General features: G+C 67.1%; 105 protein-coding genes and 2 tRNA genes (2 of these 107 running past the window's edge). 53 read left to right on the top strand and 54 right to left on the bottom strand.

Going from position 1 to position 114,509, the window contains the following annotated elements; all coding sequences use genetic code 11:
* The 5 genes from atpA to B0920_RS23870 all read left to right on the top strand — a co-directional run.
* Positions 1-53, top strand: the final stretch of a protein-coding gene (atpA, locus tag B0920_RS23850) for a F0F1 ATP synthase subunit alpha (protein ID WP_078035186.1). 1,489 nt of this gene lie to the left of the window's left edge; only the last 53 of its 1,542 coding nucleotides appear in the window; its start codon lies beyond the left edge, outside the window; it ends in the stop codon at positions 51-53.
* A gap of 57 nt (positions 54-110) precedes the next feature.
* Entirely contained in the window at positions 111-986 is an 876-nt protein-coding gene (gene atpG / locus B0920_RS23855) for a F0F1 ATP synthase subunit gamma (protein WP_078035187.1), read from the top strand.
* 121 nt (positions 987-1,107) lie between these two features.
* Positions 1,108-2,511 carry a F0F1 ATP synthase subunit beta gene (atpD, locus tag B0920_RS23860; protein WP_078035188.1) on the top strand — a complete coding sequence of 468 codons (1,404 nt, stop codon included), beginning with the start codon at positions 1,108-1,110 and terminating at the stop codon, positions 2,509-2,511.
* 27 nt (positions 2,512-2,538) lie between these two features.
* On the top strand, positions 2,539-2,961 hold the full coding sequence (locus tag B0920_RS23865) for a F0F1 ATP synthase subunit epsilon (RefSeq protein WP_078035189.1): 423 nt from the start codon (positions 2,539-2,541) through the stop codon (positions 2,959-2,961).
* 503 nt (positions 2,962-3,464) lie between these two features.
* Positions 3,465-3,827, top strand: coding sequence for a hypothetical protein (locus B0920_RS23870; protein WP_078035190.1), 363 nt, complete (start codon positions 3,465-3,467; stop codon positions 3,825-3,827).
* Between the two features lie 4 nt (positions 3,828-3,831).
* Here B0920_RS23870 and B0920_RS23875 read toward each other — a convergent pair whose 3' ends face one another.
* Positions 3,832-4,464 (bottom strand): PEP-CTERM sorting domain-containing protein, encoded by a 633-nt coding sequence (locus B0920_RS23875; RefSeq protein WP_078035191.1) that lies wholly within the window; start codon positions 4,462-4,464, stop codon positions 3,832-3,834.
* Positions 4,465-4,647: 183 nt separating this feature from the next.
* The gene (locus B0920_RS23880; protein ID WP_078035192.1) at positions 4,648-5,268 is read right to left on the bottom strand and encodes a peptidoglycan recognition family protein; all 621 of its coding nucleotides are present in this window, start codon (positions 5,266-5,268) and stop codon (positions 4,648-4,650) included.
* Positions 5,269-5,391: 123 nt separating this feature from the next.
* On the opposite strand from B0920_RS23880, the gene B0920_RS23885 reads away from it, so the two are divergent.
* The 3 genes from B0920_RS23885 to B0920_RS23895 all read left to right on the top strand — a co-directional run bounded on the left by B0920_RS23885 (position 5,392) and on the right by B0920_RS23895 (position 7,206).
* Complete coding sequence (locus tag B0920_RS23885; RefSeq protein ID WP_078035193.1) at positions 5,392-5,814, top strand: CoA-binding protein; 423 nt, start codon at positions 5,392-5,394, stop codon at positions 5,812-5,814.
* 62 nt (positions 5,815-5,876) lie between these two features.
* Positions 5,877-6,473: a glutathione peroxidase gene (locus tag B0920_RS23890; protein WP_078035194.1), complete on the top strand. Its 597-nt coding sequence runs from the start codon at positions 5,877-5,879 to the stop codon at positions 6,471-6,473.
* Between the two features lie 121 nt (positions 6,474-6,594).
* Positions 6,595-7,206: an OmpW family protein gene (locus tag B0920_RS23895; protein ID WP_078035195.1), complete on the top strand. Its 612-nt coding sequence runs from the start codon at positions 6,595-6,597 to the stop codon at positions 7,204-7,206.
* Here the strand turns inward: B0920_RS23895 and pabB are convergent.
* The 5 genes from pabB to argB form a co-directional block, all read right to left on the bottom strand.
* Entirely contained in the window at positions 7,203-9,044 is a 1,842-nt protein-coding gene (gene pabB / locus B0920_RS23900; protein ID WP_078035196.1) for an aminodeoxychorismate synthase component I, read from the bottom strand. The two genes, B0920_RS23895 and pabB, sit on opposite strands and share 4 nt — an antisense overlap.
* Before the next feature lie 10 nt (positions 9,045-9,054).
* Positions 9,055-9,633: a nucleoid occlusion factor SlmA gene (gene slmA / locus B0920_RS23905; protein WP_078035197.1), complete on the bottom strand. Its 579-nt coding sequence runs from the start codon at positions 9,631-9,633 to the stop codon at positions 9,055-9,057.
* Between the two features lie 32 nt (positions 9,634-9,665).
* Complete coding sequence (locus B0920_RS23910; protein ID WP_078035340.1) at positions 9,666-10,391, bottom strand: pyrimidine 5'-nucleotidase; 726 nt, start codon at positions 10,389-10,391, stop codon at positions 9,666-9,668.
* A 112-nt stretch (positions 10,392-10,503) separates the two neighbouring features.
* A tRNA-Thr gene (locus tag B0920_RS23915) sits at positions 10,504-10,578 on the bottom strand.
* 64 nt (positions 10,579-10,642) lie between these two features.
* Positions 10,643-11,572, bottom strand: a complete 930-nt coding sequence (gene argB, locus B0920_RS23920; protein WP_078035198.1) for an acetylglutamate kinase — start codon at positions 11,570-11,572, stop codon at positions 10,643-10,645.
* A gap of 181 nt (positions 11,573-11,753) precedes the next feature.
* Between argB and B0920_RS26105 the strand changes: the two genes are divergently transcribed.
* Complete coding sequence (locus B0920_RS26105; protein ID WP_179119278.1) at positions 11,754-11,942, top strand: cysteine-rich CWC family protein; 189 nt, start codon at positions 11,754-11,756, stop codon at positions 11,940-11,942.
* Here B0920_RS26105 and B0920_RS23930 read toward each other — a convergent pair.
* On the bottom strand, positions 11,926-12,954 hold the full coding sequence (locus B0920_RS23930) for a PHB depolymerase family esterase (RefSeq protein WP_078035199.1): 1,029 nt from the start codon (positions 12,952-12,954) through the stop codon (positions 11,926-11,928). The genes B0920_RS26105 and B0920_RS23930 overlap by 17 nt on opposite strands.
* A gap of 198 nt (positions 12,955-13,152) precedes the next feature.
* Between B0920_RS23930 and B0920_RS23935 the strand changes: the two genes are divergently transcribed.
* Entirely contained in the window at positions 13,153-13,497 is a 345-nt protein-coding gene (locus tag B0920_RS23935) for a thioesterase family protein (RefSeq protein ID WP_267873423.1), read from the top strand.
* Here B0920_RS23935 and B0920_RS23940 read toward each other — a convergent pair.
* Positions 13,476-13,955 (bottom strand): hypothetical protein, encoded by a 480-nt coding sequence (locus B0920_RS23940; protein ID WP_179119279.1) that lies wholly within the window; start codon positions 13,953-13,955, stop codon positions 13,476-13,478. The genes B0920_RS23935 and B0920_RS23940 overlap by 22 nt on opposite strands.
* A 112-nt stretch (positions 13,956-14,067) precedes the next feature.
* Here B0920_RS23940 and B0920_RS23945 point away from each other — a divergent pair, with 112 nt between their 5' ends.
* The 3 genes from B0920_RS23945 (at position 14,068) to B0920_RS23955 (ending at position 16,214) form a co-directional block, all read left to right on the top strand.
* Positions 14,068-14,262 carry a DUF1289 domain-containing protein gene (locus B0920_RS23945; protein WP_078035201.1) on the top strand — a complete coding sequence of 65 codons (195 nt, stop codon included), beginning with the start codon at positions 14,068-14,070 and terminating at the stop codon, positions 14,260-14,262.
* 1 nt (position 14,263) lies between these two features.
* A complete protein-coding gene (locus B0920_RS23950; protein ID WP_078035202.1) occupies positions 14,264-15,175 on the top strand; it encodes an MBL fold metallo-hydrolase in 912 nt (303 codons plus the stop codon).
* A gap of 85 nt (positions 15,176-15,260) precedes the next feature.
* Positions 15,261-16,214, top strand: coding sequence for a nitronate monooxygenase family protein (locus tag B0920_RS23955; protein ID WP_078035203.1), 954 nt, complete (start codon positions 15,261-15,263; stop codon positions 16,212-16,214).
* Between the two features lie 255 nt (positions 16,215-16,469).
* On the opposite strand, the gene B0920_RS23960 is transcribed toward B0920_RS23955, so the two are convergent.
* Positions 16,470-17,054 (bottom strand): hypoxanthine-guanine phosphoribosyltransferase, encoded by a 585-nt coding sequence (locus B0920_RS23960; RefSeq protein WP_078035343.1) that lies wholly within the window; start codon positions 17,052-17,054, stop codon positions 16,470-16,472.
* A gap of 70 nt (positions 17,055-17,124) precedes the next feature.
* Positions 17,125-17,478, bottom strand: coding sequence for an MmcQ/YjbR family DNA-binding protein (locus tag B0920_RS23965; protein WP_078035204.1), 354 nt, complete (start codon positions 17,476-17,478; stop codon positions 17,125-17,127).
* Between the two features lie 166 nt (positions 17,479-17,644).
* Between B0920_RS23965 and B0920_RS23970 the strand changes: the two genes are divergently transcribed.
* The 7 genes from B0920_RS23970 (at position 17,645) to B0920_RS24000 (ending at position 22,822) form a co-directional block, all read left to right on the top strand.
* Positions 17,645-19,474, top strand: a complete 1,830-nt coding sequence (locus B0920_RS23970) for an aminopeptidase P family protein (protein WP_229456841.1) — start codon at positions 17,645-17,647, stop codon at positions 19,472-19,474.
* Complete coding sequence (locus tag B0920_RS23975; protein WP_078035206.1) at positions 19,474-19,740, top strand: hypothetical protein; 267 nt, start codon at positions 19,474-19,476, stop codon at positions 19,738-19,740. Before B0920_RS23970 ends, B0920_RS23975 begins: the two co-directional genes overlap by 1 nt.
* Before the next feature lie 4 nt (positions 19,741-19,744).
* Positions 19,745-20,488 carry an MgtC/SapB family protein gene (locus tag B0920_RS23980; protein WP_078035207.1) on the top strand — a complete coding sequence of 248 codons (744 nt, stop codon included), beginning with the start codon at positions 19,745-19,747 and terminating at the stop codon, positions 20,486-20,488.
* A gap of 35 nt (positions 20,489-20,523) precedes the next feature.
* Positions 20,524-21,102: a DUF924 family protein gene (locus tag B0920_RS23985; RefSeq protein WP_078035208.1), complete on the top strand. Its 579-nt coding sequence runs from the start codon at positions 20,524-20,526 to the stop codon at positions 21,100-21,102.
* Between the two features lies 1 nt (position 21,103).
* Positions 21,104-21,934, top strand: coding sequence for a Rossmann-like and DUF2520 domain-containing protein (locus tag B0920_RS23990; protein WP_078035209.1), 831 nt, complete (start codon positions 21,104-21,106; stop codon positions 21,932-21,934).
* A gap of 11 nt (positions 21,935-21,945) precedes the next feature.
* Positions 21,946-22,329, top strand: coding sequence for an MAPEG family protein (locus tag B0920_RS23995; RefSeq protein ID WP_229456842.1), 384 nt, complete (start codon positions 21,946-21,948; stop codon positions 22,327-22,329).
* A 130-nt stretch (positions 22,330-22,459) separates the two neighbouring features.
* Positions 22,460-22,822: a hypothetical protein gene (locus B0920_RS24000; protein ID WP_078035210.1), complete on the top strand. Its 363-nt coding sequence runs from the start codon at positions 22,460-22,462 to the stop codon at positions 22,820-22,822.
* Here B0920_RS24000 and B0920_RS24005 read toward each other — a convergent pair.
* A complete protein-coding gene (locus tag B0920_RS24005; protein WP_078035211.1) occupies positions 22,819-23,400 on the bottom strand; it encodes a molybdopterin-dependent oxidoreductase in 582 nt (193 codons plus the stop codon). The genes B0920_RS24000 and B0920_RS24005 overlap by 4 nt on opposite strands.
* Positions 23,401-23,479: 79 nt before the next feature.
* Here B0920_RS24005 and B0920_RS24010 point away from each other — a divergent pair, with 79 nt between their 5' ends.
* Together B0920_RS24010 and B0920_RS24015 are read left to right on the top strand one after the other, a co-directional pair.
* Positions 23,480-24,049, top strand: a complete 570-nt coding sequence (locus tag B0920_RS24010) for an alpha-ketoglutarate-dependent dioxygenase AlkB (RefSeq protein WP_307188912.1) — start codon at positions 23,480-23,482, stop codon at positions 24,047-24,049.
* Between the two features lie 182 nt (positions 24,050-24,231).
* Positions 24,232-24,801: an outer membrane beta-barrel protein gene (locus tag B0920_RS24015; RefSeq protein WP_078035213.1), complete on the top strand. Its 570-nt coding sequence runs from the start codon at positions 24,232-24,234 to the stop codon at positions 24,799-24,801.
* Positions 24,802-25,419: 618 nt separating this feature from the next.
* On the opposite strand, the gene B0920_RS24020 is transcribed toward B0920_RS24015, so the two are convergent.
* The 3 genes from B0920_RS24020 to rarD form a co-directional block, all read right to left on the bottom strand.
* A complete protein-coding gene (locus B0920_RS24020; protein ID WP_078035214.1) occupies positions 25,420-25,953 on the bottom strand; it encodes a transposase in 534 nt (177 codons plus the stop codon).
* A gap of 181 nt (positions 25,954-26,134) precedes the next feature.
* Entirely contained in the window at positions 26,135-27,802 is a 1,668-nt protein-coding gene (ettA, locus tag B0920_RS24025) for an energy-dependent translational throttle protein EttA (RefSeq protein WP_078035215.1), read from the bottom strand.
* A gap of 97 nt (positions 27,803-27,899) precedes the next feature.
* Positions 27,900-28,778: an EamA family transporter RarD gene (gene rarD, locus B0920_RS24030; RefSeq protein WP_078035216.1), complete on the bottom strand. Its 879-nt coding sequence runs from the start codon at positions 28,776-28,778 to the stop codon at positions 27,900-27,902.
* A 164-nt stretch (positions 28,779-28,942) separates the two neighbouring features.
* Between rarD and B0920_RS24035 the strand changes: the two genes are divergently transcribed.
* Positions 28,943-30,820, top strand: a complete 1,878-nt coding sequence (locus B0920_RS24035; protein ID WP_078035217.1) for a potassium transporter Kup — start codon at positions 28,943-28,945, stop codon at positions 30,818-30,820.
* Between the two features lie 109 nt (positions 30,821-30,929).
* Complete coding sequence (locus tag B0920_RS26110) at positions 30,930-31,715, top strand: FKBP-type peptidyl-prolyl cis-trans isomerase (protein WP_179119280.1); 786 nt, start codon at positions 30,930-30,932, stop codon at positions 31,713-31,715.
* A 156-nt stretch (positions 31,716-31,871) separates the two neighbouring features.
* Here the strand turns inward: B0920_RS26110 and B0920_RS24045 are convergent, their stop codons facing one another.
* The 9 genes from B0920_RS24045 to B0920_RS24085 form a co-directional block, all read right to left on the bottom strand.
* The gene (locus B0920_RS24045; RefSeq protein WP_078035218.1) at positions 31,872-32,324 is read right to left on the bottom strand and encodes a GNAT family N-acetyltransferase; all 453 of its coding nucleotides are present in this window, start codon (positions 32,322-32,324) and stop codon (positions 31,872-31,874) included.
* Positions 32,325-32,348: 24 nt separating this feature from the next.
* The gene (locus B0920_RS24050; RefSeq protein ID WP_078035219.1) at positions 32,349-33,368 is read right to left on the bottom strand and encodes a histone deacetylase family protein; all 1,020 of its coding nucleotides are present in this window, start codon (positions 33,366-33,368) and stop codon (positions 32,349-32,351) included.
* Positions 33,369-33,384: 16 nt separating this feature from the next.
* On the bottom strand, positions 33,385-34,980 hold the full coding sequence (gene gshA, locus B0920_RS24055; protein ID WP_078035220.1) for a glutamate--cysteine ligase: 1,596 nt from the start codon (positions 34,978-34,980) through the stop codon (positions 33,385-33,387).
* 75 nt (positions 34,981-35,055) lie between these two features.
* Positions 35,056-36,870 (bottom strand): DUF885 family protein, encoded by a 1,815-nt coding sequence (locus tag B0920_RS24060; protein ID WP_229456843.1) that lies wholly within the window; start codon positions 36,868-36,870, stop codon positions 35,056-35,058.
* A 159-nt stretch (positions 36,871-37,029) separates the two neighbouring features.
* Positions 37,030-37,851: a peptide chain release factor N(5)-glutamine methyltransferase gene (gene prmC, locus B0920_RS24065; protein WP_078035222.1), complete on the bottom strand. Its 822-nt coding sequence runs from the start codon at positions 37,849-37,851 to the stop codon at positions 37,030-37,032.
* Positions 37,848-38,318, bottom strand: a complete 471-nt coding sequence (locus B0920_RS24070) for a disulfide bond formation protein B (RefSeq protein WP_078035223.1) — start codon at positions 38,316-38,318, stop codon at positions 37,848-37,850. The genes prmC and B0920_RS24070 overlap by 4 nt, the downstream gene beginning before the upstream one ends.
* 120 nt (positions 38,319-38,438) lie before the next feature.
* Complete coding sequence (prfA, locus tag B0920_RS24075) at positions 38,439-39,515, bottom strand: peptide chain release factor 1 (RefSeq protein ID WP_078035224.1); 1,077 nt, start codon at positions 39,513-39,515, stop codon at positions 38,439-38,441.
* 93 nt (positions 39,516-39,608) lie between these two features.
* The gene (gene hemA / locus B0920_RS24080) at positions 39,609-40,883 is read right to left on the bottom strand and encodes a glutamyl-tRNA reductase (RefSeq protein WP_078035225.1); all 1,275 of its coding nucleotides are present in this window, start codon (positions 40,881-40,883) and stop codon (positions 39,609-39,611) included.
* A gap of 79 nt (positions 40,884-40,962) precedes the next feature.
* Entirely contained in the window at positions 40,963-41,652 is a 690-nt protein-coding gene (locus B0920_RS24085; protein WP_078035226.1) for a response regulator transcription factor, read from the bottom strand.
* Positions 41,653-41,860: 208 nt separating this feature from the next.
* On the opposite strand from B0920_RS24085, the gene B0920_RS24090 reads away from it, so the two are divergent.
* Entirely contained in the window at positions 41,861-42,451 is a 591-nt protein-coding gene (locus tag B0920_RS24090) for a hypothetical protein (protein WP_078035227.1), read from the top strand.
* Positions 42,452-42,458: 7 nt separating this feature from the next.
* Here the strand turns inward: B0920_RS24090 and B0920_RS24095 are convergent, their stop codons facing one another.
* From B0920_RS24095 to minC, 4 genes are all read right to left on the bottom strand, one after another.
* On the bottom strand, positions 42,459-42,995 hold the full coding sequence (locus tag B0920_RS24095) for a carboxymuconolactone decarboxylase family protein (RefSeq protein WP_078035228.1): 537 nt from the start codon (positions 42,993-42,995) through the stop codon (positions 42,459-42,461).
* Between the two features lie 300 nt (positions 42,996-43,295).
* Positions 43,296-43,547, bottom strand: coding sequence for a cell division topological specificity factor MinE (minE, locus tag B0920_RS24100; RefSeq protein WP_078035229.1), 252 nt, complete (start codon positions 43,545-43,547; stop codon positions 43,296-43,298).
* A complete protein-coding gene (minD, locus tag B0920_RS24105; RefSeq protein WP_078035230.1) occupies positions 43,547-44,362 on the bottom strand; it encodes a septum site-determining protein MinD in 816 nt (271 codons plus the stop codon). The genes minE and minD overlap by 1 nt, the downstream gene beginning before the upstream one ends.
* Positions 44,363-44,397: 35 nt before the next feature.
* Positions 44,398-45,195 (bottom strand): septum site-determining protein MinC, encoded by a 798-nt coding sequence (minC, locus tag B0920_RS24110; protein ID WP_078035231.1) that lies wholly within the window; start codon positions 45,193-45,195, stop codon positions 44,398-44,400.
* Between the two features lie 302 nt (positions 45,196-45,497).
* On the opposite strand from minC, the gene B0920_RS24115 reads away from it, so the two are divergent.
* The 7 genes from B0920_RS24115 to B0920_RS24145 all read left to right on the top strand — a co-directional run bounded on the left by B0920_RS24115 (position 45,498) and on the right by B0920_RS24145 (position 53,194).
* Entirely contained in the window at positions 45,498-46,676 is a 1,179-nt protein-coding gene (locus tag B0920_RS24115; protein WP_078035232.1) for an acetyl-CoA C-acetyltransferase, read from the top strand.
* Between the two features lie 77 nt (positions 46,677-46,753).
* Entirely contained in the window at positions 46,754-47,494 is a 741-nt protein-coding gene (phbB, locus tag B0920_RS24120; protein WP_078035233.1) for an acetoacetyl-CoA reductase, read from the top strand.
* Positions 47,495-47,740: 246 nt separating this feature from the next.
* Positions 47,741-49,066 carry an amino acid deaminase gene (locus B0920_RS24125; protein WP_078035234.1) on the top strand — a complete coding sequence of 442 codons (1,326 nt, stop codon included), beginning with the start codon at positions 47,741-47,743 and terminating at the stop codon, positions 49,064-49,066.
* Positions 49,067-49,119: 53 nt separating this feature from the next.
* Complete coding sequence (pip, locus tag B0920_RS24130) at positions 49,120-50,076, top strand: prolyl aminopeptidase (protein ID WP_078035345.1); 957 nt, start codon at positions 49,120-49,122, stop codon at positions 50,074-50,076.
* Positions 50,077-50,155: 79 nt separating this feature from the next.
* Positions 50,156-50,605, top strand: coding sequence for a DUF2721 domain-containing protein (locus B0920_RS24135; protein ID WP_078035235.1), 450 nt, complete (start codon positions 50,156-50,158; stop codon positions 50,603-50,605).
* Between the two features lie 19 nt (positions 50,606-50,624).
* Entirely contained in the window at positions 50,625-51,080 is a 456-nt protein-coding gene (locus tag B0920_RS24140; protein ID WP_078035236.1) for a hypothetical protein, read from the top strand.
* Between the two features lie 80 nt (positions 51,081-51,160).
* The gene (locus B0920_RS24145; RefSeq protein ID WP_078035237.1) at positions 51,161-53,194 is read left to right on the top strand and encodes an NADPH-dependent 2,4-dienoyl-CoA reductase; all 2,034 of its coding nucleotides are present in this window, start codon (positions 51,161-51,163) and stop codon (positions 53,192-53,194) included.
* 239 nt (positions 53,195-53,433) lie between these two features.
* Here B0920_RS24145 and B0920_RS24150 read toward each other — a convergent pair whose 3' ends face one another.
* Entirely contained in the window at positions 53,434-54,555 is a 1,122-nt protein-coding gene (locus B0920_RS24150; protein ID WP_078035238.1) for a beta-ketoacyl-ACP synthase III, read from the bottom strand.
* A 98-nt stretch (positions 54,556-54,653) separates the two neighbouring features.
* Entirely contained in the window at positions 54,654-56,075 is a 1,422-nt protein-coding gene (locus tag B0920_RS24155; RefSeq protein WP_078035239.1) for a S41 family peptidase, read from the bottom strand.
* A gap of 574 nt (positions 56,076-56,649) precedes the next feature.
* Between B0920_RS24155 and B0920_RS24160 the strand changes: the two genes are divergently transcribed.
* Together B0920_RS24160 and B0920_RS24165 are read left to right on the top strand one after the other, a co-directional pair.
* Positions 56,650-58,710, top strand: a complete 2,061-nt coding sequence (locus B0920_RS24160) for a M13 family metallopeptidase (RefSeq protein ID WP_078035240.1) — start codon at positions 56,650-56,652, stop codon at positions 58,708-58,710.
* 74 nt (positions 58,711-58,784) lie between these two features.
* Entirely contained in the window at positions 58,785-60,842 is a 2,058-nt protein-coding gene (locus B0920_RS24165) for a M13 family metallopeptidase (protein WP_078035241.1), read from the top strand.
* A gap of 197 nt (positions 60,843-61,039) precedes the next feature.
* Here the strand turns inward: B0920_RS24165 and B0920_RS24170 are convergent, their stop codons facing one another.
* Positions 61,040-62,230, bottom strand: coding sequence for a hypothetical protein (locus tag B0920_RS24170; protein ID WP_229456844.1), 1,191 nt, complete (start codon positions 62,228-62,230; stop codon positions 61,040-61,042).
* A 269-nt stretch (positions 62,231-62,499) separates the two neighbouring features.
* Between B0920_RS24170 and B0920_RS24175 the strand changes: the two genes are divergently transcribed.
* Complete coding sequence (locus B0920_RS24175) at positions 62,500-63,918, top strand: hypothetical protein (protein ID WP_078035242.1); 1,419 nt, start codon at positions 62,500-62,502, stop codon at positions 63,916-63,918.
* Between the two features lie 48 nt (positions 63,919-63,966).
* On the opposite strand, the gene B0920_RS24180 is transcribed toward B0920_RS24175, so the two are convergent.
* Entirely contained in the window at positions 63,967-64,875 is a 909-nt protein-coding gene (locus B0920_RS24180; protein WP_078035243.1) for a cytochrome c5 family protein, read from the bottom strand.
* Positions 64,876-65,083: 208 nt separating this feature from the next.
* On the opposite strand from B0920_RS24180, the gene B0920_RS24185 reads away from it, so the two are divergent.
* The 7 genes from B0920_RS24185 to B0920_RS24215 all read left to right on the top strand — a co-directional run bounded on the left by B0920_RS24185 (position 65,084) and on the right by B0920_RS24215 (position 74,270).
* Positions 65,084-65,159 (top strand) — tRNA-Arg (locus B0920_RS24185).
* 459 nt (positions 65,160-65,618) lie between these two features.
* Positions 65,619-66,908 carry a nucleotide sugar dehydrogenase gene (locus tag B0920_RS24190; RefSeq protein WP_078035244.1) on the top strand — a complete coding sequence of 430 codons (1,290 nt, stop codon included), beginning with the start codon at positions 65,619-65,621 and terminating at the stop codon, positions 66,906-66,908.
* Positions 66,909-67,000: 92 nt separating this feature from the next.
* Positions 67,001-68,026, top strand: coding sequence for an SDR family oxidoreductase (locus tag B0920_RS24195; protein WP_078035245.1), 1,026 nt, complete (start codon positions 67,001-67,003; stop codon positions 68,024-68,026).
* 78 nt (positions 68,027-68,104) lie between these two features.
* Positions 68,105-69,511, top strand: a complete 1,407-nt coding sequence (locus B0920_RS24200; RefSeq protein WP_078035246.1) for a TIGR03013 family XrtA/PEP-CTERM system glycosyltransferase — start codon at positions 68,105-68,107, stop codon at positions 69,509-69,511.
* A 58-nt stretch (positions 69,512-69,569) separates the two neighbouring features.
* The gene (prsK, locus tag B0920_RS24205; protein WP_078035247.1) at positions 69,570-71,663 is read left to right on the top strand and encodes an XrtA/PEP-CTERM system histidine kinase PrsK; all 2,094 of its coding nucleotides are present in this window, start codon (positions 69,570-69,572) and stop codon (positions 71,661-71,663) included.
* Positions 71,660-73,021 carry a PEP-CTERM-box response regulator transcription factor gene (prsR, locus tag B0920_RS24210; protein ID WP_078035248.1) on the top strand — a complete coding sequence of 454 codons (1,362 nt, stop codon included), beginning with the start codon at positions 71,660-71,662 and terminating at the stop codon, positions 73,019-73,021. The genes prsK and prsR overlap by 4 nt, the downstream gene beginning before the upstream one ends.
* Positions 73,022-73,073: 52 nt before the next feature.
* The gene (locus B0920_RS24215; RefSeq protein WP_179119281.1) at positions 73,074-74,270 is read left to right on the top strand and encodes a VanZ family protein; all 1,197 of its coding nucleotides are present in this window, start codon (positions 73,074-73,076) and stop codon (positions 74,268-74,270) included.
* 12 nt (positions 74,271-74,282) lie between these two features.
* Here the strand turns inward: B0920_RS24215 and B0920_RS24220 are convergent, their stop codons facing one another.
* From B0920_RS24220 to B0920_RS24245, 6 genes are all read right to left on the bottom strand, one after another.
* A complete protein-coding gene (locus B0920_RS24220; protein ID WP_078035250.1) occupies positions 74,283-74,999 on the bottom strand; it encodes a tetratricopeptide repeat protein in 717 nt (238 codons plus the stop codon).
* Positions 75,000-75,024: 25 nt separating this feature from the next.
* Positions 75,025-75,903, bottom strand: coding sequence for a hydrolase 1, exosortase A system-associated (locus B0920_RS24225; RefSeq protein ID WP_078035251.1), 879 nt, complete (start codon positions 75,901-75,903; stop codon positions 75,025-75,027).
* The gene (locus tag B0920_RS24230) at positions 75,900-76,757 is read right to left on the bottom strand and encodes a hydrolase 2, exosortase A system-associated (RefSeq protein ID WP_078035252.1); all 858 of its coding nucleotides are present in this window, start codon (positions 76,755-76,757) and stop codon (positions 75,900-75,902) included. Before B0920_RS24230 ends, B0920_RS24225 begins: the two co-directional genes overlap by 4 nt.
* Complete coding sequence (locus B0920_RS24235) at positions 76,754-76,999, bottom strand: acyl carrier protein (protein WP_218669412.1); 246 nt, start codon at positions 76,997-76,999, stop codon at positions 76,754-76,756. Before B0920_RS24235 ends, B0920_RS24230 begins: the two co-directional genes overlap by 4 nt.
* 137 nt (positions 77,000-77,136) lie before the next feature.
* Positions 77,137-78,144 (bottom strand): polysaccharide deacetylase family protein, encoded by a 1,008-nt coding sequence (locus tag B0920_RS24240; RefSeq protein ID WP_078035254.1) that lies wholly within the window; start codon positions 78,142-78,144, stop codon positions 77,137-77,139.
* A gap of 16 nt (positions 78,145-78,160) precedes the next feature.
* A complete protein-coding gene (locus B0920_RS24245) occupies positions 78,161-79,471 on the bottom strand; it encodes a putative O-glycosylation ligase, exosortase A system-associated (protein ID WP_078035255.1) in 1,311 nt (436 codons plus the stop codon).
* Between the two features lie 181 nt (positions 79,472-79,652).
* Here B0920_RS24245 and B0920_RS24250 point away from each other — a divergent pair, with 181 nt between their 5' ends.
* From B0920_RS24250 to B0920_RS24275, 6 genes are all read left to right on the top strand, one after another.
* Positions 79,653-81,245 carry an acyl-CoA ligase (AMP-forming), exosortase A system-associated gene (locus B0920_RS24250; RefSeq protein ID WP_078035256.1) on the top strand — a complete coding sequence of 531 codons (1,593 nt, stop codon included), beginning with the start codon at positions 79,653-79,655 and terminating at the stop codon, positions 81,243-81,245.
* Positions 81,242-82,477 carry a pyridoxal-dependent decarboxylase, exosortase A system-associated gene (locus B0920_RS24255; protein ID WP_078035257.1) on the top strand — a complete coding sequence of 412 codons (1,236 nt, stop codon included), beginning with the start codon at positions 81,242-81,244 and terminating at the stop codon, positions 82,475-82,477. The genes B0920_RS24250 and B0920_RS24255 overlap by 4 nt, the downstream gene beginning before the upstream one ends.
* A gap of 18 nt (positions 82,478-82,495) precedes the next feature.
* Positions 82,496-84,346, top strand: a complete 1,851-nt coding sequence (locus B0920_RS24260) for an asparagine synthetase B (RefSeq protein WP_078035258.1) — start codon at positions 82,496-82,498, stop codon at positions 84,344-84,346.
* On the top strand, positions 84,339-85,496 hold the full coding sequence (locus B0920_RS24265; protein ID WP_078035259.1) for a DegT/DnrJ/EryC1/StrS family aminotransferase: 1,158 nt from the start codon (positions 84,339-84,341) through the stop codon (positions 85,494-85,496). Before B0920_RS24260 ends, B0920_RS24265 begins: the two co-directional genes overlap by 8 nt.
* Positions 85,493-87,676, top strand: coding sequence for a GNAT family N-acetyltransferase (locus B0920_RS24270; protein WP_078035260.1), 2,184 nt, complete (start codon positions 85,493-85,495; stop codon positions 87,674-87,676). Before B0920_RS24265 ends, B0920_RS24270 begins: the two co-directional genes overlap by 4 nt.
* A 551-nt stretch (positions 87,677-88,227) precedes the next feature.
* On the top strand, positions 88,228-91,278 hold the full coding sequence (locus B0920_RS24275; protein WP_078035261.1) for a hypothetical protein: 3,051 nt from the start codon (positions 88,228-88,230) through the stop codon (positions 91,276-91,278).
* Positions 91,279-91,375: 97 nt separating this feature from the next.
* Here the strand turns inward: B0920_RS24275 and B0920_RS24280 are convergent, their stop codons facing one another.
* Genes B0920_RS24280 through B0920_RS24355 form a run of 16 tightly spaced genes read right to left on the bottom strand, consistent with a single transcriptional unit; the run spans position 91,376 to position 111,588 of the window.
* Entirely contained in the window at positions 91,376-92,863 is a 1,488-nt protein-coding gene (locus B0920_RS24280) for an oligosaccharide flippase family protein (RefSeq protein ID WP_078035262.1), read from the bottom strand.
* Positions 92,860-94,176 carry a glycosyltransferase gene (locus tag B0920_RS24285; RefSeq protein ID WP_078035263.1) on the bottom strand — a complete coding sequence of 439 codons (1,317 nt, stop codon included), beginning with the start codon at positions 94,174-94,176 and terminating at the stop codon, positions 92,860-92,862. The genes B0920_RS24280 and B0920_RS24285 overlap by 4 nt, the downstream gene beginning before the upstream one ends.
* Complete coding sequence (locus tag B0920_RS24290) at positions 94,173-95,330, bottom strand: glycosyltransferase family 1 protein (RefSeq protein WP_143745896.1); 1,158 nt, start codon at positions 95,328-95,330, stop codon at positions 94,173-94,175. The genes B0920_RS24285 and B0920_RS24290 overlap by 4 nt, the downstream gene beginning before the upstream one ends.
* Positions 95,327-96,280, bottom strand: coding sequence for a glycosyltransferase (locus tag B0920_RS24295; protein WP_179119282.1), 954 nt, complete (start codon positions 96,278-96,280; stop codon positions 95,327-95,329). Before B0920_RS24295 ends, B0920_RS24290 begins: the two co-directional genes overlap by 4 nt.
* Before the next feature lie 5 nt (positions 96,281-96,285).
* Complete coding sequence (locus tag B0920_RS24300; protein ID WP_078035266.1) at positions 96,286-97,455, bottom strand: glycosyltransferase family 4 protein; 1,170 nt, start codon at positions 97,453-97,455, stop codon at positions 96,286-96,288.
* Positions 97,452-98,651, bottom strand: a complete 1,200-nt coding sequence (locus B0920_RS24305) for a TIGR04063 family PEP-CTERM/XrtA system glycosyltransferase (RefSeq protein ID WP_078035347.1) — start codon at positions 98,649-98,651, stop codon at positions 97,452-97,454. The genes B0920_RS24300 and B0920_RS24305 overlap by 4 nt, the downstream gene beginning before the upstream one ends.
* 53 nt (positions 98,652-98,704) lie before the next feature.
* Positions 98,705-100,609: an XrtA/PEP-CTERM system amidotransferase gene (locus B0920_RS24310; RefSeq protein ID WP_078035267.1), complete on the bottom strand. Its 1,905-nt coding sequence runs from the start codon at positions 100,607-100,609 to the stop codon at positions 98,705-98,707.
* Positions 100,597-101,784 (bottom strand): TIGR03088 family PEP-CTERM/XrtA system glycosyltransferase, encoded by a 1,188-nt coding sequence (locus B0920_RS24315; RefSeq protein ID WP_078035268.1) that lies wholly within the window; start codon positions 101,782-101,784, stop codon positions 100,597-100,599. The genes B0920_RS24310 and B0920_RS24315 overlap by 13 nt, the downstream gene beginning before the upstream one ends.
* Positions 101,784-103,328 (bottom strand): exosortase A, encoded by a 1,545-nt coding sequence (gene xrtA, locus B0920_RS24320; RefSeq protein WP_078035269.1) that lies wholly within the window; start codon positions 103,326-103,328, stop codon positions 101,784-101,786. Before xrtA ends, B0920_RS24315 begins: the two co-directional genes overlap by 1 nt.
* A complete protein-coding gene (locus B0920_RS24325) occupies positions 103,319-104,512 on the bottom strand; it encodes a TIGR03087 family PEP-CTERM/XrtA system glycosyltransferase (protein WP_078035270.1) in 1,194 nt (397 codons plus the stop codon). The genes xrtA and B0920_RS24325 overlap by 10 nt, the downstream gene beginning before the upstream one ends.
* A 1-nt stretch (position 104,513) precedes the next feature.
* Positions 104,514-105,611 carry a FemAB family XrtA/PEP-CTERM system-associated protein gene (locus B0920_RS24330; protein ID WP_078035271.1) on the bottom strand — a complete coding sequence of 366 codons (1,098 nt, stop codon included), beginning with the start codon at positions 105,609-105,611 and terminating at the stop codon, positions 104,514-104,516.
* A 7-nt stretch (positions 105,612-105,618) separates the two neighbouring features.
* Positions 105,619-106,503, bottom strand: a complete 885-nt coding sequence (locus tag B0920_RS24335) for an XrtA system polysaccharide deacetylase (protein WP_078035272.1) — start codon at positions 106,501-106,503, stop codon at positions 105,619-105,621.
* Positions 106,500-107,558: an XrtA/PEP-CTERM system-associated ATPase gene (locus B0920_RS24340; protein WP_078035273.1), complete on the bottom strand. Its 1,059-nt coding sequence runs from the start codon at positions 107,556-107,558 to the stop codon at positions 106,500-106,502. The genes B0920_RS24335 and B0920_RS24340 overlap by 4 nt, the downstream gene beginning before the upstream one ends.
* A 13-nt stretch (positions 107,559-107,571) precedes the next feature.
* Complete coding sequence (locus B0920_RS24345) at positions 107,572-109,134, bottom strand: TIGR03016 family PEP-CTERM system-associated outer membrane protein (protein WP_179119284.1); 1,563 nt, start codon at positions 109,132-109,134, stop codon at positions 107,572-107,574.
* Positions 109,115-110,035 (bottom strand): XrtA-associated tyrosine autokinase, encoded by a 921-nt coding sequence (locus tag B0920_RS24350; protein ID WP_078035275.1) that lies wholly within the window; start codon positions 110,033-110,035, stop codon positions 109,115-109,117. Before B0920_RS24350 ends, B0920_RS24345 begins: the two co-directional genes overlap by 20 nt.
* A gap of 17 nt (positions 110,036-110,052) precedes the next feature.
* A complete protein-coding gene (locus B0920_RS24355; protein ID WP_078035276.1) occupies positions 110,053-111,588 on the bottom strand; it encodes an XrtA system polysaccharide chain length determinant in 1,536 nt (511 codons plus the stop codon).
* Between the two features lie 369 nt (positions 111,589-111,957).
* On the opposite strand from B0920_RS24355, the gene B0920_RS24360 reads away from it, so the two are divergent.
* The 5 genes from B0920_RS24360 to B0920_RS24380 all read left to right on the top strand — a co-directional run.
* Positions 111,958-112,689 carry a serine protease gene (locus B0920_RS24360; RefSeq protein WP_229456848.1) on the top strand — a complete coding sequence of 244 codons (732 nt, stop codon included), beginning with the start codon at positions 111,958-111,960 and terminating at the stop codon, positions 112,687-112,689.
* Positions 112,690-112,816: 127 nt separating this feature from the next.
* The gene (locus B0920_RS24365) at positions 112,817-113,437 is read left to right on the top strand and encodes an XrtA/PEP-CTERM system exopolysaccharide export protein (protein ID WP_143745902.1); all 621 of its coding nucleotides are present in this window, start codon (positions 112,817-112,819) and stop codon (positions 113,435-113,437) included.
* Positions 113,438-113,621: 184 nt separating this feature from the next.
* Complete coding sequence (locus tag B0920_RS24370; RefSeq protein WP_078035279.1) at positions 113,622-114,218, top strand: hypothetical protein; 597 nt, start codon at positions 113,622-113,624, stop codon at positions 114,216-114,218.
* 36 nt (positions 114,219-114,254) lie between these two features.
* Entirely contained in the window at positions 114,255-114,506 is a 252-nt protein-coding gene (locus B0920_RS24375) for an HPr-rel-A system PqqD family peptide chaperone (RefSeq protein ID WP_078035280.1), read from the top strand.
* Positions 114,506-114,509, top strand: partial view of an HprK-related kinase A gene (locus tag B0920_RS24380; protein WP_078035281.1) — the 5' portion only. The gene runs 908 nt beyond the window's last position; the window shows 4 of its 912 coding nt (coding positions 1-4); its start codon is at positions 114,506-114,508; the stop codon falls past the right edge of the window. The genes B0920_RS24375 and B0920_RS24380 overlap by 1 nt, the downstream gene beginning before the upstream one ends.

Genomic DNA, 114,509 nt, shown 5'->3' on the forward strand with positions numbered 1-114,509 from the left:
AAGCTGCGCTGGCCGCTGCCATTGCTGATTTCAAGAAATCCGGCGCATATTAATCGTCAAGCCGGCGCCGCTCGAGCAGCGGCGCCGGTGCGCGGAAGGAGTGAGGACTCATGGCAGTAGGCAAAGAGATTCGTGGCAAGATCAAGAGCGTAGAGAATACGAAGAAGATCACCAAGGCGATGGAAATGGTCGCCGCATCGAAAATGCGCAAGGCGCAGGATCGCATGCGCGCCGCCCGTCCCTATAGTGAAAAGGTTCGTGCGATCACCGCCAATCTTGCCGGCGCAAACCCGGAGTACACCCATCCGTTCATGGCGCATGCCAAGGACGTGAAGGCGAACGCCGTCGGTTTCATCGTCGTCACGACCGACAAGGGTCTGTGCGGCGGCATGAACACCAACGTGCTGCGCCAGGTGACCCTGAAGGCGCGCGAACAGGAGCAGGCCGGCAAGTCTGTCGAGGCGATCGCCATCGGCAACAAGGGCCTGAGCTTCCTGAACCGTATGGGCATGAAGCTGGTCTCGCAAGCGACCCAGCTCGGCGACACCCCGCACCTGGACAAGCTGATCGGCCCGGTCAAAGTGATGCTGGACGCGTACCAGGAAGGCAAGCTCGACGCTGTCTACCTGTGCTACACCAAGTTCATCAACACGATGAAGCAGGAACCGGTGGTCGAGCAGCTGCTGCCGCTGCCGGCGAAGCACATGGAAACGGAAGCAGGCGGACACAGCTGGGACTACATCTACGAACCGGAAGCGGCCGTCGTCATCGACGAACTGCTGGTGCGTTATGTGGAAGCGCTGGTGTACCAGGCCGTTGCCGAGAACCTGGCGTCCGAGCAGTCGGCGCGCATGGTGGCGATGAAGGCAGCGAGCGACAACGCCGGTAGTGTCATCAGCGACCTGAAGCTGGTCTACAACAAGACCCGCCAGGCAGCGATTACCAAAGAACTCTCCGAGATCGTGTCTGGGGCAGCCGCAGTTTAAAACGATTGGGGAAAGAGTTGAGCGAGCAAAGCGAGCGGTACTCTGTCCCCAACTAGTTATAACTGACTAAGCTAGTCACGATTTTAAGCAAAAGAATTTAACTATATCTGAAGGAACGAAAATGGCTGATGGCAAAATCGTTCAGTGTATCGGCGCCGTGGTTGACGTGGAATTCCCGCGTGACTCCATGCCGAAAGTGTACGACGCACTGAAAATGGAAGGTTCGGAACTGACCCTGGAAGTTCAGCAGCAGCTGGGCGACGGCGTGGTCCGTACCATTGCACTGGGCAGCTCGGAAGGCCTGCGTCGCGGCATGATCATCCAGAACACCGGCCACCCGATCATGGTTCCGGTCGGCACCCCGACCCTGGGCCGCATCATGGACGTGCTGGGCAACCCGATCGACGAATGCGGTCCGGTCAGCCACGAGCGCATGGCTTCGATCCACCGCGATGCGCCTGCCTACGACGAGCTGTCGCCGTCGACCGACCTGCTGGAAACCGGCATCAAGGTGATCGACCTGGTCTGCCCGTTCGCCAAAGGCGGTAAGGTCGGCCTGTTCGGCGGCGCCGGCGTCGGCAAGACCGTCAACATGATGGAACTGATCAACAACATCGCGAAGGCGCACTCGGGTCTGTCCGTGTTCGCCGGCGTGGGTGAGCGTACCCGTGAAGGTAACGACTTCTACCACGAGATGGCGGACGCCAAGGTCGTCGACCTGGAAAACCCGACCAACTCGAAGGTGGCGATGGTCTACGGCCAGATGAACGAACCGCCGGGCAACCGTCTGCGCGTCGCGCTGACCGGCCTGACCATGGCGGAAGCCTTCCGTGACGAAGGCAAGGACGTCCTGTTCTTCGTCGACAACATCTACCGTTACACCCTGGCCGGTACCGAAGTGTCGGCACTGCTGGGCCGTATGCCGTCGGCGGTGGGTTACCAGCCGACTCTGGCCGAAGAAATGGGCCGCCTGCAAGAGCGCATCACCTCGACCAAGACCGGTTCGATCACCTCGATCCAGGCCGTGTACGTCCCTGCGGACGACTTGACCGACCCGTCGCCGGCAACCACCTTCGCCCACCTGGACTCGACCGTCGTTCTGTCGCGTGACATCGCCTCGCTGGGTATCTACCCGGCAGTCGACCCGCTCGACTCGACCTCGCGCCAGCTGGACCCGCTGGTCGTCGGTGAAGAGCACTACAACACCGCGCGCGCCGTGCAGGGCACCCTGCAGCGCTACAAGGAACTGCGCGACATCATCGCGATTCTGGGCATGGACGAACTGGCGCCGGAAGACAAGCTGGTCGTGGCACGCGCCCGTAAGATGCAGCGTTTCCTGTCGCAGCCTTTCCACGTCGCTGAAGTGTTCACCGGCTCGCCGGGCAAGTACGTTTCGCTGAAGGACACGATCAAGGGCTTCAAGATGATCGCGTCGGGCGAACTGGACCACCTGCCGGAGCAGGCCTTCTACATGGTCGGCACCATCGAGGAAGCCATCGAGAAAGCCAAGAAACTGGCTGCCTAAGCTGGCTTCTTAACCTGAAGGACAGACATGGCAAACACTATTCACGTGGACGTGGTCTCGGCAGAGGAGCAGATCTTCTCCGGCGAGGCCGAATTCGTCGCGTTGCCGGGTGAAGCGGGTGAGCTGGGTATCTACCCGAAGCACACTCCGCTGATCACCCGCATCAGGCCGGGTGCTGTGCGTATTCAGGTTGCCGGCGGTGGCGAAGAGTTCGTCTTCGTCGCCGGCGGTATCCTCGAAGTGCAGCCGAACGCCGTGACCGTGCTGGCCGACACCGCGATCCGCGGTAGCGACCTGGACGAAGCCAAGGCGCAGGAAGCCAAGCGCAAGGCGGAAGAGCTGATGCTGAACAAGGAATCGCAGATCGACTACGCGAAAGCCCAGGCCGAAATGGCCGCGGCGATCGCGCAGCTGGCGGCGATCCAGAAGCTGCGTTCGAAAGGCCGTTGAGCTTCGCTGCTCGGCGACTCCAGCCGGTAGTTTAGTTAGCAATACCACGTCGTCCCCGGCCTCGGCGGCCCCCTTGGCGGGGATCCAAGTTTGCAAGCGTTTCGTTGACGCGAACAGAACTTGGGTCCCCGCCAAGGGGGCCGCCGAGGCCGGGGACGACGTTATTGTGCTCGGCGACTCCTGCCGCTAGTTTAGTTAGCAATACCACGTTGTCCCCGGCCTCGGCGGCCCCCTTTGCGGGGATCCAAGTACAGCAAGTGTTATCGCGATGCTTGCAAACTTGGGTCCCCGCCTCCGCGGGGACGACGTTTTCACTTTTGCGGCCGAAAACGGTTTGTTGCGCGGCCGGCGTCAGGATTCGCGTGGCCGGGCTTTGTTTCGAGGGGGACGCTGCAGTTGCTCATACCGCCAGGGCGTTTATCGGCAGCATTGTGGCCAGGCGCACTGTGGCTTGTCCGGGTTTCAGCTACCATGGCTCTTCAAGCATCCCCTGCGAGTCGACCATGAGCACCCCTCCCGCACCTGGCGAAGAAAACCACGCAAGCAAGGAAGCATCGTTCGGCCAAACCCTGTACCGCTTCCTGTTTTTCGACTGGTTGTTCCGCGACGTGAACGCCGCGCGCGACCTGTTCGAGCGCCATGCGGCGCGCCAGCACAACCAGCGCATGAGCCGCTACCTGCCGGTCTACCTGCGCCGCTGGTCCTTCCTGGCGGCTTTCGACTTCACCCTGGGATTGCTGTTCGAGCGCGTGCTGCAGGCGACCCTGATGTCGGCCTGGTTCTTCACCTGGTCCTGCGTCACCCTGACGGGCATGGTGGTGATCACCGTGGTCTGGCTCTTCCTGTCCTCGGCAAGGCTGTCCTAGGGCCTCAGGCGCGGGCAGGCTCGCGTCGGCGCCGCCACAGCAGGGCGCCCAGGCCGGCGAGCGCCATGGCGCCCATGCCGGGCTCGGGCACCGGGCTGGTGACCTGCACCGAGCTCGCGATCGCGTTGGCATCCATCTGCCATGAGCCTGGCGCATCCGGGTTGCCCGGATAGGTCTGGATACGCAAATACCCCGGCACTCCGCCGCCTGCGCCGGCATCGCGCGGCGCCAGCGGCGATTCCGTGAGACCGCCGGGGAAGGCATGCGACAGGCTGACCGAGACGTCGTAGCCGCCGTAGGAGAAGTCGACTTCGTGGAGGTAGCCGTACTGCCCGGTCTGCAGATAGCCGGCATCGCCTTGCCAGGGAGCGGTGGCGTATTCGAAGGTCTTATCGCCGATGGTGAGCGTCACCGCGACCGGGATGCCGTAACCGCTGACGCGCTGGCCGCTGTCGAAAATCGTATCGACCTCGCTGTCCCAGCTCGAGCGGATGACCAGCTCGTAGGGTAGCTGGCCGGCGCTCGCGTCGAAGCCGAAGTCCAGGTGCTCGAGCACCAGCCAGTCGGTATCCATCATGCCGCTCGCGCGCGACACGATCTCGGTGGGCGCGGCGAACGCCGCGAGAGGAAGGGCCAAGAGACCTGCACACAACTGCCTTGCGAGCGACGCCATGATGTTCTCCCGGTTACTCTCCCGATTGCCAGCCACGGCAGTATAGGCAGCTGTCGCGTCAGCGCGGCGCACGAATGGAGCGGCCCCCTGGGCAGGTAATGGAAGCAGTAAGCGCTAACTCAGCAGTATCCGCCCGACCGCCGGGGATCAGTCGCGCGCCTGCTCCGCGGCCAGCTTCAGCGCCACCTTGTGCCGGAAATAGTCTTCCTTCACATACCGGTACAGGTTCGCGCCAGGGCACACCGTCTTGTCCGAGTGGTCGCGGTGGCTGCGAATATCGTCCAGCGACACCCCGTACTTCCTGGCCAGCATCGCCATGACATTGACTACCGCATCGAGCTGCTGCTGGTTGGGCTCGACCTCCTCGAAATTACCCACCACCTCGATCAGCGCGTGCCCGGCCGGGTCGTATTCGGTATTGGTATCCCCGGCGAACTCGATCGGGCGCGCCGCGTACACCTTGCCCTCGAGGTCGATCACGTAGTGATAGGGGATGTCGAGCCAGCCCTTGGTGGTGCGCGACCAGGTCTGCAGGCGGCGCAGGTAAGCCTGGGGATCGGTGCCGGGCCGGAAGGGCTCGCCCTGGTGGTGCAGGGTGATGTGGGTGATCGCATGACGCCGCGCCTTGGCGGCATCCGCCGGGGTGCCGCCCCAGGCGGCCACCGGCACGATGGCGTTCTCGACCTCGCGCAGGGACGGGTCGGCGCGGACGGCGGAAGTGGCGAGGAGGGCGGCGGCGAGGAAACAGGACAGGGCGGGCAGGCGCATGGCGGACTCGAAAACGGACGAGCCCGCATCTTTTCACGATTCGGTCCGGCGCGCCAGCATGCGCACCCGGATGATGTGAACCTGATAAGCTAGCGCCAACAATAGAACACTACACCATCGACCATGAGAAGCATCGCCCAGATTCTCCACGAGAGCAAAATCATCGCCATCGTCGGCATGTCCAACAAGCCTGACCGGGCCAGCAACGAAGTCGGCGCCTACCTCAAGCAGGCCGGATACCAGATCATCCCCATCAACCCGAGCTATGCCGGCCAGACCATCCACGACGAGACCGTCTACGCCAGCCTGCAGGAAGCCGCCGACGCCCTGGCCTCGAGCGGCCAGCGAATCGACATCGTCGACTGCTTCCGCAAGTCCGAAGACATCCCGCCGGTCGCGCGCGAAGCCATCGCCGTGCGGGCCGGCTGCCTGTGGATGCAGCTCGACATCGAGAACCAGGCCGCGGCCGACCTGGCGCGCGCCGCCGGCCTCGACGTGGTCATGAACCGCTGCATCAAGATCGAACACCGCAGCCTGCAAGACTGAGCCATTCCAGGGCGGAAGGCTTGCGCTACAATCATGCGCACCTCTCTTCGTGGAACACGCTCATGACCAAGCTCTTCGCTCTCGCCATCGCGACGGCCGCCGCCGTCCTCACCCAGCCGGCCATGGCCCAGGCCCAGACCGGCGCCAGCGCCGCGCCGGCCGCCATGCGCCCGGTCGGCTGCCCGGCCGTCCTCAAGCACAACTTCAAGCGCCTGCAGGACGAGGCCCCCCAGGACCTGTGCCAGTACGCCGGCAAGGTGGTGCTGGTGGTGAACACCGCCAGCTACTGTGGCTTCACCAAGCAGTACGAGGGCCTGGAGCGGATCTTCGCGAAGTACAACGGCCGCGGCTTCGTGGTGCTGGGCTTCCCGTCCAACGACTTCGGCCAGCAGGAACCGGGCAACGCCAAGGAAATCGCCGACCTGTGCTTCAACACCTATGGCGTGAAGTTCCCGATGTTCGCCAAGAGCTCGGTCAAGGGCGAGGCCGCCAATCCGCTGCACGCCAGCCTGGCGAAGATCACCGGCCAGGAACCGAAATGGAACTTCACCAAGTACCTGATCGGCCGCGACGGCAAGGTGATCGGCCATTTCCCGAGCAAGGTCACGCCTGAAGACAGTCAGCTGGTTGGCAAAATCGAACAGGCCCTCGCGATGTAATTTTTATGACCACACTATCAGTGTGGTTATTTTGATCTGCATCAACGTTTTTTTTGCGTCGCATCAATAAGCTTACCCATGTCGAAGATGACATGTAGAAAGGTAAGAAGAAATGAAAGCGATGACGAAAAACCTGTTGCTGCTCTTGAGCGCCGCGGCCTGCGTGGCCCCTTTCCAGGCCCTGGCCCAGGAAAGCCCCTGGCTGCTGCGAGGCCGCGCCGTCCACATCGATCCCGTGAACCATGCGAGCCCGATCGGCGGCGCCGGCAACGCCGACCGCATCGAGGTCAGCAGCAAGACCATCCCCGAAGTCGATATCAGCTACTTCATCACGCCCCACATCGCGGCCGAGCTGGTGCTGACCTATCCACAGAAGCACAGCGTCAGGCTTGATGGCCAGCGCATCGGCTCCTTCCGCCACCTGCCGCCGACCCTGAGCCTGCAATACCACTTCCAGCCCGGCGCCGCCTTCAACCCCTACGTCGGCCTGGGCCTCAACTACACCCGCATCTCGAAGGTCAGGCTGCTGGAAGGCTTGTGCGAGCTCGAGAACGACAGCTGGGGCGCCTCGGTGGGCGCGGGTGTCGACTATCGCCTGAACGAGCGCTGGTCGCTCAATGTGGACGTGAAGAAGCTGCAGATCCGCAGTGACGTGTTCGTCGGCGGGGCCAAGATCAGCAAGCTGAAAGTCGATCCGGTCCTGTTCGGAGTCGGTGTCGGCTACCGCTTCTAAGACGCATCGAGCGCCAGCACGGCGCGCAGCGGGCCGCGCAGGGCGTTGCACACCACGATGTCCTCGGCCTGGGCCAGCATCTCGCGCGTGATCACGCGCTCGCTCGCATGCCAGGCGGGCGCGTCCAGCATCACGCGCCGCATTACGCCCGGCAGCACGCCGGACGAAAGCGGCGGCGTGAACCACAGCATGCCGAAGCGCAGGAACACGTTGCTGCGCCCGCCCTCGGTCAGTTCTCCCCGTTCGTTGAAGAACAGCGCGTCGAAGGCGCCATGCGCCTCGGCCGCCTTCCAGGCCGCGTCGTAGCGGCTGCGGATGCTGGTCTTGTGGCGCAGGAAGAGGTCGTGCGAACTGGTCGGCTCGGGCGCCAGCACCACCGTCACCGGTTCGCGCAGTTCGGCCAGCGGGCCGGAGCGCAGTTGCAGCCCGTGCGCATGCGAAGCGGCCATGCGCAGGCGGAACAGCTGCCCGGGTGGCAGGGACAGGCAGGCGTCGAGCAGCATGCGGCGCGCCTCTTCGCGCTCAAAGGGCAGGCCGAAGTAGGCGCAGGAGGCTTCGATGCGGTCCAGGTGCTGGTCGAGATGGCGCGGGCCGTCGTCCCAGGAGGCGCGCAGGGTCTCGAAGACCTCGAACTCGTTGCGCAAGCCGGTCAGGAAGCGCGCCTTGAGCCGGCATTCGGCGAATTCGGCCGCGGCGTCGCTGTCGTAGACGATGCCCGCGCCCACGCCCAGCTCCCCGCGCCGCACGCCGTTCGCCGGCGCCTCGAGCGCCAGGGTGCGGATCGGCACCGACAGGCAGAAGTCGCCGAAGCCCTGGTGCGCGCCGGGCGCGGGCGGATCGAACCAGCCGATCGCGCCGGTGTAGATGCCGCGCGCGTCCGGTTCCAGCTCGTGGATGATCTCCATCGTGCGGCGCTTGGGCGCGCCGGTGATCGAGCCGCAGGGGTAGAGGGCGGCGAAGATCTGTTCGAGCGTCGCGTCCGGGCGCAGTTCGGCCTGCACGGTGGAGGTCATCTGCAGCACGGCGCCGTAGCGCGTCACCTCGAACAAGGCCGGCACCCGCACGCTACCGGTGCGCGCCACGCGCCCCAGGTCGTTGCGCAGCAGGTCGACGATCATCAGGTTCTCGGCGCGGTTCTTGCTGTCCTCGGACAGGGCCCGGGCCTGCTGCGCGTCGATGGCGTCGTCGCCGCTGGCGGGCGCGGTGCCCTTCATCGGGCGCGCCAGCAGCTTGCCGCCCTCGTGGCGCACGAACAGCTCGGGCGAGAAGGACAGCAGCGCCCCGCCGTCCGGCAGCGCCACCAGGGCGCCGTAGGGCACCGGCTGGCGCGCGCGCAGGCGCGAGTAAAGCTGCACCAGCGGGCCGAAGGCCTCGAAGCGCAGGCGGTAGGTGTAGTTGACCTGGTAGGTGTCGCCGGCGGCGATGTAGTCGCGGATGCGACCGATGGCCTCGGTGAAGGCGGCTTCGTCGACGTTGGGCGCGATGTTCGCAACCCCGGCCACCCCGGCGGCTTCCTGCGCCCCGCTGCGGCTGGCCAGCCAGGCCGCGACCTGGGCGGCGGTCATGCGCTCGCATTCGGCGAACAGCAGCACCTGGGCCAGCGGGCCGGCCAGCGGCCGCGCCGGCAGGCCCTGCAGGTGGGCGCCCAGCTCGTAGCTCAGGAGGGGCACCGCGTACAGGCCGCGCCCCAGCGCCGCCTGCAGGTCGGCCAGCAGTTGCGGCCACCCGGCGGCATCCATGCAGCGCAGGGTGCCGGCGTGGCCGCGGTACAGTCGCGAGCCCGCCTCGCTGGCGGCGCCGGCGTCGTCCAGCAGCGCGAAGACTTCCGGGGCGTCCATCGGGGCTTGCCTAGTAGGCCAGCAGCAACGCGAGCTGCAGCGCGGTGTTCTCGGCCGGGTTCTGCTTGAAGCCGGTCTTGGCGTAGCGGTGCCAGCGCCCCGTCACATAACTCACCAAGAGGCTGGCGCGCGCGGCGACGTCGGCTTCCTCGCCATGGCCCTGGGTGACGGCGACCCGCAGCGCGCCCTTGAAGGCCAGTTCGATCTTGTCGTAGAACTGATTCATGCGCGCCTGCAGGCGCTCGTCCTCGCCCACCAGCGCGTCGCCGATCAGGACCCGGGTCATGCCCGGATTGTTGGCGGCGAAGGCCAGCAGCATCTGCAGGATGGCCCGGGCCTGTTCGATGCCGCCTTCCTCGCGTTCGGTGATCTGGTTGATCAGGCCGAACACGGTGGACTCGATGAATTCGATCAGGCCCTCGTACATCTGCGCCTTGCTGGCGAAATGGCGGTACAGGGCGGCCTCCGATACCGACAGGCGCGCAGCCAGCGCGGCGGTCGTGATCTTTTCGCCCTTGGGCTGCTCGAGCATCGAGGCCAGGGCCTGGAGGATTTGCAGCTTGCGCTGGCCTGGCTTGGTGCTTGCCATGGATTCCCTAGTGGTCGTTGTTGTTGGTGTTCTTATCGCAGCCTGTGCAAGCGCGCAGGCAGTTGCCGTACAGATTTTACTTTGACATCGACGTAACCGGGGCGGCGCAGGGTCCGCCGGGCCGGCAGGCGCGGTCCCGGCTTGCCGGCCGGCTCGCCCATGCGCAGGTATTGGGTGACCCAGACCGTGCGCAGGCCGAGCTGGCTGGCGCTCTTGAGGTTGGCCAGGGTGTCCTCGACCAGGATGCAGCGGCCGGGCGAGGCCTTGTGCCGGCGCAGCAGGCGGCGCAGCATCAGCTTGGAGGGCTTGGGACGCAGTTGGCCGTGCACTTGCATGTGCTCGATGGCCACGTGGTGGGCGAAGTGGTGGTGCAGCTTGAGGCGGCGCACGATCTCGCTCGAATAGCGGGTCGGCGCGTTGGTGAGCAGGATCTTGCGTCCCGGGAGGCGGCGCAGCAGGCGCGCCAGGCCGCGTTCGGCGCGCATCAGGCGGTCGAGCGGGCCGATCTCGTGGGTCTCGCGCAGGAAGTCGGCGGCGCGCACCTTATGGTGGCGCATCATGCCGAGCAGGGTGGCGCCATAGCGCTTCCAGTAGCCCAGGCGCGCGGCGTCGACCGCCGCCTGGTGGGCCGGCAGGCCGTGCTGGGCCAGCACGCGCGCGATGTACAGGTTCATGTTGGCGCTGATCGCCGGGAAGATCGCGTACGAAGCGTCGTGCAGCGTGTTGTCGAGGTCAAACAGCCAGACTGGAGCGCGCATGATCGGGGTGGCCACGATGGGGCATGAGGCGTAGTGGTTGCAACATGCGATTATAGCCATCCGGGCGCAAGGACGCAGCGGACTGAAGAGATACGAGGGGGAAGGAAAGCGATGGTGCCCTTGACGTGGATTGAACACGTGGCCTCTCCCTTACCAAGGGAGTGCTCTACCACTGAGCTACAAGGGCTGGTAGAAACATGGCGGGCAGTGCCCGCCGTGTCGAACGCCGCGGCATGCTTCGCCGCAAACGTTTAGTGGGAACGGATCATAGTGCCAAAAGCCTGTTCGGTCAAGACTTCCAGCAACAAACTGTGCTCGATGCGGCCATCGATGATGTGCACGGTGTTCACGCCCGACTTGGCGGCGTCCAGCGCCGACGAGATCTTCGGCAGCATGCCGCCCGAGATCGTGCCGTCCGCGAACATCTCGTCGATCTCGCGCGCCGACAGGTCGGTGACCAGGTTGCCGTTCTTGTCCTGCACGCCGGCGATGTTGGTCATCATGATCAGCTTCTCGGCCTTGAGGATCTCGGCGATCTTGCCGGCCACGACGTCGGCGTTGATGTTGTAGGCCTGGCCGTCCTGGCCGAAACCGATCGGCGAAATGATCGGGATGAAGGCGTCGTCCTGCAGCGCCTTCACGACCGCCGGATTGATCGCGTCGATCTCGCCCACGAAACCGATGTCGAGGAATTCGCCCGGCTTGTCCTTGTCCGGCATCGCCATGCGGCGCGCGCGGATCAGGCCACCGTCCTTGCCGGTCAGGCCCACGGCCTGGCCGCCGTAGTGGTTAATCAGCATCACGATGTCCTGCTGGACTTCGCCGCCGAGCACCCACTCGACCACTTCCATGGTTTCTTCGTCGGTGATGCGCATGCCTTGCACGAAGGTGCCCTGCTTGCCGATCTTCTTCAGCGCGTTGTCGATCTGGGGACCGCCGCCGTGCACCACGACGGGGTTCATCCCGACCAGCTTGAGCAGGATGACGTCGCGCGCGAAGCCGTGCTTCAGGCGCTCGTCGGTCATGGCATTGCCGCCGTATTTGATGACGATGGTCTTGCCGTGGAAATTACGGATGTACGGGAGCGCCTCGGCCAGGATTTGCGCCTTGATCTGCGGCGAGACCGCGGTCAGGTCACTGTGTTGTTCCTCGGTCTGCAGGCTGGACAAAGTAGCGTTCATGGAGGGTCCGAAAATAATGTCGCGAGATTTTACAGGCAAACGCCGTAAAAACAGCGTAAAACTTGTGCAGATTATAGGGGGTCTTGTTGTATTTTATGGCGGTAAAGTGTCACGAAACTGTTGTCATCATGGGCCATCTTTCCAAAAAATTATTTTCTTCGGTCGCACACCGGGGGCGACAGTGAGTACCTGCACACGCTGCGGGGCCGAGTTCGGCTGCGCCATGGCCGAGGGCAGCGCCGAACCCTGCTGGTGCACCCAGCTGCCGCCGGCCGTGCCGGTGCCGCAGGAGGCGCTCGGCTGCTGGTGCCCGGCCTGCCTGCAGGCTCACATCGCCGCGCTCGCCCGGCCGCTCAGCGCCGGGTCTTGAAGAAGCGCATCATCTCGCGGCTCGCATCCGGGCCCTTGCCGTCGGTATAGCTGCCGCGCGCGTTGCCGCCGAACCAGGCATGGCCGGCGCCATGCACCACCCAATGTTCCGCGTGCACGGTGCCGTCGTCGCGCCGGTGCACCGTGCGCGTGTACGCGTGGCCATCCGGCACCCGGCCCGGCTCCACCGCCGCCCGCGCGCGCTCGTGCGCCATCTGCGCCACCAGGCCTTCGCCGTTGGCCGGATGCACCGTGGTGTCCTGGTCGCCGTGGAACACGATGATGGGCAGGGCGCGGCCCGGGATCTGGCTCTTGCGGAAGTCGCCCTTCATGGCCGCCAGCGCCGAGGGCAGGTCGTGGGCCGAGGCGAAGGGCAGGCCGGAATGCACGCCCACGGCCGCGTACAGGTCGGGGTAGAGCGTGCCCATGATGGTCGCCATCGCGCCGCCGGCCGACAGGCCGGCCACGTAGACCTGCTTGGCATCGATCGCGTGGCGCGCCATCACGGCCTGGGTCATGCCGGCGATCAGCGCCGGCTCGCCCTGGCCGCGCTGCTGGTCGACCGCGTTGAACCAGTTCCAGCAGCGCGAAGGATTGGCCTGCTTGCTCTGGGCCGGATAGAGCACGATGCAGGCCATTTCCTCGGCCAGTGCGTTCATGCCGGTGCCGAGCGCGAAGTCCTCGGGATCCTGGGTGCAGCCGTGCAGCATCACCACCAGCGGCACCGGCTCGCCGGCATAGGTGCTGGGAACGTAGAGCTTGTAGTCGCGGGTGCCGGCTTCGTTGGTATAGCTGCCGTCCACGAATTTGCCGGGCAGCGCGTCGGGCGAAATGAAGGGCAGGGTCGGCACCGGCACCGCCAGGTCGCGCATCTGGCGCTGGGCCGCGCGCTGCATGGCGGAGGCGTTCTTCATCGCTTCCTGGATCACGGCGCCCGTTCCGGCAGGCCCCTTGCGCAACAGCGAGCGGGTTGCTGCGCGCACCTGCGCAAGCAATCTCTGGTTGAGTTTCATAGGCTCTCCTTGTGGGCGCATAAGATGAATCTCGGGCCGGAGGCTTACACCAGCCTTGCAAGGCCAGCGGCCGTGCGCGTGTTAATCTAAGGAATGCTTCCCACTTTCCAACCCGGCCTGCGTTTCACATGGCAGTACACGGTGCCTGAGCGTGCGACCGTACCGAATATTTATCACGATACCTTGTTTTGCCGAGATATGCCGGACGTGTTGGCAACCGGCTACTTGGTGGGGATGATGGAACTTGCCTGCCTGCACGGAATGATGCCCTACGTGGACTGGCCGCGAGAGCAGAGCCTGGGCACGATGGTGAGCTTCCGCCATCTCGCGCCGAGCGCGCCGGGAACGACGCTCACGATCCACGGACAGGTGCTGGAAGTGGAGGGGCGGCGCGTGCGTTTCCAGGTCGAGGCCTGGGACGAGGGGGAGAAGGTGTGCGAAGGCACGCACGAGCGCTGCCTGATCGACGCCGGGCGCTTCGCCGACAAGCTGGCGCGCAAGCGCGCCGCGCTGGAAAAGAATCAGGAACAGCCTTCGACGTAGTCGACGGCGGGCTTGACGCCGGCGCGCACGCGCTTGAACTTGCCCTTGCTGGTCTCGAACACCAGGGCCTTGCCGGCGCCCTTGCGCAGGATGAGGTACTTGCCGTCCGGGTCGTACTTGTGCGGCTCCAGGCGCGCGTGCGGATGGTGGCGCAGGGCTTCCTCGACCTGCATGTTGGCGGTGATGCCCGCGCTGTTGGGGATGATGCCCTTGGCGTCGGCGCGCGTGATGCGGCCTTCCTCGACCATGAAGGTCACGCGCGGATAGCGCTTGAAGCGCACGATCGAGCAGGCATGCGGATCGGGGCGCGGCGTGGCGCGCTGGCCGAGGCGCTTTTCCGCCGCCGACAGGCGCTCGCCGAAGCGGATCTTGCCGTAGCCTTCGGGCTTCAGGGTCTGGGCGCAGACGCTTGCGGTGGCCCCCAGCAGCAGGGCGGCGATCAGGAGACGCGGTGACATGATGTTGCCTTTCAGAGAATGGATGAGTATACCGGTGCGTCCGCACCGGCGGCGCGCGGGCGCGGAACGCGCGATAATGCGGTTTCCGGCCCGGCCGCACCCAGACCCACGCATGAACCCAGAACAGCAGACTCCCGTCCCTTCGCCCTGCATCAACGTGTGCCAGATGGCGCCCGACACCGGCCTGTGCCGCGGCTGCCTGCGCACGATCGACGAGATCGTCGCCTGGGGCAAGGCCAGCGACGACTACAAGCGCGCCGTGTGGGCCGAGATCCGGCGCCGCGAAACCGGGATCGAATGGCGCTGACATGAGCGCGCGCCTGCCGGCGTCCGTGCGCGTCCTGGAGCGCGGCTGGCTCTCTTCCAACAACGTCCTGCTCGTCGGTAAGGATGACACGGCGCTGATCGACAGCGGCTACGCCACCCATGCCGAACAGACCTTGGCCCTGGTGCGCCATGCCCTGGACGGCCGCGCGCTCGACCGCCTGGTCAACACCCACCTGCACTCCGACCATTGCGGCGGCAACGCGCTGCTGCGCGCCAGCTATGGCTGCGAGGTGGCGATTCCGGCCACCGATGCGGCGGCGGTGGCGGCCTGGGACGAGGAGGCGCTGAGCTTTCGCGCCACCGGCCAGCAATGCCCGCGCTTCGGCTTCGACGCCACGCTGGCGCCGGGCAAGGTGCTGGCGCTGGGCGGCCTGCGCTGGGAGGTCTTGGCCGCGCCGGGGCACGACCCCCATGCGCTGCTGCTGTTCTGCGCCGACGAGGGCCTGCTGGTGTCGGGCGACGCGCTGTGGCAGGACGGCTTCGGCGTGATCTTCCCCGAACTGGCGGGCGAGCCGGGCTTCGACGAGGTCGCGGCGACCCTGGACTTGATCGGGCGGCTGGACGCGCGCGTGGTCATTCCCGGCCACGGCGCCGTGTTCGAGGATGTCGAAGAGGCGCTGGCGCGGGCCCGCGCGCGCCTGGACTACCTGCGCGCCGACCCGATGCGCAATGCGCGCAACGCGGTCCGGGTGCTGCTCAAATTCCTGCTGCTGGAGCGCCAGGCGCTGGCGCTGGAGGGCCTGGCGGCGCTGCTGGCCTCGATACCCCTGGTGGAGCGCGTGCGCCGAGAGCAGCTGGGCATGGAGCCGGACGAGCTGGCGCGCTGGGCGCGCGACGAGCTGCTGCGTGCCGGGGTCGCCCGCGTCGACGGCGTCATGCTGCGCGACGTTTAGAACGAAAAATCTAGCACGGTCGTTCTTTTTTCGGGGCTATAATGTCCGGAGACCGATCCACCAACCGCTATCCGGGAGTCCTTCCATGACGCTGCCTCCAGTGCTGCAGAACCTGTCCTTACCCGTCATCGCCTCGCCGATGTTCATCGCCAGCGGTCCCGCGCTGGTGGCGGCCCAGTGCAAGGCCGGCATCGTCGGCTCCTTCCCGGCGCTGAACGCGCGTCCGGCCGAGCTGCTCGACACCTGGCTGACGGACCTGCAACGCGAGCTGGCCGAGTACCAGGAAGCGCATCCGGGCGCGCGCGTGGGCCCGATCGCGGTGAACCAGATCGTGCACCAGTCGAACGACCGCCTGGAGCACGACGTGGCGGTGTGCGTGAAGCACCAGGTGCCGATCATCATCTCCTCGCTGCGCGCGCCGCCGAAGGAGATGCTGGACGCGGTGCACGCCTACGGCGGCATCGTGATGCACGACGTGATCTCGATCCGCCACGCCGAGAAGGCGCTGGAGGCGGGTGTGGACGGCCTGATCCTGGTCGCGGCCGGCGCCGGCGGCCACGCGGGAGCGCTCTCGCCCTTCGCGCTGGTGGGCGAGGTGCGCAAGTTCTTCAAGGGCCCGATCGCCCTGTCGGGATCGATCGCGACCGGCGACGCGATCCTGGCGGCGCAGGCGATGGGGGCGGACTTCGCCTACATCGGCTCGCGCTGGTTGGCGACCAGGGAATCGAACGTGAGCGAGGCCTACCGCGAGGCGATCGTCGAGTCGAGCGCGGCGGACGTGGTGTACACCAACCTGTTCACCGGGGTGCACGGCAACTACCTCAAGAAGTCGATCGTGGCGGCGGGGCTGGATCCGGACAACCTGCCGGAGTCGGACAAGAGCAAGATGAGCTTCGGCTCGGGCAGCGCCAAGGCCTGGCGCGACATCTGGGGCGCGGGGCAGGGCGTGGGCCTGATGGACGACGTGCCGACCGTGGCCGAGATGGTGGAGCGCCTGAAGAAGGAATACGCGGCGGCGCGTGCGCGCCTGGCGCTGTAAACCGATGCGCAGCCTTGCCGTGTCCTCGTGACCACCAGCCTTTGAACGTCATCCCGGCGAAGGCCGGGATCCAAGTTTTGCATGCGCAGTGGCTGTTCGACGAACTTGGATCCCGGCCTTCGCCGGGATGACGTGCTGGAGTAATGGGCCATAACGTACTGAGGCGGCCGGCCATGACGTGCTGAAGAAGCGGGCCATGACGAGCCGAGGCAGCGGGCCAAGGCAGCGCGCCATCGCGTACCGGGGCGGCGGAACTCAGTCCTTGGGCTTGAGGTCTTCCTGCCTGATCACCCACAGCCCCGGCAGGTTGCGCCAGTAGCCGTAGATGTCCATCCCGAAGCCGACCACGAATTCGTTCGGCACCGTCAGGCCCACCAGGTCCGCCTTGATCGGCTTAACCCTTCCCAGCTCCTTGTCCGCGAACACGGCCACGATCACTTCCGCCGCGCCCATGTCGAGCAGGCGCTGCTTCACGTGCGCCAGCGTCTCGCCCTCGTCCAGGATGTCGTCGACGACGACGATGGTCCGCCCGGCCACGTTCTGGCGCGGGATGACCTTCCAGACGATCTGCCCGCCCTGGTCTTCGTCGCCGTAGCGGCTCACGTGGATGTAGTCGAACTCGAGCGGGAAGTCGAGCTGGGTCAGCAGGTGGCCGGTGAACACCACCGCGCCGCCCATGACACCCAGCACCAGGGGGAAGCTGTCGTCACCCTGTTGGGCAAAGCGGGCATTGAGCCGCTCGGCCACGTTCCTCACCGCCGACTGGACTTGTTCGGGACTGACGATCTGGCGCGCATTGGCCAGCAGCGCGCGGGCGCGCTCGTGATGAAATTCTTGAATGCTCATACGGTTCTCTCGTTTGCCGGGCCATTATGCGCCATCCCAGCAGGCAATGCTGTTACTGTAGGCCTCAGGCGGCGGCCTCGATCTCGCGCTGCAGCTTGCGGGCCAGCTTGGCGAATACCAGCTCGTAGGAGCGGCGCAGCATGGCCGCCAGCTCGGCGTCGTCCATCTTCGCATCGGCCTTCACATAGACCCACTTGGCGCGCGCCAGGTAAGGCGCGGGAATGATGCCGGGACGGTCGGTCAGCTCCAGGAAGCGTTCGTCGTCCACCTTGAAGCTGATGCCCTCGTGAGGCGCCGATGCGTTGGTGGCGGCGAACATCTTCGCCCCGACCGAGAACACGATGTCGTGGTCCCACTTGATGTCTTCGGTGCAGCCGGGGAAGCTCCGGCACACGGTCTTGGCGGATTCGAAATCCATGCTTGTCCCCTGCTGCGGCGTCGGGGCGCCGCTTATCGTGTTCGTCCAGGCCATGATTCTAACGCGGCCAGGCCGGCATCCCGCAAAAGGGATGTCGTGGCGCAATAGCAAGCCGCGCCACAGAGGAGGATTGCGGCGTATCATACGTGGCTTGGAAAACAATCTGATGCACTCATCCATGTCCACCAACGACACCCGGCCCGCCGTGGCCACCCGCCTCGCCGACCTGCGCGCCGCCATGGCCCGCCACGGCATCGCCGCCTACATCGTCCCGTCGAGCGACCCGCACCTGTCGGAGTACCTGCCCGGCCACTGGAAGGGCCGCGAATGGCTGTCCGGCTTCACCGGCTCGGTCGGCACCTTCATCGCCACCGCGGATTTTGCCGGCGTCTGGACCGATGGCCGCTACTGGACCCAGGCCGAAACCGAACTGGCCGGCACCGAGCTCCAGCTGATGAAGATCCCGGGCGCGGCGAGCCAGCTGCACGTCGACTGGCTGGCCGCCAACGTGGCCGCGGGCGGCACGGTGGCGGTGGACGCGCGCGTGCTCGGCCTGGCCGGCGCGCGCCTGCTGGGCGACGCCTTGCGCGCCAAGGGCGTGCACCTGCGCACCGACCTCGACCTCCTCGACGAGGTGTGGAACGAACGCCCGGCCCTGCCGGCCGACCCGGTGTTCGAGCACCTGCCGCCCTACGCGACCGTGAGCCGCGCCGACAAGCTGGCCGCCACCCGCGCCGCGATGGAAGCCCATGGCGCGGGCTACCACTTCATCTCCACCCTGGACGACATCGCCTACCTGTTCAACCTGCGCGGCGCCGACGTCAGCTTCAACCCGGTGTTCCTGGCCCACGCCCTGATCGGCCGCGCCGACGCCACCCTGTTCGTCGGCGAGGACAAGGTGCCGCACGAGCTGCGCGCCCGCCTGGAAGCCGACGGCGTGCACCTGGCTCCCTACGCCAACGCCGCGCGCGCCTTGCAGGCGCTGCCCGACGGCGCCACCCTGCTGCTCGACCCGCGCCGTGTCACGGCCGGCATGCGCGAGGCCGTGGCCGAGGGCGTGAACGTGGTCGAGGCGATCAACCCGACCACCTTCGCCAAGTCGCGCAAGCTGCCGGAAGAAGCGGTCAACGTGCGCGCCGCCATGGAGCAGGACGGCGCCGCCCTGTGCGAATTCTTCTCCTGGCTCGAACCGCTGCTGCAGGACGCTGGCCGCGCCCCGCTCAACGAAGTCGACATCGACACCCACATCACGGCCGCGCGCGCGCGCCGCCCGAACTTCATCAGTCCGAGCTTCTCGACCATCGCCGGCTTCAATTCCAACGGCGCGATCATGCACTACCGCGCCGCGCCGGGCAGCTGCGCCGTCATCGAGGGCGACGGCCTGCTCCTGATTGACTCCGGCGGCCAGTACCTGGGCGGCACCACCGACATCACGCGCGTGATCCCGGTCGGCACGCCTTCCGATTCCCAGAAGCACGACTACACCCTGGTGCTCAAGGGCCTGATCAACCTCTCGTCCACCCGCTTCCCGCGCGGCACCCGCGCGCCCATGCTGGACGCCATCGCGCGCGCGCCGATCTGGGCCGCCGGCATCGACTACGGCCACGGCACCGGCCACGGCGTGGGCTACTTCCTGAACGTGCACGAAGGCCCGCAGACGATCTCGCCGGCGGTGCCGCCGGACCCGCACACGGCGATGGAGCCGGGCATGATCACCTCGATCGAGCCGGGCATCTACCGCCCGGGGCGCTGGGGCATCCGCATCGAGAACCTGGTGCTCAACCAGCTCGTGGCGAGCACCGAGTTCGGCGAGTACCTGGGCTTCGAGACCCTGACCCTGTGCCCGATCGACACCCGCTGCCTGGACCGCGCGCTGCTGCGCGCCGACGAAGTCGCATGGCTGAACGACTACCACGCCACGGTGCGCGCGCGTCTCGCGCCGCACGTGAGCGGCGCCGCGCGCGACTGGCTGATGCTGCGCACGGAGGCGATCTGATGGCCAGCGCGCGTTCCACCCGCGCCAGCGCGGCGGTCGAGCGGCTCAAGAAACGCACCGGCAACGCGGCCTATTCGATGGCGCGTACCGGCGAGGGCCTGTTCTTCCTGTCGGAAGCGCCGGGCGCGCCGCCGCTGTGCGCGCCGCTCGAACTGGACGACTTCGTCGCCTTCGTCAACGGCCTCGGGCCGCAAGAGGTCAAGAAGATCAGCAAGCACGACGCCGCTTTCGAGAAGCAGCTGGTGCGCAAGAAGCCGACGAACTGAATTTATGAACAAATCCCAGCTGCTGGCCTCCTACTGGTCGGGCCCCGAAATTTTTACCAATGCGCTGATCCTGCTGCACCTGGCGGGCGCGCTGGCCCTGGGCCTGCTGGTCGGCTACGAGCGCGCCTACCATGGGCGCGCGGCAGGCATGCGCACCTATGGCTTGGTGTGCATGGCCTCGGCCGCGCTGACCATCCTGGCCGGCTACCCGGACTTCTGGTACGGCGGCCACGCCGGCCTGCTGGCGCCGATCGACCCGACCCGCATCATCCAGGGCGTGGTCACCGGCATCGGCTTCCTGGGCGCCGGCGTGATCATGCGCGACGGCTTCAACATCAGCGGCCTGACCACGGCCGCCTCGATCTGGGCCTCGTCCGCGATCGGGATCCTGGTCGGCGTCGGCTTCTACCTGGCCGCGATGGGCCTGGCCTTCTTCTCGAGCATGATCATGATCTACCTGAACCGCCTCGAGACCCTGCTGCCGTCGCGCCACGCGGTGGCGGTGCGCATGCGCTTCAAGCCGGACTTCCTGCCGCGCGAGGAGGGCCTGCGCACGGCGGCCCTGGAGCGCGGCTACGAGATCGCCGGCAGCTCGCTCACCATCAGCAGCGAGGACGGGCGCCAGGAATGGCGCTTCGTGGCGCTGGCGCTGTCGCGCAAGACCGGCGCGCCGCTCCCGGAACTGGCCGAGGAGCTGGCCGCCTTTGAAGGCGTGGAAGCCTTCCAGCTTTCGCACGCCCGCAACTAAGAACAACAAGATTCGTCCACACCCGGGAAACCCCCATGCAAGCTCAAGATGTCCTCGATTTCTGGTTCCTGCCCCCGGGCAGCGAAGGCCACGGCAAGCCGCGCCGCGAGTGGTTCCGCAAGAACGACGCGTTCGACGCCGAGATCCGCGAACGCTTCGGCGCGACCATCGCCCAGGCGGTCGCCGGCGGCCTGCGCGAATGGGATGCGCTCGGCCCGCGCGGCGCGCTGGCGCGCCTGATTGTGCTGGACCAGTTCACCCGCAACGCCCACCGCAACACCCCCGAGGCCTTCGCCGGCGACCCGCTGGCCCTGCAGGCCGCGCGCCAGCTTGTGGATTCCGGCGCCCACCTGGAACTGCTGCCGGTGGAGCGCTCCTTCGTCTACATGCCCTTCGAGCACGCCGAGGACGCCCGCATGCAGGAGCAGGCGGTGGCGCTGTTCACCGAGCTGTCGCGCGAGCACCCGGGCTTCGAGGACACGCTCGACTATGCGCACCGCCACCGCGGCGTGATCGCGCGCTTCGGCCGCTTCCCGCACCGCAACGCCATCCTCGGGCGCGCCTCCACCCCGGAGGAGATCGACTTCCTGAAACAGCCGGGTTCGGGATTCTGAGGTGGCGCCGAGCCTGAACCTGGTCGGCGCCGGCCACGTCGGGCGCGTGCTCGGCCGCCTGTTCGCGCAGCACGGGGTGTTCGCGCTGCAGGACGTGCTGACCCGCTCGCCCGCCAGCGCACATGAGGCCGTCGCTTTCATGGGCGCCGGCACGCCGGTGGCGGAACTGGCCGCGATGCGCCCGGCCCGGGTCTGGCTCCTGGCGGTGAACGATGACCAGATCGGCCCGGTCTGCGCCGCGCTGGCCCAGGCCCACGACCTGTCGGGCGCGCTGCTGTTCCATTGCAGCGGCGCCAAGGCATCCTCCGAACTGCAGGCCGCGCGCGCGGCCGGCGCCCACGCGGCGAGCCTGCACCCGGTGCGCAGCTTCGCCGATCCCGAGGGCGTGGCCCGCGATTTCGCCGGCACCTGGTGCGGCGTCGAGGGCGACGCGGCGGCGCTGGCGCTGCTGGGGCCCGCCTTCGAGGCGATCGGCGCGCGCCTGGTCGCCATCGACCCCGCCGCCAAGACCGTCTATCACGCGGCCGCCGTGTTCGCGTCCAACTACCTGGTGACCGTGCTCGACGCCGCCCTGCGCGCCTATGTGGCGGCCGGGGTGCCCGAGCACGTGGCGCGCGAGCTGGCGCGGCCGCTCGCGACCGAGACCCTGGCCAATGTGTTTCGCCTGGGGCCGGCCGCCGCCCTGAGCGGCCCGGTGGCGCGCGGCGACTTCGCCACGGTGGCGCGGCAGCAGCAAGCACTTACTGACTGGGACCCGCCGACGGGCGGCCTGTACGAGGCGCTGGTGCCGCCGACCGCCGCGCTGGCGCGCCGCAAGCGCGGCCTTGAATGATCCACAAGGAGATGAATGTGCTGTTGAGCGCTTGGGCCACCCTGGCAGTGCTGGGCGTGTATTTCTGGACCTGGGCCAATGCCGCCCGCGCGCGCATGCGCTACCAGGTGCCGGCGCCGTCGATGGACGGCCCGGAAGGCTTCCTGCGCAGCCACAGGGTGCTGATGAACACCCTCGAGCAATTGCCGCTGGTGCTGGGACCGATGTGGCTGTGCGCCCTGTTCCTGGGCGACCTCTGGGGCGCGGCCGGCGCCATGCTGTGGTGCCTGGGCCGCATCCTGTACGCGCTCGGTTATTACCGCGATCCTGCCAGGCGCGAGGCCGGTTTCATTCTTGGCATGCTTGCCTCTGCGGCACTGGTTTGTGGCGCAGTTGTGGGACTATTGCTGCGCTAACGCTAAAAAAGTGCAAGGAAAGATCGACAAAGTTCCCACATGGCAATAAGCTTGGACGCTAACCATTACAAAGCCAAGTTGCATGCCGTTCGGTTACCACCGGAAAGGCATCAGGAGAAGGAGAATCACCATGCTGTTTTTGAAGAGCACCAGCGTTACCAAGGCCCCCGGCATCTACGAGGTCGACGTCGCGGCAAAGCCTCCCGGGAAGACCTTCGGTGTCTTCATGGCGACCGACCCCGATAATCCGCCGCAGTCGGTCCTGGCCGGACTGGCCGAGTTGGGTTTCCGCAACGTCCACCAGCAGAGCTATATCCACAAGGACAAGGGCAAAGTGCTGGACCTGCATTTCCAGAAAGACGGCACCGATCTCTTCAACGGCTGGAAGGCCGAAGAGTGCGAGGCCAACCTGGCCGCCATCGACACCCTGTTCGGCAACGTCGGCATCAAGATCGTGCCGCGCGTAATGAGCCTGGCAGAAGCCTACCGCTAAGCCTGCACCTCGATGTGGTAGAGCGCCCAGGGGCAGGCCCCGAAGCGCTCGTTCACCGCGCGTGCCGCCATGTCCGGCACCCGGTCGGCGTCGTACACCGCCCATAGCGGACCCAGGCCGCCCAGCGGCATCGGTTTGCCATCCAGGTGGGTGGCGACGATCATGTTCCACGCCCGCAACTGGCGCATGTCGAGCGCCGCCGCATAGCCGTCCACCGCCCGCAGCACCACCTTGGCCGACTCGCCCGGACGCGCGCCGGCCTGGGCCAGCACGTCCGTGAGCAGGGGGCCGCGCAGGGCGTGTGCCTTGCCGTCGTATTCCAGGGTCGGACGGATGCTGCGCGCGGGCAGGGCGGCCAGCATTCCAAAGTCCATGGCGTAGGCGCGCGTGAAGGCCAGTTTTTGCTTGTGCATCATCTGGTCGAGGGCCGGGTCGAGGGCGCCGCGGTTGCTGCGTCCGATCGCGCCGGTAATGGTCAGGAGGCTCGGCCCCTGGGGCGCCGGTGCGGCGGCGGGGGCGCCGAAGACCGGGGCGGCGCCGGCCAGGGCGGCCGCGCCGAGGAAGTGGCGTTTGTCCATGCGAAAATATCCGTCCGTGGAAAGCCGCCATCATAGCCCCCAAATTTGCACTATGGATATATTTAGCTCAGGCAGCAGCTTGAGCCCGGTCCCGTTGCCGGACGGCGAACTGGCCTGGCTGCAGCAACTGCCCCTCCCGTACACGAATGGCGAGGTCCTGGCGCGCCTGATCGCCGAGACCGACTGGCGCGAAGAGACGGTCCTGGTCTACGGCAAGCGCCATCTGCAGCCGCGCCTGAGCGCCTGGTATGGAGAGGCGGGCTACCGCTATTCCGGCCTCAGCCTGGCGCCGGCGCCCCTGACGCCCTTGCTGGAAACACTGCGCGGCGCGGTGCAGGACGTGACCGGCCACCACTTCAACAGCGTGCTGCTGAACTATTACCGCAACGGGCAGGACAGCATGGGCATGCACGCCGATGACGAAGCATCGCTAGGGCCGGCCCCGGTGATCGCCTCCCTCAGTTTTGGCGCCACCCGGACCTTTATCCTGCGTCACAAGCGCAGTAAACAGACGCTGAAAATGGACTTGAGCGACGGCAGCCTCTTACTGATGAGTGGTGGCACACAGATTCATTGGTTGCATGGCATCAATAAAACGGCCAAACCCGTCGGACCGCGTGTAAACCTAACTTTCAGGAAAATCATTTGATCAGAACGCTTCGGCGCGCATTGTGTTGCCATCTTTACTGACCGAAGGGTCATTTAGTTACATTTGATTACAGTTCTTACGACTTCGCCACGGATTTAATGTTTCGTCAGTGCTACATTGAACACATCGCGATTCACTGGGAATCGCGAACCAGAGAAAACGAAACAAGAAGAGGATTCGTGATGAAAAAGCTTATCGTTGCACTGATCGCCTCCGCCGCCGCCATCTCGGCAGCACAAGCTCAAGACACCCCGCGCGCCTATGTCGGCGTCGGCGTGGCGAGCGCAGACCACGAGAATTCGATCCCGGGCGCCGCTGGTGTGGACGCCGACGGCTACAAAGCTTCCGGCAAGATCTTCGCCGGCTATGACTTCAACCGCACCTGGGGAGTGGAAGCCGGTTACACCGATTTCCGCGATTCGAGCGTGAACTACCGCATCGGCAACGTGCCGGGCAATGGCGAGACCAAGGGCCACGCCGTCTACCTGGCTGGTAAGGCCAGCATGCCGATCAACGACCAGTTCACCGCCTACGCCAAGCTGGGCGTGACCCGCACCAAGAACGAACTGGAAACCGTGAATGCTTCGCTGAACCGCAGCGACAGCAAGACCGAAGCCTACGGCGCGCTGGGCGTGCAGTACGCGATTAACCAGAACGTTTCCCTGGTCGCCGAGTACGAGCGTTATGGCAAGACCAAAGACTTCGGCGCCAAGCCGAACGTCTGGACCATCGGCGCGAAGTACACCTTCTAAGCCGAGCGGCGCACTGCTCTAAAACCGGCGCGAAGTACACCTTCGCCGCCGGGTAGCACACTGCTCCAAACAACGTCGTCCCCGCGCAGGCGGGGACCCAAGTTCTGTTTGCGTGATCGTAGCGCATGCAAACTTGGGTCCCCGCCTTCGCGGGGACGACGTTGTTAAGGGTGGCGGAATTTCTAAGCCGAGCGACGCACTGCCCTGAAACCGGCGCGAAGTACACCTTCCACGCCGAGCAGCACACTGCTCCAAACAACGTCGTCCCCGCGCAGGCGGGGACCCAAGTTCTGTTTGTGTGATCGTAGCGCATACAAACTTGGGTCCCCGCCAAGGGGGCCGCCGAGGCCGGGGACGACGTTTTTGCGGGTAGCGGAATTTCTAAGCCGAGCGGTGCACTGCTCTGAAACCGGCGCGAAGTACACCTTCCACGCCGAACAGCGCAGTGCTCTGAAACCAGCGCGAAGTACACCTTCTACGCCGAGCAGCACACTGCTCCAAACAACGTCGTCCCCGCGCAGGCTGGGACCTGAGTTCTGTTTGCGTGATCGTAGCGCATGCAAACTTGGGTCCCCGCCTCCGCGGGGACGACGTCTTGGCGATAGCGGAATAGTTCGCTTACAGGCGCGCCAGCTGCAGCCCCTGCGGCCGCGTGATCCAGGGCGGCACAATCAGTTCGGCCTCCGGCTCGGCATGCCCCGCCGACAGGAAGCGGTGCAGCGACGACCACGGCCATTCCCCCGGTGCCCCGCAATGGCCGTGCCGCACCGCGTCGGTGTGCACCCAGTCCACCAGCTTGGCGTAATCCTCCTCGTCCTGCACCCGGTAATGCTTGTAGTGCCGCTCCCACAGCGCCCCTTCGCTGGTATCCGGCGCCCCCGCCTTGCGCAGCGCCTTGGAAAACGCAATCTTCACCGCCCGCCAGCGGCTCGAGCAGTCGTGGTCGCCCGGCGGCAGGGTCCAGATCGTGTGCGCGTGGTCCGGCAGCACCACCCAGGCATCAAGGTGGAAGGGCTTGCGCACGCGTGCCAGCCGCATGGCTTCGCTGAATGCGGAAATATGCTCGGTCAACAGGGAGCTCCCACGGTCGACAAGGCGCACCGTGAAAAAAAACGTCCCGCCCGGGACGCGGTTGTCGCGGTAATTTGTCATGGGTCCATTCAACGCCTGGCAGCCGCAGCGACGGCTAGGCAAGACGGGGCGAAAAGTATGTACAGTGCCCGTCCGCTTGCATTCTACACATGAAGTGGGATGGAGCCCGTTCCGTTTCCGCGCGTAAAAAAACCCGCCGCAACACAAGGCTGGGGCGGGTTTTCCCTTACGAAACAAAAGTTTACGTAGTGAGCGGTTTGTAGCGAATACGCTTCGGTTTCGCGCCTTCTTCGCCCAGGCGTTTCTTCTTGTCGGCTTCGTATTCCTGGTAGTTACCGTCGAAGAAGGTGACCTGCGAATTGCCTTCGAAGGCCAGGATGTGGGTCGCGATGCGGTCCAGGAACCAGCGGTCGTGCGAGATCACCATCACGCTGCCGGCGAATTCCAGCAGCGCGTCTTCCAGGGCGCGCAGGGTTTCCACGTCGAGGTCGTTCGACGGTTCGTCCAGCAGCAGCACGTTGCCGCCCTGCAGCAGGGTCTTGGCCAGGTGCAGGCGGCCGCGTTCGCCACCCGACAGGTTGCCCACGACCTTTTGCTGGTCGGCGCCCTTGAAGTTGAAGCGGCCCAGGTAGGCGCGCGAAGGCATCTCGAAGCGGCCCACGCTCAGCATGTCGGCGCCGCCGGTGACGTCCTCGAACACGGTCTTGTTGTTCGCCAGTTCGTCACGGCTCTGGTCCACCAACGAGACCTTGGCGGTCTTGCCGATCACGACTTCGCCGCTGTCCGGCTGTTCCTTGCCGGCGATCATCTTGAACAGGGTCGACTTACCGGCGCCGTTCGGACCGATGATGCCGACGATCGCGCCCGGCGGCACGGTGAAGGACAGGTTGTCGATCAGCAGGCGGTCGCCGAAGGCCTTGGTGACGTTCTTGAACTCGATGACTTCATTGCCCAGGCGCTCGGCCACCGGAATGAAGATTTCCTGGGTCTCGTTGCGCTTCTGGTATTCGTATTCGCTCAGCTCGTTGAAGCGGGCCAGACGCGCCTTGGACTTGGCCTGGCGCGCCTTCGGATTCTGGCGCGCCCATTCGAGTTCCTTGGCCAGCGCTTTCTGGCGCGCCGACTCGCTCGCTTCTTCCTGCTTCAGGCGTGCTTCCTTCTGCTCCAGCCAGGACGAGTAATTGCCCTTCCAGGGGATGCCGTGGCCGCGGTCCAGTTCCAGGATCCATTCGGCGGCGTTGTCGAGGAAGTAGCGGTCGTGGGTGATGCCCACCACGGTGCCCGGGAAGCGCAGCAGGAACTGCTCCAGCCACTCGACCGATTCGGCGTCCAGGTGGTTGGTGGGTTCGTCCAGCAGCAGCATGTCGGGCTTGGACAGCAGCAGCTTGCACAGCGCCACGCGGCGCTTCTCGCCGCCCGACAGCACGCCGATCTTCTGGTCCCAGGGCGGCAGGCGCAGGGCGTCGGCGGCCATTTCCATCTGCAGGTTCAGGTTGCCGCCATCGGCGGCGGCGATGATCGATTCGAGCCGCTCCTGCTCCTTGGCCAGGGCGTCGAAATCGGCGTCCGGTTCGGCGTAGGCGGCGTACACGGCTTCCAGCTTGGCCTGGGCCTCGAAGGCTTCGCCCAGGCCGCTTTCCACTTCCTGGCGCACGGTCTTTTCCGGGTCCAGCTGGGGTTCCTGCGGCAGGTAGCCGATGTTCAGGCCCGGCATCGGGCGCGCTTCGCCTTGGATGTCGGTGTCGATGCCGGCCATGATCTTGAGCAGGGTCGACTTGCCCGAGCCGTTCAGGCCCAGCACGCCGATCTTCGCGCCCGGGAAGAAGGAAAGCGAGATGTCTTTCAGGATCTGGCGTTTTGGCGGGACGATTTTGCCCACGCGGTTCATGGTATAGACGTAATTGGCCATGCTTTAACTCTGGTGTTGTTTAAGGTGCACAGGATACGACAGAACCCGCGCCCGACACAGGATTTCTTCGCGAAACCGCGTGCCGGGCGGGGCGGGATCAAGCTTTGGCGGCGCGCCTGCCGTGCAGCAGGCCTTCGCCGGCGTACAGCAGCAACGCGGCCCAGATCAGGACGAAGCCGATCAGGCGTTCGGCGTTGAAGGCTTCATGGAACAGCCACACGCCGAGCAGGAACTGGATCGAGGGCGACAGGTATTGCAGCAGGCCCAGGATCGACAGCGGAATCTTGCGCGCGCCGGTGGCGAACAGCAGCAGTGGAATGGCGGTAATCGGCCCGGCCGCGATCAGGAGCAGGCGCGTGGTGTCGGAGGGCGTGTTGACGAAGGCGTTCTCGCCCGTGTAGGTGAGCCAGCCGATGTAGGCGGCGGCCACCGGGAACAGCACCATGGTCTCGAAGGACAGGCCTTCGAGCGCGCCCAGGGCTGCGGTCTTGCGCAGCAGGCCGTAGCCACCGAAGGAGGCCGCCAGGAACAGCGCGATCCAGGGCACCGAGCCGGCCTGCCAGGTCAGCCAGGCCACGCCCAGCGCCGCCACCGCGATCGCGCCCCATTGCGCCGGGCGCATGCGTTCCTTGAGCAGCAGGTAGCCGAACATGATGTTCACCAGCGGGTTGATGAAGTAGCCGAGGCTGGCGTCGATCACGTGGCCGTTCTTGACCGCCCAGATATACACGAGCCAGTTGGCGCTGAGCAGGAAGGCCGAGGCCACGAAGCTGCCCAGCACGCGCGGGTCGCGCACCTGCTCCAGCCATTTCCACTGGCGGCGCAGGGCCAGCACGATCAGCAGGAAGCCGAGCGACCACAGCATGCGGTGGGCCAGGATCTGCATGGCTGGCACGTCGCCGATCGCGTGGAAGTAAATAGGGAAGAGCCCCCAGCACAGGAAGGCGGAGGCGGCGGACAGGATACCGGAGCGCATGGGAGGGGGGCGTAATTGCTAGAGCGACATTATCCCCCAATTGGATAGACCCTGCTGGCGCGGGCCGGTTTTACGCGGGTGTATGATGCAATACGAAATCTTCTTGCAATTTTCTTGTCCGTATTCTATGGTGCGCCGCACCAGAACAAAAGCATGGTGCAATCTTGACCCCTGAAAACAAGAAAAGCAGCCTGGCCGCACTCACCCTCGCCGCGGTCGGTATCGTCTACGGCGATATCGGCACCAGTCCTCTGTATACCCTGCGGGCCATTTTCGACGACGAACATGGCCTGCCGCTGACCACGCCGAACATCCTCGGCATCGTGTCCCTGATCTTCTGGAGCCTGACGATCATCGTCTCGCTCAAGTACGTGACCCTGGTTTTGCGCGCCGATAATAACGGCGAAGGCGGGATCATGGCCCTGATGGCGCTCGCCACCAATTCGGTGACGCGCGCTTCCAGCTGGCATTTCCCGCTGCTCGTGATCGGCGTGCTGGGCGCCACCATGTTCTATGGCGACAGCGTGATCACGCCCGCGATCTCGGTGCTGGGCGCGATCGAAGGCCTGGAGGTGGCAGCGCCCGGCATGTCGCACTACGTGGTGCCGATCGCGGTCGTGGTGCTGGTGGTCCTGTACAGCGTGCAGCGCCACGGCACCGCCGGCATCGGGCGCTTCTTCGGCCCCATCATGCTGGTCTGGTTCCTCGTCCTGGCGTCGATGGGCGTGGTCAACATCATCGAAGCGCCGGAGATCCTCACCGCCCTCAATCCCTGGCATGCGCTGCGCTTCATGCTGGAGAACAAGCTGCTGGCCTTCATCGCCCTCGGTGCGGTGGTCCTGGCGATCACCGGCGCCGAGGCCTTGTACGCCGACATGGGCCATTTCGGGCGCAAGCCGATCCGCATGGCCTGGTTCCTGATCGCCTTTCCGGCGCTGGCCCTGAACTACCTGGGCCAGGGCGGACTGCTGATCCACCAGCCGGACGCGGTCGAGAACCCCTTCTTCCACCAGCTCGGCACCTGGAGCGTGATCCCGCTGGTGATCCTGTCGACCATGGCCGCGGTGATCGCGTCCCAGGCCACGATCTCGGGCACTTATTCGATGACCAAGCAGGCGATCGCGCTGGGCCTGCTGCCGCGCATGCGCATCATGCACACCTCGGAAAGCGAGATCGGCCAGATCTACATCCCCGCCGTGAACTGGGCCCAGTTGTGCATCGTGCTGATCGCGGTGGTCGGCTTCGGTTCCTCGGACGAGCTGGCCGGCGCCTACGGCATCGCGGTGACCGCGACCATGATGGCGACCACCATCCTGACCTTCTTCGTGACCCGCTACCGCTGGCACCTGCCGCTGGTGGTCTGCCTGGGCGCCACCGGCTTCTTCCTGCTGATCGACATCATGCTGTTCTCGTCGACCACGCTGAAGCTCCTGCACGGCGGCTGGTTCCCGCTGCTGCTGGGCACGGTGCTGCTGACCCTGATGCTGACCTGGAAGCGCGGCCGCGAACTGGTGTTCGAGAACCTGGAAAAGCACGCGATCCCGCTCGAAGCCTTCATGGAATCGCTGTTCGTGGCCCCGCCCGTGCGCGTGCCCGGCACCGCGCTGTTCCTGCGCGGCGAGAGCGACGGCGTGCCGCACGCCTTGCTGCACAACCTGTCGCACAACAAGGTGCTGCACGAGCGCGTGGTCTTCCTGACCGTGCACATCCGCGAAGAGCCCTGGGTGGCGCCGGCCGAACAGGTCAGGATCGTGGAACTGGGCCACAACTGCTTCCAGCTGAACGTGCAGTACGGTTTCAAGGACGAGCCCGACATTCCCGGCATTCTGCGCCAGTGCGCCGACCTCGGCCTGGTGTTCGAGATGATGGAAACCTCCTTCTTCATTGCCCGCCAGACCGTGATCTCGACGCCGGGACGCGGCATGGCGCCGTGGCGCGAGCACCTGTACGTGATGATGTCGCGCAATGCCCGCACGGCGGCCGACTACTACCAGATTCCGCCCAACCGCGTCATCGAGCTGGGCACCCAGGTGGAGATCTAGCGCTTACAAATTGGTGACAAATTCCTCACAGTTTCATGGCATCAATGAGATAAGGTGTAAAGTTGCGTGTTGCAAATTTTTCCGCACCTTTTTTCGTCAAGGATTACCCATGAAATTGAAGCTTCCCCTGATCGCGGCCTTCGTCGCCGTCCTTGGTCTGACCGCCTGCGGCGGCGGCAGCGACTCCGGTGGCGGTGGTGGCAACGGCGTCGCCGTCAGCAGCCCGGCAACCCTGACCAAGACCGACAATACGGTCGGCACCGGCGCCGAGGCCGTCAACGGCGCGGTCGCCAGCCTGGACTACAGCCTGTGGCTGTACAACGAAGCCGCAGCCGACAAGAAGGGTTCGGCGATCCAAGCCAACAAGTTTACCTTTACCCTGGGCGCCAACCAGACCATCCCGGGCTTCGAGCAGGGCGTGCTGGGCATGAAGGTGGGCGGCAAGCGCACCATCCTGATTCCGGCCAGCCTGGCCTATGGCGCGACCGGCACCAGCGGCATTCCGCCGAATTCGGGCCTGGTGTATGAAGTGACCCTGACCAAGATCGAGACCGTGAGCAGCCCGGCTTCGCTGGTCAAGACCGACCTGGTGGTGGGCACCGGCGCCGAAGCCGTGGCCGGCAAGACCGCCGCGCTGAGCTTCAGCCTGTGGCTGTACGATGCCGCGGCCGCCGACAAGAAAGGCAAGCACATCCAGAACAACAACTTCACCTTCAAGCTGGGCAACAAGGAAGCGCTGGAAGGCTTCGAGCAGGGCGTGACCGGCATGCGTGCCGGCGGCAAGCGCTTGATCTACATCCCGGCCAGCCTGGGCTACGGTTCGGCCGGCGTGCCGGGTGTGGTGCCGGGCAATTCGGGTCTGGTGTATGAAGTGACGCTGAATACCGTCCAGTAAGCGAAACACCTTATCCACCGAAACACCGTCGTCCCCGCGCAGGCGGGGACCCAAGTTTGCAAGCGCATCGACAGCGCGAACAGAACTTGGGTCCCCGCCTTCGCGGGGACGACGTTTTTACGTTGCGGGATGACGTTCTTTGGCTAGGTCTCGGCGTCAGCGCAGCATGTCGATGTGCATGATCCCATCCTCGTCATACGGCGCCGAGACGGTCTGGAAGCCGAAGCTCTGGTAGAAGCTTTCCAGATACTGCTGCGCGCCGATGCGGATCCGATGCCCCGGGTAGAGGCTTTCCGCACATTCGATCCCGCGCGCCAGCAGCAGCCGGCCGGCGCCGGTGCCGCGCGCGGCCGGTGTGGTGATCACCCGGCCGAGCGACATCTCGGCATACTTGGCGCCCGGGGCAAGCACCCGCAGGTAGGCCGCCAGTTCGCGCTTGCCGTCCACGCTGCGCCAGCCGAGCAGGTGATGGGCGTCGAGGTCGTAACCGTCGATGTCCGGGTACAGACAGGTCTGCTCCAGGATGAAGACGTTCTGGCGCTGGGCCAGCACCTCGTACAGGTCTTTGTTGGAGAGGTCGGAAAAGCTGGAGAATTGCCAGTCGAGCATGGTGGGTCGGGATGGAAGTGAAGACTATTCGGTGGCGGTCTCGTAGCCTTCGAGCACATTGACCACGAAGACCGCCGATTCGTCCGCCTGCCCGCCTTCGAGGATGAAGGCGGTCGGCAGACCCAGGTGGGCGATGCGCTCGCCGATCCGCAGGAAGTCGCCGGCCTGCAGCCCGAACGCCGCGCCGCCGAAGGAGACCACCAGCGCCTCGGGCCGGAACATGGCCAACTTCACACAGGCCGATTCCAGCGCCGCGAACCATTGCGCGCTGCCCGCGTCCGCCGGCAGCGGGAGATTCATCGTCGCGCCCACGCCGGCCCCGGCCCCGGTTTCGCCGGCATGGCCGGTGTACCAGGGCCAGGCGCCGCGCGGGTCGCGGTGCACCGAGACGAACAGCACGTCGGCGCGGCCGTAGAAGATGGCCTGGGTGCCGTTGCCGTGGTGTTCATCGAGGTCGAGGATGGCGACCTTGGCCAGGCCGTCGTCCAGCAGGTGCTGGGCCGCCAGCGCCGCATTGTTCAGGAAGCAGCCGCCGCCGAAGAAATCCGGCCCCGCATGGTGGCCCGGCGGACGCGTCAGCGCGAAGCTGCCGCGTTCTCCCACGCGCAGCGCGTGGGCCGCGTTGACCGCGCAGTCGGCGCCGGTCTTGGCCGCCACCCAGGTGCCGGCGGTGATGGGCGTGAGGGTGTCGGTCGCGTACAGGCCGAGCCTGGCCGCGAAGTCCTCCGGCTCCACCCCGTCCTGCACCGGCTGGCGCGCCCAGACCGAGGGAAACAGCTCGCGCCCGGCATGCGCCGGGTCGAGCGCGGTCCAGGCGTTCCAGGCGCTGCGCAGGAAGTGCAGGTAGCGCGGGCCGTGCACCCGCTCGAGCGAGACCAGGGGCACGCCGTGCGGCGTGACGATGCGGCCCAGGCCACGCCGCTCGCATTCCTTCAGGACGCGTTCCGCCCGCCCGGGCTGTTCCAGGCAGGGCGCCGGCGCGCCGTCGCGCAGGATCTGGCGGCCGGCATGCTGGGCATGGTGCTCGTTGTAGAAGGTCAGCAAGGGCGGGGAAAGGCGGCTAGTGGTTGCCGCACAGTGTACTGCTGTTGTAGGCCGCGACGAATTCGTCGAAGCTGCCGGTGTCGGTGGCTTCGATGCGGGCCTGCTCGGCCAGCGAGGCAGCCGCCATCTCGTCGAACAGGCCGGCCTCGGCCGGCATCAGCGGGCTGTCGCGGAAGTTCGCCGCGTGCAGCTCGCTCTGGCGCAGGCCGAAGGCCGCGGCCGAGCCGAGGGCGCGCACTTCTTCCAGCACCCGCGCGGACGGGGTCAGCGCCGGGTCTTCGACCTTGGCCTTCTGGTGGCTCAGCGAGGTGGCGTGCACGCCGCTGTCGTTGTGGTCCTGGTCCAGCAGCTCGGCCACCGGGCGGATGCGCTCGATCAGCTCCAGCGCCCATTCCTTCAGCGGAACCTCGGCGCCGTCGCGGGTGAGGGTGAGGTCCGGACGGCGGCCTTCCTTCACGGTGCGCGCGAAGTTGCGCGCGTGGATCGCGCTGTCGTGGGCGCTGATCAGGGGGCTGTCGTCCAGCGCGCAGAACAGCAGGAAGGCGTCCAGGAAGCGGCCGGTCTCGAGCGAGACGCCGATCGGCTCGAAGGGGTCGACGTCGAGGCAGCGCACTTCGATGTACTGCACGCCGCGGTTGCACAGGGCCTGGACCGGACGCTCGCCGGTGCGGATCACGCGCTTGGGGCGGATGGTCGAATAGTATTCGTTCTCGATCTGCAGCACGTTGGTCGAGAGCTGGATCCACTCGCCGTCCTTCTTGGTGCCGATCGCGGCATAGGGCGCGTAGGGGCGGTTGACCGCGTCCATCAGGGTGGTGACGTAGCTTTCCAGGCTGTTCTCGTGCGGGCGCAGGCCGGCCTGGGCGTCGTTCTGGTAGCCCAGGTCGCTCATGCGCAGGCTGGTCGCGTAGGGCAGGTAGAGGGTGTCGTCGGACAGCCTTTCGAGGTTGTGCGGACGGCCGCGCAGGAAGCTGGTGGTCAGCGCCGGGGTGGCGCCGAACAGGTACATCAGCAGCCAGGAATAGCGGCGGAAATTGCGGATCATCGCAATATAGCTCTCGGACTGGAAGTCGCGCAGGGCGTTGCGGCGTTCCTCGGTGATGCCTTCGCTGGCCGCGAACACCTGCCACAGCTTCTCGGGCAGCGAGTAGTTGTAGTGGATGCCGGCGATGCACTGCATGGCCTTGCCGTAGCGCAGGGCCAGGCCGCGGCGGTAGACGTGCTTGAGCATGCCGATGTTGGACTTGCCGTACCAGGCGATCTCGATCTCTTCCTCGGACGGCAGTTCGCCCGGCATCGACACGCCCCACAGGATTTCGTCGCCAAGCTTGGAATAGGCGTAGCGGTGGATGGCGTCGAGGCGGTGCAGGGCCAGACCGATGTCGTGCTCGGCCGGGGTGATGAACTCCATCAGGGTTTCCGCGTAATCGGTGGTGATCTGCGGATGCGTCAGCGCCGAACCCAGCGCCACCGGGTGGGGGGTGCGGGCCAGGTGGCCTTGCCGGTCGACACGCAGGGTTTCGCGTTCGATGCCGCGCAGACCCTGGCCGAGCAGGGCGCGGTGGTCGTCGTCCTCGAGCAGGGCCATGCGGCGATTGAATTGGTTCGACACGGAGTTTCCTTTCTTATACTGCCAGTTCGGTGGTGCAGAGAGTAACCGAAAATCGGCAAGTCCGCCGAAGGCCCCTCAATCCTTGCCGAGCCCGGCGGCGGGCCTGGCTTGCGCGGCGATCCAGGCATCCACCTGGCGCTCCAGCAGAGGCAGGGGCAGGGCGCCGCTGCCCAGCAGCATGTCGTGAAAGCGGCGCAGATCGAAGCGCTTGCCCAGGGCTTTTGCCGCGCGGTTGCGCAGGGCCAGGATGCGCAGCTGGCCGGTGGTATAGGCCAGGGCCTGGGCCGGCTGGGCGATATAGCGCTCGACCTCGGCCTCGTTGTCGGCCGGCGGGTTGGCGGTGTTGGCGTTGAGGTAGTCGAGAGCCTGCTGGCGCGACCAGCCCAGGCTGTGGATGCCGGTGTCCACCACCAGGCGCGCGGCGCGCAACAGGCGTTCGTTGAGGTGGCCGAAACGCGAGAAGGGATCGCCGAAGAAACCCATTTCCGTTCCCAGGGTCTCGGCATAGGTGGCCCAGCCTTCGCCATAGGCCGCGATCCAGCCATGGCGGCGGAAGGCCGGCAGGTCGAGCTCGGCGGCGCGCGCCACCTGCAGATGGTGGCCGGGCAGACCCTCGTGCAAGGCGATGCTGTCCACCTGCCAGATCGGGCGCGCGCCCAGCTCGGCCAGGTTCACCACCAGGGCCGCGCTGCGCGTCTCGCTGCCGGCTTCGTAGTAGGCGGCCGGCTGGCCGGGGCCGTTGGCCGTCATCGGCTTGACCGCGAGACCGGCGGCGGGAGCGTTCGACACCACCAGCGGCAGCCGGTTCTCGGCGCGCGCCAGGGTGCGGCGGTAGCGGCCCAGCAGGCTGTCCGTGTCGCCGAAGAACAGGCGCGGATCGCTGCGCGCGAAGACCATGAACTTGTCCAGGCCGCCGCGGAACCCGGTGCGCGGCAACAGAGCCTGGACCTCGGCGCGCAGGCGCGCCACTTCCTTCAGGCCGAGCGCGTGGATTTCGGCCGGCGTCGATTCCAGGGTGGTGACCTGGCGCACCAGGGCCGCGTACCAGATCGCGCCGCCGGGCAGGCTTGAGGCGCCGATGCTGTCGCGCGCGGTGGGCACGTATTCGTTGCGCAGGAAAATTTCCAGGCGATGCAGGGCCGGTGCGGTGTAGGCGGCCAGCACTTCATTGCCCTGGGCCAGCAACTGCTCGCGCGTCTCGGGCGCGATGCTGGCGGGGATGCGCTTGAGCGGCGCGCCCACCGGGCCCTCGCGCAAGCCTTCGCGCAAGCCGCGCAGGGCGTCGGGAAGCTTGTGCAGGGCGACCCTGGGCACGGTCCAGCCGCCGCGCACGCCGGCGCGCAACTGTTCGATCAGGCCGTCGACCCAGGGCTGCACCGAGGCCATGCGGGCGATGTAGGCGCGATAGTCTTCCTCGGTCTGGAAAGGCATCTGGGCCACCAGGCGCGGCAGGGCCACGTGCGGGCCGTCCCAGCTGGTGAGGGGCAGGGGATCGAAGGGGGTGAGGGTCTTGACGGCCAGGCGCTGCTGCTTGTCGAACACGAAGACTTCCCAGGACAGGCGCAGCTGCCCGTCGAGCTCCTTCGGATCGATGGCGCGCGCCGCTTCCAGCATCTGGCGTTCGTGCTCGACCGCGGCGGCGCGGGCGGCCAGGCTGGTGTCGGTGAGCAGGGCGTTGTAGCGCGCGTCGCCCAGGCCGGTGGCGCGCTCGGGATGGCGGCGCAACTGCCATTGCCAGTCGCGCTCGAACAATTCCTTGGCCTGCTCGGCGGGGCTGGGCGTGGAGGCGGCCGGGGCCGGCGCAACGGCGCTGCAGGCAATGGGAACGAACAGGACGAGAGAGGCGATCAGGCGGCGCATGCCGTCCTGCCGTCCGCCGAACCATGCCACCACCGTCGTTCCGGCGAAGGCCGGAACCCAAGTTTCGCTGCACAGCTGCGCAGACAAACTTGGGTTCCGGCCTTCGCCGGAACGACGTGCTTCAGCTAACTGGACGTTGTCGTGGCGCATGCTGTCATTCTAACAAGACGCGCCAGGGCGGCGCGTCCGTCAGGCGGCCAGGCGTCCGCCACTGACCCGCTCGATGCCGGCCAGGTCGCGCCAGCTCTGCACGTCGATGAAACCGCGCGCCGCCAGCAGCTCGCGCACCGCCTCGGCCTGGTCGTAGCCGTGCTCGAGCAGCAGCCAGCCGCCCGGCGCCAGGTGGGCCGGGGCGCCGGCGACGATGATGCGCAGGGCCGACAGGCCGTCGGCATGGTCGGTCAGGGCGCCCACCGGCTCGAAGCGCAGGTCGCCTTCGCCCAGGTGGCGGTCGCCGGCCGCGATGTAGGGTGGGTTGGAAGCGATCAGCTCGAAGGTCTCGCCGGCCACCGCGCCATACCAGTCGCTGTGCAGGAAGCGCACGCGGGCCCCGTTGGCGGCGGCGTTGGCCTGCGCCGCGGCCAGCGCGGCCTCGCTCAGGTCGAGGGCGGTGACCTCGGCGTCCGGGCGGGTGTGGGCCACCGCGACCGCGATCGCGCCGCTGCCGGTGCCCATGTCGAGCAGGCGCGCGCGCTGGGGCAGGCGCTCGATCGCCAGTTCCACGATCAGTTCGGTGTCGGGGCGGGGGATCAGGACCGCCGGGTCGACCCGGAAGGGCAGGCCGAAGAATTCGCGTTCGCCGACGATGTAGGCGATCGGCTCGCCGTCGAGGCGGCGCTGCACCAGGCCGGCGAGATGCCGGGCTTCCTCGTCGGTGAGCGCACGCTCCGCCTGGGTGATCAGGGCCGTGCGCGGCAGGCCCAGGGCGTGGCAGAGCAGGATCCGGTTTTCCAGCGGATCGAGGGGCAGGGCGCGCTGCAGCTGCCCCAGGGTGGCGCCGGCCTCGATCATGCGCGCTTGCGCAGCAGGACCCAGGCCAGCAGCACGGTCAGCACCACGAACCAGACCGCCGACCAGTGCGGAATCGCCAGGCCCAGCACGTTGTCGGTGGCGCCTTCGCACAGGCCGTCGGCGCGGAACAGGCCGGGCAGCAGGGTCGCGGTCGGGATCTTGTTCAGCATGGTCTCCATCGGATCGATGCCGCAGGTGAAGCCCGGGTTGGCGATCACGTACAGGTGCTTGCCGACCGTGACCAGCCCGCCGATGGCCGCCAGCAGGGCCACCAGCGCCGCCGCCCGGATCTTGCCGCTGATCGCGCCCACCAGGGCCGCCAGGCCGATGCCGAGGAAGGCATAGCGCTGGATCACGCACAGCGGGCAGGGCAGCATGTGCAGGATGTGCTGCAGGTAGAGGGCGAAGGCGATCAGGGCGAAGGAAATCGACGCGATGGCGAACAGGACCTGGCGGGAAGTGAACATGCGGTTTTTCTCTGGATCGTTATTCAGGACGAGGATCGGGGCATTCTCGCACGAAGTGGGCGGGTCCGCTGCCGGGCATTTTCAGCCTGGCAACTTAACCTTTGCTTAACACCCTGGCGCTCAATCGCCCAGTGCGGCCAGCAGCTCGGCCTGGTGCTCGGTGACCAGGGCATTGACCAGTTCCGCCAGGTCGCCGTCCATGATGAAGTCCAGCTTGTACAGGGTGAGGTTGATGCGGTGGTCGGTCAGGCGCCCCTGCGGGAAGTTGTAGGTGCGGATGCGCTCGCTGCGGTCGCCCGAGCCGATCAGGCTCTTGCGGGTCGCGGCTTCCTTCGACTGCTGCTCGCGCAACTGGGCGTCCTTGAGGCGCGCCGCCAGCACCTTGAGGGCCTGGGCCTTGTTCTTGTGCTGGCTGCGGTCGTCCTGGCATTCCACCACCAGGCCGGTCGGCAGGTGGGTGATGCGCACCGCCGAGTCGGTCTTGTTGATGTGCTGGCCGCCGGCGCCCGAGGCGCGGAAGGTGTCGATGCGCAGGTCGGCCGGGTTGATGTTCACGTCCTCGACCTCGTCGGCCTCGGGCATCACCGCCACCGTGCAGGCCGAGGTGTGGATCCGGCCCTGGGTCTCGGTGGCCGGCACCCGCTGCACGCGGTGGCCGCCCGACTCGAACTTGAGCTTGGAATACACGCCGTTGCCGATGATGCGCACGATGACCTCGCGGTAGCCGCCCAGGTCCGAAGGCGATTCCGACACCACCTCGACCTGCCAGCGGTTGCGCTCGGCGAAGCGGGTGTACATGCGCAGCAGGTCGCCGGCGAACAGGGCCGATTCGTCGCCGCCGGTGCCGGCGCGGATCTCGAGGAAGATGTTGCGCTCGTCGTTGGCGTCCTTGGGCAGCAGCATTTTCTGCAGTTCGAGTTCCAGCGCGGCCAGGCGGTCCTTGGCGCTGTCGATTTCCTCCTGGGCGAATTCCTTCATCTCCGGGTCGCCCAGCAGCTCCTGGGCGGCGGCGATGTCGCCCAGCGCGCCCTGGTACTGGCGGTACAGCGCCACCAGCGGCGACAGCTCGGCGTGCTCGCGGGTGAGCTTGCGGTAGTTGTCCATGTTCGCGGTGGCGTCCTGGGACATCAGGAGTTCGTCCAGCTCGACGAGGCGGTTGGCAAGTTGGTCCAGCTTGGCCAGCATGGAAGGTTTCATACGGAAATCCCGGAACAAGAATCGAATCGGATGGCCGCGCGGGCGGCCGCAGGAGGACGTGCCGGCACTGGGCCAGGCAGGAGCGAAGGGCCGCTAACGGCGGCCGCGGAACAACTGGGGCAGCAGGGCGGCCAGGCGGGCGCGCTCGTCGCCCTGGGCGTGGTGCAGGGCCTGTTGCGGGCCGTGCAGGAACTTGGCGGTCAGTCCCCTGGACAGGGCGTCGAGCACCGCTTCGGGGTCGTCGCCGCGCGCGAGCAGTTTGCGGGCGCGCTCCAGCTCGGCCATGCGCAGGGCTTCGCTCGATTCGTGCAGGTCGCGGATCACCGGCACCATGGCGCGGTCGCCGACCCAGTGCATGAAGGACTGGACGCGGGCATCGATGATGGCCTCGGCCTGCTTGACGGCGGCCTGGCGGTTTTCCATGCCGGCCTGCACCACCTGGGCCAAGTCGTCCACCGTATACAGGAAGACGTCGTCGAGGCGCGCGACTTCCGGCTCGATGTCGCGCGGCACGGCCAGGTCGACCATGAAGATGGGGCGGTGGCGGCGCGCCTTGACCGCGCGTTCCACCAGGCCCAGGCCGATCAGCGGCAGGGTCGAGGCGGTGCAGGACACCACGATGTCGAACTTGTGCAGCTGCTCCGGCAGGTCGGCCAGGCGGATCGCCTTGCCGTTGTAGCGGGCCGCCAGCGCCTCGCCGCGCTCCATGGTGCGGTTGGCGATGGTGATGGACTTCGGATTCTGGGCCGCGAAGTGGGCTGCGCACAGCTCGATCATCTCGCCGGCGCCGATGAACAGCACATGCTGGTCGGCGATGCGGTCGAAGATGCGGTGCGACAGGCGCACGGCGGCGGCGGCCATCGAGACGCTGTGGGCGCCGATCTCGGTGGTGCTGCGCACCTCCTTGGCCACCGCGAAAGTGCGCTGGAACAGCTGGTGCAGGTAGGTTCCCAGGCCGCCGGCTTCCTCGGCGGTGCGCACCGCGTCCTTCAGTTGGCCGAGGATCTGGGCTTCTCCCAGCACCATCGAATCGAGGCCCGAGGCCACGCGGAAGGCGTGGCGCACGGCGTCGTGCTGGGGCAGCAGGTAGAGGTGGGGGCGCAGCTCGGCGTAGTTGAGCGCATGATAATGCGCCAGGAACTGGGCCGAGGCGTCGAGGGGATTCGGCAGGTTGCTCGCGGCGTAGAGCTCGGTGCGGTTGCAGGTCGACAGGATGGCGGCCTCTTCGCCGCCGGCCGAGCCCTGGCGCGCGAACCAGGCGCGCGCGTCCTGGACCGCCTTGCCGAGCTGCTCAGGCCCAAGCGCCAGTTGCTCGCGCAGCGAGACCGGTGCGGTGGTGTGGTTCAGGCCGACGGCGAGCAGTTGCATTCTGGGACGGGGTCAACAGGTATGCACCCATTATACCCTTGCGTGAGAAGGGTTTCAGGGGAGACCCCCAAAAGCAGGGTCAGGCGCCCAGCTTCTCCAGGCGATAGCCGTAGGAATACACCGGCACCAGGCGGAAGCCGTTTTCCGGGCGCAGGTGCAGCTTGTTGCGCACCCGCGAGACGTGGGTGTCCATGGTGCGCGAGGGCACGTCGCTGTCGCGGACCCAGACCGACTCGTGGATGTAGGCGCGCGAGAGGGGGCGGCCGATGTTACGGAAGAACAGCAGGGCGAGCGAGAATTCCTTCTGGGTCACGTCGATCACCGAGCCGTCCTTGAGCAGGCGGCCAGGGCGGGTTTCGAAGACGTAGGGACCGAATTGCAGCTGTTCGGCGCTGTTTTGCGACGGATAGGCGCGGCGCAGCAGGGCCGAGATGCGCGCCACCAGCTCGCCGCGGCGCAGCGGCTTGACCAGGTAGTCGTCGGCGCCGGCGGTCACGCCCTCGATGATGTCGTCCTCGGCGTTATTCCCGACCAGGAAGACGATGGGCGCGTTGGCGACCAGTTTTTCCTTGGCGCGACGCACGACTTCGGCGCCTTCCATGTCAGGCACGTTCCAGTCCAGGATCAGCAGGTCCGCACTGTCCTTGCGCAACTGCCCGAGCAGTTCCTTGGCGCTGTCGTAGGATTGGCAGCTGTGGCCAGCAGCACTGAGGACCTGGCAAATCAGGTCTGCCTGGGAACGGTCTTGCTCGAGGACGGCGATCTTCATGTTGACGCTTTTAAAAGGTTGACCTTGTAGGAAGTGTCCTACAAGGTTAAACCAAATATATCAGACTTTCACAAAATAGTGCTACTGGTAAAGACGGAATTTACAATCCCACTTGTCATTTGTTGTGTGAAAGGGACCACCGACCAGTTTTTACAGTGCGCGTAGAGTGAAACCCATGCTCTCTACATAGATACAGCGAGGTAAGGACATGTTGTTTCGACGCAAAACTACCGTGGACGAATCGGACCGCGTACCGGTCAGCGGGGCGGAGATCGAACGCGCGCGCGAACGCTGCCTGCGCATGGTGAAAAAACGCGCCGCCATCTCGGCCGGCGTGGCGGTGGTGCCGATCCCCGGCATGGACGTGCTGTCCGACCTGACCACCTTCGCCGTGCTGGTGGAGGAGGTCAACAAGGAATTCGGTTTGACCCAGAAGCAGATCGAGAAGTTGCACCCGCGCCTGCGCGTGATCGCCTACCAGGCTGCGGCCTCGGTCGGCGGCATGCTCGTCGGCAAATTTGTGACACGGGGGCTGGTGCTGCGCCTGTTCAAGCGTTCGGGCGCCAAGATCGCGGCCAAGACCACGGCCAAGATGGTGCCGCTGGCCGGCCAGATCGCCGCGGCGGGCATCAGCTTCATGCTGTTCAAGAAGATGGGCGAGCAGCACGTGGAAGCCTGCGCCCAGGTGGCGCGCGAACTGGAAGCGGCCGCCGCGCAGGACCCGGAGGCCGGCACGGCGGCGATGGTGGAGCTGGCCAAGACGGAGAGTGCGGGAGCGCCGCCGGTCCCCGTGATGTAAGCCCGGTTCAATCGACTTTCGGGAAGTCGAGCACCGTATCGTTGATGCGGTTGAACAGGTTGGTCAGGGTGATCGCCGCGATCGCGAGGGTGGTGTCGACGATCTGGGCGTCGGTGACGCCGGCCGCCTTGACCGCCTGCACGGCGGCGGCGTCGACGGTGCCGGTGGTGGTTACCAGATTGCGGGCGAACGCGGCGAGCGCGTCTTCGCGGGCATTGCCGGTCGCCTCGCCCTTGCGCACGCCGACCATGGACTCAGGGCTCAGGCCGGCCATCTTGCCCATCAGGGTGTGGGCGGCGACGCAGTAGTCGCAACCGTTGGTTTCGCTGACGGCCAGCTTGATCACCTCGACGTCGCGCGCCGACAGGGTCGATTTCTTCAGGTTGGCGTCCAGGGTCAGGGCCGATTCGAGGGTGACCGGGCTGTTGCTGCCGATGTCGCGGTAGGCGTTCGGGACCTTGCCGATCGCGCCCTTGATGGCGGTGAACAGTTGGGCGGCGGCGCCGGTGGCGTCCGAGACGGGTTGCGAGTAGAGACGGGTCATGATGAGCTCCTTGTAGTGTGTCGTTGGGTTAGATGGCTGACTGTTTGTGTAGCAGCCATGGACACAGTATAGGGAGCGGGGGTGATACCTTGAATGCTCGTAAGCGGCGATGATTTGCTTGATCGTCTCAGGCGATGTGGGCGCTGCGCGACTATAAAAGAGCACCGCTAACGCAAAAACGTCGTCCCCGCGAAGGCGGGGACCCAAGTTTGCATGCGCTGCCACAGCGCTTAACTTGGGTCCCCGCCTGCGCGGGGACGACGGTTTGCTAGCTAATTAAAACAGCAGCTATTACGCAGCTCAAGCGTCCGGCAACACCACATTCACATCGAGCACCTCCAGGTTGCCCTGGCGGTCGAGCGAGATCTTGATGTCGTCCGGGTTGACCTTGGCGTATTTCGAAATCACCTCGATCAGCTCGCGATGCAGGGCCGGCAGGAAGTCCGGGCCCGTGCGGCTGTTGCGCTCGCGGGCGATGATGATCTGCAGGCGTTCCTTGGCAGCTGTCGCGCTCTTCTTTTTCTCGGGGAAGAGGAAGTTAAGTAGTGCCATCACCTAGCTCCGAAAATGCGCTGCAGCAGCCCGGGTTTCTCGTAGTTCGTGAAGCGCAGCGGGCGGTCTTCGCCCAGGAAGCGGGCCACCACGTCCTCGTAGGCTTCCGCCACGTCGGTACCCTTGAAATGGATCGCCGGATTGCCCTGGTTCGAGGCGTGCAGCACCGATTCCGATTCCGGAATGATGCCCAGCAGCGGAATGCGCAGGATTTCCTGGACGTCCTGGTAGGACAGCATTTCGTCGGCTTCGACGCGCTTGGGCGAATAACGGGTGATCAGGAGATGCTCCTTGACCGGCTCCGAACCGCTCTGGGCTCGGCGCGACTTGGCCTGCAGGATGCCCAGGATGCGGTCGGAGTCGCGCACCGAAGAGACTTCCGGGTTGGTCACGATCAGCGCCTCGTCCGCGAAGGTCAGGGCCATCAGCGCGCCGTGCTCGATGCCGGCCGGCGAGTCGCAGATGATGAACTCGAAGCCCATCTGGACCAGCTCGTTCAGCACGCGTTCGACGCCTTCTTCGCTCAGGGCGTCCTTGTCGCGGGTCTGCGAGGCCGGCAGGATGAACAGGTTGTCGCAGTGCTTGTCCTTGATCAGCGCCTGGTGCAGGGTCGCTTCGCCGTTGACGACGTTGATCAGGTCATAGACCACGCGGCGCTCGCAGCCCATGATCAGGTCGAGGTTGCGCAGGCCGACGTCGAAATCGATCACCGCGGTCTTGTGGCCGCGGATCGCCAGCCCGGTCGAGAAGCTCGCGCTGGAAGTCGTCTTGCCCACACCGCCCTTGCCGGACGTCACAACAATAATTCTTGCCACAAATAGGTCCTTTACAAAATTCCGTCAAATCGGGTTCAGGCGCGCGAGGGCGCCAGCGCCAGCGACTGGATGTCGATCCGGTCGCCGACCAGCCGGATCTGGGCCGGCTGGCGCGACATCTCGTTGGGGAAGCCTTCGTCGAAGGTCCGGTACACGCCGGCGATCGACACCAGCTCGGGTTGCATCGAGAGCGCGAAGATACGCGCGTTCGGGTTGCCGTCTGCGCCCGCCAGCGCACGTCCGTTGAGCGGCGCGTACACGTGGATGCTGCCGTCGGCAATGATTTCCGCGCCATTGTTCACCACCGCGGTGATGATCAGGTCGGTGCCCCGCGCATAAATGCGCTGGCCGGCCCGCACCGGGGTGTCGACGATCATGGCCAGCGGCGCCGGCGCCGGCGCCGGCGCCGGTGCCGCGGCGGGCGCGGGAGCCGGTTCCGGGGCGGGGGCGGGTGCGGGTGCGGGGACCGGAGCAGGGGCGGGCGGCTGGGCCGCGCTCTCTGGGGCGCGCACGCCGCTCGAACCGTCGTCCAGCGCCAGGCCATGGGCGCGGATCCTGTCCACCATCGCCGGGCTGGCGCCACGCACCGCCACCGCGTTCAGGCGGTATTTCTTGAGCAGGCCCACCAGGGCCGGCCAGTCGATGGCCGGCGCCTCGTGCGCGATCGCGGCCACGTCGATGACCGCGAACTCGTCCTCGAAGAAGTCCGACACCCCGCCGGTCATCTGCGCCAGGGCCGCATCGATGGCCACGGGATCGGCCGAGTGCAGGATCGTCGAGATGGCGACGACCGTGGAGATCTTGATTTCGATGGGCAGCGTGGTTTTCGGCATAAAAACGGGTGTGGTTGGCCTTGCGCCCGTGCATTCTACTGTGAAATTTACAGAAAAGGACAAGAACACGCACATCATTCCTGCTGGAAATTGACCCTTTGGCAGCACGTAAAAATAAGACGTTCGTTCTGTTGAAATACAGCTTGAACTCGGTTGTATTCTGTGAATTAACTGATAAGATTGATTTTGCTCAAACATTGGTAGAGCACGGAACGTAAGATGCTTGGGTTTCAGCGCCTCTGACGCCGTCAGGGGCCGTCTCGACAATACCGGCCGAGGAGGCCGGCAGAACGGAGCTTGTCATGGAAGATGTAGTCATCGTGGCCGCCGGCCGCACCGCAGTCGGCAAATTCGGCGGCACGCTCGCCAAGATCCCCGCCGCCGAGCTGGGGGCGCAAGTGATCCGGCACCTGCTGGGCAAGACGGGCATCGATCCCGCCACCGTCAGCGAAGTCATCATGGGCCAGGTCCTCACCGCCGGCGTCGGCCAGAACCCGGCGCGCCAGGCCGCGCTCAAGAGCGGCCTGCCCGACATGGTCCCGGCCTACACCATCAACAAGGTTTGCGGCAGCGGCCTGAAGGCCACCCATCTCGCCACCCAGGCGATCCGCTGCGGCGACGCCAGCATCGTCATCGCCGGCGGCCAGGAAAACATGAGCGCCTCGCCGCACGTGCTGGCCGGCTCGCGCGACGGCTTCCGCATGGGCGACGCCAAGCTGGTCGACACGATGATCGTCGACGGCCTGTGGGACGTCTACAACCAGTACCACATGGGCGTCACCGCCGAGAACGTCGCGCGCAAGTACGAGATCTCGCGCGCCGAACAGGACGAATTCGCGCTGCAGTCGCAGCTGAAGGCCGAGGCGGCCCAGAAGGCAGGCCGCTTCAAGGACGAGATCATCCCGATCGAGATCCCGTCCAAGAAGGGCCCGACCGTGTTCGACACCGACGAGTATCCGAAGCACGGCACCACCCTCGAAGCCCTGTCCAGCCTGCGCCCCGCCTTCAACAAGGAGGGCACTGTCACCGCCGGCAACGCCTCCGGCCTGAACGACGGCGCCGCCGCCGTCATCATGATGAGCGCCTCCAAGGCGCGCGAACTGGGCCTGACCCCGCTGGCGCGCATCAAGGCCTATTCCTCGGCCGGCCTCGACCCGTCGATCATGGGCATGGGCCCGGTCTCGGCCTCGCGCCTGTGCCTGCAGAAGGCCGGCTGGCGCCACGAAGACGTGGACCTGATGGAAATCAACGAAGCCTTCGCCGCCCAGGCCGTCGCCGTCAACAAGGAAATGGGCTGGGACACCTCCAAGATCAACGTGAACGGCGGCGCGATCGCGCTGGGCCACCCTATCGGCGCCTCGGGCTGCCGCGTGCTGGTCACCCTGCTGCACGAAATGCAACGCCGCGACGCCAAGCGCGGCCTGGCCAGCCTGTGCATCGGCGGCGGCATGGGCGTGGCGCTGGCGGTCGAACGCGACTGAGAATCACCCGTAACACGGCAGTGACGTACTGGCAGTAACGTACTTTGCGGTAGCGTACTTAATAACTGGAGAAGACAATGGCTAGAGTAGCATTAGTGACGGGCGGCATGGGCGGTCTGGGCGAAGCGGTGTGCATCAAGCTGGCTGCCCTCGGATACACGGTCGTTACTACTTTTTCCCCGGGCAGCAAGAAGGCCGATACCTGGCTGAGCAGCATGCGCGAGCAGGGCTATGACTTCAAGGCCTATGCCTGCGACGTGTCGGACTACGACTCGGCCCAGGAGTGCGTGCGCCAGGTGGTGCAGGACGTCGGCCCGGTCGACGTGCTGGTCAACAATGCCGGCATCACCCGCGACATGACCTTCAAGAAGATGGACAAGGTCAACTGGGATGCGGTCATGAAGACCAATCTGGACTCGGTCTTCAACATGACCAAGCCGGTTTGCGACGGCATGGTCGAGCGTGGCTGGGGCCGCATCATCAACATCTCGTCGGTGAACGGCCAGAAGGGCGCTTTCGGCCAGACCAACTACTCGGCGGCCAAGGCCGGCATGCACGGCTTCACCAAGGCGCTGGCGCTGGAAGTGGCGCGCAAGGGCGTGACCGTGAACACCATCTCGCCGGGCTACATCGGCACCAAGATGGTGATGGACATCCCGAGCGAAGTCCTGGAAACCAAGATCATCCCGCAGATTCCGATGGGCCGCCTGGGCAAGCCGGAAGAAGTGGCTGGCCTGGTGGCCTACCTGTCCTCGGACGAGGCGGCATTCGTTACCGGCGCCAACATCGCCATCAACGGCGGCCAGCACATGTCCTGAGGCTGGTCCGGCAGGCGTCGCTTCGGCGGCGCCGCCATCCTGTTGGCTCACCCACGTCGTTCCCGCGCAGGCGGGAACCCAAGTCCGATGCGTTTCGTCAGCGCATGCAAACCTTGGGTTCCCGCCTTCGCGGGAACGACGTTTTGGCGCAGCCTTTTGGGGCAGCCTATTGGGGCAGCCTTATGGGGCAGCTTTTCGGGGCAGCCACTTAATTGATAGCAGCTTGCACGCAGCAATTTCCAGATCATGAACGCTCTACCCCACGGCGGCCTTGCCCTCTCCGACCTCGACGAACAACTCCTGCTCCCCGGCACCAAGGGCCTGCCCCTGCGCGAATCCCTGCGCCAGGGCGCCATCGGCGTCCAGGGCTGGAATGTGCTGCGCGCCGACACCAGCTTCCCGGTCGCCGTGCTCAAGGACTCCGCCCTGCGCCACAACCTCGACTGGATGCGCCGCTTCTGCGAACGGCACCGGGTGACCCTCGCCCCGCACGGCAAGACCACCATGAGCCCCCAGCTGTTCGGCGCCCAGCTCGCCAACGGCGCCTGGGGCATCACCCTGGCCACCGCCACCCAGGTCCAGGTCGCGCACCGCTTCGGCGTGCGCCGCGTGCTGCTGGCCAACCAGCTGGTCGCGCCCGCCGACATCGCCGCCGTGCTGTCCCTGCTGCACGAAGATCCGGACTTCGACTGCATCGTGCTGGCCGATTCCCCGGCCGGCGCCGAGCGCCTCGCCAAGGCCGTCCAGGCGCAGCGCCTGGCGCGGCCGCTGCCGGTGCTGGTCGAGCTCGGCCTGGCCGGCAAGCGCGCCGGCTGCCGCACGCCTGACGCCGCGCTGGCGCTGGCGCGCCAGGTGGCCGCCCTCGAGGGCCTGGTGCTGGCCGGCTTCGAGGGTTACGAAGGCCTGCTGGCGACCGAGGACCGCGAGGCCGACGTGCGCGCGGTGAACGCCTTCCTCGAGCAACTGGTCGCTCTGGTGCGCGCGGCCGACGGCGAGCGCCTGTTCGGCGCCGCCGAGATCCTGCTCTCGGCCGGTGGCTCGTCCTATTTCGACCTGGTGGCGCGCGGCTTCGCGGCCGTGGATGGCTTGTCGCGCCCGGTACGCGCCGTGCTGCGCAGCGGCTGCTACCTGACATCGGACCACGGCACCTATCTGCGCCACACGGCGGAGATCGAGGCGCGCGAGCACAGCCAGGAGGAAGGCCTGCGCCCGGCGCTGGAAGTCTGGAGCATGGTGCAGTCGCGTCCCGAGCCGACCCTCGCGATCCTGACCATGGGCAAGCGCGACGCCTCCTACGACGCCGACCTGCCGGTCCCGCTCGCCACCCATCGTCCCGGGGGCGAGGCCGCCGCACCCACCCCGCTGCCGCCGGGCTGCGCCATCGTCAAGCTCAACGACCAGCACGCCTACCTGCGCCTGCCGGAAGGCGACCCCATCTGCGAGTCGCTGGCGGTGGGCGACCTGGTCGGCTGCGGCATCTCGCATCCCTGCACCACCTTCGACAAGTGGCAGTTGCTGCTGGCGGTGGACGACGCCTACACGGTGCGCTACGCGCTCAACACCTTCTTCTGAAACGGCAGGGCGGTAGGCTACAATCGGTTCCTGACCCATTGAAGACCGCCGCCATGCCCGTCACGCCGCCCTCGCTGTTCCCGCCGATCCAACCCATCCGCCACGGCATGCTCGCCGTCGACGAGCTGCACACGATCTATTGGGAAGAGGTCGGCAACCCCGAGGGCATCCCGGTGGTGTTCCTGCACGGCGGGCCGGGCGCCGGCCTGTCGCCCCAGCACCGCCGCTTCTTCGATCCGCGCACCTACCGCGTAATCCTGTTCGACCAGCGCGGCGCCGGCAAGTCGACCCCCTTGGGCGAATGGCGCAACAACACCACCCAGCTCCTGATCGAGGACATCGAGCGTCTGCGCGTGAAATTCGGCATCGAGCGCTGGCTGGTGTTCGGCGGCTCCTGGGGCTCGACCCTGGCGCTGGCCTACGGCCAGGCCCATCCCGAGCGCTGCCTCGGCTTCGTGCTGCGCGGGATCTTCCTGTGCACCAAGGCCGAAGTCGAGTGGTTCATCGAGGGCGTGCGCTGGTTCTACCCCGAGCTGTACGAGGAATTCCGGGCCCCGATCCCGGAGGAGGAGCGCGGCGACCTGCTGGGCGCCTATGCGCGCCGCCTGCTGTGCCAGGACCCCGAGGTCTACTGGCCGGCCGCGCGCGCCTGGAGCCGCTTCGAGGGCCGGCGCGTGTTCCTGCTGCCCCAGCCCGAGGAAGTCTCGTCCGACACCCTCGACCTGGGCGTGGGCCGGCTCGAATCGCACTACATGCTGCACGGCGCCTTCCTCGAGGAAGACCAGCTGGTGCGCGAGGTCGGCCGGATCGCCCACCTGCCGGCCGTGATCGTCCAGGGCCGCTACGACGTGATCTGCCCGCCGCTCTCGGCCCACCGCCTGCACGCGGCCTGGCCCGGCGCCAAACTGCACATGATTCCAGATGCCGGCCATGGCGCGCTCGAGACTGGCATCGCGGGCGCCCTGGTGGCGGCCACCGAGAGCTTCAAGCGCCACGGCCGCTTCGATTGACGGCAGGAAGAGGCGGCTCGAACGGGCGGGCTGCTACACTAGCGGCAAGACACAAGCACAACAACTCCAACGTGTTCCCATGAATATCCAGATCAGCGACATCGGCCATGTCATCCAGCTGGCGATCGCGCCCGTCTTCCTGCTCACCGGCGTGGCGACCAAGCTCACGGTCCTGACCAATCGCCTGGCGCGCATCATCGACCGCACCCGCGTGCTCGAAGACCGGCTCAAGGTCAGCCCCAACGGCGAATACGCGGCCGAACTGGAAACCCTGTACCAGCGCTCGCACCTGATCAACTACGCGATCACCTCCAGCACCGCCTGCGGCCTGCTGGTGTGCGTGGTCATCGCCATGCTGTTCCTGGGAGACACCACCAACCTGCCGCTCGACCAGTACATCGCCGCCTGCTTCGTGTTCGCGATGCTGGGCCTGATCAGCAGCTTCATTTATTTCCTGCGCGAGATCTTCATCGCCTCGCGCTTCATGCGCCAGCAGCACCTGCAGTCGCTGACCCAGCAGGTCCGCTAGCGCATCTTCGAAAGTATTTATGCACGACTACCAACGTCCCCCGACCCTGCACCGTTACGCGCTGCGCGCCGACCTGGAGAACGCGCTGCGCGCGGGCCAGTTCCGCCTGGAGCCGGCCGGCGGCTTCCTGACCCTGTCGTTTTCCACGGTCTGGGACAAGCGCCTGTTCGACGTCCTGGCCCCGGCCGACGCCTGCCTGGTGATCCACAACACCGAGGAATTCGGCGAGCGCCTGCACCGCGCGGTGCAGCGCCTGCTGCCCAACTGGGCCGGCATCGACGGCCCGGTCGAATACGGCGCTCGTTCGCGCCTGGGCTCGGCCTTCTCCAAGAGCGCGGCCCATTCGCGCGAAAAGGAATGGCAGTTCGCCTGGCGCTCGCTGTCGCCCAATGCCAGCCTGCACCCGGTCACGGTCAGCATCGGCAACATCGAGAGCTTCGCCGAGCTGCGCGACCGCGAAAGCCACCTGGCCTGACCCAGCTCCGGGCGGGCGACCGCCCGGGCCCCGTACTACTTTAGAAACACGGCTCCACGAAATCACGGTGTAATGCCGTGATGACTGCTACCGCCTATCCCCACCTGCTCGCCCCGCTCAACCTCGGCTTCACGCAACTGAAAAACCGCGTGATCATGGGCTCGATGCACACCGGGCTCGAAGACCGTTTCTACAACTACGGCAAGCTGGCCGCCTTCTACCGCGAACGCGCCCGCGGCGGCGTCGGCCTGATCGTCACCGGGGGCATCTCGCCCAACCGGCAAGGCTGGCTGCTGCCCTTCGGCGGCACCCTCAACTTCCTGGGCGACGTGCCCAACCACCGCAAGGTCACGCGCGCGGTGCACGAGGAGGGCGGCAAGATCGTGCTGCAGATCCTGCACGCGGGCCGCTACGGCTACCAGCCCTTCGTGGTCTCGGCCTCCAGCATCAAGTCGCCGATCTCGCGCTTCAAGCCCAAGGCCCTGAGCGAGGCCGGCATCGAGGCGACCATCCGCGCCTATGCGCGCTGCGCCAAACTGGCCAGGATGGCCGGCTACGACGGCGTCGAGGTGATGGGCAGCGAAGGCTATCTGCTCAACCAGTTCCTGTGCGCCCGCACCAACAAGCGTAGCGACCGCTGGGGCGGCCCGATCGGGCACCGCATGCGCCTGGCGCTCGAGGTGGTGCGCCGCATCCGCGCGGAGGTGGGCGAGGACTTCATCATCATGTACCGCCACTCGGTGCTCGACCTGGTCGAAGGCGGCAACACCTGGGACGAGGTGGTGGCCACCGCCAAGGCGCTGGAAGCGTCCGGCGTCAACTTGCTCAACACCGGCTACGGCTGGCACGAGGCGCGCATTCCCACCATCGTCACCTCGGTGCCGCGCGCGGCTTTCGCGCAGGTGGCGGCGCGGCTGCGCCGCGAGGTGAACATCCCGGTGGTGGCCTCGAACCGCATCAACATGCCGCAGGAGGCTGAAGCGCTGCTGGCTTCCGGCAGCGCCGACCTGGTCTCGATGGCGCGGCCCTTCCTGGCCGACCCGGATTTCGTGCTCAAGGCCGCGAGCGGGCGCAGCGACGAGATCAACACCTGCATCGCCTGCAACCAGGCCTGCCTTGACCACACCTTCTCCAACCGGCGCGCCACTTGCCTGGTCAACCCGCGCGCCTGCCACGAGACCGAGCTGGTCTACCGCAAGACGGCGCAGGCCAAGCGCGTGGCGGTGGTTGGCGCCGGGCCGGCGGGCCTGTCGGCGGCCACGGTCGCCGCCGAGCGCGGGCATCGCGTGACCCTGTTCGACGCCCAGGACCGCATTGGCGGCCAGTTCAACGTCGCCATGCGGGTGCCGGGCAAGGAGGAATTCGCCGAGACCATCCGCTACTTCGGCCGGCGCCTGGCCTTGCTGGGCGTGGAAGTGCGCCTGAACGAGCGCGTCACGCGCGAGCAGCTGGTCGCGGCCGGCTACGACGAGGTGATCGTGGCGACCGGGATCACGGTGCGCAAGCCGCGCATCGAGGGCGTCGATCATCCCAAGGTGCTGAGCTACCTGGACGTGCTGCGCTACGGCAAGCCGGTGGGGCGCAAGGTGGCCATCATCGGCGCGGGCGGAATCGGCTTCGACATGGGCGAGTTCCTGGTGCACGACCCGGCGGTGCCGCTGCCGGTGCCGGCCGGGCACTGGATGGCGGAGTGGGGCGTGGACCCCTCGGGCGGCACGCCGGGCGGCCTGGTCAAGCCGGCGCCGCCGCATCCGCCGCGCCAGGTCTGGCTGTTGCAGCGCAAGAGCACCCGGCCGGGGGCGGGCCTGGGCAAGACTTCCGGGTGGGTGCACCGGGCGACCCTGGTGCGCAATGGCGTGACCATGCTGGCCGGGGTGAGCTACGAGCAGATCGACGACGCGGGCCTGCACATCAGCGTGGGCGGCGAGGCGCGGGTGCTGGAGGTGGACAACGTGGTGATCTGCGCCGGGCAGGAGAGCCTGGCGGAGCTGATGCCGGAGCAGCCGATCAATGGCGGGCCGCGCTTCCACAAGATCGGCGGGGCGGCGCTGGCGGCGGAACTGGACGCGAAGAGGGCGATCCGGGAGGGGGCGGTGCTGGCGGCGGGGCTGTGAGGAGGGCGCGGGTGGGGTGAGGAACTTGGGCCCCCGCCTCCGCGGGGGCGACGTACTTGGGCCGCGTGCTACGACGTATTTGGTCCGCGTGCTACGAAGTACTTGGGCCGCATGCTATGACGTACTTGGCCACGTGCTGCGGTTGCGTGCTAAAGAGATAGCACTCTACGTTCCGCCCCCTTTACCAACGTCGCCCCCGCGGAGGCGGGGGCCCAAGTTTGCAAACCTACCGCCAACGCTTACTTTTTGCGCACCACCACGCAGCCAATCGAATACCCCGCGCCGAACGAGCAGATCACGCCGTTGGAACCCGCCGGCAGATCGTCCTGGTACTTGTGGAAGGCGATGATCGAGCCCGCCGACGAGGTGTTCGCGTAGGTGTCGAGAATCACCGGCGCCTCTTCCGGCGTCGCGTCGCGCCCGAGCAGGGTGCGCGCAATCAGGAGGTTCATGTTCAGGTTCGCCTGGTGCAGCCAGTAGCGCGAAATGTCCTTGATCTCCAGCCCGGCATTGCCCACCGTGGTGGCGATCATCTCGGCCGCCATCGGGCACACTTCCTTGAACACCTTGCGGCCCTGCTGGCGGAACAGCTTGTCCGGCTGGCCCACCCCCGCCTCGTCGAAGCGGTTCATGAAGCCGAAGTTGTTGCGGATGTTGTTCGAGAACTTGGTCTTGAGCTGGCTGTCCAGCACTTCCCACTGGTGGGCGCTGGTCGCCGTCTCCGCCGCTTCCACGACCACCGCGGTGCAGGCGTCGCCGAAGATGAAATGGCTGTCGCGGTCGCGGAAGTTCAGGTGGCCGCTGGTGATCTCGGGGTTCAGCATCAGCACGGCGCGCGCGCGGCCGTTGCGGATCGCGTCCACCGCGGTGGCGATGCCGAAGGTGGCCGAGGAGCAGGCCACGTTCATGTCGAAGCCGAAGCCGTCGATGCCCAGCGCTTCCTGGACTTCGACCGCCATCGCCGGATAGGGACGCTGCATGTTGCTGCAGGCGACCAGCACCATGTCGATGTCGGCCGGGGTCTTGCCCGCGCGCGCCAGCGCGTCGCGCGCGGCCGCCACGCACATCTCGGCCTGCAGCGAGATCTCGTCGTCGGGGCGCTCGGCGATGCGCGCGGTCATGCGCGTCGGATCGAGGATGCCTTCCTTTTCCATCACGTAGCGCGACTTGATGCCCGAGGCCTTTTCGATGAAACCGCTGCTCGAGGGCTCGAGCGCGGTCACCGTGCCGGCCGCGATCGCGGCCGCATGCTCGGCGTTGTACAGCTCGACGTAGGCGTTGAAGGCCGCCACCAGCTCGTCGTTGGAAATGGATTGTTCGGGCGTGAACAGCCCGGTGCCGCTGATGACGACAGGTTTCATGTTGAGCAAACTTTCAATGAATATAAGGGGACTTGCCCGCAAGATGCGCCGATTCTACACGGTCGTGCTAAAACGGGGAATCGCCGCAAGCCCTGCGATCAGCGGTCCTGTTGCGCCAGTGTAGTGGTTCCGGCGCGCTTGGAAAGCTGGACCTTCTCGCCCTTGAGGTGGCGCAGGGCCTGGGCCAGCTGGAAGTCGTCCGCGCTGCCGTAGTCGAGCGGCTTGCGCAGGCGCGCCTCGGCCAGCAGGCGCATCTGCTCCTCGATGTCCTCGTCGCGGGTGGCCACTTCCTGCTCGCGGTCGTTCGACAGGTGGCGCTCGAGGTCGGCCTCGCGCATGCGCAGGGCGTTCAGGCCGTCGCCCTCGGCGGTTTCGTCGACCGGGAAGTCGGGCAGGATGCCGCGGGCCTGGATCGAGCGCCCGGCGGGCGTGTAATAGCGCGCCGTGGTCAGCTTGACGGCGGCGTCGCGCCCGATCGGGCGGATGGTCTGGACCGAGCCCTTGCCGAAGGTCTGGCTGCCGAGGATGGTGGCGCGCTTGTAGTCCTGCAGGGCGCCGGCCACGATTTCCGAGGCCGAGGCCGAGCCGGTGTTCACCAGCACCACCATCGGCAGGGTCTTGAAGGCGGCCGGCAGGCTGGCCAGCGGATCGGCGCCGCTGCGCAGCATGTAGAACTCGGGCCGTCCGTAGAAGCGCTGCTTGGAGTCGGCCAGCTGGCCGTTGGTCGAGACGATCTCGGCGTCCTTGGGCAGGAAGGCGGCGGCGACCCCGATCGCGCCCTGCAGCAGGCCGCCCGGGTCGTTGCGCAGGTCCAGCACCAGGCCCTTCATGTCCGGGTTCTCGCGGTACAGGGCCTGCAGCTTGGCGGCCATGTCGTCCACGGTCGGTTCCTGGAACTGGGCGATGCGCAGCCAGGCGTAGCCCGGCTCCACCATCCTGGCCTTCACGCTTTTCTGGATGATTTCGCTGCGCGTGATGGTGAAGCGCAGCGGGGCAGGGGCGTCCTTGCGGGCGATGGTCAGGGTCACCTTGGTGCCGGGCTCGCCGCGCATGCGCTTGATCGCCTCGTCGATCGGCATGCCCTGGATCGAGACGTCGTCGATCTGGGTGATCAGGTCGCCCTCCTTGATGCCGGCGTGGTAGGCCGGCGAATCCTCGATCGGGGAGACGATTTCGACGTAGCCGTCGTCGCTCTCGAGGATCTCGATGCCGAGGCCGACGAAGCGGCCCTCGGTCCCTTCGCGCAGCTCGCGGTAAGCGCGCGGGTCGAGGTAGGCGGAGTGCGGGTCGAGCGAGGCCACCATGCCGGAAATCGCTTCCGACAGCAGGGTCTTGTCCTCGACCGGTTCGACGTAGGTGGATTTGATGACGCCGACGACCTCGGCCAGCTGGCGCAGTTCGGCGATCGGCATGCTTTCCTCGACCGGCTTGTAGGCCAGGGCCGAAAACTGCATGCTCAGCGCAACCCCGGCGACCGCGCCGAGGCCGACGAGACAGGAATTCTTGAATGTTGAGCCCATGGGTCACCCGTTGTGGCTGCGTGCGCCTCCGCGACCGCCACCCCTGTCACGCCTGAGGTAGCGCAAGGCCAGTATAAACCGGTTCCAACCCGGCTGCGGCGATGCGCGCAAACCGCAAGTTGGTTGACTCTGCTGTAAATACACTCGGGGATCTGTAAAGAAATATTACGGCTTGCTTGCCGATGGTAAGCAATTGTAAGAGTGCAAGCGCGGCAGTACGAGGCAGCCTATAGTCGATTCCAGTTTTTCTCTCTCTCCACTTTTCGAAGTGGTCTTTGCCCACGGCCCCCTCCGTGGGCTTTTTTCTTTCCGGCCCCGGAAGCGTGCCGTGCAGGCTGCCTCTCGTCCATTCTACATTCCAGCACGCAACACCTACCCGGATTTCATGGCACTTGTTGTCCCGGTCCAACACATGCATATGCGGCTTCGGCCCCTGGCGTGTATCGAAAAGTAAAAAAGCCCGACTCCCCCACGCCGCCAGTTTCTCAGCCGCTAGAATGGTTTTTTGCCCCGCGCGCCAAGGCGGGCAGGGTGAAACATTGCAAGACCTGATTTCGCACCTTGAGGATTTCCTGTGAAGCGACACCTTCTGAGCACCCTGAGCCTGTCCATCATGACGGCCTTCGCCCTCAACCTCGCCCATGCGGCGGACCAGGCGCCGTCCAAGGCGGCCCCGATTTCCGGCATCGACACCCAGTACATCGACACCAGCGTGCGTCCCCAGGACGACTTCTTCACTTACCTGAACGGCAAGTGGCTGAAGGAGACCGAGATCCCGAGCGACAAGGCGAGCTGGGGCACCTTCATGAAGCTGCGCGACGACACCACGCCGCAGCTGCGCGCCATCATCGAGGCCGCGCAGAAGAATCCGGCGGCGAAGAAGCAGGGCACCGAAACCCAGAAGATCGCCGACCTGTACGCCAGCTTCATGGACGAAGCGCGCCGCGAACAACTGGGCTACAAACCGCTCACCGGCGAGCTGGCGCGCATCCGCTCGCTCAAGGACAAGAAGGGCGTCCCCAGCCTGTCCGCCCACCTGGCGAAGATCGGCGTCCCCACTCCCTACGGCATCCGGGTCGCCCAGGACGCGCGCGCCTCCACCAAGTATGCGGCCTATATCTCGCAGGGCGGCCTGGGCATGCCCGACCGCGACTACTACCTGAAGCTGGACGACAAGCGCATGGCCGACACCCGTGCCGCCTACCAGCAGCATGTGGCGAAGATCCTGGCCCTGGCCGGCGAGCCCAGGGCCGAGGCCCAGGCCGCGGCCATCGTCGACTTCGAGACCGAGCTGGCCAAGGTGCAGTGGACCAAAGTCGAGAACCGCGACCCGGTCAAGCGCTACAACAAGATGAGCGTGGCCGAGTTGTCGAAGCTGGCGCCGGGCTATGACTGGAAGGGCGCGCTGGCGGCGGCCGGCGTGGGCGGCAAGGCCGACTACGTAATCGTGGCCCAGCCGAGCTACCTGAGCGGCTTCAACGCGGTGCTGGAAAAGACCGACCTGGCCACCATCAAGTCGTATTTCGAATGGCAGCTGCTGCGCGAATACGCGCCCTACCTGTCGAAGGCCTTCGTGGACGAGAACTTCGCCTTCTACGGCACCGTGCTGACCGGGGTCACCGAGCAGCGCCCGAACTGGAAGATCGGCGTGGCAACCGTCGAAGGCGCGCTGGGCGAAGCCCTCGGCAAGCTGTACGTGAAAGAGCACTTCCCGGCCGAGCGCAAGGTGCGCATGGAAGAACTGGTGAAGAACCTGATGGTCGCCTACAAGGATTCGATCGACCAGCTCGACTGGATGAGCCCCGCGACCAAGAAGGAAGCCCAGGCCAAGCTGGCCCGGTTCACGCCCAAGATCGGCTACCCGGACAAGTGGCGCGATTATTCCTCGCTCGCGATCCGCGGCGAAGACCTGGTCGGCAACGTGATGCGCGCGGCCACCCACAGCTACCAGCGCAACATCAACAAGCTGGGCAAGCCGATCGACCGCCAGGAATGGGGCATGACGCCGCAGACCGTGAACGCCTACTACAGCAGCTCGATGAACGAGATCGTGTTCCCGGCCGCGATCCTGCAGCCGCCCTTCTTCGACATGCGCGCCGACGACGCGGTGAATTACGGCGCGATCGGCGCCGTGATCGGCCACGAGATCGGCCACGGCTTCGACGACAAGGGCAGCCAGTCGGACGGCGAGGGCAACCTGCGCAACTGGTGGACCGAGGAAGACCGCGCCGCCTTCAAGGCCCGCACCGACAGGCTGGTCAAGCAGTTCAGCGCCTTCGCGCCGCTGCCCGGCTATCACGTGAATGGCGAGCTGACCCTGGGCGAGAACATCGGCGACAACGCCGGCCTGGCGATCGCCTACAAGGCCTACAAGATCTCGCTGGCCGGCCAGCCGGCCCCGGTGATCGACGGCTTCAGCGGCGACCAGCGCTTCTTCATGGGCTGGGCCCAGGTATGGCGCACCAAGATGCGCGAGGCCCAGCAGATCAACCAGGTCAAGACCGACCCGCATTCGCCGGGCCAGTTCCGTGCCAACGGCACGGTGATGAACATGCCGGCCTTCTACGAGGCCTTCGGCGTGAAGGAAGGCGACAAGATGTACCTGGCGCCGCAAGACCGGGTTTCGATCTGGTAAGCTGAAAAACTGACCGCGGCCGCGCCACGAGCGCGGCCGCGGCAGAGAACAACACCTCATACATGGAGAGACTGATGAAACGACATCTGCTGAGCGCCGCGGCGCTGGTCCTGGTGGCCTCGCTGGCCCAGGCTGAGAACGCGGGCGCCGCCAAGAGCGGCGCCAAGGCGGCGCCCCTGGCGGCGGGCATCGCGCTGGAATACGTGGAACCGAGCGTGCGTCCGCAGGACGATTTCTTCCAGCACCTGAACGGCAAATGGCTCAAGACGGTCGAGATCCCGGCCGACAAGTCGACCTGGGGCGCCTTCCACCAGCTGCGCGACGACACCCTGCCGCAGCTGCGCGCCATCATCGAGCGCACCGCGGCCCAGCGCGCCGCGCCGGGCACCGAAGTGCAGAAGATCGGCGACTTCTACGCCAGCTACATGGACGAGGCCCGCCTCGAGCAGCTGGGCATCAGCCCCCTGAATGGCGAGCTGGCGAAGATCGCCGCCGTCAAGGACAAGGCCGAACTGCCGGCCATGTTCGCGCACCTGAACCGCCTGGGCGTGAACGTGCCCTTCGTGTTCTACATCCACCAGGACGCCAAGGATTCGACCAAGTACGTGGCCGACCTCTACCAGGCCGGCCTGGGCATGCCGGACCGCGACTACTACCTGAAGCAGGACGATGCCAAGCTGGCCGACATCCGCGCCAAGTACCAGGGCTATGTCGAGAAGATGCTGTCCATGGCCGGCAACAAGAACGCCGCCGCCGACGCCAAGGCTATCGTCGAGCTCGAGACCGAGCTGGCCAAGGTGCAGTGGACCAAGGTCGAGAACCGCGACCCGATCAAGACCTATAACAAGGTCGAACTGGCCAAGCTGGCCGAGCTGGCGCCGGGCTACGACTGGAATGCGTGGCTGGCCGCGTCCGGCCTGAAGGGCAAGGCTTCCTACCTGATCGTCAGCCAGCCGAGCTACCTGAAGGGCTTCGCCGAGGTCCTGAACCGCGTGCCGCTCGAGACCTGGAAGACCTACCTGCAGCTGCACCTGGTGAGCGGCTACGCCAACTACCTGTCGAAGGACTTCGTCGACACCCGCTTCGCCTTCAACGGCACCGTGCTGGCCGGCATTCCGCAACTGGAACCGCGCTGGAAGCGCGGCGTCTCGACCCTCGAGACCGGCCTGGGCGACGCCGTGGGCAAGCTGTACGTGAAGGAGCACTTCCCGGCCGAGCGCAAGGCGCGCATGGAAGTGTTGGTGAAGAACCTGCTGGCCGCCTACAAGCAGTCGATCGACACCCTCGACTGGATGAGCCCGGCGACCAAGAAGGAAGCCCAGGCCAAGCTGGCCAAGTTCACGCCGAAGATCGGTTACCCGAGCAAGTGGAAGGACTATTCGGCGCTGACCGTCAAGCGTGACGACCTGGTCGGCAACGTGATGCGTTCGCGCGAAGTGGAATACAACCGCGAGCTGAACAAGCTGGGCAAGCCGATCGACCGCGAGGAATGGGGCATGACGCCGCAGACCGTGAACGCCTACTACAACCCGGAACTGAACGAGATCGTGTTCCCGGCCGCGATCCTGCAGCCGCCTTTCTTCGACGCCAAGGCCGACGACGCGGTGAATTACGGCGGCATCGGCGCCGTGATCGGCCACGAGATCAGCCACGGCTTCGACGACCAGGGTTCGCAGTACGACGGCGACGGCAACATGCGCAACTGGTGGACCGAGGAGGACAGCAAGAAGTTCGCCGAGAAGACCAAGGTCTTGATCCAGCAGTACGCCTCCTACAGCCCGCTCCCTGGCTACAACGTGAACGGCGAGCTGACCCTGGGCGAGAACATCGGCGACAACTCGGGCCTGGCGATCGCCTACAAGGCCTACAAGCTTTCGCTCAAGGGCAAGAAGGCGCCGGTGATCAACGGCTTGAGCGGCGACCAGCGCTTCTACATGGGCTGGGGCCAGGTGTGGCGCACCAAGATGCGCGAGCCGGCGCAGATCGCCCAGATCAAGACCGACCCGCACTCGCCGGGCCAGTTCCGCGCCAACGGCACGCTGAAGAACCAGCCGGGCTTCTACGAAGCCTTCGGCGTGAAGGAAGGCGACAAGATGTACCTGGCGCCGAAGGATCGTGTGATCATCTGGTAATGCGGCGCATGCGCCAGGCTAAACCCTGGCCTTAGCAATAGCACGTCGTTCCCGGCACTGCCGGAAACGACTCCCCGCGGAGGCGGGGACCCAAGTTCTGTTTGCGTGATAGTAGCGCATGCAAACTTGGGTCCCCGCCTCCGCGGGGACGACGTTTTTATGCCAAGGGTCGACCTTGATGCACTGACGGCGGATGCTTACAGGTTCGACTCGTAGGCACCGATATCGATGGCCCCGACCACCGGCCGGGTCACCCCTGAGGCCCGGTGCCGATACACCGCCCCCGGCTTCAGGCCCACGCCGCTGGGCGCGTAGCCCGGCGCCGTGCCGGCGTTGACGACCAGCGGATTGGCGGTCGGCCGCAGGTCCCAGTTGGCGCGGTCGACGAAGCCCGGCGCCAGCGAACGGTAGTTGGTCTTCTCGACCGCCCCCACCTGGTTGGTCACGCTGCCCGTGCCGCCGAAGATGTTGTTCTGCAGGAGCACCTTCTTGCTCACCCCGGACCCCACCATCACGAAGGTGCCGCGTGCGCTGTCGTCGTTCAGGAAAGTATTGTTGACCACGTAGAGCTCGTGGCCGGGATTGCTCGCGCCTTCCTCGCCATAGGCCACCAGGGCCGGATTGTTGTGGCTGGCCGGCTGGTGGATCACATTGCCGATCAGGTAGGAGGTGCCGGCGTTCGGCAGGTCGATCTCGTAGCTCGGCTTGCCGGCGGCGGTGCTGTCGGTCTGGCCCGGCGCGGTGCTCGAGAAGCGGTTGTAGGCGATCAGGTTGACCAGGGCGCGCGACTTCAGGTTGTGGCCGACGTGCGCGTCGTGCGAGTAGTTGTAGCGGAAGGTGAGGCTGCCGGCCTTGCCGATGTAGAGGTTGTGGGTGTACCCGGTGCCATAGCCGTTATGGCCGAACTCGCTGTACTCGATGATGATGTTGCTGGCCGTGTTCACCCCGCTCAGGATGCCGTTCTCGTTATCGTGGAGGAAGGCCGAGCGCAGGGTGAAGTTGGTGCCCTCCAGGCGCAGCGCGGCGCCGTTCTGGTCCGGCACCTTCGCGCCGAACATTTCGACGTTTTCGATCACGATATCGCTGCCCTGGACTACCCAGGTGCCCTTGCCGAGCGCGTTGCGGCCGGCGGCGTCGATTTTCGGCCGGCCGTTGACGCCGCGGATCGTCAGCCTGTTCCTGGTGATGGCGCACACGTCGCCGCTGTAGGTGGTGTTGCCGGTGATTTCGATGAGGTCGCCGTCTGCCGCGGCGGCGAAGGCGCGGCAAGGCGTGGCATAGGGCTTGCCGGGGCCGACCTGGAGGGTGGCGGCCGAGGCCGGCAGCGCCAGCGCCAGGGCGGCCAGCGCCAGCGGGCTGCGGGGAAGGGAAGTGAATCGGATAGGCATGGGTTGTCCTTATGAAGCCGGTCAAGATTGTGTCTTTCGCAAAACACGCGCGAAACAATTTGAACAGGATAACCCGTGCAGACCCGAAATGGAAACGCGGCGCCGTGCGTCGCTGCCACGCGACACAGGGCATCGGGGCGTAATGCTTCAAGACTGCAACAATGTTGCCTATGGCATAATCTTTACAGACGTCCTGGCCGCTTCCCCATCCTTTCGGTGCCCACCCCATGCGCAACTCATCCAAACACTCCCGTCGACGCCGCAGCGGCATGCGCCGCTTCCTCGGCGTGGGCCTGGCCGGCCTGGCGCTGACGGCCATCGGTGGCGGCGTGCTCCTGTACTACCTCGACGACTATGGCATCACGCCGCGCTCGCTGGGCCCCTATGTCGAGCGGCGCGGCGACGGGCACAGTCCGCTGGTCGAGAAGATCGGCGCGACCGCGAACCGCTGGCTGGTGAGCATGGACCGCGGCGAGCTTCCGCTGCGTGCCCAGGCCTGGAGCGGCGCCGTCGGCATGCAGGAAACCGGCGTCCGCGTCCCGGGCCGGCCGGCGGGGCAGGGCGTGCTGGTCGCCGACAGCGAGGGCTTGCGGCGCGCCATCGGCGCCGCCCTGCCGGGCCAGGTCATCACCATCCTGCCGGGCCGCTACCGGATCGAGCGCGAGATGTACGTCGGGCGCCCCGGCGCCGAGGATGCGCCCATCGTGGTGCGGGCCGACGTGCCGGGCAGCGTCCACCTCGAGATGGCCACGGGGGAAGGCTTCAAGATCGCCGCGCCCTACTGGCGCTTCGAGAACCTGGTGCTGCAGGGCGTCTGCGCGAGCGGCTGCGATCACGCCTTCCACGTGGCAGGGAAGGGCCACCACTTCGCCGCCGTCAACAACCTGATGGTCGACTTCAATGCCCACGTCAAGGTCAACGCCGAAGGCGGACGCCCGCCCGACCATGGCCTGCTGCTGTCGAACACCCTGCGCAACGAGAGCGTGCGCGCCACCGCCAGCGCGGTGACGCCGGTCGACCTGGTGGCGGCCAGCCACTGGGTGATCCGGCACAACCTGGTCAGCGACTTCATCAAGGGCGGCGGCGACCGCATCAGCTACGGCATGTTCGCCAAGGGCGGCGGCGGCCACAACCTGATGGAGCAGAACGTGGTGCTGTGCGAGGACCGCCTGCGCGGCCTGCCGGGCCAGCGCGTCGGTCTCTCGCTCGGCGGCGGCGGCACCGGCGCCGGTTTTTGCCGCGACGGCAAGTGCATCACGGAGCAGGAAGACAGCATCCTGCGCGCCAACCTGATCGCCTCCTGCTCGGATGACGGCATCTACCTGAACGCGGCCGCGCGCAGCAAGCTGGTGCACAACACCCTGGTCGACACCGGCGGCGTCACGGTGCGCTACCCCACCAGCAGCGCCACGCTCGACGGCAACCTGGTGGACGGCATCATCCGCAGCCGCGACAACGGCATCCTGCACCTGGGCGAGAACCGGGTCTCGTCGGTGGCGCGCCTGTTCGCCGGCATGCACCCGCAGCGCGCGCTGTTCCGCGACCCGCTCGGTTTCGATTTCCGCTGGCGCGAGCCGGCCGAACGCCGCGCCAGCGCGGGAGAAGCGGCGCCCGACCTGTGCGGGGCGCAGCCCGCCGGCCATCCCCGCTTCGGCGCCTTCGAAGACTTCAGCGCCTGCCTAAAATAAAAAAAGCCCGATGGATACCATCGGGCTGGTGCGTGAGGGAGCGGCGTCTTACTTGGACGCGGCCACCATGAAATCGACAGCGGCCTTTACGTCGGCATCGGAGGCGGTCGAGCCGCCCTTCGGCGGCATCACGCCGGCCTTGCCCTGGAAGCCCTTGATCGCGTGTTCGTAGAGCACGGCGTCGCCCTGCTTGATGCGCGCGGCCCAGGCGGCCTTGTCGCCGACTTTCGGCGCACCGGCGATGCCGGCGCCGTGGCAGGCCACGCAGGCGGCATTGTAGGTGGCCTTGCCGGCGTCGGCGCTGGCGACGGCGGGGGCAGCGGCCGGGGCCGGTGCGGCTGGCGCGGCCGCTGCCGGAGCCGCTGCCGGTGCGGCGGCGACAGGTGCGGCGGCGGCCGGAGCGGCGGCGCCCGCCTCGGCAGGTGCGGCGGCAGTGGCGGCGGCCGGGGCAGGGGCGGCCGGCTCCTTGAAGCTCGCGCCGCTCTTGTTGGTCATGAACACGACGGCGCGCGCCACCTCGAGGTCGTCGAGATCCGGATTGCCGCCTTTGGCCGGCATCGCGCGGATGCCTTCGATCGCATGCTTGAGCAGGGTTTCATAGCCCTGGGCCAGGCGGGCGCCCCAGGCTGCGTTGTCGCCGGTCTTGGGAGCGCCGGCCGCGCCGCTGTCGTGGCAGGCGGCGCACACGGCCGCGTAGACGGCGGAACCGGCCTGCAGCACCTTGGGCGCGTTGGCATCCACGAGCGTGAACCCCGCCTCGGCCACCGGACGCACCCGGGCCGCCACGGCTTCCGCACTCTGGCTGTCGGTGCCGGCGCCGGTCAGGCGCTCGTTGGTGGCAAAGATAACCAGCAGAATGATGCCGATGACGATGACGAGGAAGAATGCAGTAACCGCGGCGATCAGCTGCTTCGGCGTGCGGATCATCGATTGGTGTTCATTGTGTGCGTCGCTCATGATTTCCTTAATACGATTAAAAAAACCTGCCAACCCGGCGCTTGCATGATTCCGCACTTTTCATGCCAAAGTGCAAATGCCGCCAAACGGCCGATTATAGTCTCAAAGCTGCCGTACTGTAACGAAAATTCGGCCGCTGGCGTGCCGTGGACCATGGACGCGCGGCAGGAAAGACTGTATCCTTCGCACACTCGTTGTTTCCCCCTACGCGGCTGTAGCTCAGTGGATAGAGTATTGGCCTCCGAAGCCAAGGGTCGTGGGTTCGATCCCCGCCAGCCGCGCCACCGATAGTCCCCCCTTCGCAGTTCTGTTTCCCGACAACATACGCACGCCGGCGCATTCGCGTCGAAGTTTGCGCATTCGCGTATTCCCCCCTGCCATCCTCTGTGCGCGCTCAAGACCCGAGCACGATTCAATTACGCAACAAACTTGTTTTTTAGAAAATGCTAATATTGCATCACTGGTACTGCTGAGCCGCGGCGCTGAACGTGGCTGGCAAACCACGGAATTTTGTTGGTTAGAAGGATAACGGAACGAAATTTACCCAGCGGTGCCAATAAGGCGGCAACCACCTGTAGCATTGTCACTCTACCGACATAAACCGTAAAAAAATGGTAACAATAGAGGCGTATCGTTGTTACTATTTGACAAACAGGTGACCCCTTTATTGAGCGCGGCTGAGCAACCGTGCTATAGTAAAGTTAGCACAATAGCAAAACTCAATTCTTGAACGGAACCCGATAATGAAAGCAGATGAAGTCGTCGCGGTAGTAGGACTGGGGTATGTCGGCTTGCCGCTGGCAGTGGAATACGGCAAAAAAGGACGGACCATCGGCTTCGACCTGTCCAGCGCCAAGATCGAGAACTACAAGAATTTCATCGACCCGACCGGCGAAGTCTCGACCGAGCAGCTGAAGGCGTCGCGCCACCTCGAAGTGACCACCGACCCGGCCATGCTGGCCCAGGCGGACTACATCATCGTCGCCGTGCCCACCCCGGTCGACATCGCCCACAACCCCGACTTCACGCCCCTGATCGGCGCCAGCAAGTCGGTCGGCAAGAACATGAAGCGCGGCGCCATCGTCGTCTACGAATCCACCGTCTACCCGGGCGCCACCGAAGAGGTCTGCATCCCGATCCTGGAGCGCGAATCCGGCCTCAAGTGGAAAGAAGACTTCCACGTCGGCTTCTCGCCCGAGCGCATCAACCCGGGCGACAAGGAACACACCCTGACCACCATCCTCAAGGTCGTCTCCGGCGACGACGAGGAATCGCTCGAGCGCATCGCCAAGCTGTACGAGCACGTGGTCACCGCCGGCGTCTACCGCGCCTCCAGCATCAAGGTGGCCGAGGCCGCGAAGGTGATCGAGAACACCCAGCGCGACCTGAACATCGCCCTGATGAACGAACTGGCGATCATCTTCGACAAGGTCGGCATCGACACCCTCGAAGTCCTGAAGGCGGCCGGCACCAAGTGGAACTTCCTGCCCTTCCGTCCGGGCCTGGTCGGCGGCCACTGCATCGGCGTCGATCCCTACTACCTGACCCACAAGGCCGAGATGATCGGCTACCACCCGCAGGTCATCCTCGCGGGCCGCCGCATCAACGACGGCATGGCCAAGTTCGTGGCCGAGAAGACCGTCAAGTCGATGATCTCCTCGGGCTTCCACGTCAAGGGCTCGAAGATCAACGTGATCGGCCTGACCTTCAAGGAAAACTGCCCCGATCTGCGCAACTCCAAGGTCGCCGACATCGTGCATGAACTCGAGTCCTATGGCTGCGAGGTGCACGTCTACGACCCGGTGGCGGACGCCGACGAGGCCAAGCACGAATACAACATCAAGCTGGAAAGCTGGGAGTCGCTGCCGAAGGCCGACGCCGTGGTGGTTGCCGTGCCGCACAAGGAAGTGCTGGCCCGTCCGCTGACCGACTTCCAGGACAAGCTGAACCCGTCGGGCTGCTTCATCGACGTCAAGTCGCAGTTCGAACCGAAACACCTGCGCGAAGCCGGCTACTGCGTCTGGCGCCTGTAAGCTTCGTGCCGCCGGGCGCGCCGTCTGGCGCCTGCCCGGTTCGATGGGCCCGCCTTGGGGGGAGGGTCCGGATTACTTAGAAAGACAATAAGGTGAACAAGATCGAAGACATCCAGGGGCAGCTGCGCACGCAGTGCCATCACTGGCTGGTAACTGGCGCCGCAGGTTTCATCGGTTCCAATCTGGTCGAGGCCCTGCTCAAGCTGGGGCAGCGCGTCACCGGCCTCGATAACTTCGCGACCGGCCACCGCCACAACCTGGACCAGGTGCGCGAGGCCGTGGGCGACGCGGCCTGGGAGCGCTTCCACTTCATCGAAGGCGACATCCGCAACCTGGACGACTGCCGCCGCGCCTGCGAAGGCGCCGACTACGTCCTGCACCAGGCCGCGCTGGGCTCGGTGCCGCGCTCGATCGCCGATCCTATCCTGACCAACGAGGCCAACATCAGCGGCTTCGTCAACATGCTGGTGGCCGCGCGCGACGCCAAGGTGCGCCGCTTCGTCTACGCCGCCTCGAGCTCGACCTACGGCGACCATCCGGCCCTGCCCAAGGTCGAGGACCAGATCGGCAAGCCGCTGTCGCCCTATGCGGTGACCAAGTACGTCAACGAACTGTATGCGGACGTGTTCGCCCGCTGCTACGGCCTGGAGTCGGTCGGCCTGCGCTACTTCAACGTGTTCGGCCCGCGCCAGGATCCGAACGGCGCCTACGCCGCCGTGATCCCGCAATGGGTCGCCGCCCTGATCCGCAACCAGCCGCTCAAGATCAACGGCGACGGCGAGACCAGCCGCGACTTCTGCTACATCGACAACGTGGTCCAGGCCAACCTGCTGGCCGCCACCGCCGGTCCGGACGCCGCCAACCAGGTCTACAACGTCGCCCTGAACGACCGCACCTCGCTCAACCAGCTGCACGCGATGATGGTCGAACTGCTGGCGCCGCGCTTCCCGCACGTGAGCGCGCACCGTCCCGACCACGTCGACTTCCGGCCGGGCGACGTGCGCCATTCGCAGGCCGATATTTCCAAAGCGCAGCGCCTGCTCGGCTATGCGCCAACCCACCGCCTGGACCAGGGCCTGAAGCAGGCGATGGACTGGTATGTCAGTCATCTGGTCTGACCGTGAGCTTTTCTAGTCGATAAGAACAGAGCAATAAAAACAGAGCAATAAGAACAGAGAGAAATTCCGGAGGCTATCGTGCTCAGAATCGCCAACCACTACGTATCCAAGATCGTGTTCGTCCTGCTCTTCGTCGAAGCGCTGGTGCTGCTGGGCGCCGTCTACCTCGGCGCGACGATCCGCTTCGTGGAAGTCGGCGAGAGCAGCGCGGCCGTGCCGCACCTCGAGTACTTCTTCACCTCGGCGATCGCCTTCGCCGCCGCCATGCTGTTCAGCATGAGCGCGATGGGCATGTACCAGCTCGACGTCGACGAGGGCGTGCGCCATCCGCTCCTGATGAAGCTGATGCCCTCCTTCGTGATGGGCTTCGTGATCCTGACCCTGGTGTTCTACCTGGCGCCGGAACTGTATTTCGGCCGCGGCGTGCTGCTGCTGACCTTCGGCGTGGCCGCGGTCGGCATCCTGGCCGCGCGCTACGTCGTGCTCAAGAGTTCGGAAGCGGCGGTGCTGCGCACCCGCATCCTGTTCCTGGGCAGCGGCCCGCTGGCGCGCGAGTGCAGCGACCTGGCCACCCGCGCCAACCGCTATCACAAGTACGACATCGCCGGTTTCATCCCGGTGGCCACCGAGGAACTGTGCGTCGACCCGGCCAAGGTCATGAAGGGCGCCGATTCGAGCGGCCTGTCCAAGCTGGTGCGCCAGTACAACGTCGACGAGATCGTGGTCTCGGTGCTGAACCGCCGCGGCGGCTTCCCGATCAAGGAACTGCTCGACTGCAAGCTGCAGGGCGTGAAGGTGACCGACGCCGCCACCTTCTTCGAGCGCGAAACCTGCCAGATCCGGGTCGATTCGCTGCAGCCGTCCTGGCTGGTGTTCGGCGGCGGCTTCGACCAGAGCTTCGTGCGCATGTTCATGAAGCGCGCCTTCGACCTCGGTTGCAGCCTGGCGCTGCTGGCGCTTACCTTCCCGATCCTGCTGCTGGGCATGCTGGCCGTGTGGCTGGAAGACCGCGGCCCGGCCTTCTACGCCCAGGAGCGGGTCGGCCGTGACGGCAAGACCTTCCGCGTGCTCAAGCTGCGCAGCATGCGCATCGACGCCGAGAAGGGTGGCAAGCCGCAATGGGCTGCCCAGAACGATCCGCGCATCACCCGCGTCGGCAACTTCATGCGCAAGACCCGCATCGACGAGCTGCCCCAGATCCTCAACGTGCTCAAGGGCGAGATGAGCTTCGTCGGTCCGCGCCCCGAGCGTCCCTACTTCGTCGAGCAGCTGATCGAGGTAGTCCCGTACTACAACGTGCGCCACTCGATCAAACCGGGCATCACCGGCTGGGCCCAGGTGCGCTACGGCTACGGTTCCTCGGCCGAGGACGCGCTGCAGAAGCTGCAGTACGACCTCTACTACGTCAAGAACAACAGCCTGTTCCTCGACGTGCTGATCCTGATCGACACCCTCAAGGTGGTGCTGTTCCGCAGCGGCCGCTGATGCCGCCTGCGCCCCGCCGGGTGCGCATGGCGCCCGTCCCACGAATGGATGAAGCCTGTTGAACTCGATCATCACGTTCAGTTACCTGGTCGCCGCGGTCGGCTTCGTCCTGCTGGGCGCGGCCTGGCTGACCAGCTGGCGCGGGCGACGCTACCGCGCCGTCCTGTCCGCGGCCTGCCTGCTGAGCGCGGGCTGGGCCGCCGCCGTCGGCTACCACGCCCACCAGGAAATATCGGTGTCGCTGGCCGCCGACCTGCTCGAGATCCTGCGTAACGCCGCCTGGTCGCTGTTCCTGGTCGCCCTGCTCGGGCGCCACCGCGAACCCTCCCACGGACTCCCTTTCGGGCTGAGCCGCAAGGTCGCCGCCGCCGGGGTCGGCTATCTGCTGTTCCTGGCGCTCACCGTCTACGGCTGGTGGGGCGGCTATGTCTTCGAAGGCATCGGCCAGGTTTCCTCGATGAGCCTGCGCCTGGGCTGGTCGGTGTTCGGCATGCTGCTGGTCGAGCAGGTGTACCGCAACAAGCCTGAGCAGGAGCGCTGGGCAATCAAGTTCGCCTGCCTGGGCATCGGCGGCATGTTCGCCTATGACTTTTACATGTACAGCGACGCGCTGCTGTTCCGTGGCATCAATCCCGACATCTGGGCCGCCCGCGGCGCCATCAATGCGCTCACCGTGCCCCTGATCGGCATCTCCATGGCCCGCAGCGCTTCCTGGAACACCGGGCTGGCCCTGTCGCGCCGCGTGATGTTCCACTCCGCGGCCCTGTTCGGTTCGGCGCTCTATCTGCTGGCCATGGGCCTGGCCGGTTACGCGCTGCGCTTCTTCGGCGGCAGCTGGGGCAACCTGATGCAGGTGGCCTTCCTGTTCGCCGCCCTCATGCTGCTGCTCGGGATCCTGTTCTCCGGCACCTTCCGCTCCTGGCTCAAGGTCTTCATCAGCAAGCACTTCTATACCTACAACTACGACTACCGGGAGGAATGGCTGCGCTTCACCCGCACCCTGTCGGAACCGGGCCCGGGACTGGGCGAGCGCGCCATCCAGGCCATCGCTACCCTGGTGGAAAGCCCGGGCGGCAGCCTGTGGATGCGGCGCGAGGGGCATGCCTACGAACCGGTCGCCCACTGGCACGCGGCGCCGCAGCAGGCGCGCGAGGAGGCCGGCTCGGCCTTCTGCCGCTATCTTGGAGAATCGCACTGGGTGGTCGACCTGGCGGAAGCGGCGCGCGACCCGGACAAGTATCCCGGCCTGGTGCTGCCTGACTGGCTGCGCCAGCAGCCCAGGGCCTGGCTGGTGGTGCCCATGGTGATGCACGGCGGCCTGGCCGGCTTCGTGGTCCTGCAGCAGTCGCGCAGCCCGGTGATCCTGAACTGGGAAGTGATCGACCTGCTCAAGATCGCCGGCGTGCAGGCCGCCAGCTACCTGGCCCAGCAGGAAGCGGCCGACGCCCTGCTGGTGGCGCGCCAGTTCGAGTCCTTCAACCGGATGTCGACCTTCGTCGTGCACGACCTCAAGAACCTGGTATCGCAGCTCTCGCTGATGGTCGCGAATGCGGAAAAGCATCGCGACAATCCCGAATTCCAGCGCGACATGGTCGAGACCGTCGAGCTGTCGGTCGAAAAGATGAAGCTGATGCTGCAGAAGCTGGGCCGCAGCGCCAACATGGAACGCCCGGCGCCGCTGTCGGTCGAGGAGGTGGTGCGGCAGGCGATCAGCAACAAGCGCGGCTTCGAGCCACGCCCGGCGCTGCAGGTGCGCGCCACCGGCCTGCGCGTGCTGGCCGACCGCGAGCGCCTCGAGCGGGTGCTGGGCCACCTGGTGCAGAACGCGATCGAAGCCACCCCGCGCGACGGCCGGGTCACCATCGAGGTCGGCCAGCGCGACGGCCAGGCCCTGGTCTCGATCCGCGACACCGGCGTTGGGATGGACGAGGAGTTCATCCGCGAGCGCCTGTTCCGGCCCTTCGAATCGACCAAGGCGGCGGGCATGGGCATCGGCGCTTTCGAGAGCCGCGAATACATCCACGAACTGGGCGGGCGGCTGGAAGTCAGCAGCACGCCCCAGGTCGGCACCACTTTCGACGTATTATTGCCGCTGCACGAAGGGCAGGCAGCGGAGGTCGCGCCGCGCGCCGCGGCAGGAGAATTGTCTTGACTCAGAATAAACCGAAACTGCTCATCATCGAAGACGACGTGGGCCTGCAAAAGCAGCTGCGCTGGAGCCTCGACGCCTACGAGGTGGTGGTGGCCGGCGACCGCGAGAGCGCGCTGGCCCTGCTGCGCCGCCACGAGCCGGCGGTGGTCACCATGGACCTCGGCCTGCCGCCCGATCCGGACGGCGCCACCGAAGGGCTGGCGACCCTGCAGGGCATCCTGGCGCTGGCGCCGGACACCAAGGTCATCGTCCTGACCGGCAACCAGGACCACGCCAACGCGGTCAAGGCGATCGGCATGGGCGCCTACGATTTCCACCAGAAGCCCTGCGACCAGGAAGTGCTGAACCTGGTGGTGCAGCGCGCCTTCTTCCTGCATGCCCTGCAGCAGGAAAACCGGCGCATGCTCCAGAGCCAGGCCGACTCCCCGATGTCGGGCGTGATCAGCCGCGATCCCGGCATGCTCAAGGTCTGCCGCAACATCGAGAAGGTCGCGCCGACCTCGGCCTCGGTGATGCTGCTGGGCGAATCGGGCACCGGCAAGGAAGTGCTGGCGCGCGCCCTGCACCAGCTCAGCCCGCGCGCCGGCCAGCGCTTCATGGCGATCAATTGCGCGGCGATCCCCGAGAATTTGCTGGAAAGCGAGCTGTTCGGCTACGAGAAGGGCGCCTTCACCGGCGCCGCCAAGCAGACCAAGGGCAAGGTCGAGCTGGCGCACGGCGGCACCTTCTTCCTGGACGAGGTCGGCGACCTGCCGATGGCCCTGCAGGCCAAGCTGCTGCGTTTCCTGCAGGAGCGGGTGGTCGAGCGCATCGGCGGCCACGAGGAGATCCCGGTCGACGTGCGCGTGATCTGCGCGACCCACCGCAACCTCAAGGAGCTGGCCCAGAGTGGGCGTTTCCGCGAGGACTTGTACTACCGCCTGTCCGAGATCGTGGTCACGATCCCGCCGCTGCATGCCCGCAACGGCGACGCCGCCCTGCTGGCCCACCACTTCAAGAACAAGTTCTGCGCCCAGGAATCGCGCCCGAGCCTGCATTTTTCGCCCGAGGCCCTGGCCGCGATCGAGGGCTATGGCTGGCCGGGCAATGTGCGCGAGCTGGAGAACTGCATCAAGCGCGCCGTGATCATGGCCGACGGCGCCACCATCCAGGCCGAGGACCTGGGTATCGACGTCGAGGCCGAGGAGCAGCCGATCAACCTGCGCCAGATCCGCGACGAGGCCGAGTACAAGGCCCTGGTCAAGGCGCTGGCGCGCGCCGACGGCAATATCGTCAAGGCCTCGGAAGCGCTCGGGATCAGCCGCCCCACCATGTACGACCTGATGGCGCGCCATGCGATCAAGGTCAACAACGCCTGAGGCCGACCTTGCCCTGCGCGAACCCGAACCCGGCCCCGGTCCCGACCCTTCGTTGAGCACTCGGCCGGCGCCGCCGGCGCGCCACGCCGCGGCGGCCCGGGTGCTGCTGGCGGCCATGACCTGGTTCATCGTCTACGGTTCGCTGTTTCCCTTCGATTTCGAGGACGCGCCGCGTCCGCTGTCCAGCTTCCTGGGGGAGGCTGACCTGTTCGCCAACCGCGCGGACGCGATCGACAACCTGGTGCTGTTCGTCCCCTTCGGCATCGCGCTGCAGGCCAGTTTCGCGCGCGTCCGCGCGCGCCTGCTGGGCGCGGGGCTGGGCCTGCTGGTGCTGGGCGTGGGCATCCAGCTGGCCCAGCTCTACCTGCCCAGCCGCACCGCCTCGCTGTCGGACGTCGCCTGGAACGCCGCCGGGATGGCGGCCGGCATGCTGCTGGCCGCGCGCATCCGCGCCCAGCTGGCAAACCAGATGGCCGGGCAGGCAGGCGAGCACGACAACTTCCTCCTGTTGCTGGTGGTGGTCTGGGTCTGCTACGAATCCTTTCCCTTCCTGCCCACCCTCGATGTCGGCCTGTTGCGCGCCCACGCCAGGCCGGCTGTGTTCGCGCCGCCCTTCGAGCTGGCGCGCTTGCTGCAGCACGCGGCGGCGGCCTGCGTGGCGGGCTGCGCGGTGATGCGGGCCGGCTGGCTGCGCCGTCCGGTGCGCGGCCTGGTCCTGCTCGGCGCGCTGGTGCTGCTGCTGGAGGTGGCGGTGCCCTATGGCGCGCTGCGGCGCGAGACCCTGCTCGGGATCGTGCTTGGACTGGTGGGCGGCTGGTTCCTGGCCGGCCTGGGGGGGCGGCGCGCGGCGGCGCTGGTGCTGCCGCTGGCGCTGGCCATGCTGCTGTATACGGTGCTGACGCCTTATCGCGGACAGTGGCGGGGAGGGGAGTTCACCTTGATTCCCTTTTCGCGCTTCCTGTGGCACAGCGCCCTGGGTGTGCTGCCGCCGACCGCCTTCGAGGCGCTCGCCGTCGGCGCCCTGCTGTGGAGCGGCCTGCGCCTGGGCCGCGGTCCGGCGCTCGGCTGGTGCCTGCTGGTCCTGATCGGGGTAGGGATGCTGGAAGTGCTGCGCGTGGCGCTCGTCGCCTACCAGGGCGACACCACGGTGCTGGCGCTGGCGCTGCTGCTGGCGCCTTGTGCGGCGGCCATGCGGCCGCATCCGCGGAGGGAGAGGCGCCGGCCAGGACTGGCGCCGGCCTCTCCCTGAGCCGGCGCGGACTTACTGGGTGGCCTTGGTGGCGGGCTCGACGCCGGTGTTGGCGGCCGCCTTGCGCGCCGCGTCGGCGTCCGGCGCATCCGCTTCCTCTTTCGCCGGCGCCGGCTCCACCCATTTGCCGGCCTTGACCAGCTGGTTCTTCAGGCCCGGCAGCGGGTAGCCCTGTTCGTAGGCCTTGTGGGCGTGCGCCAGCGCGCGCGCGAAGTCGGCTTTCTTCATATAGGCCAGGCCGGCGTTGTAATTGATCATGGCGTTATCGGGGTCGAGTTCGATCGCCTTGCGGTACTGGACGAGCGCCTGGTCGATCTTGCCGAGATTGAACAGGTAGGAACCATAGGTGCTGTTGACGACCGCATCGTCGGGCGCGAAGCGTTCCGCGCGCAGGAAATAGCATTCCACCGGCCACTTGGTTTGATTGATCATCAAGGCCTTGTCGCGCAGGGCGATGCGCGCCAGCGTGGCCAGGGCACGGTGATGGTTGGGTGAGGCGCGCAGAGTGTAGTCCAGGTCCCCGCCGACTTCATGTGCGGTGGCGCCGCGTACTCCGGCTTCGACCGCTTCGGTGAAGTGCGCCCGCTCGACAATCTGGAGCTTGGGCTTGTCGGTCCGGTAGTCGTAGGGACCGTAGTGGTTCGCCAGCTCGCCGCAGTACTCGCGCGCGCCGGCCGGGGCGGCAAGCCCCAGGGCGGCGGCCGCGATAGCCAGTGCAATCGTCTTCATGGTCTGTGCTCGTTCAAAAGGATCGTCAATCGGCTCGCGCAAACGTGCGCAACCAGTCCGCTGTCCATTGCGTGACCTGGTCGCGCCATGCCCTGCGCGAAAACGTGTGGTCGGCCGGCGCCAGGTGGTGCTGGGCGACGCGCTCGTCCTTCAGCAAGGCCTGCCAGTCGCGCGAGTCGGCGACCAGGTCGAGGAATTCCTTGGCGGTCAGGTCGGCGCCGCTGAAGATGAACAGGGCCGGGCCGCCGAAGCGCTGCAGGCCGAGGCGCATGCGTTCCGGCAAAGGGGCCGCTGCCGCGCCCGCCGGCTCGCGTCCGGCGTCGGAAGCGTCCGGCCGGCGCGCCAACAGCGTGCGCAACTGCGCCAGCAGCGATGCGGCGGCGCTGCGGAAAGCGAAGCGTCCGCTGAGCAGCTTTTTCCACAGCTCTGGCTCGAGCAGGCGCGCCCGGTAGTAATGCTTGAGGGTCGCCTTGGCCAGGCCTTCGGCCGTGCGTACCCAGGGGTTCAGCAGCACCAGGCCGCTGACGCGCGGGTCCTGGTGGGCGTAGAAGAGTGCGGCGGACGCGCCATCGCACAGGCCCCAGATCACGACCTCCTCGAGGGTCGGCACGAGCGTGAAAAACTGGTCGACCGCCGCGCGCAGATCGGCGTCGACCTGCTCGAAGCTGCGCAGCGCACCGCCACTGTCGCCCATGCCGCGATAGTCGAAGCGCAGGGTGGCGTAGCCCTGTTCGGCCAGGCCGCGCGCCAGCAAGGTGAACTGGCGGTGGCTGCCGGCCCGGTATTGCGGCCCGCCGACCACGACCAGCACGCCGCGCCGCTGCGGGCGTTCGGGCAGGCTGAGCACCCCGATCAGGTCTTCGCCTTCGCAGGCGAAGCGCACCGCCACGTCGCGCGCGTTCATGCCGTCTCCTCGATGGGCGCCGCCGCTTCCAGCGCCGCGCAGGTGGCCTCGGCCAGCTCGGCCGATTCGCTGATTTCCTGGGTCGCCCAGAACTGCTGGCCGACGATCTGCTGCAGGCGCAGGTCGCAGCCCCCTTCGCGCCAGGCCGCCGCCAGTCTGGTGGTGGCCGGCGGCAGCGGGCGGTCGGGCGCGGTCGCCATCTCGAACCAGTGCACGCGCGCGGCGCGCGGGGCCAGCTTCGCGCCGTCGAGGGCGTCGATCGCAGCCCCCAATTCCGGCGCCAGCTCGTAGCCGGCCACTTCCAGCGCCTGGCCGCCCAGCAGGGCGGCGCGCAGGGCGCCGGTGTTGCTGGCCGCCTTGCTCTGTTCGTTCTCCGGCTGGGCCAGCATCTCGTTCACGCTCAGCAGGCGCAGGAACTGCTTCAGGTAGGCGCTGCCCTGCTGCACCGGCTGCCACAGCACGATATCGGGAACCGGGTGGGGGCAGCGCTGCGCGAAGTCGAGCGCCAGCAGGCCGCCCAGGCGCAGGCCCCACAGGCCGGGCGCCACGCCCAGGCGCGCCGCCAGCCAGGCGCGCGCCGCTTCCAGGTCGGCCAGCCAGATCTCCCAGCGCGCATCGGCGAAGTCGCCGCTGCTGTCGCCGCAGCCGTACAGGTCCACCTGCAGCACGCCGATGCCGCGCGCGGCCAGCGCGCGCGCCGTCAGGGCCGCCATGCGGCGCGCCTTGTTCATCTCGTCGCCGAAAGGGTGGACGTAGACGAGCGCGCCGCGGCAGGCGCCGGCCGGCGCCTGGAACAGGCAGAAACGCTGGCCGGGGCCGGCGTCCAGGAAGAACGGCTCGGCGCGCGGGATCATGCCATCTTCTGCTCGACGAAGGCGGTCAGGCTGCCCAGCGTCTCGAAGGTGCTGGCGCTGATCTCGTCGTCGTCGATCGCGAAACCGAAGTGTTCTTCGAGGGCGCCGATCAGGTTGACCACCGCCATCGAGTCGAGCTCGGGGATGCTGCCCAGCAGGGGCGACTGTTCGGTGAGCGAGTTGGCGGCGTCGCCGAGGCTGAGTACGTCCGCGAGAATGCGCTTTACGTCGTCAAGGTACACAATTACTCCATGAATCTTTTGCGTGGAAAGGGGGCGCTGGCTGACAGGAGCACAGGCTGCGCGGGTGGCCAGGCGAACGCCGTCGGGAATGGATTGCCATGGTACACGGTGGTCAGCTCATCAGTCCAGCGCAGGTCTTACACCGTCTCGCCAGGACGCCGCATGTTCTGCAGCAGGCGCAGGGCGAAGCGGAACTGGTTGCGGTCCCAGGGCGTGAAGCGCGGCAGCTGGTGGATGTCGCTGCGTGCGCTGGCGGCGCCCCAGGAGGTCGAGACCGCGCCGGCGAAGCCGATCTCGCGCGCCATCGCGGCATGCTCGGCCAGGTAATCCTGGCCCGGCTTGCCGTTCGGGTAGGCGAAGGTGCGCACCGGGGCGCCGGTCAGCGCTTCCAGCGCATCCTTGCCGTCGGCGATCTCGCGCCGCGCCTCCTGCGGCGCCAGGCGCGCCAGGATCGGGTGGTTGACCGTGTGGCCGCCGATCTCCATCCCGGCCGCGTGCAGCTCGCGCACTTGCGCGCTGCGCATCATCAGGTCGTCCGGCAGGGGCACGCCGACCAGTTCGCGCAGCAGCTCGACCTGGTCGCGGCGCTGCTCCAGCGGCAGGTACTTCAGCTTGCCCAGCAGGGTGTCGATCGCGGCGCGCCGGCTGGCGGTGGAATCGAGCTGCAGGACGCCGAAGCCGGCCCGGCCCAGGTCGACCTGTTCCGGCGCACGCCGCATCAGCTCGATCACCGTGTCGTTCCACATGCGGCCACCATCCAGGAAACCGGTGGAAACGAAGAAGGTCGCCACCGCGCCGTGGCGGCGCAGCAGGGGCAGGGCGACTTCGGCGTTGTCGGCATAGCCGTCGTCGAAGGTGATGCAGGCGGCGCGCGGCGGCAGGGTGCCGGCGCGCAGGTGTGCCAGGCCCTGTTCCAGCGTGACCAGCGTGAAGCAGGCGGTCAGCAGGCCCAGCAGGGTATCGAAGCGCGCCGCGTCCATTTCGTGCGGGAACAGCGGATCGGGCTGGGGCAGCACGCGGTGGAAGATCAGGATCGACAGGCGCTGGCGCGGGCTGCCCAGGGCCAGGATGGACTTGAGCAGCGGGTGGCTGCCGGCGGGCGTCGCCGCGCGCCGGGGCAACTGGTCGGAATAGGTGAGCGGCATGAAACCTCGCTGATGATCAAATAATGCCGGCGCGGGCCGGCGGCGCCAGGGGCGGGACGGCGGCCGCGCGCTGGCTTGCCAATTTCTTCTCGGCCAGGGTTTTTTCGACCAGGACGCCGGTGGCGACCACCGCCATCATCAGGTAGTACTGGACGTCGTAATAGACCAGGCTCAGGAAGGCGCCGCCCACTGCGAAACCGACCAGGCTGACCTGGATCATGTTGGCCAGGTGCCCGGCCCAAGCCAGCTCCGGACTGCCGCGCGCCTGGCGTACGATCCAGGACGTCTTGCGCCATGTCAGCAGGCACAGGCTCATGTACAGGATGAAGCCTACCCAGCCATGTTCCCCCAGCGCCTGGAAGTAGATGCTGTGGGCGGCGTGGGGATCCTCGGGATCGGGGGCATACATGCGGAAAATCGGTCCTTTCCACAGCTCGAAGCCGCCACCGACGAGAGGACGGTCATTGGCGAGGTTGAAGGCGAGGTACCAGGCATTGATGCGCCCCATGGCCGAGGCGTCTTCCTTGTAGGTGCTGATCGTGTCCATGCGCTCGGTCCATTTTTCCGGCATGAAGGCGACCGCGACCGGGATGAGCAGGATGATGACGATCGCGGGCACCAGCTTCTTCGGGCTCTTCAACCAGAGGAAGAACAGCATGGCGGCGACCGCCAGCAAGGCCCCGCGCGAATAGGAACCGATGGCGGCCACGGCGCACAAGGGCATGGATACGAGCATGGCATGGCGTACCCACTTGTTTTCCGAGACCATCCGGACGTAGAACATCAGCGGAATGATGTTAATGAAGGCGAGCGCGACTTCATTGTTGCCTTCAATTAAGCTGCCCGGGGGACCCCACACGATGCTTCCCCCGCCGGTAAGGATGGTAAATACGCCCCCCTTGACCCCATAGTAGCCGACGGAGATGATCAGTGCCCAGACCAGGTAGTTGATGTGCTGGCGAGTCTTGATGAGCATGGCGGTCACCACGGTCATCAGCATGATCTTGTTGACCTGGGACAGCCTGACCAGGGCGTCGTCAGGAAAGAAGGCGAAGATCGTGGTCACATTCATCCACAGCGTGAACAGCAGCAGCGTGATGGTGATGGGCGTGACCGGGAAATTCTTGGGGTCGCGCGTGATGAGCACCCCGACCAGGGTCACGCCGGCGATGATGGCCGCGAACGGAAATTCGTAGGCGAAGCCCCAGCTCAGCCGGTGCGGGTTCATGACGCTGATCCATACCCACATGAGCACGCCGATCCACGGCCGCTTCAGGGCGAGCGGCAGGGAGCCGAGGACGATCAGGGTGATGAGGATGTCACGCATGGAAAATTAGTGCAAATGCAAGAAGTCCGATGGTACCTTATTTCCGTTTCGACACGATTAAATGCAAACGAACAAGACGTTTCCGCCACACGAAGTGTTAAGAAATCGCATCATTTTTTGTTAATATGCTATTGTTCTGCGGATTGCATCAAGCACACCGCACCACCTCTCTAGGACTCTCATGGGCCATCTCGTCCACGATTTCATCTTTGACGCGGCGCGCCGCGTGCCGGGCGCCGAGGCGCTCGTGTACGGGTCCCGCCGCCTTGATTACACCAGCCTGGCGGCCGAAGTCGGCCAGGTTTCCCAGGCCCTGCTCGCGCTCGGCCTGGGACGCGGCGAACGGGTCGCCGTCTACCTCGAAAAACGTATCGAAAATGTGACATCGATGTTCGGCGCCGCCGCCGCCGGTGGCGTTTTCGTCCCGGTCAACCCCCTGCTCAAACCCGAGCAGGTGGCCTTCATCGCCGCCGACTGCGACGTCCGGGTGCTGGTCACCTCGCCCGAGCGCCTGCGCCAGCTGGCTCCCAGCCTGGCCGGCTGCCCGGCCCTGCACACGGTGATCGTGACCGAGGGCGCGGGCGCGCTGCCGGAACTGGACAAGCTGCGCGTGCTGTCCTGGAACACCGCCCTGGCCGACGGCGCCGAGCGCGCCCGCCAGCCGCACCGCGCGATCGACGGCGACATGGCCGCCATTCTGTATACCTCGGGCAGCACTGGCAAGCCCAAGGGCGTGGTGCTATCGCACCGCAACATGGTGGCCGGCGCCGAGAGCGTCGCCAGCTACCTGGAGAATACACCCGAAGACCGCATCCTGGCCGTGTTGCCGCTGTCCTTCGACTACGGCCTGTCGCAGCTGACCACCGCCTTCCACGTGGGCGCCACCGCGGTGCTGATCAACCACCTGCTGCCGCGCGACGTGCTCAAGGCCGTGACGGCCGAACGCATCACCGGCCTGGCGGCGGTGCCGCCGCTGTGGATCCAGCTCGCCGCCCTCGACTGGCCGGCCGACTGCAGCCTGCGCTACCTCACCAACTCGGGCGGCGCCATGACCCGCGCCACCCTGGACGCCCTGCGCCGCGCGCTGCCGAACGCGCAACCCTTCCTGATGTATGGCCTGACCGAGGCCTTCCGCTCGACCTATCTGCCGCCGGCCGAACTCGAGCGTCGTCCGGATTCGATCGGCAAGGCGATCCCGAACGCCGAGGTGATGGTGCTGCGCCCGGACGGAACCGAGTGCGATCCGGGAGAGCCGGGCGAACTGGTGCACCGCGGCGCCCTGGTCTCGCTCGGCTACTGGAACGACCCGGCCAAGACCGCCGAACGCTTCAAGCCGGTGAAATCCATCCACAACGGCCTGGTGCTGACCGAGCTTGCCGTATGGTCGGGCGACACCGTGCGCCGCGACGATGACGGCTTCCTGTACTTCATCAGCCGCAAGGACGAGATGATCAAGACCTCCGGCTACCGGGTCAGCCCGACCGAGGTCGAGGAAGTGGTGTATGCGCGCGACAACGTGGCCGAGGCGGCCGCGATCGGCGTCGCCCACCCGACCCTGGGACAGGCCATCGCCCTGATGGTGTATCCGAAGGAAGGCGCGAGCCTGGACGCCGATACGCTGCTGGCGGCCCTCAAGCCCCACCTGCCGGCCTATATGTTGCCGGCCAGGATCATGGTGGCCGAGGCCCCGCTGCCGCGCAACCCGAACGGCAAGATCGACCGCAAGCTGCTCTCGACCCAGCTCGAAGGCATCTTTAACGGAGAGGCGGCATGAACGCCCCGCGTCCCAAGCACGCGCCGCTGACCCAGTTCGAGGTGGTGGACGACACCCTGGTGGTGGGCGGCGTGCCGCTGCCGCGCCTGGCCGCGCGCGTCGGGTCCACCCCCTTCTACGCCTACGACCGCGCCCGCCTCACCGAGCGGGTAGCCCTGCTGCGGCGCCACCTGCCGCCCGAGATCCACCTGCACTACGCGATGAAGGCCAATCCGATGCCGGCCGTGGTGCAGCACATGGCGACCCTGGTCGACGGCCTGGACGTCGCCTCCGGCGGCGAGCTGCAGGTCGCGCTGGACACCGTGATGCCGCCCGAGCGGATCAGCTTCGCCGGCCCGGGCAAGAGCGACCATGACCTGCGCTGCGCGATCGCGGCCGGGATCGTGCTCAACCTCGAAGGCTTCGGCGAACTCGAACGCGCGGCCGCGATCGGCCGCGAACTCGGCATCACCCCCAAGGTGGCCGTGCGCGTCAATCCCGATTTCGAACTCAAGTCCTCGGGCATGAAGATGGGCGGCGGTCCCAAGCAGTTCGGGATCGACGCCGAGCGCGTGCCCGAGGCCCTGCGCCGGATCGGCGAGCTGAAACTGGATTTCGAGGGCTTCCATATCTTCAGCGGCTCGCAGAACCTGAAGGCGGCAGCGCTCCACGAAGCCCATGACAAGACCTTCGCGCTGGCGCGCCGCCTGGCCCAGGACGCCCCTGGCCCGGTGCTGACCCTGAACATCGGCGGCGGCCTGGGCATTCCCTATTTCCCGGGCGAGGAAAGGCTGGACCTGGAAGCGGTCGGCGCCCACCTGCGCGCCATCCTGCCGGAGGCGCGCCGCGACCTGCCCCAGGCCCAGGTGGTGATGGAGCTGGGCCGCTACCTGGTGGCCGAAGCCGGCATCTACGTGTGCCGCGTGGTCGAACGCAAGGAGTCGCGCGGCCAGGTCTTCCTGGTCACCGACGGCGGCCTGCACCATCACCTGGCGGCCTCGGGCAACTTCGGCCAGGTGATCCGCAAGAATTATCCGGTGGCGATCGGCCACCGCGTGGCCGGCGGCGAGCGCGAGACGGTCTCGGTGGTCGGCCCGCTGTGCACCCCGCTCGACCTGCTGGCCGACGGGATGGAACTGGGGCGCGCCCAGGAGGGCGACCTGGTGGTCGTGTTCCAGTCGGGCGCCTATGGCCTGACGGCCAGCCCGGGAGGCTTCCTGAGCCACCCGGCGGCGCGCGAAGTGCTGGTGTAACGAAGAGGAGAGTGTGCAGTGAGCGGATTGTGCGGATGGATGGGCCACGGCGCTTCGAGCGCCGATAACGAGGCCTTGCTGGCCACCATGGCCGCGCCCCTGGGGCGCTTCGACGGCGTGCCGGTGCGCCGCCTGGCCGGGCGGCGCAGCGCCGCCGCGGTCGCGGCCCGGCCGGCCAGCAGCCATGTCTGGCAGCAGGACGGCCTGACGGTGGCGGTGTGGGGCCAGGCGCGCATCGCGGCCACCCCGGCCGCGGGCGAGACGCTGGCGGCCGAGCTGGCCGCCGCCTGGCGCCAGGATCCGGACGCCGTGTGCGCCCGCCTGTCGGGCGCCTTCTCCCTGTGCATCCTGGACGAGGCGCGCGGCGAAGCCCTGCTGGCGATCGACCGTACCGGCACCCAGCCGCTGGTCTACCAGCTGGCCGGCGAGACCCTGGTGTTCGCGTCCTCCAGCGACGCCCTGGTGCGCCATCCGTCCACCCCAGGCCGGATCGACCCGCAAGGCCTGTACAACTACGTCTATTTCCACATGGTGCCGGGCCCCGGCACGGTCTACCGCGACCAGCAGCGCCTGCTGCCGGGCGAATGCCTGCGCTACCGCCAGGGCGCGCTCGAGAAGCGCAGCTACTGGCAGATCCGCTTCGACGAACAGACCGGCCCCTCGTTCGAGGAGCTGAAGGAAGAATTCCTGCGCATCCTGAAGGACAGCGTGCGCGAGGCGGGCGAGGGCGAGAAGGTCGGCGCCTTCCTCTCCGGCGGCACCGACAGCTCGACCATCGCCGGCATCCTGACCCAGGTCGGCGGCCGTCCGGCCGACACCTATTCGATCGGCTTCGAGGCCGAGGGCTACGACGAGATGGAGTATGCGCGCCTGGCTTCGCGCCACTTCGGCACCGCCCACCACGAGTACTACGTGACCCCGGACGACGTGGTCGCCGCGATCCCGCAAGTGGCGGCGATCTTCGATCAGCCCTTCGGCAACGCCTCGGCGGTGCCGGCCTTCTACTGCGCCCAGATGGCGCGGCGCGACGGCGTGACCCGCATGTTCGGCGGCGACGGCGGCGACGAGCTGTTCGGCGGTAACGAGCGCTACGCCAAGCAGCACGTGTTCGCCCTCTACGACAAGGTGCCGGGACTGTTGCGCAAGGCCCTGCTCGAGCCGGCGGTGTTCAACTTTCCGGCCGGCGGCATGATCAAGCCGATCCGCAAGGCGCGCAGCTACATCGAGCAGGCCTCGGTGCCGATGCCGGCGCGCCTCGAGACCTACAACCTGCTGGGCCGCTATGGCCCGGAGCAGGTGTTCGCCGCCGACTTCCTGGCCAGCGCCGACACCGGCGGCCCGCTGGCCAGCCTGCGCGAGACCTATGCCAAGCAGCCGTCGGCCAGCCTGATCAACCAGATGCTGGCGCTCGACCTCAAGGTCACCCTGGCCGACAACGACCTGCCCAAGGTCACGCGCGCCTGCGAACTGGCCGGGGTGGAAGTCGCCTTCCCCTTCCTGAACGACGCCATGGTCGAGTTCTCGACCCGCCTGACCGCCAAGCAGAAGCTCAACGGCCAGAAGCTGCGCTGGTTCTTCAAGGAAGCGCTGCGCGGTTTCCTGCCCGACGAGATCATCACCAAGCAGAAGCATGGCTTCGGCCTGCCTTTCGGCGTCTGGCTGCAGAAGCACCAGCCGCTGCAGGACCTGGCCTACGACAGCCTGTCGGCCCTGCGCGGGCGCGGCATCGTGCGCGCCGAGTTCATCGACGAACTGCTGGGCCGCCACCTGAAGGAACACCCGGGCTACCACGGCACCATGGTGTGGGTGCTGATGATGATGGAGCAGTGGTTCCGCCAGCGCCCGGTCTCTCCTGGGCCTCATGCCTGAGATCTGCCGTTTCGACCCCAGCGGCTGCGGGTTCCCGGCGCCGCGGGTGCCGCTGCTGCCGGCGCCCGGCTGGGCGGAACTGAGCGCGGACGGCGCCGACCGCGTGCCGTCAGGATTGCTTTCCGGCCCCGGCGTGCGCCGCTTCGCGCGCGGGCGCTACGCCCTGCGCGCCGCCTTCGCGGCGGCCGGCCTGGGCCCGGGCGGCCTGCTGCTGGCGCCGTCCTACCATTGCCGCACCATCCTCGATCCGGCGCTGGCGCTGGGAGCGCAGGTCGCGCTGTATCCGCTGCACGAGGACCTGCGTCCCGACCTTTCCGCCATCGAGGCCCTGGTGGCGGGCGTCGGCGCGGCTGCGCGCGTGCTGCTGGTGCCGCATTACTTCGGCATCGAGCAGCCGCGCGCCACGATGGAGGCCCTCGGCGCGCTGTGCACGCGCCACGGCCTGGTGCTGGTCGAGGATTGCGCCCATGCCTGGATGGTGGCCCAGCGCCGCGTCCAGGCCGGCGTGCCCAGCGGGCGCATGCTGGTGGCCAGCCCGTATAAATATTTCGCCTGCCCGGACGGCGGCCTGCTGTGGGGCGACCCGGGCCTGCTGCCGCCCCAGGGCGGCGCGCCCGGCCTCATGGCCGAGCTGCGCGCGGCGCGCGCGCTGACCACCCGGCCTGCCGCGGTCCCGCCTGCGGCCCTGCCGGCGCCGCAGGCGGGACCGCGCGGCGCCGAGCATCGCGGGCGTGAGGACGGTCCCTCGCGCTATTACGATGCGGCGCTCGAGCGCCGCGATGCCTTGCTCCAGACGCGCTGGCTCATCGAGCGCGCCCAGCCGGAGGAGATCGCGCGCCGCCGCCGCCAGCGCTACCGCCAGTGGCTGAACGCCAGCGCCGGCTGGCGGCGCGCGCGCCCGCTGGCGCCGGCCTTGCCCGAGGACTGCGCGCCCTACATGTTCCCGCTCTTGATCGCGCATCCCGACCCCGATTTCTTCCGTCTCAAGGCGGCCGGCCTGCCGATCTGGCGCTGGGACGACATGGCGGTCTCGGAGTGCGCGGTCGCCAGGCGCTACCGCAGCAGGCTGCTGCACCTGCCTTGCCACCAGGGCCTGTCCGAGGCCCAGATGGACTGGATGCTGGCGCTGGCCAGGGAGGTGCTGGCGTGAGCGGCTGGAGCGTCGTAGCGCTGGACAAGGGCCTGGGCGAACATGCCGAGGCCTGGGACCGGCTGAACCGCGAGCGCTTCGGCGCCCACCCGCTGTTGTCGGCCCTGTTCGTCGACGGCCTGCTGCGCCAGCTTGGCGCCGGCAACGAATACCTCTGCACCCTGCGCGACGAGGCGGGCGTGCAGGCCATGCTCATCCTGCAGCGGCGCAGGGGAATCGCCTGGCGCAGCTTCGCTCCGCCCCAGGTGCAGATCGGCCCGACCATGGTGCCCGAGCGGCGCATGCTGGACGATCTATTGCCGAGCCTGCCGGGCACGGCCCTCCAGCTCGACCTCCTGTGCAACGACCCCAGCTTCGGCGCGGTGCTGGCGGAGGTGCAGCCGCCGACGCACCGCATGGCCCACACCCTGACCATGCGCATCGCCCTGGACGGCAGCTATGCGGACTACTGGGCAGCGCGTCCGCGCCAGCTGGCCAAGAACATGCGCCGCTACGAGCGGCGCGCGATCGACGATGGCCTGCCGCCGCGCGTGGTGCGCCTGGATACGCCGGACCAGGTCGATGCCGGCGTCGAGCGTTACGCGGCCATGGAAGCGGCCGGCTGGAAGGGCAAGATCGGCACCGCGCTCGGTTCGACGCCCGAGCAGTATGCCTTTTTCCGCAACCTGATGCGCGACGGCGCGCGCCAGGGCCAGGCCCTGGTCTACGAGTTATGGCTGGGGGAGCAACTGGCGGCCTCGCGCCTCCTGGTGTCGAGCGGCGACATGATGGTGATCCTCAAGACCAGTTATAACGAGGAGCTGGCGCGCTATGCCCCTGGTCGACTGCTGCTGCGCGCCGTCATCGAGGACGCATTCGCCAGCTTTCCCGGCAAGGCGATCGAGTTCTACACCGATGCCAGTCCCGAGCAGCTCGAATGGGCCTCGGCCCACCGCTGGATCGAACATCTCACCCTGTATCGCACGCGCTTCGGCGGCGTGATGGCGAATGGCCTGAAAGCGCTGCGCGCACTGCGCGTCCGCCAGGCGCAGGCGGCCGACGAGGCCTCCGCGGTCGAGGTCTACACCCGGCCGGAGGCCCTGCCGGCCGAGGTGCGCCAGTTCCTCGAGCGTGCGGAAACGCGCAACCTGCAGTTCGGCTTCGACTGGTATCGCAACCTGGTGGAGACCGTCTACTCCGGGCATGAAGGCATCCGCCTGTACGTGCTGCGCAGCGGGGACAAGATCCTCGCGGTGCTGCCGCTGCGGATCGAGCGCGCCGCGCTCGGCTGGCAGGCCCACGCCCTGAGCAACTTCTACAGCGCGTTGTACGAACCCGCACTGGCTCCGGGAACCAAGGCGTCCGACCTGCTGCCCCTGTTCACCGCCCTGCGCCGGGAATTCCCGCGCCTGGGTTCGCTGATGCTGGCGCCGATGGCGCCCGCCTCCCATGCCTATGTCGTCCTGTGCGAGGCCTTGTGCAGCGGCGGCTGGTTCCCCTTCGAGTTCTTCGCCTTCGGTAACTGGTACCAGCGTGTGCGCACCGGCTGGCTGGATTACCTGGCGGAGCGCGAGGGCAGCGTGCGCAGCACCATCCGGCGCATGGGCAAGAAGTTCGCGGCCGAGGGCGGGGTGCTCGAAGTCGTCACTTCGCCGGACGACCTGCCCGGCGCGATCGAGGCCTACCGCAAGGTATATGCGGCCAGCTGGAAGAAGCCCGAACCCTTCGACGACTTCATGCCGGGCCTACTGCAGTTGTGCGCCGCCAAGGGCGTGCTGCGCCTCGGCCTGGCGCGCCTGCATGGGGAGCCGGTCGCGGTCCAGGTCTGGATCGTGGGCCACGGGCGGGCCGAGATCTACAAGGTCGCCTATGACGAACGTTTCCGCGACTATTCTCCGGGCACCCTGGTCACCGCCATGCTGATCCGGCACGTGATCGAGACCGACCAGGTCGCGGAGATCGACTACCTGATCGGTGACGATCCCTACAAGAAGACCTGGATGGGCGAGCGTCGCGAACGCTGGGGCCTGGTGGCCTATCATCTGGGCTCGCTGCCCGGCGTGCTGGGCTTCCTCCGCGAAGCCTCGGGACGAGCGATCAAATACGTGCGGCAGAGCCTGCGGCGCCCTCGCGACCAGGGCGGTGGCAAGCCCGAGAGTGGCACCGCTGCGTCTGTCAAGCCCCTGAATCCGGCGGCTTGAACCGGCAATTCCTGGGACAGCGCGGTTCAAGAACTGCGATTTCACATTCTATTACAAGATTAGCCATGTTCTTCGGGACAAATCCGTGTCAATACGGCTATTTTTGTTCATTTTTGCCAAATAAATTGGCAAAAAAGTAAGTGTCTGTTACAAATTTCTTTGGAATTTTGCGGCTTTTTTGCGATTTGTTGCCGTGCGTCCATTTCTTCGTGGCCAAACGATGCCTACAATCATCCCTGACTTCGAACGAAAGCACAGGGTCCCGCCCTCATCTCCAAGAACTTTCGCTTAATTCACGGCTGTGCATCACTTGTCCCTGCACTGGCGCTGATTCCTGATACTTCACCTGTTTTACCTGATTTTAGATAATGGTTGATACTAAACGTCGAGATTTCCTGCGCCGTTCCGGCGCAGTTGCCGCAACGGGCGCACTAGCCGCCTGCGGCGGTGGTAACGGTGAAGCTTTCGAGACCGAGAGCTCCACCCTTTTCGGAGAAGGCGCATCCGCCAGCACGCTGGCTGGCACGACCAGCAGTGTCGCTCCGACCACCTTGGCCAACGCCAACTTCACCCTGACCAGCCCGGTCGCCCAGTCGCAAGCTCCCTATACCCTGGGTTACGCTTTCCGCCAGGGCGATGTGCCCAAGGGCAGCAGCGTCATCGCCGATGCCGGCAGCCTGCAGGTCATCCCCAAGAACACCTGGCCGGACGGCTCGCTCAAGTTCGCCGTGCTGTCGGGCATCGTCGCCCTGGCCGCCAACACCCCCAAGACCATCACCCTGAGCCGCGCCGCCGCGCCGGCCACCACCACGGTGCTGGACACCGCGCGCCTGCGCTCCACCAACATCGTGGCCGAGATCGGCGCCGACGCCTTCGGCACGGTGCGCTGGTCGGGCGCCGACTGGCAGACCCCGATGGCCCAGTGGGTCTCGGGTCCGGTCATGTCGTCCTGGATCTACCGCAAGCCGGTAGGCACCGACAAGCACCTGGTCGCCTGGCTCGAAGTACGCCTGTACAACAACGGCGCGGTCGAAGTCCTGCCCTGGATCGAGAACGGCTACCTGCAGGTCGCAGGGCCTACCAACAAGGCGACCCGCTATACCTTCACCCTGGGCACCACCCAGCGCTTCGCAGGCTATATCGACCTCAAGCACCATCAGCGTACCCCGCTGATCGGCGGCGCCGCGCTGTCGTACTGGCTGGGCACGGACGCCAGCGTGACCCCTGCGCACAACAAGGCTTACCTGCAGTCGACCGAACTGGTGCCGAGCTACATGGCCACGGTCAACAACATGGCAAACGCCGTGCTCGGCCTGGTGACCACCTACCAGCCGCTGCAGGCCGGCAACCTCAAGTACGACCAGGATTCGATGGCCTCGAGCGGCTACCAGGATCCGATCGGCCTGCTGCCCCAGCACGACGTGCTCTACCTGACCAGCAATGCGCCGGTCGCGTACGGCGCCGTGGTGCGCAACGGCTTCTCGGCCGGCCGCTGGGGCATCCACTACCGCGACGAGACCACGCAGCGTCCGTTGCGTTTCTCGAGCTATCCGAACCTGAACATCCGTTCCGGCCAGGGCTTCAAGGACACCGGCGGCTCCTCCAAGGGCCAGTACACGCCGGCCGCGACCGGCGGCAACCCGCCGCAATGGGACGTTGCGCACAGCCCCTCGGTCGGCTACATGGCCTATCTCGTGACCGGTCGCTGGTATTTCATGGAAGAGGTGCAGTTCGCCGCCACCGCGAACTACCTCGGCAATGGCGACAACAACAAGCTGCGTGACGGCGCCAAGGGCCTGGTGCAGCCTTGCCCGGGCGCCTGGCAGACCCGCTCCTGCGCCTGGGACTGGCGCGCCAAGGTCCAGGCCCTGGCCGTCACGCCGGATGCCGACACCGCGCTGCGCGCCGAGTTCATCGCCTCGGTCGAGGCGAACATCGCCCACTTCCATGGCCGCTATGTTGCGCAAGCCAACAATCCGTATGGCTGGGTGAAGCCGGGCGAAGCCTATGTCGGCGGCACCCTGCAGGTGGGCGCGCCCTGGCAGCAGGACTTCGTGACCGCCGCCTTCGGCTACGCCCTGTCGCTGGGCCTGCCGGTGTCGTCCACCGCCGCCGCCAACCTGGCCGCCTTCTTCCAGTGGAAGGCGAAGAGCGCGGTGATGCGCCTGGGCACCCAGAGCGGCTTCTGGTACGTCAACGCCGTTCCCTACAACCTGACCATCACCCCGGTCGGCGCGCCCGACTACGACAAGGGCACCGGTCCGTGGCTGGCCTCGGACGCCCAGGTGTATGCCGCCACCTATGCCGCCAAGCCGGCCTGGATGAGCAAGACCGAAGGTCTGCTGGCAGCCGAGTACATGCCGGGCGAACGCGCCATGTGGGGCAACCTGATGCCGGCGATCGCCTACGCGGTGCGCCACGGCGTGCCGGGCGCGGCGGCGGCCTATGGCCGCCTGACCAGCGCATCCAACTGGAGCACCCTGCGCAACGCCTTCAATGAGCGTCCGGTCTGGGGCGTGCAACCGGCCCGGGCGGTCGAGGTAGTCCAGCCGGCGCCGCCTCCTGTGGTCGACCAGCCTGCCGGCATGCCGGCATGGCTGGCGGGCGCGGCGATCGGCCAGTGGGTGGAGATTCCGGGCACCTCCGGCGCCGGCGGCGCCGCCGCCAACGCCTACAGCGGCATCGCCTTCAACGAGCGCACCAACGAAATCCTGATCGCCGCCGCGGGCGGGCACAACGACTCCTACGACAACCGCGTGGTGTCGCTGCGCCTGACCGACAATGCGCCGAAGTGGGTCGTGCGTTCCGCGCCGAGCACCAGCACTTTGAAGGACGTCGCTTATTATCCGGATGGCAAACCGACCTCGCGGCACCTGTACGCCACCATGCACTTCGTGCCCCAGGTGAACAGGCTGATGCTGTTCGGTACGCGCGGCGCGGCCGGCAACGCCTACTTCTTCCCGGCGACGAACGGCTTCAACCTCGACACCAACACCTGGGATCCGGCCGGCACCTGGGCCGACATCCCGAGCGGCTCGGACTTCGGCGCGGTGATGCTGCGCTCGACCGGCGAAGTGTGGAGCGTCAACCTGGCGCGCTGGTCGCCGGCCACCAAGCAGTGGACGCGCCCGATCACCAACCGTACCAACGACCTGGTGCGGATGCCGATCGCGCACGACGAGCGGCGTAACCAGCTGTTCACCCTGAACTGGGGCGACGGCTTCGGCTACGGCACCCAGCAGCTGTACTCGACCATCGTTCCGGTGAATGGTTCGTCGCAGTACAAGATCTCGTTCAACGCGAGCGCGGCGCTGACCCAGCTGAAGGCGGACAAGCCGACCTATTCGGCCATGGACTACGATCCGGAGAACGACCGCTTCCTGTTCTATTGCGGCCAGGGCGCGGGCGCCGGCAGGATCTACGTGATCAAGCCGAACGCGGGAACGATCTGGGACATCAGCTTCCTCCAGACCACCGGCAAGCTGCCCCCGGCGACGCCGAGTTCGGGTGTGCAGAACCGCTTCCGCTACGTGCCGGCGCTGCGCGGCTTCCTCCTGATGCCGAACGCTTCGTCGAACCTGTTCTTCATCCGCACCGCGTAATCGAGCGGCCCGGCCGCGCGCCTTGCCGCGCAGCCTGAAGCGCAGTCCCTGCCAGGGGCTGCGCTTTTTTTTGTCTCATCGAGAGCGCGCCGCCGCCTCAGGCGTGCGGCGCGGGAGGCGGGATGGCGGTGCGCTTGCGCTTGAAGCGCGCGGCGAGCATGGGCAGCGCTTCGCGGTACAAGGGATGCTTGAATGCCCACAGCAGGACCAGCCAGGCCAGCAGCGTCAGCCCGGCGCAGCCCAGGAAACGCGAAGTCGGCAGCGCCTGGCCCGGCGCCTGCAGCCAGAGCTTGACCAGCAGCGCGGGCGCCAGCGTCAGCGCGGCCAGCAGCAGGTTGACGCCGAGCACCCGGCCGAGGGCCGCGAAACGGGTCGGCAGGCAGCGCTGCTTGATCGCGTACAGCAGCGGCACCTGGAGCATGGCGACGCCGACCACGGCGGTCGCGAAGATCTCCAGGTCGCGGAAGTGGTACACCACCAGCGCCAGGATGATGGCGCGCGCCGGCTGGAACAGCAGTTCGGCCGTGGCGACGTGCTTCGAGTGCCCGGCCGCCAGCATCAGCGGCGGCACCAGCCCGACCAACACGCTGAACGAACCGGCGGCGCAGAACAGCGGCACCAGGGGCGCCGACTGGTCCCACTGCGGGCCGAACATCAGGCGCAGCACCTCGAGCGCGAACAGGGCGGCGAAGCCGTAGAAGGGCCAGGCCACCGCGCTCGTCATCGCCAGGCTGGCCAGGTACTTGTCCTCGAGCGCCCCGCTGCCGGTGCGGTTGGCCTGGGCGAAGGCGGGGTAGGCGACGTTGCGCACCGCTCCCATGAAGTCGCGGTGGAACAGGTTCATCAGGCCCTGGGCGCGGCTCACCAGCGCGACCGACTTGAAACCCATCACCTTGCCGACCACCAGGTCGTTGATGTCCATCGCGATCGAGGTGATCACGTTGGCGAAGGTGACCGGCCCGCCGAAGCGCATGATTTCACGCCAGTGCAGCAGGTTGGGGCGCGGCAGGCGCCGGTGCGCGCCGCGCAGCGCCAGCCCGGCCGCCACCGCGGCGTGGGTCACCACCGCGCCGATCGCCAGGCTCAGCGAACCCATGCCGAGCCAGGCCAGCAGCAGGGTGGTCAAGGTCGAGAGCAGCGCGCCGGTCTGGTTGATGCGCATCAGCACGTCGAACTGGAGCTCCCGCCGCAGCAGCGCCAGCGACACGGAATTAAAGGGCAGCAGCAGGAAGCCCAGGGTCACCACCTGGACGATGGTGGTGATGTGCGGATCGGCATAGAAATGGCCGATCAGGGGCGCGGCCAGCTGCATCAGCACGAACAGCGCGGCGCCCATGATGAGCGACATGCCCCAGGCGCTGCCGATGTACTCGCGGTCGAGTTCCTTCTTCTGGATCAGGAAGCTGACCAGGCCGAAATCGCGGATCACCTGGGTCACGGCGATGATCGCCAGCGCCACCGAATACAGGCCGATCTCCTGCGGCGCCAGCAGGCGCGCCAGCACCGTGAACGAGACCAGGTTGAGGGCGATCCCGAGATAGCTGTCGAGGAAGGAGAAGGCGACCGCGCGCCGCACTGAGCTCATCGGTGCGCTTCCCGGCCTTCGCCGGCCTGCGCCGCCTGCGCCGCCGGAGGCGCGCTGATCTCCTGCAGCACCTGGGCCAGCTGGCGGGTCAGGTTGTCGCGCTGGAAGCGCGCGAGCTGCTCGGGCCGGCGCGGCGAGAACAGGGCGTCCTGGCCGCCCAGGCACAGGCGCTCGATCGCGTCCGCCAGGCCCGCGACGTCGCCGGGCTCGAGGCGCAGCGCGCCGCCGACCTGGGCGATGGTGGCGCCGACCTCGCTGTCGGCGATGGTCGAGGCCAGCAGCGGCCGGCCGCTGGCGAGGTATTCGAACAGCTTGCCGGGAATGCTGGCGTATTCGTACAGTCCCTTGGACACCGGCAGGTAGAGCGCGCTCGCGCCCAGCATCATGGCGACCGCCTCGGCATGGGTGACCCGGCCGCGTTCCTCGACCAGCTCGGCGATCCCGTGCTCGGCCGCGCGGCCCGGCGCGAAGCCGGCCATCGACAGCCGCAGGCGCGCCAGGGCGGGCGAGCCGCGCCGCTTGAGTTCCGCCACCGCGAGGTAGAGGTCGTCCGGACCGTAGCCGGGGCGCCAGACGCCGGTGTAGACGATCCGCACCAGGCCGTCGGCGGGCGCCGGCGCGCCTGCCTCGGCCGGAAAGCCGGGACTGAAGCCATTGGTGATCGCGAAGCGCCGGGCCGGCAGCACGTCCTGGGGCAGCAGGCCGAGGAAGGTCCTGGTGGTGGCGATCACCGCCGCCGCGCGGCGCAATACCCGGCGTTCCAGCAGGGGATTGATGCGGCGCTGCAGCCAGGTCGAGTTGTCCCAGGCGACGTCGCCCGGTTTCCACAGGTCGCGGTAGTCGACCACATAGGGCACGCCGGTGCGCCGGCTGACCTGCTCGGCGACCAGGAAGGAGGTCCAGGGCCAGCCGGTGGCGTAGATCGCGTCGAATCCTTCGGCGGCGTGCAGCGCGAGCGCGCGCTCGACCGCGCTCGGCGCCCAGGCTGCCGCGCCGTCCGGCACGTTCCAGGCGCGCCGCAGGCGCCAGTCGATCGCCCCGGCCACCCGCTCCGCCGGCAGCAGCGGCGCCAGCATCCTGCCGATGCGCGCGCCGAACTGCGCGCTCCACATCGGGGCGCGCTCGATCCGGGTGCCGGCGCGCACCTCGGCCAGCAGCGCCGGGTCGCATTCGGCCGGGTTGGGATTGTCGAGGGTGAGCACCAGCGGCGTCCAGCCGCAGTCGGGCAGGTGGTTGACGAATTCCAGGCTGCGCCGCGTGCCGGAGTTGAAGATCGGCGGGTACAGGTAGGCGATGACGAGAACTTTTTTCATGAATGCGTGCTGTGCTGGCGCTGGACGGTCTGGCCGCCCCGGCGCGCGCCCATGGCCACCGAGCGGTACACCGCCAGGTGCTGGTTGAAGCTTTGCTGCCAGACGAAACCGCGGGCCCAGGCCGAGGCGGCGCGCGCGCGCTCTGCGCGCGCTTCGCCCAGCCGGGCGGTTTCGTCGATCGCCGCGAGCCAGGCCTCGCGCTCGTGCGGCGGCACCACGAAGGACAGGGGACCGATGAGTTCCTTCAGGCTGCCCAGGGCGCTGAACAGCACCGGGGTGCCGGCCGCCTGGGCCTCCACCGCCGGGAAGCCGAAGCCTTCGTACAGGGTCGGGTAGAGCACCGCCTGGGCGCCGCGATACAGGGCGCGCAGTTCGCTATCCTGGAGGAACTCGGCGAACAGCACGCGTTCGCGCAGCGCCGGCGCCAGCGCCGCTTCGGCCTTGCCGCGCGCCGCGCTGCCGAAGCCGCACATCACCAGCTTGAGGCCGGGCTGGCGGCTGGCGGCCAGCAGCTCGATCGCCCAGTCCGGGCGCTTGCGCGCCATCGGGCCGCCCAGGTAGACCAGGTAGGGCGAGGCGCCGATGCGCTGCGCCAGCGCGGGCGGCACGCGGCTGTCCTCGGGCTGGAAATACTCCTCGTCGATCCCGTGCGGGATCACGGTCAGCTTGGATTCCAGCCAGGGCCAGCGCTTCAGGATGTCGTTGCGCGAGCTCTCGCTGATCGTGATCACGTGGGCGCACTTGTTCAGCGCGGCCGGGACCAGGCGGTCCCAGTAGAGCCTGGCGCCCAAGGTGTCCGGGCGCTCTTCCCAGGCCAGGGTGTCGTGCACGGTCACCACGGTCGGCACCGGCTGCCACAGCGCCAGCGCGCCTTCGGTGGCGTGCAGCACGTCCGGACGGCGCCGCCGCAGGCGCAGCGGCAGGCCGACCTGCTCCCAGGCGCGGAAGCGGTCGCCGCGGAAACCGAATACCTCGGCCTCGGCGCGGGCGCCGGGCGGAATCACCATGCCGTAGCGGGGATCGTTGCCGAACAGGCGCCACCCGAGTTCGGGATGCGCCTGGCCGTGGCGCAGGAGTTCGTATACGTATTTGCCCATGCCGCGGATATGTTCCGTGTTCAGGCAGCGCGCCACCATCCCGATTTCCAGATTCACCTTGCTTCCTCCTTGTGCGGCGCCAGCGCGCGCGCGTACGACTTGATCAGCACCTTCCAGCCCGGGACGTGGACGGGATCGGTGCGCAGTGCGGCCCAGCCGGCGCGGCGCGCGGTCGCCAGGCTGCCGCGCGCCAGATGGGCGCCGGCATAATCGCTCCAGCTCTTGGCCAGCAGGCGCCTCACCTGGGCATGGTCGGCTTCGCGCCCGTCGGGCGAGCGCATGCCCCAGTTGGCGAGCGCGCGACCGATCACGATCGCGCGGTAGTTCGCCGTCGGCAGCGTATGGGTGATGCTCGACGGGTGGATCCGGTACAGCGCATACGGGCGCGCGACGCGCTGGATCGGGGTCACGCGCGAGGCGCGCAGCCACAGGTCGTAGTCCTCGCCGACCCGCAGGCCGGCGTCGAAACCGCCGATCTCGGCGAACAGGGCGCGCTGCGCCAGCACGGTCGAGGTCCAGACCACGCAGTCCAGCAGCAGCTGGGGGTAGATCCAGCCCGAGGCGCCGCTCCAGCGCGCCGTGTCGCCCGCGCGCGCGCGCAGCTCCTCCAGGTAGGCCTGGTCCGGCTCGGGCTCGGCGCAGGGCCAGACCTGCCAGGCGGTATAGCTCATGCGGCAGCCGGGAACCGCCGCCATCTCCTCGAACTGGGCGCTCAGCTTGCCGGGCAGCCAGATGTCGTCGGCGTCCACAAAAGCGATCCACTCGCCGCGCGCCTCGGCGATGCCGCGGTTGCGCGCCGCCGCCACGCCGGCGTTGGCCTGCTCGATCACGCGCACCTCGGGGAATTGCGCCCGCACCAGGGCCACCGAGCCGTCGCGCGAGCCGTCGTCGACCACGATCACTTCCATGTCGGCGAGCTCCTGGGCCAGCACCGAGCGCAGGGTCGCCGCGATGTAGCGCTCGGCGTTGTAGCAGGGGATCACGACCGAGACCAGGGGAGACTTCATGGAATTCATCGTTGCAGGATATTCTTGAATACGCGCAGCTGGCCCTCGGTGGTGGCGTCCCAGCTGAAGCCTTCGGCGTAGCGGCGGGTCGCAGCGCGGTCGATCCCGGCCGCGCGCAGGCGCTGCACGCCGGCGGCCACGCCGGCGGCGCTGCGCTCGTCCATCAGCACTCCGGCGCCCGGTGCGGCCACCACCTCCGGCGTGCCCCACACGCGGCTGGCCACCACCGGGGTGCCGCAGGCCATCGCCTCGAGCAGCACGTTGGCCCAGCCTTCGCGGCTGGAGGCCAACACCAGGGCGTCGGCGGCGTTGTAATAGCGCGCCAGCTCGGCCTGGGGCAGCACGCCCAGGAAGCGCACCCGATCCTCGACCCCGAGTTCGCGCGCCAGCGCTTCCAGGCGCGCGCGTTCGGGGCCCTGGCCGGCGAGCAGCAGGACGGCGTCGGGCAGCAGGGGCAGGGCGCCGATCGTCAGGTCGTGCCCCTTGAGCTCCACCAGGTTGCCGACCGAAAGCAGGACGAAGCCGTCCAGCCCCAGCTCCTCGCGGATGGCGTCGCGCGCCAGCGGCCGGAAGCGCTCCAGGTCGACGCCGTTGCGCAGCGGGGTGATGCGGCCCGGCTCGGCGCCCAGGGCCATGAGTTCGGTCTTGAGCGCGTCGCACACCGTGATCAGGTGGGCGGCGTTGGCGGCGGCCCATTGGATCAGGCGGCGCGGCACCGGGTGTTGCGGGATCATGCTGATGTCCGAACCGCGCGCGGTGATCACCACCGGCTTGTTGAAATAGCGGCCCAGGCGCACCGCGGCCACCCCGTCCGGGTAGAAATAGTGGGCGTCGATCAGGTCGAAGTCGTGGCCTTCGTCGATCATGCGGCCCAGCGTCGCGCGCGCGCCCTGGGCCAGCATGGCGGGCGCCAGGTTCATGCCGACCTTGGGCAGCAGCGGGTAGCGCGGGTGCGTGACCGACAGCCCGTGGCGGGTCTCGGCGGCGGGCACGCGTGCGAAGTCGGCGTAGCGCCCGAAGCGCCGGTGGCGGAACGGGAACCAGGGCACCGGCGCCACGACCCGGCTGCTGACGGCGCCGCTGGCCACCAGGTGGCGCAGGCGGGTCTCGACGAAAATGCCGTGGTTGGGCCGGACCTGGTTCGGGAACAAAGTGCTGAAGGTGAGGATCTTCATGCCCGTGTCACGGCGGCGTAGACGGCTTGGTAGCGGGCCACGCTGGCGGCCCAGTTGCGTTCGCGTTCCACGAAGGCGCGTCCGGCGCGGCGCAGTGCCGGCCAGGATCCGGGCGCGCCCAGCAGGGCAAGGGCCTTGTCCGCCAGCGCGCGCGCGTCGCCCGCGGCGAACAGCACGCCGGTCTTGCCATCCTCGATCAGCTCATGGTGGCCGCCGACGTCGGAGGCCACCAGCACCCGGCCCTGGGCCATCGCCTCAAGCGGCTTGAGCGGGGTGACCAGGTCGGTCAGGCGCATCTTCAGGCGCGGGTAGACCAGCACGTCGACCAGGTTGTAATAGCGCTGCACGTCGGCGTGCGGCACGCGGCCGGTGAACACCACCTGGTGCTCGACGCCCAGGCGCTTGGCCTGGGCGCGCAGGGCGGCGTCCTGCGGGCCGCCGCCGACCAGCAGCACGCGGATCGCGGGGTCCCGTTCCAGCATGCCCGGCAGGGCGTCGAGCAGCACGTTCAGGCCTTCGTAGGCGTAGAAGGAGCCGATAAAGCCGAGCACCTTCTTGCCCGCCAGGCCAAGCTGTTCGGCCAGGGTTTCGTCGCGCGCGCCCTCGGTGCTGAAGTCCTCGATGTCGACCGCGTTCGGGATCACGGTGACCTTGTTCGCGGGGATCCCGCGCGCCACGATGTCGCCGCGCAGGCCTTCGCAGATGGTGGTCACGGCGTCGGCCCGGCGCAAGGCATGGGTTTCGAGCGCGCGCGTGATGCGGTAGCGCAGGCCGCCTTCGCTGCTGGTGCCGTGGTCGACTGCGGCGTCTTCCCAGAAGGCGCGCACCTCGTACACCACCGGAATGCCGAGCTTGCGGCCGACGCGCAGGGCGGCGACCGCGTTCAGCGAGGGCGAATGGGCGTGCAGGATGTCGGGCCGGACCTCGCGCGCCACTTCCAGCAGGCGCGCCGCCAGGGCATTGATCACGCCGAGCTGGTTCAGCACCGGCACGCCGGCCATGGCGCCCGGCTGGCTGCGGTGGAACACCAGGCCGTCCACGGTTTCGCTGGCGGCCGGCGCCGGGCCGTGCTTGGGGCTGGTGACGTGGAAGGTCTCCCAGCCCAGCGCGCGCTGCTGCTGCAGGATCGAGCGGGTGCGGAAGGTGTAGCCGCTGTGCAGCGGGATCGAGTGGTCGAGCACATGCAGCACGCGCAGCGGACGGCCGCCGTGCGCGGCGTCGCGCACGTTCGGGTGGACGACAGGCTGGTTCATGCCGCGCCTCCTTCCAGCTCCTTGCGCAGGAAAGCCTCGAACATCAGGACAGTCCAGATCGGCGCGCTGTAATCGCGCCGCCCGGACTCGTGCTGCTCGACGAGCTCGCGCAGGAACGCGGTGTTGAAAATGCCGGTGGCCGCCAGTTCGGGGCCGAGCAGGGACTCGCGCACGCGCTGGCGCAGCGGACCGCGGAACCAGGCCGCCAGCGGCACCGCGAAGCCCTGCTTCCTGCGGTACAGGATGTCGTGCGGCAGGTGGCGCTCCATGCTCTTCTTGAAGATGTACTTGCCTTCGCCGTTCTTCAGCTTGATCGAGGACGACAGGCCCGAGATCCATTCCACCAGCTGGTGGTCGAGCAGCGGCACCCGCACCTCGAGGGCGTGGGCCATGCTGGCGCGGTCGACCTTGGTCAGGATGTCGCCCGGCAGGTAGGTCTTCATGTCCAGGTACTGGATCAGCGACAGCGGGTCGTCGGTGGGCGCCTTGGCGGCGTGGCCGCGCATCACGTCCAGCGCGCGGTAGCCCTGCAGGCGCAGGCGGAAGCCGTCCGAGAACAGGCGCGCGCGCATCGCGTCCGACATGATCGACACGCCGTGGAAGTAGCCCTCGACCAGGTCGCGCGCCAGCGATTCGAAGGTGGTCTTGGCGCGGAACACGCGCGGCGCCCAGTCGGCCTTCGGATAGTACTTGCCGAGCGGGCCGAACACGCCGCGCCGCAGGCTGGACGGGATCTTCGAGCGCACCGCGTCTTCCGCCATGGTCAGGCGGTAGCGGCGGTAGCCGGCCAGGTTCTCGTCGCCGCCGTCGCCCGACAGGGCCACGGTGACGCGCTTCCTGGCCAGCTGGCACACGCGGTAGGTGGGAATCGCCGAGCTGTCGGCATAGGGTTCGTCGTACAGGCCGGCCAGGGTGTCGAGCAGGGCGTAGTCGTCGGTGTCGACGGTCTCGACGTGATGGTTGGTCTTGTACTGGGCCGCCACCACGCCGGCGTATTCGGATTCGTCGAAGGCCTTGTCATTGAAGGCGATCGAGCAGGTGTTGACCGGCTCGTCGGTGAGATTGGCCATCATCGCCACCACCGCGCTCGAGTCGACCCCGCCGGACAGGAAGGCGCCCAGGGGCACGTCGGCCTTGAGCTGGCTCTGCACCGCCTCGCGCACGCGCGCCGCCAGTTCGCCGGCGGCGTCCTGCTCGGTCATCTTCTCGTGCAGCTTGAAGGGCACGTCCCAGTACTGGCGCGGCTGCGGCACCGGCTGGCCGACGCGCACCGTGAGGCACCAGCCCGGCGCCAGCTTGCGCGCGGCGCCGTAGATGGTCTTGGGCTCCGGCACGTAGCCATAGGCGAAGTAGTCCTCGACCGCGGTCGGATCGATCTCGCGCGACAGGCCGGGGTGGGCGCGCAGCGACTTGAGCTCGGAGCCGAAGATGAACATCCCGTCGGGCAGCAGCGCGTAGAAGAAGGGCTTGACCCCCATGTGGTCGCGCGCCATGAACATGGTCCGCTTGTTGCGGTCCCAGATCGCGATCGCGAACATGCCGCGCAGGCGGTGCACGCAATCCTCGCCCCAGGCTTCCCAGGCGTGCACGATGGCCTCGGTGTCGCTGTTGGTGCGGAAGGCGTAGCCCATCCCCTGCAGCTCGGCGGTCAGCTCGCGGTAGTTGTAGATCTCGCCGTTGAACACCACGCCGACGTCGCCGGCGGCGTTGAACATCGGCTGCTGTCCGGCGGCCAGGTCGATCACCGACAGGCGGCGGTGGCCGAAGCCGACCCCGGGCTCGGTGTAGATGTCGCCCTCGTCGGGGCCGCGGTGATGCTGGGTCTCGTTCATCCGCTTGAGCAGCGCCGGGTCAATCGGGCGCGCGCCGCGGGTATCGAAAATGCCGACTATTCCACACATGATGTGATGCTCTTCCTGAAGGGGGTTTTACGTTCGCACAGGCTGTCGTACAGGGCCTGGTAGCCGGCGACCATGGCCGGCATCGAATAATGGGTGAGCACGCGCTGGCGCCCGGCCTCGCCGTGCTCCAGCGCCAGCCGCGGATCCTCGACGTAGCGCGCCAGGGCTGCGGCCAGGGCCTGCGGGTCGCGCGGCGGCACCAGCTGGCCGGTGACGCCCTCGGCGATCACCTCCGGCACGCCACCGACGCGGGTGCCGACGGCAGGCAGCTGGCTGGCCATGGCTTCCAGCACGCTGCCGGGCGTGCCCTCGGCGATCGAGGAGATCGCGTAGATGTCGAAGGCGCGCAGGATCTCGGGCACGTCGTTGCGGGCGCCGGGCAGCCAGACCTGGCTGTCCAGGCCGAGCGCGGCGGCCTTCGCGCGCAGGGCCGGCAGCAGCGGGCCGTCGCCGACGATCGCCAGGCGCAGGCCGGCCGCCTGGCGCGGCAGGCGCGCGCGCAGCAGGGCGAAGGCTTCCAGCAGGGTGGCGTGGTCCTTGACGTCCTGGACCCGGCCGACGGTGCCGATCACGGTGCAGTCCGGGCCGAAGCCGGCGCCGAGCTCCGGACGCGGCTCGCCGGCGGCGCGCGGGCGGAAGCGCTCGGCGTCGATGCCGTTGGCAAGCAGCCGGCTCTTGTGCTCGGGAACGCCGATGAACTCGCGGTTCCAGGCCAGCATGTCGCCCGAGTTGGCGTAGCAGCAGTCGTAGAAGGGCAGCATCAGGCGGCGCAGCAGCCGGTGCTTGGGATTGCGGCCCTCGGGGTCCGAGGCGTCGCGGCCGTGCAGGCCGTTGACGCGCGCCGGCACGCCGGCCAGCAGCGCCACCGGGGCGTATTCGAGCGCCGCCAGGTTATAGGTGTGCAGGATGGCGGGGCGTAGGCGGCGCAGCAGCTTGAACAGGGCGGCGTGGGTGCCGGGCGACAGGCCGGGCTGCTTGTCGAGCGCGTAGAGCTCGACCCCCGGCTTGCTGATGCGGCGCGCGAAGTCGGTGTAGCCGGTCAGGCAGATCACCGCATGCCGGTAGGCCTGGGCCGGCATGCGGTTGATGCGCTCGACCAGCAGGTTTTCCAGCCCGCCGAAGTCGAGCCGGTAGAGCAGGTGCGCAACCAGGGGCGCTTGCTCGGCGTCGCGCATCAGTGCGCCTCCGTGGCCGCCAGCGCGGCGTCGATCGGGGCGTAGTTCGCCGCCAGGAAGGCGCGCAAGGCGTCGCGCGCGGCCTGCCTGTCCTGCGTCAGCGGGGTGGTGAAGATCAGCGCGGCGCCGTCGCCCGGGCGCAGCGCCAGGCGTTCGCGCGCCTGCCAGGCCTTGCCCACGTAGCCGCTGGTGGTGGCGTGGCCGCCGACCCGCAGCCAATGCCAGGACAGCAGCTCGCCCTCGGGCCCGGTGATGCGGGTCTCCAGCACGGTGAAGGCGCGTCCGCCGGCGGTTTCCACGCGGCGCTCGGTGCCGAGTTCACGGTACTGGTTGTGTTCCCCCGCCAGGCGGTTGACGGAGCTGATCAGGGGCCGGCCGCTGCCGTCGTTGCGGTAGTAGAGGATCGAGAGCGCCACCGGGGCGCCGCCGGCCGCCAGGGTGCGGTCCAGGCGCGCGTCCGGATCGACGAAGTCGGGACGCCAGCTGGTGAACGGGGGCGCACTTTCCCAGGCCAGCGCCGGCTGCGCCAGGCGCGAGGGCTGGGGCAGGGCGACGGCGCGCTCGTTAAGCGCCGCCAGCGCCGGCCACAGCGCGACCAGGGCGGCGAAGGCCAGGCCGGCGCCGGCGAAGACGGCCGGCGCGGCGCGGCGCCCGGGAGCGGCGGCGGCGAGCGCGGCGGCGGCGTCCGCCGTCGACTCGTCTTCCTGCCACAGGCGCCCGACCCAGAACATCAGGAACATCACCAGGCCGAAGAACAGCCAGCCGTAGATGATGTGGTCGACGCCGGCGGCCAGGCGCATGCTGGACAGGTGGCCGATCATGACGATCATGTAGGCGCGCAGACCGTTGGCGATGATCGGCACCACCACCGAGACCGCGATGAACAGCGCGCGCCGCTTCCAGGAGCGGTAGCTCAGGTAGGCGTACAGGCAGCCGAGGGTGATCGAGGCGATCAGGTAGCGCAGGCCGCTGCAGGCCTCGACCACCGACCAGCTGCCGCTGGGAATCTCGAACATGGTGCCGTTGCGCAGCACCGGGATGCCGGTCAGGCGCAGCGCCGCCACCGTGAAGTCGGCGGTGAATTCGATCAGCGGAGCGACGAAGACCTCGCCGAAGGGCACGGCGAACAGCAGGAACAGGAGCGGGAAGGCGAGCGCGCCGGCGATGCGCCGTCCGCACACCGCCAGCACGGCCAGCGGGAACATGGCCACGAAAGCGTACTGGCGCACCACCTGGACTTCGCCCAGGGTCGCCACCAGCCAGCCCAGGCCGGCCACCGCCACCAGCGCCAGCGCCGGCCACCAGGGTTCGAGCGGCAGGGTGCGCAGCAGCTCGCGCCGGCGCCAGGCCAGCCACAGGCTGATCGGCGCCACCACGTAGCCGTGGGCGAAGGTCTCGGAGCTGTTCCACAGCGCGACGATCGAGGCGGCGGTGTCGAAGTAGAACAGGAGCGGGGACAGCAGCGCCAGCGCGATCAGCGCGGCGCGGGTGGAATCCAGGGCGCCGGCCGGCTTGACCAGTTCGGGGGGAGGGATCAGTTGCATTCCAGCCTCGCTTCGATCCTGGCCAGGTTGCTCGGCCAGCTATACATGCGTTCGACACGTTCGCGCGCGCGGCTGCGCAGCGCGCCGTGGTCCTCGCCGAGCACACGCAGCACGGCTTGCGCGAAGTCTTCGGCGCCTTCGGCCAGCAGCAGGTCGGCTCCGGGCTCGGCCTGCACGCCCTCCAGCGCCTGCGGCGTGACCACCACCGGCAGGGCCATGGCCATCGCTTCCAGCACCTTGTTCTGGATGCCGCGCGCCACCCGCAGCGGCGCCACCGAGACCGCGGCGTGGGCCAGGTAGGGGCGCACGTCCGGCACCGTGCCGGTCACCGTCACGCCGTCCTGGCGGCCCAGGGCCTGCACCGCCGGGGTCGGGCGCGCGCCCACGATGTAGAAGCGCAGGTCGGGCAGGCGCGCCAGCAGGCGCGGGAAGATCTCGGCCGCGAACCATTGCACCGCGTCGACGTTGGGCCAGTAATCCATGGCCCCGGTGAACACCACGGCGCGCTCGCCTTCCGCATAGGGGGTGGCGTAGGGCCGCGCGGGCGAGAAATACTCGGTGTCGACGCCGTTGTTGAAGTGGCCGATCTTGGCGTCGCTCTCCGGCGCCAGTTCGCGGAACAGCTGGGCCTCGGGCTCGGTGGCGAACAGCGCCGAGTCGCACACGCGGGCCACCTCGCGCTCGTAGGCCAGCAGGGTGCGCGCCTCGCGGCCGTACAGCCAGCTCATGGGCCAGGATTTCTGCTGGGCGTACTGGCGCCACTTGTCGGAGTCGACGTCGCAGAAGTCGATCACCCGGCGCGCCTCTGTGTAGGGCAGGGCGTATTGCGCCATCGGCGAGGAGAACACCACCACGCGCGCGATGTCGTGCTCGCGCATGGTGCGTTCGACCCAGCCGCGCATGCCGGCGTCGCGGTAGTAGTCGGCCGACAGCGCCCGTCCGCCCAGCAGCGCGCCGAGGCTGCGCAGGCGCGCCAGGGTCGGATCCAGCTTGGCGAAATGGCTGCCGGCGCACAGCGCGCGCACCTGGTCCACGTACTGCCAGTCTTCGGGCGCGTCGACGAAGGTGCCGAGATGCACCCGGTAGCGCGCCGCCAGGTGGCGCAGCAGGTGGTAGGAGCGGATCTTGTCGCCCTTGTTGGGCGGGAAGGGAATCCGGTGCACCAGCAGCAGCAGGTCGTCCATGTTATCCGAGGTTCCTGACGATGTGGGGGCCGAGCGCGTTGGCCAGCGGCAGCGGCAGCTTCTTCCACAACTTGATGAAGAGCTGGTACTTGGGATTGAGCGGGTTGTTGTCCGGCAGGGCGGTGGCGCCGTACAGCTTGTATTCGTAGGGCAGGTGCTGGGCAGTGAAGCCCCAGTTCTTCTTGAAGTCGTAGGCGCCGGTGCCGAGCTTGCTGCGCCCGAAGTCGAACAGGCGGCAGCCGCGCGCGGCCGCGGCCTGCATCAGGTTCCAGTACATGAAATCATTGCCCGCCACCTCGCGCGCGATGTCCATGCCGCCGCCGTAGTAGGGCACCACCTCGTCGCGCCAGTAGAAGGACAGCACCGCCGCCACCAGCTGGCCGTCGGCGGTCTCGATCACGCGCACCTCGCATTCCTCACCGAACACCTGTTGCAGCAGGGCGAAGTACTTCTTGGGGAACACCGGGGTGCCGAGCCGGTGCACGCTGTGGGCATAGGCGGCGAACATGCGCTCGACGTCGTTCTCGACCACGCCGCGCAGGCCCAGCTTGATCCCCTTGCGCACCATGGCGCGCTGCTTGCGCGGGATCGCGTTCATGTTCTCTTCGTCGTCGCCCGAGATCGCCTTGCGGAAGGTGACGTAGAGTTCCTTGGTGTGCCAGGCCGGGTCGTCCGGGTGGAAGCGCTGCATGCCGCGGTATTCCAGGTGGCCGACGCCCAGCTGTTGCGCCAAGGCGTGCGCGGCTTCGTCCAGCATGCGGCGCGCGCCGGCGTCGACCGCGGCCGGGCCGCCGTAGACGCAGAAGGGCATCCCGCCCAGCGCATGGCCGAACAGCCGGCTCTTGATCTGGGCCAGCGGCAGCACGCCCTGGATCGCGCCGTCCTGCTGTACGTAATAGAACCAGGTCTTGATGCCGAACGATTCCTCGATCACTTTCTGCCAGCCGGACAGGTGGAAGAAGGTGGCCTCGGGGCAGGCGCGCACGAAGGCGTCCCAGCGGGCGTATTCGTGCGGCTGCAGCAGGTGCAGGGTCTGCGGGCCGGCCGCGATGACCGGGGCGGCCCGCTTGGCCTGCGCGGCTTCGATGATCGAGTTCATGGCGAGTTTATTGTGTGCCGAGGAAGACCCGGTCCATGCGGTCCCAGGTGAAGTCGCGGGCCAGCTGTTCCAGGCGCTTTTCCATGCGGCCGATGTTGACGTAGTGGCGGAAGCGCGACTTGGCGTCCAGGCCCTCGGGGCGCGGCTGGCCGGGGTCGATCTCCCACGGGTGGAAATAGAACAGGGCGCTGCGGCCGTCCTTGCGGTTCACCTGGCGCAGCATCCAGCGCGACAGGGCGTAGGGCAGCAGGCGGAAGTAGCCGCCGCCGCCAGCCGGCAGGTTGCGCCCGCCCAGGCGCACGGTGGTGATCGGGACCTCGAGCAGGCCGTCCGGCCCGTTCGGGTGGAAGGGGAAGCGCGGCGCGTCCGGCATGCCGTAGTGGTCGTGCAGCACCGGGTAGATGCTGGAGCTGTAGCGGTAGCCCGCCGCGCGCAGGGCGTCGAGCGCCCACAGGTTGCCCTGGCCGATCGAGAAGCTGGGCGCGCGGTAGCCGAGCACCTCGACCCCGCCGATGTCCTCCAGCAGCGCCTTGCTGCTGCGGATGTCGTTATCGAAGGCGGCGCGGTCCTGGTCGGAAGCGCGCAGGTGGCCATAGCCGTGGCTGGCGAGCTCGTGGCCGCCGGCCACGATCGCGCGCACCACCTGGGGGTAGCGCTCGGCGATCCAGCCGAGGGTGAAGAAGGTCGCCTTCACGCCGTGGCGCGCGAACAGGTCCAGGATGCGCTCCATGTTGGCCTCGACCCGGCATTCGCGCTGCGGCCAGCTGTCGCGCGCGATGTAGGGCGCGAAGGCCGAGACCTGGAAGTAGTCCTCGACGTCGCAGGTCATGGCGTTCACCGGCCGGCCGCCGGGCGCGGCCAGCTGCTGCAGTTCGCTCGGATCGATCTTCATGGCTTGTCCTCCACGCCGGGCTGGTCGCCGACCACTTTCTTCAGCAGCGACAGCACCGAGACCAGGGATTTCTCGAGGCGCACCAGGCGCTCGTCGGTATGGCCGTCCGGGTGGGCGGCCGCCAGTTCGGGGGCGTCCAGGCCGGCCAGCTGGCCGCCGGTGCGCACCTCGCCCCCGCGCAGCACGGCTTCGCGCGCCGCCGCCGGCACCGCCGCGGCGTCGGCCAGGCCGGCGCCTTCCGGCAGGCGGAACTCGTCGGCGATGTCGCGGATGACGGTGCGGATGTGCTCTTCGTCGAAGCCGTGCAGCTCTTCCAGGTAGCCCATCAGGAGCACCCGGTCCATCAGGGTGTTGACCTTGCGCGGGATGCCGCCGCTGTAGGCGTGCACCTCGGCCAGGGCCGCGTCGGAGAAGGAGGGGTCGCCGTTCCAGCCGACCGTGGCCAGGCGGTGCTCGATGTAGGCGCGGGTCTCGGCCGCTTCCATCGGGCCCAGGTGGTAGCTGGCGATCACGCGCTGGCGCAGCTGCTGCATGTCCGGGCTGTGCAGGGTGACCCGGAATTCCGGCTGGCCGAGCAGGAAGGTCTGCAGCAGCGGCCGCTCTTCGGTCTGGAAATTCGACAGCATGCGCAGTTCCTCGACCGTGCGCGGCTTCAGGTTCTGGGCTTCGTCGATCACCAGCAGCGCGCGCTTGCCCTGCTGGTCGACGAAGCGCAGGAAGTGCTCGAGGCGGGTCAGGAGGTCGGCCTTGCTGCCCTCGAGCGGCAGGCCGAAGCTCGACACCACCATGCGCAGCGTGTCATCGGCGTCCAGGTGGGTGTTGACGATGTGGGCCGCGACGATCTTGTCCTTGGGCAGGCGGTTGAACAGGTTGCGCACCAGGGTGGTCTTGCCCGCGCCCACCTCGCCGGTGATGACGATGAATCCTTCGCCCTGCGACAGGCCGTACTCGAGGTAGGCCATGGCCCGCTTGTGGCCCTTGCTGGCGAAGAAGAAGTGCGGGTCGGGGCGCAGCCGGAAGGGCTTGTCGCTGAACTGGTAATAGGATTCGTACATGGCGCGGGTCCGCTCAGAACGTCATCGAAAGGGTCGCCGAGATCGCGTTCTCGGAATACGAGGTGCCGCCGCCGCTGCCCGAACCTTCGAGCCGGCGCAGCTCCACGTTGCCCTGCAGGGCGCGCTGGAAGCGGCGCTGCAGGCCGAGGCGCACCCCGCGGTTGGTCTGGCGCGCCCCGGTCGACAGGGAATTGCTGTGCGCGGCGTTCAGCAGCGCGTAGGCGCTGGCGCGCGCCGACAGGCGGTAGGTCATGTTCGCCGCCACCCCGCGCTGGCGCGTGTTGTCGTTCAGGTTGAACAGGCTGCTGCCCAGCAGGGAGCTGTCGGCCTGCTGCACTGACAAGGCCTCGCGCCGGGTGTCGTAGAGCGACAGCAGCAAGGTGCTGCGCGCTCCCTGGAACGCCGCCGAGGCCTGGAACTGCTTCTGCAGCATGTAGCGGTTGCTCAGGTAGTTGACGTCGTCGGCCAGCGTGGGCGGCAGGCCGGTGGCCTGGAGGTAGGCGGCGATCGCCAGGCGGCGCTGTTCCGGGTCCGGGAAGTTGGGCGTGAACAGGCGGTCCAGCAGCTCGGCGGTGTCGACCGCGGAGGGCAGCGTGAATTGCGAACGGGTGGTGGTGACCGATTCGCTGAAGCCGATGTTCCAGACCGTGTGGCGGCTGCGGTGCAGCGCCGACAGGGAACGCGATTTGCCGAAGTAGCGATGGCCGACGCTCATGCTCAGCGTGGTGCGGGCCGAGGGCGAATACTGGAAGCCCGCGTTCCAGTTGTTGCCGCGCGTGCGCCCGCCGAGCGCCTGGTAATCATTGTCATCGTAGCCGCCGCCCGCGTTCAGGGTCAGGGTCGGCAGCACCCGCCACGACAGCCCGGCGCCGATGCTTTCGGTCGAGGAGTCGCCGGCCAGCCGGTCGGTCAGGTCCTGGCGGTCGTAGCGCAGGTTCCAGCCGATGCGGCGTTCCTGGGGACTGGAGAGCGCGAGGCTGTAGGAATCGCCGCGCGTGTTGCCATAGCCCTCGCGCCCCGTTTCGACCGAATCGCGCGTGTAGCGGGCGAGCAGCACGGCGCTCGAGCCGAAGCGATGGGTCAGATAGGGGCTGACGCGCCAGGTCGACACGTTGGTGCGGTTGCTGGTGCTGTAGGGGTTGTCGGAGAACTGCTGGCCGAAGGCCGATACCGTCTGCTGGCCACGGCTCGCGGCGGCGTCCAGGAACAGCAGGTCGTCGAGCACGCGGGCCTTGAAATCGGCCTGCAGGTCGCTGCCGCTGTCGCGCAGGTTGGGGGCATCGTCGTCGCTGTACAGGAAGCGGCGGAACTGGTAGCGCGCGGCCAGCTGCATGCGCTGGTTGCGGGCCGCCACCGAGAAGGCCGGGGCGAGCTCGGTGACGAACTCGCTGCGCGCCTGTTCGCGCGGGGACAGGTTGACGTTGTCGGTCCAGGTTTCCTTGACGATCATGCTGGGCGTGAAGGTGATCTCCGCCCGGCTGCACGGGGCGAAGGCCAGCCCGACCAGCAGCGGCAGCAGGGCGCGGCGCGGCAGGCGCCGGCCATGCGGCGCGCGCTCAGCCATAGTTGTAGTCATACGTGGTTTCGCCCGGGAAGGCACGCATCTTGTTGTAGATGAGATTGACGTTGCGGCATCCTTCGAGTTGGTGCAGCGCATCCTTGACCGCATGCTGGGTCGTGGTTTCGGCTTCCACCACCATCACGATCTGGGCCATGTGGCTGGCCAGCACGCGCGCCTCGCTGGTGAGCAGGATCGGCGGCGAATCGAAGATCACGACCCGGTCCGGATAGCGGTTGGCGATCTCGTAGACCAGGTTGCGCATGGACTGGCTGGCCAGCAGCTCGGTGGCGCGCGGATTGCTGGCGCCGGCGGCCAGGATCGACAAGGTGTCGACGTTGGTGCGCAGCAGGACGTCGCCGACGTCCAGATTGTCGTTCAGCAGGACGTCCATCAGGCCGCGCTGGGCCGGCAGGCCGAGGGTGCGCAGCACCGAGGGACGGGCCACGTCGGCATCCACCAGCAGCACGGTGTGGTCCAGCTCCATGGCGATGCTCATCGCCAGGTTGATCGCGCAGAAGGTCTTGCCTTCGCCGGCCAGTGAGCTGGTCACCATGATCAGGTTGTTCGGCTTGCCGTTAGGCTCGCGCGGCAGGAAGGCGTCCTTGAGCAGCGGCCGCTTGATGATGCGGAATTCCTCGACCACCGGCGTGCGGCCGGCGGCCGCGGTCACCATGCCCATGTTGCGCATGCGCTCGAGGTCGAGATGGACCTGCTGGGGCGCGCTGCGGCGCGGCGCCGCGGGCGCCTCCACCGATGCCCCGGGCTCAGGCGTTGGGGCTGCCGGCGCGGCGGCGAGCGCCTCGACGGCCAGGGGAAGATCGTCCGCGACGGGGCGCGTGGCCGCGCCGGAGACCTGGGGCTTGGACGCGGCTGCGCCCTGCTCGATGCGGTTGGCCGCTTTTTCGATAATGCTCACTTGTGCTCCTGGCGTCTTTAAGTGCTGCCTTTAACCACGGTCATCGCGATCACCGCGCTGTATGCCGCAAGCAGCATGAGCACCGAGATGCCCAGCGCCCACAGGCGGCGTTTCTGCCGGACCTTCTGTTCGTCGGTCCAGGTCATGCTGACCGTGCCCAGGATCGGCATGCCGGTCACCTCGCGCAGCACCGATTGCGACAGGAAGGTCGGACGAACCTGGCTCATCAGGAGGGCGACGGCCAGGCCGGCCGCCAGCGCGCCCGCGAACACCAGGCTCGCCAGGCGCAGGCGATGCGGGCCGGCCGGGGTCGAAGGCACGGTCGGCGGATCGATCACGCGGAAGGTCAGCATGTCGGTGGCCGAAGAGAGGTCGCCCGACAGCTTGGCCGACTCGCGGCGCTCGACCAGCTTCTGGTAGTTCTCGCGGTTGATTTCATAGTCGCGGTTGAGCTGGGCCAGCTGGGCCTCGATCTCGGGCGCGCCGACGATCTGGGTGCGCATGGTCCCGACGCGCGCGGCCAGCATGTCGACCCGGGTACGGAGCGAGGCCACCTGGGCTTCGGCGACCGAGAGCTGGACGTTCAGCTGCTGCAGCATGGGGCTGTAGTTGGCGCCCGGATCGGCGCTCTTCTTGCGCTTCTTGAGTTCTTCCTGTTTCTGCGCCTCGAGTTCGGCCAGCAGGCGCTTGCCCGACACGATGTCCGGATGGGCGTCGGTGAACTGCATGCGCAACTGGTCGATGTTCTTCTGGATCGACGCGATCCGGCCTTCCAGCTCGGGGTTGGCCCCGGCCGGATCGGCGATTTCGGCAGCGACCGCGGCCGGGTCGTCGCCGGTGATCTGGCGTTTGATGGCGTTGCGCGCCTGTTCCGCTTCGGCCAGCTGCAGGCGCGCCATGTTCAGCTGTTCGTTCATCTCGTTCAGCCGGCTGCTCGAGTCGCCCTGGTTGGGGAACATGCCCAGGTGCTGGATCTTGAATTCCTTGACCCGGTTTTCGGCGGCGGCCAGCTTTTCCTCGTAGCTGCGGATCTGGTCGTCGATGAACTGGATCGCCTTTTCCGACTCCTGCTTCTTGCCGCCGAAGCTGCCCTCCACGAAGATGGTCAGCAGCGACTGCACGATGTCCTTGGCCAGCTTCGGGTTCGGATCGTTGTAGGTGATGGTGTAGATGTCGTCGCGTTCGGTGCCGACCAGCTTGATATTGTCGATCAGGTCGTCCACCAGCTGCTCGTGTTCCTTCTGGCTCTTGGTGGTGACGTCCAGGTCGGCCATGCGGATCACGCGCTCGACATTGGGCCGGCTGATCAGGGTGCTGCGCATGAACATCACCTGCTGCTCGATGTTGGGCAGGGCGGTCATGTTGGCCAGCAGCGGCTTGAGGATGCTCTGGGTGTCGACATAGACCCGGGCGCTGGCCTGGAAGTTGTTCGGCAGCGAGAACACGACGGCCCAGCCGACCAGGGCGACCACCCAGGACACGGCGACGGCGTGCCACCGGTACTTACCGATTGCTTTTAAGAACGTCAGAATGACGGCGGAAATTTCAGCCATGGAGGGTAATCTCGGAAGGTGAACGAGCTGTGGACTTGCGGGCGGCTAAACGGAGTAAGGTGAACAATGATCGCTTGCGCTTAGAGTATTTGCAATTGCATAATGGAAAACCGTAGCGGCAACGCCACCTTTCCCGCGTCTTTCCAACACTTAGTTGAAGTTGAGAAACTACTTCAGTTCCGCGAAGTTGCAATTTTTTACTCAACCTAGCTAATCATACAACATCTTTACTTTTGTCACTTTTTCTATTGTGCATCCGTATTGTGACAACGACATGTTTTAGGTGAATAGATGTTCCCATATTCTATGTTCGGCTTGCCTAAAATGCTATCTAAATGGCAATCGTGCGCGGTGGCAATGGTTCTTAGCGTGGCGACAATACATCAGCCGGTGTCTGCAGGCCCGCTCGTCGCGACCGTGGCCGCCGTCAAGCGCTCCGTGGTTGCCGTCGGCAGCCACCTGCCGACCCGCAGCCCGGCGGTCAGCTTCGCCGGCACCGGCTTCGTGGTCGGCGATGGCCTGACCGTGATCACCAATTCGCACGTGGTGCCGGACGTGATCGATACCGAACGTAAAGAAACTTTGGGCATAGTGCTGGCGGTCGGTGACGGCGTGGTGTTCCGTCCCGCAGTGCTGGAGGCGCGCGACCGCGAACACGACCTGGCGCGCCTGCGCCTGAGCGGGACGCCGCTGCCGGCCCTGCAGCTGGGCGACTCGGACAAGGCCGCCGAAGGCCAGGATCTTGCCTTCACCGGTTTTCCGCTGGGCGTGGGCCTGGGCCCCTTTGCCGCCACGCACCGTGCGACCCTGGCGGCGATCACCCCGGCCATCATGCCGGTGCGCGGCGGACAGGGATTGAACGCGCGCGTGATCAACCAGTTGCGGCAGTCGCAGTTCAAGCTCTTCCAGCTCGACGCCACGGCCTACCCCGGCAATAGCGGGAGCCCGGTCTACGATCCGGAGAGCGGGATTGTGTTGGGGATTGTTAACATGGGCGTGGTGAAAGGCGCGAAGGAAAACGCGATCACGAATCCGAGCGGCATCAGTTACGCCGTGCCCGCCAAGTACATTCATGCACTTCTGCAACAGAAGACGCCATAAAGCATGGAATTGCGTCGAAGACATTGCCGAGGTGTCTGGATAGGTTAAAATATTGGCAGTAATACTAGCGATATTTGCAACTATTCCCTGGCGCCTGGCGCCGTCGTGCATCGAGGAAGGCATGGATATGTTTGGTACGAAGAAGTGGCTGGCCCTGGTTTCCGCTACCCTGACCGCGCTGGCCCTGGCTGGCTGCGCCAGCACCGGCACGACGGTCGCCGCCGACTCCCCGCCGGTCGTGCCGACCGATTACCTGATCGGTCCGGGCGACAACATCAACATCATCGTGTGGCGTAATCCGGAAGTGTCGCTGTCGGTGCCGGTTCGTCCGGACGGTAAGATCACCACGCCGCTGGTGGAAGACCTGCCGGCCGCCGGCAAGACCTCGACCCAGCTCGCGCGCGACATCGAAGCGGCGCTCGCGAAATACATCCAGCAGCCGGTGGTGACCGTGGTCGTGACCGGCTTTGTCGGCATGTACCAGGATCAGATCCGCGTCATCGGCCAGGCCATCAAGCCGCAGGCGCTGCCCTACCGTAACGGCATGTCGCTGATGGATGTCCTGATCGCCGTCGGCGGCGTCAGCGAGTTTGCGTCCGGTAACAAGGCCCAGATTATTCGTACCGTCGACGGCAAGCAGCAGAAACTGGCCGTGCGCCTGGACGACCTGTTGAAATCGGGCGACATGAGCGCCAACCTGTCGATGCGCCCAGGCGACGTGCTGGTGGTGCCCGAGAGCTTCTTCTGAGCCTGCTGTCGGGTTTTTTTACATCCAGCCCGGCCTGAGCCGGGGCGGGCGCGCGGCGCCCGATTCAAGTCCTTGATTTCATTGAGATGCAAGGCCGGCCGCACGTGTGGAATACTTATTGCTTGTTTTTTAGAAAGCGGTGGGGCACATCACCGGGTGACTTAGTACGCTCACATTGAATGGGATGAAGATTGTGGACAACCAGGACCAAGATTCCGCGCCGAACGCCGAAGGGGCGCCGAGCAATCCGCGGCGGCGTCGCTTCGCCAGCACCGGCATCAAGGCTTCGGGGGTGATCCTGACGGTGGCCAGCCCGCCGGCCATGGCTACCTATATCTGCAAATCGCCCTCCGGCTTCATGTCGGGCAACCTCAAGAGCAGCCCCGGCAACCAGACCGTGATCTGTTCCGGCCTGTCGCCGGGCTACTGGAAGAACTGGCCCCAGGCCTGGCCCTCCGGTTGCTATCCGACCGCCACCAAATACCGTCCGGCCACCACCTTCGCCTCGGTCTTCCCCGGCGGCGGCACCACCCTGTATCAGCGCGGCACCCTGATGCAGGTGCTGACCGACAACAACAACAGCCAGGATCCCTACAACCTGGGCGCCCACCTGGTCGCTGCCTACCTCAATGTGCGCAGCAACAAGATCAATTACTTCACTGAGACCAGCCTTAAGATCATGTGGCACGACCTGTGCAAGTACGGCTATTATTCGCCGAAGGCGGGAACGCGCTGGACCGCGGCCGACGTCGCTTACTACCTGTCCCGTACCGAGCACTGATCCGCTTGCGCTTCCGATGGCCTTGCTGCGCTAGAGATGTGGAAACTGATTGACGGCCAACGCTTGAGCCACCGCGGCTGGGAAGACGAATACGTGGTGTACAACGACATCTCGGGCGATACCCATTTGTTCGGCCCTGATGCCATGCAATTGCTGCTGCGCCTGCAGGCGGCTCCCGCGGACGAGGACGTGCTCGCGCAGGCCCTGGACGTCGAGGCCGGGGATCGCGATGCGCTGGTCCTGGCCCTCGAGCAGCTCGCCGGCCTCAACCTGATCGAACGCGCCTGATGT

The organism is Massilia sp. KIM (genome assembly GCF_002007115.1).
In the GTDB taxonomy this organism is placed as follows: domain Bacteria; phylum Pseudomonadota; class Gammaproteobacteria; order Burkholderiales; family Burkholderiaceae_D; genus Telluria.

Bases quoted from the DNA above. Each gene is read 5' to 3' on its own strand.
- B0920_RS23870 (WP_078035190.1), top strand. From the start codon at position 3,465: ATGAGCACCCCTCCCGCACCTGGCGAAGAAAACCACGCAAGCAAGGAA.
- B0920_RS24135 (WP_078035235.1), top strand. From the start codon at position 50,156: ATGAATATCCAGATCAGCGACATCGGCCATGTCATCCAGCTGGCGATC.
- prfA (WP_078035224.1), bottom strand. From the start codon at position 39,515: ATGAAACCTTCCATGCTGGCCAAGCTGGACCAACTTGCCAACCGCCTC.
- B0920_RS24150 (WP_078035238.1), bottom strand. From the start codon at position 54,555: ATGAAACCTGTCGTCATCAGCGGCACCGGGCTGTTCACGCCCGAACAA.
- B0920_RS23940 (WP_179119279.1), bottom strand. From the start codon at position 13,955: ATGTCACCGCGTCTCCTGATCGCCGCCCTGCTGCTGGGGGCCACCGCA.
- B0920_RS24295 (WP_179119282.1), bottom strand. From the start codon at position 96,280: ATGAAGTCTCCCCTGGTCTCGGTCGTGATCCCCTGCTACAACGCCGAG.
- B0920_RS24085 (WP_078035226.1), bottom strand. From the start codon at position 41,652: ATGAAGATCGCCGTCCTCGAGCAAGACCGTTCCCAGGCAGACCTGATT.
- B0920_RS24370 (WP_078035279.1), top strand. From the start codon at position 113,622: ATGAAGATTGTGGACAACCAGGACCAAGATTCCGCGCCGAACGCCGAA.
- B0920_RS24330 (WP_078035271.1), bottom strand. From the start codon at position 105,611: ATGAACTCGATCATCGAAGCCGCGCAGGCCAAGCGGGCCGCCCCGGTC.
- B0920_RS24190 (WP_078035244.1), top strand. From the start codon at position 65,619: ATGAAAGCAGATGAAGTCGTCGCGGTAGTAGGACTGGGGTATGTCGGC.
- B0920_RS23890 (WP_078035194.1), top strand. From the start codon at position 5,877: ATGACCAAGCTCTTCGCTCTCGCCATCGCGACGGCCGCCGCCGTCCTC.
- B0920_RS24345 (WP_179119284.1), bottom strand. From the start codon at position 109,134: ATGACTACAACTATGGCTGAGCGCGCGCCGCATGGCCGGCGCCTGCCG.
- ettA (WP_078035215.1), bottom strand. From the start codon at position 27,802: ATGGCCAATTACGTCTATACCATGAACCGCGTGGGCAAAATCGTCCCG.
- B0920_RS24020 (WP_078035214.1), bottom strand. From the start codon at position 25,953: ATGACAAATTACCGCGACAACCGCGTCCCGGGCGGGACGTTTTTTTTC.
- B0920_RS24000 (WP_078035210.1), top strand. From the start codon at position 22,460: ATGCTGTTTTTGAAGAGCACCAGCGTTACCAAGGCCCCCGGCATCTAC.
- B0920_RS24115 (WP_078035232.1), top strand. From the start codon at position 45,498: ATGGAAGATGTAGTCATCGTGGCCGCCGGCCGCACCGCAGTCGGCAAA.
- B0920_RS24310 (WP_078035267.1), bottom strand. From the start codon at position 100,609: ATGTGTGGAATAGTCGGCATTTTCGATACCCGCGGCGCGCGCCCGATT.
- B0920_RS23965 (WP_078035204.1), bottom strand. From the start codon at position 17,478: ATGGATTTCGAATCCGCCAAGACCGTGTGCCGGAGCTTCCCCGGCTGC.
- B0920_RS24145 (WP_078035237.1), top strand. From the start codon at position 51,161: ATGACTGCTACCGCCTATCCCCACCTGCTCGCCCCGCTCAACCTCGGC.
- phbB (WP_078035233.1), top strand. From the start codon at position 46,754: ATGGCTAGAGTAGCATTAGTGACGGGCGGCATGGGCGGTCTGGGCGAA.
- minC (WP_078035231.1), bottom strand. From the start codon at position 45,195: ATGCCGAAAACCACGCTGCCCATCGAAATCAAGATCTCCACGGTCGTC.
- B0920_RS23975 (WP_078035206.1), top strand. From the start codon at position 19,474: ATGGCCAGCGCGCGTTCCACCCGCGCCAGCGCGGCGGTCGAGCGGCTC.
- pip (WP_078035345.1), top strand. From the start codon at position 49,120: ATGCCCGTCACGCCGCCCTCGCTGTTCCCGCCGATCCAACCCATCCGC.
- B0920_RS24015 (WP_078035213.1), top strand. From the start codon at position 24,232: ATGAAAAAGCTTATCGTTGCACTGATCGCCTCCGCCGCCGCCATCTCG.
- pabB (WP_078035196.1), bottom strand. From the start codon at position 9,044: ATGGACGCCCCGGAAGTCTTCGCGCTGCTGGACGACGCCGGCGCCGCC.
- rarD (WP_078035216.1), bottom strand. From the start codon at position 28,778: ATGCGCTCCGGTATCCTGTCCGCCGCCTCCGCCTTCCTGTGCTGGGGG.
- B0920_RS24140 (WP_078035236.1), top strand. From the start codon at position 50,625: ATGCACGACTACCAACGTCCCCCGACCCTGCACCGTTACGCGCTGCGC.
- B0920_RS24265 (WP_078035259.1), top strand. From the start codon at position 84,339: ATGCCTGAGATCTGCCGTTTCGACCCCAGCGGCTGCGGGTTCCCGGCG.
- B0920_RS24220 (WP_078035250.1), bottom strand. From the start codon at position 74,999: ATGAAGACGATTGCACTGGCTATCGCGGCCGCCGCCCTGGGGCTTGCC.
- B0920_RS24170 (WP_229456844.1), bottom strand. From the start codon at position 62,230: ATGCCTATCCGATTCACTTCCCTTCCCCGCAGCCCGCTGGCGCTGGCC.
- B0920_RS24125 (WP_078035234.1), top strand. From the start codon at position 47,741: ATGAACGCTCTACCCCACGGCGGCCTTGCCCTCTCCGACCTCGACGAA.
- slmA (WP_078035197.1), bottom strand. From the start codon at position 9,633: ATGGCAAGCACCAAGCCAGGCCAGCGCAAGCTGCAAATCCTCCAGGCC.
- argB (WP_078035198.1), bottom strand. From the start codon at position 11,572: ATGAACGCTACTTTGTCCAGCCTGCAGACCGAGGAACAACACAGTGAC.
- B0920_RS24225 (WP_078035251.1), bottom strand. From the start codon at position 75,903: ATGAACGCGCGCGACGTGGCGGTGCGCTTCGCCTGCGAAGGCGAAGAC.
- B0920_RS23880 (WP_078035192.1), bottom strand. From the start codon at position 5,268: ATGCGCCTGCCCGCCCTGTCCTGTTTCCTCGCCGCCGCCCTCCTCGCC.
- B0920_RS24250 (WP_078035256.1), top strand. From the start codon at position 79,653: ATGGGCCATCTCGTCCACGATTTCATCTTTGACGCGGCGCGCCGCGTG.
- B0920_RS23885 (WP_078035193.1), top strand. From the start codon at position 5,392: ATGAGAAGCATCGCCCAGATTCTCCACGAGAGCAAAATCATCGCCATC.
- B0920_RS26110 (WP_179119280.1), top strand. From the start codon at position 30,930: ATGAAATTGAAGCTTCCCCTGATCGCGGCCTTCGTCGCCGTCCTTGGT.
- B0920_RS23970 (WP_229456841.1), top strand. From the start codon at position 17,645: ATGCACTCATCCATGTCCACCAACGACACCCGGCCCGCCGTGGCCACC.
- hemA (WP_078035225.1), bottom strand. From the start codon at position 40,883: ATGCAACTGCTCGCCGTCGGCCTGAACCACACCACCGCACCGGTCTCG.
- B0920_RS24245 (WP_078035255.1), bottom strand. From the start codon at position 79,471: ATGCGTGACATCCTCATCACCCTGATCGTCCTCGGCTCCCTGCCGCTC.
- B0920_RS24005 (WP_078035211.1), bottom strand. From the start codon at position 23,400: ATGGACAAACGCCACTTCCTCGGCGCGGCCGCCCTGGCCGGCGCCGCC.
- B0920_RS24280 (WP_078035262.1), bottom strand. From the start codon at position 92,863: ATGAGCTCAGTGCGGCGCGCGGTCGCCTTCTCCTTCCTCGACAGCTAT.
- B0920_RS24230 (WP_078035252.1), bottom strand. From the start codon at position 76,757: ATGATCCCGCGCGCCGAGCCGTTCTTCCTGGACGCCGGCCCCGGCCAG.
- B0920_RS24155 (WP_078035239.1), bottom strand. From the start codon at position 56,075: ATGGGCTCAACATTCAAGAATTCCTGTCTCGTCGGCCTCGGCGCGGTC.
- B0920_RS24340 (WP_078035273.1), bottom strand. From the start codon at position 107,558: ATGTACGAATCCTATTACCAGTTCAGCGACAAGCCCTTCCGGCTGCGC.
- B0920_RS24095 (WP_078035228.1), bottom strand. From the start codon at position 42,995: ATGACCCGTCTCTACTCGCAACCCGTCTCGGACGCCACCGGCGCCGCC.
- atpG (WP_078035187.1), top strand. From the start codon at position 111: ATGGCAGTAGGCAAAGAGATTCGTGGCAAGATCAAGAGCGTAGAGAAT.
- B0920_RS24285 (WP_078035263.1), bottom strand. From the start codon at position 94,176: ATGAAAAAAGTTCTCGTCATCGCCTACCTGTACCCGCCGATCTTCAAC.
- B0920_RS24045 (WP_078035218.1), bottom strand. From the start codon at position 32,324: ATGCTCGACTGGCAATTCTCCAGCTTTTCCGACCTCTCCAACAAAGAC.
- B0920_RS23995 (WP_229456842.1), top strand. From the start codon at position 21,946: ATGAATGTGCTGTTGAGCGCTTGGGCCACCCTGGCAGTGCTGGGCGTG.
- B0920_RS23950 (WP_078035202.1), top strand. From the start codon at position 14,264: ATGAGCGCGCGCCTGCCGGCGTCCGTGCGCGTCCTGGAGCGCGGCTGG.
- B0920_RS24355 (WP_078035276.1), bottom strand. From the start codon at position 111,588: ATGGCTGAAATTTCCGCCGTCATTCTGACGTTCTTAAAAGCAATCGGT.
- B0920_RS23945 (WP_078035201.1), top strand. From the start codon at position 14,068: ATGAACCCAGAACAGCAGACTCCCGTCCCTTCGCCCTGCATCAACGTG.
- B0920_RS24325 (WP_078035270.1), bottom strand. From the start codon at position 104,512: ATGGACGACCTGCTGCTGCTGGTGCACCGGATTCCCTTCCCGCCCAAC.
- B0920_RS24070 (WP_078035223.1), bottom strand. From the start codon at position 38,318: ATGTTCACTTCCCGCCAGGTCCTGTTCGCCATCGCGTCGATTTCCTTC.
- B0920_RS24365 (WP_143745902.1), top strand. From the start codon at position 112,817: ATGTTTGGTACGAAGAAGTGGCTGGCCCTGGTTTCCGCTACCCTGACC.
- B0920_RS24300 (WP_078035266.1), bottom strand. From the start codon at position 97,455: ATGAAGATCCTCACCTTCAGCACTTTGTTCCCGAACCAGGTCCGGCCC.
- B0920_RS24175 (WP_078035242.1), top strand. From the start codon at position 62,500: ATGCGCCGCTTCCTCGGCGTGGGCCTGGCCGGCCTGGCGCTGACGGCC.
- B0920_RS24240 (WP_078035254.1), bottom strand. From the start codon at position 78,144: ATGCCGCTCACCTATTCCGACCAGTTGCCCCGGCGCGCGGCGACGCCC.
- xrtA (WP_078035269.1), bottom strand. From the start codon at position 103,328: ATGCAACTGATCCCTCCCCCCGAACTGGTCAAGCCGGCCGGCGCCCTG.
- minE (WP_078035229.1), bottom strand. From the start codon at position 43,547: ATGGCACTACTTAACTTCCTCTTCCCCGAGAAAAAGAAGAGCGCGACA.
- B0920_RS23935 (WP_267873423.1), top strand. From the start codon at position 13,153: ATGCCGGACGTGTTGGCAACCGGCTACTTGGTGGGGATGATGGAACTT.
- B0920_RS24375 (WP_078035280.1), top strand. From the start codon at position 114,255: ATGTGGAAACTGATTGACGGCCAACGCTTGAGCCACCGCGGCTGGGAA.
- B0920_RS23865 (WP_078035189.1), top strand. From the start codon at position 2,539: ATGGCAAACACTATTCACGTGGACGTGGTCTCGGCAGAGGAGCAGATC.
- B0920_RS23895 (WP_078035195.1), top strand. From the start codon at position 6,595: ATGACGAAAAACCTGTTGCTGCTCTTGAGCGCCGCGGCCTGCGTGGCC.
- B0920_RS24315 (WP_078035268.1), bottom strand. From the start codon at position 101,784: ATGCGCGACGCCGAGCAAGCGCCCCTGGTTGCGCACCTGCTCTACCGG.
- atpD (WP_078035188.1), top strand. From the start codon at position 1,108: ATGGCTGATGGCAAAATCGTTCAGTGTATCGGCGCCGTGGTTGACGTG.
- B0920_RS23910 (WP_078035340.1), bottom strand. From the start codon at position 10,391: ATGCGCGCTCCAGTCTGGCTGTTTGACCTCGACAACACGCTGCACGAC.
- B0920_RS24090 (WP_078035227.1), top strand. From the start codon at position 41,861: ATGTTGTTTCGACGCAAAACTACCGTGGACGAATCGGACCGCGTACCG.
- B0920_RS24255 (WP_078035257.1), top strand. From the start codon at position 81,242: ATGAACGCCCCGCGTCCCAAGCACGCGCCGCTGACCCAGTTCGAGGTG.
- B0920_RS24335 (WP_078035272.1), bottom strand. From the start codon at position 106,503: ATGAAGATCGATCCGAGCGAACTGCAGCAGCTGGCCGCGCCCGGCGGC.
- B0920_RS23985 (WP_078035208.1), top strand. From the start codon at position 20,524: ATGCAAGCTCAAGATGTCCTCGATTTCTGGTTCCTGCCCCCGGGCAGC.
- B0920_RS23980 (WP_078035207.1), top strand. From the start codon at position 19,745: ATGAACAAATCCCAGCTGCTGGCCTCCTACTGGTCGGGCCCCGAAATT.
- prmC (WP_078035222.1), bottom strand. From the start codon at position 37,851: ATGATCGAGGCCGGCGCCACCCTGGGGCAGCTGCAGCGCGCCCTGCCC.
- B0920_RS24165 (WP_078035241.1), top strand. From the start codon at position 58,785: ATGAAACGACATCTGCTGAGCGCCGCGGCGCTGGTCCTGGTGGCCTCG.
- B0920_RS24180 (WP_078035243.1), bottom strand. From the start codon at position 64,875: ATGAGCGACGCACACAATGAACACCAATCGATGATCCGCACGCCGAAG.
- B0920_RS23930 (WP_078035199.1), bottom strand. From the start codon at position 12,954: ATGAAACTCAACCAGAGATTGCTTGCGCAGGTGCGCGCAGCAACCCGC.
- B0920_RS23955 (WP_078035203.1), top strand. From the start codon at position 15,261: ATGACGCTGCCTCCAGTGCTGCAGAACCTGTCCTTACCCGTCATCGCC.